The sequence below is a fragment of the Micromonospora sp. WMMA1947 genome (assembly GCF_027497355.1).
GTDB lineage: Bacteria > Actinomycetota > Actinomycetes > Mycobacteriales > Micromonosporaceae > Micromonospora.
In genome coordinates, this window is the sequence record NZ_CP114909.1 from 3,173,252 (window position 1) to 3,282,589 (window position 109,338).

116 protein-coding genes, 1 tRNA gene and 2 pseudogenes (2 of these 119 only partly in view) are annotated in these 109,338 nt (G+C 73.1%); 65 read left to right on the forward strand and 54 right to left on the reverse strand.

The genetic code is table 11. The annotated features are described in order from the left end of the window. Window positions 1–1,206 carry the 3' portion of an MFS transporter gene (locus tag O7604_RS15155; protein WP_281576935.1) on the forward strand. 228 nt of this gene lie to the left of the window's left edge, so 1,206 of the gene's 1,434 nt are visible here — the last part of the coding sequence; its start codon lies beyond the left edge, outside the window; it ends in the stop codon at window positions 1,204–1,206. 58 nt (window positions 1,207–1,264) lie between these two features. On the opposite strand, the gene O7604_RS15160 is transcribed toward O7604_RS15155, so the two are convergent. The 5 genes from O7604_RS15160 to O7604_RS15180 all read right to left on the reverse strand — a co-directional run bounded on the left by O7604_RS15160 (window position 1,265) and on the right by O7604_RS15180 (window position 7,501). After that, window positions 1,265–2,908, reverse strand: coding sequence for an alpha-amylase family glycosyl hydrolase (locus tag O7604_RS15160; protein WP_269707013.1), 1,644 nt, complete (start codon window positions 2,906–2,908; stop codon window positions 1,265–1,267). A gap of 41 nt (window positions 2,909–2,949) precedes the next feature. Beyond that, window positions 2,950–4,020 (reverse strand): LacI family DNA-binding transcriptional regulator, encoded by a 1,071-nt coding sequence (locus O7604_RS15165; RefSeq protein ID WP_269704435.1) that lies wholly within the window; start codon window positions 4,018–4,020, stop codon window positions 2,950–2,952. Window positions 4,021–4,080: 60 nt separating this feature from the next. Beyond that, window positions 4,081–5,040, reverse strand: a complete 960-nt coding sequence (locus O7604_RS15170) for a carbohydrate ABC transporter permease (protein ID WP_269704436.1) — start codon at window positions 5,038–5,040, stop codon at window positions 4,081–4,083. A gap of 1 nt (window position 5,041) precedes the next feature. Beyond that, on the reverse strand, window positions 5,042–6,088 hold the full coding sequence (locus tag O7604_RS15175) for a sugar ABC transporter permease (RefSeq protein WP_269704437.1): 1,047 nt from the start codon (window positions 6,086–6,088) through the stop codon (window positions 5,042–5,044). Window positions 6,089–6,160: 72 nt separating this feature from the next. Then, window positions 6,161–7,501: an ABC transporter substrate-binding protein gene (locus O7604_RS15180; RefSeq protein ID WP_281576936.1), complete on the reverse strand. Its 1,341-nt coding sequence runs from the start codon at window positions 7,499–7,501 to the stop codon at window positions 6,161–6,163. Window positions 7,502–7,738: 237 nt separating this feature from the next. Here O7604_RS15180 and O7604_RS15185 point away from each other — a divergent pair, with 237 nt between their 5' ends. Continuing rightward, a complete protein-coding gene (locus O7604_RS15185) occupies window positions 7,739–8,515 on the forward strand; it encodes a M23 family metallopeptidase (RefSeq protein ID WP_174533812.1) in 777 nt (258 codons plus the stop codon). 63 nt (window positions 8,516–8,578) lie between these two features. Here the strand turns inward: O7604_RS15185 and O7604_RS15190 are convergent, their stop codons facing one another. From O7604_RS15190 to O7604_RS15210, 5 genes and pseudogenes are all read right to left on the reverse strand, one after another. Beyond that, window positions 8,579–9,076, reverse strand: a complete 498-nt coding sequence (locus O7604_RS15190; protein WP_269704439.1) for a TspO/MBR family protein — start codon at window positions 9,074–9,076, stop codon at window positions 8,579–8,581. Window positions 9,077–9,222: 146 nt separating this feature from the next. Then, a complete protein-coding gene (locus O7604_RS15195) occupies window positions 9,223–9,369 on the reverse strand; it encodes a GPGG-motif small membrane protein (protein WP_013288160.1) in 147 nt (48 codons plus the stop codon). Then, window positions 9,360–10,140, reverse strand: a pseudogene (locus O7604_RS15200) (metallophosphoesterase). The gene O7604_RS15195 and the pseudogene O7604_RS15200 overlap by 10 nt, the downstream one beginning before the upstream one ends. A 10-nt stretch (window positions 10,141–10,150) precedes the next feature. After that, window positions 10,151–10,360, reverse strand: a complete 210-nt coding sequence (locus O7604_RS15205; protein WP_269707014.1) for a hypothetical protein — start codon at window positions 10,358–10,360, stop codon at window positions 10,151–10,153. A 56-nt stretch (window positions 10,361–10,416) separates the two neighbouring features. Further along, window positions 10,417–10,998 (reverse strand): nucleotidyltransferase, encoded by a 582-nt coding sequence (locus O7604_RS15210; RefSeq protein ID WP_269704440.1) that lies wholly within the window; start codon window positions 10,996–10,998, stop codon window positions 10,417–10,419. 149 nt (window positions 10,999–11,147) lie between these two features. On the opposite strand from O7604_RS15210, the gene O7604_RS15215 reads away from it, so the two are divergent. Beyond that, window positions 11,148–11,873 (forward strand): dTMP kinase, encoded by a 726-nt coding sequence (locus O7604_RS15215; protein WP_281576937.1) that lies wholly within the window; start codon window positions 11,148–11,150, stop codon window positions 11,871–11,873. On the opposite strand, the gene O7604_RS15220 is transcribed toward O7604_RS15215, so the two are convergent. Beyond that, on the reverse strand, window positions 11,858–12,535 hold the full coding sequence (locus O7604_RS15220; RefSeq protein ID WP_269704442.1) for an SDR family NAD(P)-dependent oxidoreductase: 678 nt from the start codon (window positions 12,533–12,535) through the stop codon (window positions 11,858–11,860). The two genes, O7604_RS15215 and O7604_RS15220, sit on opposite strands and share 16 nt — an antisense overlap. Window positions 12,536–12,791: 256 nt before the next feature. On the opposite strand from O7604_RS15220, the gene O7604_RS15225 reads away from it, so the two are divergent. The 3 genes from O7604_RS15225 to O7604_RS15235 all read left to right on the forward strand — a co-directional run bounded on the left by O7604_RS15225 (window position 12,792) and on the right by O7604_RS15235 (window position 16,113). Further along, on the forward strand, window positions 12,792–13,706 hold the full coding sequence (locus O7604_RS15225; RefSeq protein ID WP_281576938.1) for a MurR/RpiR family transcriptional regulator: 915 nt from the start codon (window positions 12,792–12,794) through the stop codon (window positions 13,704–13,706). Continuing rightward, complete coding sequence (locus tag O7604_RS15230; RefSeq protein ID WP_269704444.1) at window positions 13,703–14,650, forward strand: N-acetylmuramic acid 6-phosphate etherase; 948 nt, start codon at window positions 13,703–13,705, stop codon at window positions 14,648–14,650. Before O7604_RS15225 ends, O7604_RS15230 begins: the two co-directional genes overlap by 4 nt. A 473-nt stretch (window positions 14,651–15,123) precedes the next feature. Further along, window positions 15,124–16,113, forward strand: coding sequence for a sigma-70 family RNA polymerase sigma factor (locus O7604_RS15235; RefSeq protein ID WP_030502256.1), 990 nt, complete (start codon window positions 15,124–15,126; stop codon window positions 16,111–16,113). 72 nt (window positions 16,114–16,185) lie between these two features. On the opposite strand, the gene O7604_RS15240 is transcribed toward O7604_RS15235, so the two are convergent. Next, the gene (locus tag O7604_RS15240; RefSeq protein ID WP_281576939.1) at window positions 16,186–17,151 is read right to left on the reverse strand and encodes a C40 family peptidase; all 966 of its coding nucleotides are present in this window, start codon (window positions 17,149–17,151) and stop codon (window positions 16,186–16,188) included. Window positions 17,152–17,566: 415 nt separating this feature from the next. Between O7604_RS15240 and O7604_RS15245 the strand changes: the two genes are divergently transcribed. After that, a complete protein-coding gene (locus O7604_RS15245; RefSeq protein ID WP_269704446.1) occupies window positions 17,567–18,085 on the forward strand; it encodes a DUF6232 family protein in 519 nt (172 codons plus the stop codon). Between the two features lie 7 nt (window positions 18,086–18,092). Here O7604_RS15245 and O7604_RS15250 read toward each other — a convergent pair whose 3' ends face one another. Both O7604_RS15250 and O7604_RS15255 read right to left on the reverse strand, forming a co-directional pair. Further along, complete coding sequence (locus O7604_RS15250) at window positions 18,093–18,422, reverse strand: DUF3817 domain-containing protein (RefSeq protein WP_281576940.1); 330 nt, start codon at window positions 18,420–18,422, stop codon at window positions 18,093–18,095. Between the two features lie 25 nt (window positions 18,423–18,447). Next, complete coding sequence (locus O7604_RS15255) at window positions 18,448–18,879, reverse strand: hypothetical protein (RefSeq protein WP_269704448.1); 432 nt, start codon at window positions 18,877–18,879, stop codon at window positions 18,448–18,450. Between the two features lie 124 nt (window positions 18,880–19,003). Between O7604_RS15255 and O7604_RS15260 the strand changes: the two genes are divergently transcribed. From O7604_RS15260 to O7604_RS15270, 3 genes are read left to right on the forward strand one after another with little or no spacing between them, the layout of a single operon-like run. Beyond that, the gene (locus tag O7604_RS15260; protein ID WP_030502251.1) at window positions 19,004–19,297 is read left to right on the forward strand and encodes a DUF6158 family protein; all 294 of its coding nucleotides are present in this window, start codon (window positions 19,004–19,006) and stop codon (window positions 19,295–19,297) included. Then, window positions 19,297–19,614, forward strand: a complete 318-nt coding sequence (locus O7604_RS15265) for a hypothetical protein (protein WP_210898471.1) — start codon at window positions 19,297–19,299, stop codon at window positions 19,612–19,614. The genes O7604_RS15260 and O7604_RS15265 overlap by 1 nt, the downstream gene beginning before the upstream one ends. A 34-nt stretch (window positions 19,615–19,648) precedes the next feature. Next, on the forward strand, window positions 19,649–20,188 hold the full coding sequence (locus tag O7604_RS15270) for a DUF1360 domain-containing protein (RefSeq protein WP_269704451.1): 540 nt from the start codon (window positions 19,649–19,651) through the stop codon (window positions 20,186–20,188). Window positions 20,189–20,249: 61 nt separating this feature from the next. Here O7604_RS15270 and O7604_RS15275 read toward each other — a convergent pair whose 3' ends face one another. From O7604_RS15275 to O7604_RS15285, 3 genes are read right to left on the reverse strand one after another with little or no spacing between them, the layout of a single operon-like run. Further along, window positions 20,250–20,459 (reverse strand): hypothetical protein, encoded by a 210-nt coding sequence (locus O7604_RS15275; protein WP_269704452.1) that lies wholly within the window; start codon window positions 20,457–20,459, stop codon window positions 20,250–20,252. 25 nt (window positions 20,460–20,484) lie between these two features. Further along, a complete protein-coding gene (locus O7604_RS15280) occupies window positions 20,485–20,709 on the reverse strand; it encodes a hypothetical protein (RefSeq protein WP_269704453.1) in 225 nt (74 codons plus the stop codon). A gap of 49 nt (window positions 20,710–20,758) precedes the next feature. After that, entirely contained in the window at window positions 20,759–21,856 is a 1,098-nt protein-coding gene (locus O7604_RS15285; RefSeq protein WP_269707015.1) for a 3-deoxy-7-phosphoheptulonate synthase, read from the reverse strand. A 253-nt stretch (window positions 21,857–22,109) separates the two neighbouring features. Here O7604_RS15285 and O7604_RS15290 point away from each other — a divergent pair, with 253 nt between their 5' ends. Then, window positions 22,110–22,331 carry a hypothetical protein gene (locus tag O7604_RS15290; RefSeq protein WP_269704454.1) on the forward strand — a complete coding sequence of 74 codons (222 nt, stop codon included), beginning with the start codon at window positions 22,110–22,112 and terminating at the stop codon, window positions 22,329–22,331. Here O7604_RS15290 and O7604_RS15295 read toward each other — a convergent pair. After that, window positions 22,306–23,019, reverse strand: a complete 714-nt coding sequence (locus O7604_RS15295) for a phosphodiesterase (RefSeq protein WP_281576941.1) — start codon at window positions 23,017–23,019, stop codon at window positions 22,306–22,308. The two genes, O7604_RS15290 and O7604_RS15295, sit on opposite strands and share 26 nt — an antisense overlap. An 85-nt stretch (window positions 23,020–23,104) precedes the next feature. Between O7604_RS15295 and O7604_RS15300 the strand changes: the two genes are divergently transcribed. From O7604_RS15300 to O7604_RS15330, 7 genes are all read left to right on the forward strand, one after another. Continuing rightward, window positions 23,105–24,394 (forward strand): pitrilysin family protein, encoded by a 1,290-nt coding sequence (locus O7604_RS15300; protein WP_281576942.1) that lies wholly within the window; start codon window positions 23,105–23,107, stop codon window positions 24,392–24,394. Beyond that, window positions 24,394–25,737, forward strand: coding sequence for a pitrilysin family protein (locus tag O7604_RS15305; RefSeq protein WP_269704457.1), 1,344 nt, complete (start codon window positions 24,394–24,396; stop codon window positions 25,735–25,737). Before O7604_RS15300 ends, O7604_RS15305 begins: the two co-directional genes overlap by 1 nt. A gap of 97 nt (window positions 25,738–25,834) precedes the next feature. Beyond that, window positions 25,835–26,857, forward strand: a complete 1,023-nt coding sequence (locus tag O7604_RS15310; protein ID WP_269704458.1) for an aspartate-semialdehyde dehydrogenase — start codon at window positions 25,835–25,837, stop codon at window positions 26,855–26,857. Between the two features lie 100 nt (window positions 26,858–26,957). Continuing rightward, entirely contained in the window at window positions 26,958–27,626 is a 669-nt protein-coding gene (locus O7604_RS15315) for a TMEM175 family protein (protein ID WP_281576943.1), read from the forward strand. Window positions 27,627–27,690: 64 nt separating this feature from the next. Continuing rightward, window positions 27,691–28,107 (forward strand): CBS domain-containing protein, encoded by a 417-nt coding sequence (locus tag O7604_RS15320; protein WP_269704460.1) that lies wholly within the window; start codon window positions 27,691–27,693, stop codon window positions 28,105–28,107. Between the two features lie 159 nt (window positions 28,108–28,266). Then, on the forward strand, window positions 28,267–28,638 hold the full coding sequence (locus tag O7604_RS15325) for an SCP2 sterol-binding domain-containing protein (protein ID WP_269704461.1): 372 nt from the start codon (window positions 28,267–28,269) through the stop codon (window positions 28,636–28,638). After that, on the forward strand, window positions 28,638–30,698 hold the full coding sequence (locus O7604_RS15330) for a glycogen debranching N-terminal domain-containing protein (RefSeq protein ID WP_281576944.1): 2,061 nt from the start codon (window positions 28,638–28,640) through the stop codon (window positions 30,696–30,698). The genes O7604_RS15325 and O7604_RS15330 overlap by 1 nt, the downstream gene beginning before the upstream one ends. A 6-nt stretch (window positions 30,699–30,704) precedes the next feature. Here O7604_RS15330 and O7604_RS15335 read toward each other — a convergent pair whose 3' ends face one another. Both O7604_RS15335 and O7604_RS15340 read right to left on the reverse strand, forming a co-directional pair. Beyond that, complete coding sequence (locus O7604_RS15335; protein ID WP_269704463.1) at window positions 30,705–31,094, reverse strand: VOC family protein; 390 nt, start codon at window positions 31,092–31,094, stop codon at window positions 30,705–30,707. A 9-nt stretch (window positions 31,095–31,103) separates the two neighbouring features. Next, window positions 31,104–31,763, reverse strand: a complete 660-nt coding sequence (locus tag O7604_RS15340; RefSeq protein ID WP_281576945.1) for an alpha/beta hydrolase — start codon at window positions 31,761–31,763, stop codon at window positions 31,104–31,106. A gap of 99 nt (window positions 31,764–31,862) precedes the next feature. On the opposite strand from O7604_RS15340, the gene O7604_RS15345 reads away from it, so the two are divergent. Continuing rightward, a complete protein-coding gene (locus O7604_RS15345) occupies window positions 31,863–32,615 on the forward strand; it encodes a lysophospholipid acyltransferase family protein (RefSeq protein WP_269704465.1) in 753 nt (250 codons plus the stop codon). A gap of 47 nt (window positions 32,616–32,662) precedes the next feature. Here the strand turns inward: O7604_RS15345 and O7604_RS15350 are convergent, their stop codons facing one another. The 5 genes from O7604_RS15350 to O7604_RS15370 all read right to left on the reverse strand — a co-directional run bounded on the left by O7604_RS15350 (window position 32,663) and on the right by O7604_RS15370 (window position 37,475). Continuing rightward, window positions 32,663–33,406, reverse strand: a complete 744-nt coding sequence (locus tag O7604_RS15350) for a hypothetical protein (RefSeq protein WP_269704466.1) — start codon at window positions 33,404–33,406, stop codon at window positions 32,663–32,665. A 75-nt stretch (window positions 33,407–33,481) separates the two neighbouring features. After that, complete coding sequence (locus O7604_RS15355) at window positions 33,482–34,198, reverse strand: response regulator transcription factor (RefSeq protein ID WP_269704467.1); 717 nt, start codon at window positions 34,196–34,198, stop codon at window positions 33,482–33,484. Next, a complete protein-coding gene (locus O7604_RS15360; RefSeq protein ID WP_281576946.1) occupies window positions 34,168–35,361 on the reverse strand; it encodes a hypothetical protein in 1,194 nt (397 codons plus the stop codon). Before O7604_RS15360 ends, O7604_RS15355 begins: the two co-directional genes overlap by 31 nt. Continuing rightward, window positions 35,351–36,526 carry an ATP-binding protein gene (locus tag O7604_RS15365; RefSeq protein WP_281576947.1) on the reverse strand — a complete coding sequence of 392 codons (1,176 nt, stop codon included), beginning with the start codon at window positions 36,524–36,526 and terminating at the stop codon, window positions 35,351–35,353. The genes O7604_RS15360 and O7604_RS15365 overlap by 11 nt, the downstream gene beginning before the upstream one ends. Window positions 36,527–36,674: 148 nt before the next feature. Next, the gene (locus tag O7604_RS15370; protein WP_269704470.1) at window positions 36,675–37,475 is read right to left on the reverse strand and encodes a class I SAM-dependent methyltransferase; all 801 of its coding nucleotides are present in this window, start codon (window positions 37,473–37,475) and stop codon (window positions 36,675–36,677) included. A 73-nt stretch (window positions 37,476–37,548) separates the two neighbouring features. On the opposite strand from O7604_RS15370, the gene O7604_RS15375 reads away from it, so the two are divergent. From O7604_RS15375 to O7604_RS15385, 3 genes are read left to right on the forward strand one after another with little or no spacing between them, the layout of a single operon-like run. Further along, window positions 37,549–37,989, forward strand: coding sequence for a hypothetical protein (locus O7604_RS15375; RefSeq protein ID WP_269704471.1), 441 nt, complete (start codon window positions 37,549–37,551; stop codon window positions 37,987–37,989). Between the two features lie 49 nt (window positions 37,990–38,038). After that, window positions 38,039–38,419: a hypothetical protein gene (locus tag O7604_RS15380; protein WP_281576948.1), complete on the forward strand. Its 381-nt coding sequence runs from the start codon at window positions 38,039–38,041 to the stop codon at window positions 38,417–38,419. A 12-nt stretch (window positions 38,420–38,431) separates the two neighbouring features. Beyond that, the gene (locus O7604_RS15385) at window positions 38,432–38,842 is read left to right on the forward strand and encodes a TIGR03618 family F420-dependent PPOX class oxidoreductase (protein ID WP_281576949.1); all 411 of its coding nucleotides are present in this window, start codon (window positions 38,432–38,434) and stop codon (window positions 38,840–38,842) included. Here the strand turns inward: O7604_RS15385 and O7604_RS15390 are convergent. Continuing rightward, the gene (locus tag O7604_RS15390) at window positions 38,839–39,285 is read right to left on the reverse strand and encodes a hypothetical protein (RefSeq protein ID WP_281576950.1); all 447 of its coding nucleotides are present in this window, start codon (window positions 39,283–39,285) and stop codon (window positions 38,839–38,841) included. The genes O7604_RS15385 and O7604_RS15390 overlap by 4 nt on opposite strands. Before the next feature lie 121 nt (window positions 39,286–39,406). Between O7604_RS15390 and O7604_RS15395 the strand changes: the two genes are divergently transcribed. After that, window positions 39,407–40,258, forward strand: a complete 852-nt coding sequence (locus O7604_RS15395) for an aminopeptidase (protein ID WP_281576951.1) — start codon at window positions 39,407–39,409, stop codon at window positions 40,256–40,258. 27 nt (window positions 40,259–40,285) lie between these two features. Here O7604_RS15395 and O7604_RS15400 read toward each other — a convergent pair whose 3' ends face one another. Then, window positions 40,286–40,645, reverse strand: a complete 360-nt coding sequence (locus O7604_RS15400; RefSeq protein ID WP_269704476.1) for a MerR family transcriptional regulator — start codon at window positions 40,643–40,645, stop codon at window positions 40,286–40,288. Window positions 40,646–40,719: 74 nt separating this feature from the next. On the opposite strand from O7604_RS15400, the gene O7604_RS15405 reads away from it, so the two are divergent. Further along, a complete protein-coding gene (locus tag O7604_RS15405) occupies window positions 40,720–41,448 on the forward strand; it encodes an SDR family oxidoreductase (protein ID WP_281576952.1) in 729 nt (242 codons plus the stop codon). Here the strand turns inward: O7604_RS15405 and O7604_RS15410 are convergent. The 3 genes from O7604_RS15410 to O7604_RS15420 all read right to left on the reverse strand — a co-directional run bounded on the left by O7604_RS15410 (window position 41,402) and on the right by O7604_RS15420 (window position 43,373). After that, window positions 41,402–41,911, reverse strand: a complete 510-nt coding sequence (locus O7604_RS15410; protein ID WP_281576953.1) for a hypothetical protein — start codon at window positions 41,909–41,911, stop codon at window positions 41,402–41,404. The two genes, O7604_RS15405 and O7604_RS15410, sit on opposite strands and share 47 nt — an antisense overlap. Window positions 41,912–42,001: 90 nt before the next feature. After that, window positions 42,002–42,646, reverse strand: a complete 645-nt coding sequence (locus O7604_RS15415) for a hypothetical protein (protein ID WP_281576954.1) — start codon at window positions 42,644–42,646, stop codon at window positions 42,002–42,004. 139 nt (window positions 42,647–42,785) lie between these two features. Then, window positions 42,786–43,373 (reverse strand): hypothetical protein, encoded by a 588-nt coding sequence (locus O7604_RS15420; RefSeq protein ID WP_269704480.1) that lies wholly within the window; start codon window positions 43,371–43,373, stop codon window positions 42,786–42,788. 247 nt (window positions 43,374–43,620) lie between these two features. Here O7604_RS15420 and O7604_RS15425 point away from each other — a divergent pair, with 247 nt between their 5' ends. The 3 genes from O7604_RS15425 (at window position 43,621) to O7604_RS15435 (ending at window position 45,399) form a co-directional block, all read left to right on the forward strand. Then, window positions 43,621–44,148: a SigE family RNA polymerase sigma factor gene (locus tag O7604_RS15425; RefSeq protein WP_269704481.1), complete on the forward strand. Its 528-nt coding sequence runs from the start codon at window positions 43,621–43,623 to the stop codon at window positions 44,146–44,148. Next, the gene (locus tag O7604_RS15430; RefSeq protein ID WP_269704482.1) at window positions 44,145–44,924 is read left to right on the forward strand and encodes a hypothetical protein; all 780 of its coding nucleotides are present in this window, start codon (window positions 44,145–44,147) and stop codon (window positions 44,922–44,924) included. Before O7604_RS15425 ends, O7604_RS15430 begins: the two co-directional genes overlap by 4 nt. Before the next feature lie 229 nt (window positions 44,925–45,153). Continuing rightward, window positions 45,154–45,399: a tyrosine-type recombinase/integrase gene (locus O7604_RS15435; RefSeq protein ID WP_269704483.1), complete on the forward strand. Its 246-nt coding sequence runs from the start codon at window positions 45,154–45,156 to the stop codon at window positions 45,397–45,399. Between the two features lie 66 nt (window positions 45,400–45,465). Here O7604_RS15435 and O7604_RS15440 read toward each other — a convergent pair. After that, window positions 45,466–45,541: transfer RNA gene (locus tag O7604_RS15440), tRNA-Arg, on the reverse strand. A gap of 170 nt (window positions 45,542–45,711) precedes the next feature. Between O7604_RS15440 and O7604_RS15445 the strand changes: the two genes are divergently transcribed. Continuing rightward, window positions 45,712–46,446: a hypothetical protein gene (locus tag O7604_RS15445; RefSeq protein ID WP_269704484.1), complete on the forward strand. Its 735-nt coding sequence runs from the start codon at window positions 45,712–45,714 to the stop codon at window positions 46,444–46,446. Between the two features lie 87 nt (window positions 46,447–46,533). On the opposite strand, the gene O7604_RS15450 is transcribed toward O7604_RS15445, so the two are convergent. Both O7604_RS15450 and O7604_RS15455 read right to left on the reverse strand, forming a co-directional pair. Then, window positions 46,534–47,550 carry an alpha/beta hydrolase gene (locus tag O7604_RS15450; protein ID WP_269704485.1) on the reverse strand — a complete coding sequence of 339 codons (1,017 nt, stop codon included), beginning with the start codon at window positions 47,548–47,550 and terminating at the stop codon, window positions 46,534–46,536. A 157-nt stretch (window positions 47,551–47,707) separates the two neighbouring features. Further along, on the reverse strand, window positions 47,708–48,118 hold the full coding sequence (locus O7604_RS15455) for an HPF/RaiA family ribosome-associated protein (RefSeq protein ID WP_269704486.1): 411 nt from the start codon (window positions 48,116–48,118) through the stop codon (window positions 47,708–47,710). 286 nt (window positions 48,119–48,404) lie between these two features. Here O7604_RS15455 and ssb point away from each other — a divergent pair, with 286 nt between their 5' ends. The 3 genes from ssb to O7604_RS15470 all read left to right on the forward strand — a co-directional run bounded on the left by ssb (window position 48,405) and on the right by O7604_RS15470 (window position 52,000). Then, window positions 48,405–49,229 carry a single-stranded DNA-binding protein gene (ssb, locus tag O7604_RS15460; protein WP_269704487.1) on the forward strand — a complete coding sequence of 275 codons (825 nt, stop codon included), beginning with the start codon at window positions 48,405–48,407 and terminating at the stop codon, window positions 49,227–49,229. Between the two features lie 105 nt (window positions 49,230–49,334). Next, window positions 49,335–50,390, forward strand: a complete 1,056-nt coding sequence (locus O7604_RS15465; RefSeq protein WP_281579969.1) for a cobalamin biosynthesis protein — start codon at window positions 49,335–49,337, stop codon at window positions 50,388–50,390. Beyond that, entirely contained in the window at window positions 50,387–52,000 is a 1,614-nt protein-coding gene (locus O7604_RS15470; RefSeq protein WP_281576955.1) for a cobyric acid synthase, read from the forward strand. Before O7604_RS15465 ends, O7604_RS15470 begins: the two co-directional genes overlap by 4 nt. On the opposite strand, the gene O7604_RS15475 is transcribed toward O7604_RS15470, so the two are convergent. Further along, window positions 51,994–52,395: a rhodanese-like domain-containing protein gene (locus O7604_RS15475; RefSeq protein ID WP_013288093.1), complete on the reverse strand. Its 402-nt coding sequence runs from the start codon at window positions 52,393–52,395 to the stop codon at window positions 51,994–51,996. The genes O7604_RS15470 and O7604_RS15475 overlap by 7 nt on opposite strands. A gap of 6 nt (window positions 52,396–52,401) precedes the next feature. Between O7604_RS15475 and O7604_RS15480 the strand changes: the two are divergent. From O7604_RS15480 to O7604_RS15495, 4 genes and pseudogenes are all read left to right on the forward strand, one after another. Next, window positions 52,402–53,157: pseudogene (locus O7604_RS15480) on the forward strand (hypothetical protein); the annotation flags it as partial. Between the two features lie 24 nt (window positions 53,158–53,181). Beyond that, complete coding sequence (locus O7604_RS15485) at window positions 53,182–54,546, forward strand: dipeptidase (RefSeq protein ID WP_269704490.1); 1,365 nt, start codon at window positions 53,182–53,184, stop codon at window positions 54,544–54,546. Window positions 54,547–54,625: 79 nt separating this feature from the next. Continuing rightward, window positions 54,626–54,832, forward strand: a complete 207-nt coding sequence (locus tag O7604_RS15490; RefSeq protein ID WP_030273275.1) for a hypothetical protein — start codon at window positions 54,626–54,628, stop codon at window positions 54,830–54,832. An 87-nt stretch (window positions 54,833–54,919) separates the two neighbouring features. Further along, complete coding sequence (locus O7604_RS15495; protein ID WP_281576957.1) at window positions 54,920–56,503, forward strand: ATP-dependent DNA ligase; 1,584 nt, start codon at window positions 54,920–54,922, stop codon at window positions 56,501–56,503. Window positions 56,504–56,507: 4 nt separating this feature from the next. Here O7604_RS15495 and O7604_RS15500 read toward each other — a convergent pair whose 3' ends face one another. Beyond that, window positions 56,508–57,179 carry a hypothetical protein gene (locus tag O7604_RS15500; RefSeq protein ID WP_269704492.1) on the reverse strand — a complete coding sequence of 224 codons (672 nt, stop codon included), beginning with the start codon at window positions 57,177–57,179 and terminating at the stop codon, window positions 56,508–56,510. 240 nt (window positions 57,180–57,419) lie between these two features. Next, window positions 57,420–58,238 carry an SURF1 family protein gene (locus tag O7604_RS15505; protein ID WP_281576958.1) on the reverse strand — a complete coding sequence of 273 codons (819 nt, stop codon included), beginning with the start codon at window positions 58,236–58,238 and terminating at the stop codon, window positions 57,420–57,422. A 134-nt stretch (window positions 58,239–58,372) separates the two neighbouring features. Between O7604_RS15505 and O7604_RS15510 the strand changes: the two genes are divergently transcribed. Continuing rightward, on the forward strand, window positions 58,373–59,743 hold the full coding sequence (locus O7604_RS15510) for a cobyrinate a,c-diamide synthase (protein WP_269704494.1): 1,371 nt from the start codon (window positions 58,373–58,375) through the stop codon (window positions 59,741–59,743). After that, window positions 59,740–60,309: a GNAT family protein gene (locus O7604_RS15515; RefSeq protein WP_135241673.1), complete on the forward strand. Its 570-nt coding sequence runs from the start codon at window positions 59,740–59,742 to the stop codon at window positions 60,307–60,309. Before O7604_RS15510 ends, O7604_RS15515 begins: the two co-directional genes overlap by 4 nt. A 124-nt stretch (window positions 60,310–60,433) precedes the next feature. Here O7604_RS15515 and O7604_RS15520 read toward each other — a convergent pair whose 3' ends face one another. After that, entirely contained in the window at window positions 60,434–62,566 is a 2,133-nt protein-coding gene (locus tag O7604_RS15520) for a transglycosylase domain-containing protein (RefSeq protein WP_269704495.1), read from the reverse strand. Between the two features lie 121 nt (window positions 62,567–62,687). Here O7604_RS15520 and cobC point away from each other — a divergent pair, with 121 nt between their 5' ends. Genes cobC through cobA form a run of 3 tightly spaced genes read left to right on the forward strand, consistent with a single transcriptional unit; the run spans window position 62,688 to window position 66,096 of the window. Further along, window positions 62,688–63,770 carry an Rv2231c family pyridoxal phosphate-dependent protein CobC gene (gene cobC / locus O7604_RS15525; RefSeq protein ID WP_281576959.1) on the forward strand — a complete coding sequence of 361 codons (1,083 nt, stop codon included), beginning with the start codon at window positions 62,688–62,690 and terminating at the stop codon, window positions 63,768–63,770. Beyond that, complete coding sequence (gene cobT / locus O7604_RS15530; RefSeq protein WP_281579970.1) at window positions 63,770–64,840, forward strand: nicotinate-nucleotide--dimethylbenzimidazole phosphoribosyltransferase; 1,071 nt, start codon at window positions 63,770–63,772, stop codon at window positions 64,838–64,840. Before cobC ends, cobT begins: the two co-directional genes overlap by 1 nt. Continuing rightward, on the forward strand, window positions 64,837–66,096 hold the full coding sequence (gene cobA, locus O7604_RS15535) for a uroporphyrinogen-III C-methyltransferase (protein ID WP_281576960.1): 1,260 nt from the start codon (window positions 64,837–64,839) through the stop codon (window positions 66,094–66,096). Before cobT ends, cobA begins: the two co-directional genes overlap by 4 nt. Before the next feature lie 203 nt (window positions 66,097–66,299). Here cobA and otsB read toward each other — a convergent pair whose 3' ends face one another. The 4 genes from otsB to O7604_RS15555 form a co-directional block, all read right to left on the reverse strand. After that, window positions 66,300–68,900, reverse strand: a complete 2,601-nt coding sequence (gene otsB / locus O7604_RS15540; protein ID WP_281576961.1) for a trehalose-phosphatase — start codon at window positions 68,898–68,900, stop codon at window positions 66,300–66,302. Further along, the gene (locus tag O7604_RS15545; RefSeq protein WP_269704499.1) at window positions 68,897–70,297 is read right to left on the reverse strand and encodes a trehalose-6-phosphate synthase; all 1,401 of its coding nucleotides are present in this window, start codon (window positions 70,295–70,297) and stop codon (window positions 68,897–68,899) included. Before O7604_RS15545 ends, otsB begins: the two co-directional genes overlap by 4 nt. A 141-nt stretch (window positions 70,298–70,438) precedes the next feature. Continuing rightward, a complete protein-coding gene (locus O7604_RS15550; protein WP_281576962.1) occupies window positions 70,439–70,825 on the reverse strand; it encodes a hypothetical protein in 387 nt (128 codons plus the stop codon). Then, window positions 70,818–71,099: a hypothetical protein gene (locus O7604_RS15555; protein WP_269704501.1), complete on the reverse strand. Its 282-nt coding sequence runs from the start codon at window positions 71,097–71,099 to the stop codon at window positions 70,818–70,820. Before O7604_RS15555 ends, O7604_RS15550 begins: the two co-directional genes overlap by 8 nt. A 214-nt stretch (window positions 71,100–71,313) precedes the next feature. Between O7604_RS15555 and ettA the strand changes: the two genes are divergently transcribed. From ettA to O7604_RS15575, 4 genes are all read left to right on the forward strand, one after another. Next, complete coding sequence (ettA, locus tag O7604_RS15560; RefSeq protein WP_269704502.1) at window positions 71,314–72,990, forward strand: energy-dependent translational throttle protein EttA; 1,677 nt, start codon at window positions 71,314–71,316, stop codon at window positions 72,988–72,990. A 13-nt stretch (window positions 72,991–73,003) separates the two neighbouring features. Next, entirely contained in the window at window positions 73,004–73,447 is a 444-nt protein-coding gene (locus O7604_RS15565; protein WP_269704503.1) for a thioesterase family protein, read from the forward strand. Beyond that, entirely contained in the window at window positions 73,444–74,106 is a 663-nt protein-coding gene (locus O7604_RS15570; RefSeq protein WP_281576963.1) for a hypothetical protein, read from the forward strand. The genes O7604_RS15565 and O7604_RS15570 overlap by 4 nt, the downstream gene beginning before the upstream one ends. A gap of 131 nt (window positions 74,107–74,237) precedes the next feature. Next, window positions 74,238–74,822, forward strand: a complete 585-nt coding sequence (locus tag O7604_RS15575) for a YbjN domain-containing protein (protein ID WP_269704505.1) — start codon at window positions 74,238–74,240, stop codon at window positions 74,820–74,822. A gap of 7 nt (window positions 74,823–74,829) precedes the next feature. On the opposite strand, the gene O7604_RS15580 is transcribed toward O7604_RS15575, so the two are convergent. The 3 genes from O7604_RS15580 to O7604_RS15590 all read right to left on the reverse strand — a co-directional run bounded on the left by O7604_RS15580 (window position 74,830) and on the right by O7604_RS15590 (window position 77,976). After that, the gene (locus tag O7604_RS15580; protein ID WP_269707019.1) at window positions 74,830–75,216 is read right to left on the reverse strand and encodes a globin; all 387 of its coding nucleotides are present in this window, start codon (window positions 75,214–75,216) and stop codon (window positions 74,830–74,832) included. A gap of 78 nt (window positions 75,217–75,294) precedes the next feature. Beyond that, complete coding sequence (locus O7604_RS15585) at window positions 75,295–76,668, reverse strand: MFS transporter (protein WP_269704506.1); 1,374 nt, start codon at window positions 76,666–76,668, stop codon at window positions 75,295–75,297. A gap of 234 nt (window positions 76,669–76,902) precedes the next feature. Next, on the reverse strand, window positions 76,903–77,976 hold the full coding sequence (locus tag O7604_RS15590; RefSeq protein ID WP_269704507.1) for a mechanosensitive ion channel family protein: 1,074 nt from the start codon (window positions 77,974–77,976) through the stop codon (window positions 76,903–76,905). 211 nt (window positions 77,977–78,187) lie between these two features. On the opposite strand from O7604_RS15590, the gene O7604_RS15595 reads away from it, so the two are divergent. Continuing rightward, window positions 78,188–78,727: an HNH endonuclease gene (locus tag O7604_RS15595; protein WP_281576964.1), complete on the forward strand. Its 540-nt coding sequence runs from the start codon at window positions 78,188–78,190 to the stop codon at window positions 78,725–78,727. Between the two features lie 9 nt (window positions 78,728–78,736). Here O7604_RS15595 and O7604_RS15600 read toward each other — a convergent pair whose 3' ends face one another. From O7604_RS15600 to O7604_RS15610, 3 genes are all read right to left on the reverse strand, one after another. Next, window positions 78,737–79,600: a class F sortase gene (locus tag O7604_RS15600; protein WP_281576965.1), complete on the reverse strand. Its 864-nt coding sequence runs from the start codon at window positions 79,598–79,600 to the stop codon at window positions 78,737–78,739. 14 nt (window positions 79,601–79,614) lie between these two features. Next, window positions 79,615–80,124: a hypothetical protein gene (locus O7604_RS15605; RefSeq protein WP_135241659.1), complete on the reverse strand. Its 510-nt coding sequence runs from the start codon at window positions 80,122–80,124 to the stop codon at window positions 79,615–79,617. Window positions 80,125–80,202: 78 nt separating this feature from the next. Next, window positions 80,203–80,643: an Lrp/AsnC family transcriptional regulator gene (locus O7604_RS15610; protein WP_269704509.1), complete on the reverse strand. Its 441-nt coding sequence runs from the start codon at window positions 80,641–80,643 to the stop codon at window positions 80,203–80,205. Between the two features lie 141 nt (window positions 80,644–80,784). On the opposite strand from O7604_RS15610, the gene O7604_RS15615 reads away from it, so the two are divergent. From O7604_RS15615 to O7604_RS15680, 14 genes are all read left to right on the forward strand, one after another. Next, window positions 80,785–81,669: a tryptophan 2,3-dioxygenase family protein gene (locus O7604_RS15615; RefSeq protein WP_269704510.1), complete on the forward strand. Its 885-nt coding sequence runs from the start codon at window positions 80,785–80,787 to the stop codon at window positions 81,667–81,669. Window positions 81,670–81,683: 14 nt separating this feature from the next. Beyond that, window positions 81,684–82,964, forward strand: a complete 1,281-nt coding sequence (kynU, locus tag O7604_RS15620) for a kynureninase (protein WP_281576966.1) — start codon at window positions 81,684–81,686, stop codon at window positions 82,962–82,964. After that, window positions 82,961–84,289: an NAD(P)/FAD-dependent oxidoreductase gene (locus O7604_RS15625; protein WP_281576967.1), complete on the forward strand. Its 1,329-nt coding sequence runs from the start codon at window positions 82,961–82,963 to the stop codon at window positions 84,287–84,289. Before kynU ends, O7604_RS15625 begins: the two co-directional genes overlap by 4 nt. Window positions 84,290–84,309: 20 nt before the next feature. Continuing rightward, a complete protein-coding gene (locus O7604_RS15630; RefSeq protein ID WP_269707020.1) occupies window positions 84,310–85,791 on the forward strand; it encodes a 2-hydroxymuconic semialdehyde dehydrogenase in 1,482 nt (493 codons plus the stop codon). Between the two features lie 56 nt (window positions 85,792–85,847). Then, window positions 85,848–86,645, forward strand: coding sequence for a fumarylacetoacetate hydrolase family protein (locus O7604_RS15635; RefSeq protein WP_128138063.1), 798 nt, complete (start codon window positions 85,848–85,850; stop codon window positions 86,643–86,645). After that, window positions 86,642–87,577 (forward strand): acetaldehyde dehydrogenase (acetylating), encoded by a 936-nt coding sequence (locus tag O7604_RS15640; RefSeq protein WP_269704513.1) that lies wholly within the window; start codon window positions 86,642–86,644, stop codon window positions 87,575–87,577. The genes O7604_RS15635 and O7604_RS15640 overlap by 4 nt, the downstream gene beginning before the upstream one ends. Continuing rightward, window positions 87,574–88,629: a 4-hydroxy-2-oxovalerate aldolase gene (gene dmpG, locus O7604_RS15645; RefSeq protein ID WP_121683146.1), complete on the forward strand. Its 1,056-nt coding sequence runs from the start codon at window positions 87,574–87,576 to the stop codon at window positions 88,627–88,629. Before O7604_RS15640 ends, dmpG begins: the two co-directional genes overlap by 4 nt. After that, window positions 88,626–89,399 (forward strand): fumarylacetoacetate hydrolase family protein, encoded by a 774-nt coding sequence (locus O7604_RS15650; RefSeq protein WP_281576968.1) that lies wholly within the window; start codon window positions 88,626–88,628, stop codon window positions 89,397–89,399. Before dmpG ends, O7604_RS15650 begins: the two co-directional genes overlap by 4 nt. Further along, window positions 89,396–89,821, forward strand: coding sequence for a RidA family protein (locus O7604_RS15655; RefSeq protein WP_269704515.1), 426 nt, complete (start codon window positions 89,396–89,398; stop codon window positions 89,819–89,821). The genes O7604_RS15650 and O7604_RS15655 overlap by 4 nt, the downstream gene beginning before the upstream one ends. Continuing rightward, window positions 89,814–90,338 carry a 3-hydroxyanthranilate 3,4-dioxygenase gene (locus tag O7604_RS15660; RefSeq protein WP_269704516.1) on the forward strand — a complete coding sequence of 175 codons (525 nt, stop codon included), beginning with the start codon at window positions 89,814–89,816 and terminating at the stop codon, window positions 90,336–90,338. Before O7604_RS15655 ends, O7604_RS15660 begins: the two co-directional genes overlap by 8 nt. Window positions 90,339–90,341: 3 nt before the next feature. Next, window positions 90,342–91,337 (forward strand): amidohydrolase family protein, encoded by a 996-nt coding sequence (locus O7604_RS15665; protein ID WP_269704517.1) that lies wholly within the window; start codon window positions 90,342–90,344, stop codon window positions 91,335–91,337. A gap of 128 nt (window positions 91,338–91,465) precedes the next feature. Further along, window positions 91,466–92,938 (forward strand): amidase, encoded by a 1,473-nt coding sequence (locus O7604_RS15670; protein WP_281576969.1) that lies wholly within the window; start codon window positions 91,466–91,468, stop codon window positions 92,936–92,938. 70 nt (window positions 92,939–93,008) lie between these two features. Beyond that, entirely contained in the window at window positions 93,009–93,293 is a 285-nt protein-coding gene (locus O7604_RS15675; protein ID WP_269707021.1) for a hypothetical protein, read from the forward strand. Then, window positions 93,280–93,693 carry a DUF5130 family protein gene (locus O7604_RS15680; RefSeq protein ID WP_269704519.1) on the forward strand — a complete coding sequence of 138 codons (414 nt, stop codon included), beginning with the start codon at window positions 93,280–93,282 and terminating at the stop codon, window positions 93,691–93,693. Before O7604_RS15675 ends, O7604_RS15680 begins: the two co-directional genes overlap by 14 nt. A 139-nt stretch (window positions 93,694–93,832) precedes the next feature. On the opposite strand, the gene pepN is transcribed toward O7604_RS15680, so the two are convergent. After that, window positions 93,833–96,379, reverse strand: coding sequence for an aminopeptidase N (pepN, locus tag O7604_RS15685; protein ID WP_281576970.1), 2,547 nt, complete (start codon window positions 96,377–96,379; stop codon window positions 93,833–93,835). Window positions 96,380–96,606: 227 nt separating this feature from the next. On the opposite strand from pepN, the gene O7604_RS15690 reads away from it, so the two are divergent. The 4 genes from O7604_RS15690 (at window position 96,607) to O7604_RS15705 (ending at window position 99,629) form a co-directional block, all read left to right on the forward strand. After that, window positions 96,607–97,230: a disulfide bond formation protein DsbA gene (locus O7604_RS15690; protein WP_269704520.1), complete on the forward strand. Its 624-nt coding sequence runs from the start codon at window positions 96,607–96,609 to the stop codon at window positions 97,228–97,230. Between the two features lie 178 nt (window positions 97,231–97,408). Further along, entirely contained in the window at window positions 97,409–97,753 is a 345-nt protein-coding gene (locus O7604_RS15695; RefSeq protein WP_281576971.1) for a hypothetical protein, read from the forward strand. Window positions 97,754–97,886: 133 nt separating this feature from the next. Beyond that, entirely contained in the window at window positions 97,887–99,086 is a 1,200-nt protein-coding gene (locus O7604_RS15700; protein ID WP_281576972.1) for a DUF1015 family protein, read from the forward strand. Between the two features lie 72 nt (window positions 99,087–99,158). Then, a complete protein-coding gene (locus O7604_RS15705) occupies window positions 99,159–99,629 on the forward strand; it encodes a ribose-5-phosphate isomerase (RefSeq protein WP_269704523.1) in 471 nt (156 codons plus the stop codon). A gap of 16 nt (window positions 99,630–99,645) precedes the next feature. On the opposite strand, the gene O7604_RS15710 is transcribed toward O7604_RS15705, so the two are convergent. Next, window positions 99,646–100,032: a hypothetical protein gene (locus O7604_RS15710; RefSeq protein WP_269704524.1), complete on the reverse strand. Its 387-nt coding sequence runs from the start codon at window positions 100,030–100,032 to the stop codon at window positions 99,646–99,648. Window positions 100,033–100,081: 49 nt separating this feature from the next. Continuing rightward, window positions 100,082–101,302: a GNAT family N-acetyltransferase gene (locus tag O7604_RS15715; RefSeq protein ID WP_281576973.1), complete on the reverse strand. Its 1,221-nt coding sequence runs from the start codon at window positions 101,300–101,302 to the stop codon at window positions 100,082–100,084. Window positions 101,303–101,400: 98 nt separating this feature from the next. Here O7604_RS15715 and O7604_RS15720 point away from each other — a divergent pair, with 98 nt between their 5' ends. Continuing rightward, a complete protein-coding gene (locus O7604_RS15720) occupies window positions 101,401–101,943 on the forward strand; it encodes a hypothetical protein (RefSeq protein WP_269704526.1) in 543 nt (180 codons plus the stop codon). A gap of 54 nt (window positions 101,944–101,997) precedes the next feature. Here O7604_RS15720 and O7604_RS15725 read toward each other — a convergent pair whose 3' ends face one another. Together O7604_RS15725 and O7604_RS15730 are read right to left on the reverse strand one after the other, a co-directional pair. Continuing rightward, entirely contained in the window at window positions 101,998–102,477 is a 480-nt protein-coding gene (locus tag O7604_RS15725; protein ID WP_269704527.1) for a hypothetical protein, read from the reverse strand. 200 nt (window positions 102,478–102,677) lie between these two features. Then, window positions 102,678–102,929: a hypothetical protein gene (locus O7604_RS15730; protein WP_269704528.1), complete on the reverse strand. Its 252-nt coding sequence runs from the start codon at window positions 102,927–102,929 to the stop codon at window positions 102,678–102,680. Between the two features lie 65 nt (window positions 102,930–102,994). On the opposite strand from O7604_RS15730, the gene O7604_RS15735 reads away from it, so the two are divergent. Beyond that, window positions 102,995–104,965, forward strand: coding sequence for a propionyl-CoA synthetase (locus tag O7604_RS15735; protein ID WP_269704529.1), 1,971 nt, complete (start codon window positions 102,995–102,997; stop codon window positions 104,963–104,965). Window positions 104,966–105,032: 67 nt separating this feature from the next. Here the strand turns inward: O7604_RS15735 and O7604_RS15740 are convergent, their stop codons facing one another. After that, window positions 105,033–107,147, reverse strand: coding sequence for a M14 family zinc carboxypeptidase (locus O7604_RS15740; RefSeq protein ID WP_269704530.1), 2,115 nt, complete (start codon window positions 107,145–107,147; stop codon window positions 105,033–105,035). Window positions 107,148–107,224: 77 nt separating this feature from the next. Then, window positions 107,225–109,338: the 3' portion of an Hsp70 family protein gene (locus tag O7604_RS15745; protein ID WP_281576974.1), read on the reverse strand. 838 nt of this gene lie beyond the right edge of the window; 2,114 of the gene's 2,952 nt are visible here — the last part of the coding sequence; the start codon falls outside the window, past its right edge; the stop codon is at window positions 107,225–107,227.

Consider the following 109,338-nt stretch of genomic DNA (forward strand, 5'->3'; position numbering starts at 1 on the left):
GACCGCACCAACCGCAAGCCGCTGCTCATGGTCGGCACGCTGCTCTGGGCCGCGGGCACCGGGGGCAGCGCGCTCGCCGGGGGGTACGCGACGTTCCTGATCGCGCAGTTCGTCGGCGCGGTCGGGCTCGGCGCGGTGGGTTCGGTCGGTTTCTCCGTGGTCACCGACCTGATCTCACCGCGCCGCCGGGGCCTGGTGATGAGCTTCTGGGGGCTGTCGCAGGGCGTCGGGACGCTGGCCGGGACGCTGCTCGGCGGCGTACTCGGGTCGACCGACTGGCGGCGGCCGTTCCTGCTGCTGACCGGCGTGGGCCTGGCCGCCACGGTGGCGTACCTGTTCACCTACGACATCCGGCGCGGGCAGAGCGAACCGGAGCTGGCCGGGGCGATCGACGCCGGGAACGAGTACGACTACCGGATCAGCCGCGCCGACCTGCCCCGGATCCTGGCCCGCCGGACCAACCGCTGGCTGATCCTGCAAGGGCTCACCGCCCAGGCCGCGTTCGGCTCGCTGGTCTGGTTGCCGGTGCTGTTCAGCCAGCGGGCCGAGGCGCAGGGCTACTCACCTGCGACGGCCGTGGTCGTGGGCAGCGTCTTCGCCACCCTGTTCCAGCTCGGTGGCGTCCTGTCCATCGTGGGCGGACTGGTGGGCGACGCGCTGCAACGGCGTACGCCGAGTGGCCGGGCCATGGTCGCGGCCGTCGGCATCCTCGCGGCGCTCCCGTTCTACCTGGTTCTGTTCTTCGTGCCGATCCGTATCGACGTGCCCGACGGCGCCGACTCCGGCGCGGTGGTCACGGCCGTGCTGTCCAGCGTGCTGACCGAGCCGTCGGTGGGGCTGAGCCTGCTCACCGCCGTGGTGGCGCTGGCGCTGACCTCGGCGAACTCGCCGAACTGGTTCGCCCTGATCGCCGACGTCAACCCGCCCGAGCACCGCGGCACCGTCTACAGCCTGGGCAACCTCGTGAACGGCGTCGGCCGGGCAGCGGGCAACGGGCTGGTGGGGGTGGCGTTCGCCGGGCTGCGAGCGGCCTTCCCGCCGCCGCTGAACTACGCGGTCGGGCTGGCCGCGTTCCAGCTCTTCTTCATCCCGACCGGGATCATGTACTGGCTGGCCGCGCATACGTCGCCGCGGGACATCGCGCAGGTGCACGACCTGCTGCACGCTCGCGCCGACCGCTTGGAGGAAGGAAGGGCCCCTTCTTGACGGTGCGTGTCAAGAAGGGGCCCTTCCTCTACCTGAGGCGTTAATAGGGGGCCCTTCCTTACACCCGGAACCAGACGGTGACATCCGTCGGGACCGCGGCACCGTCCAGCGGCGCGCTCGACACCAGCACCTCGGCTCCGGCCGGCAACGGCGCCGGGTCGGTGCCGAAGTTGGTCAGCACGGTGAGGTCGCCGTTGGTGAACGTGAGCACCTCGTCGCCGGAGGACAGGAACCGCAGCGGGCCTCGGGCCAGCGCGTGCTCCCGGCGCAGCCGCAGCGCGGTCCGGTACAGCTCGTACGTCGAGCCGGGCACGCCGCGCTGCCGGTCCAGTGCGTACTCGGCCCACACCGGCGGCTGGGGCAGCCAGCTCGCGTCGGTCGGCCCGAAGCCGTACGACGGGGCGTCGGCCTCCCACGGGATCGGCACCCGGCAGCCGTCCCGGCCGCGCTCGGTGTGCCCGCTGCGCGCCCAGGTCGGGTCCTGCCGGGCCTCGTCGGGCAGCGTGGTGTGCTCCGGCAGCCCCAGTTCCTCGCCCTGGTAGAGGTAGGCGGAGCCGGGCAGCGCGAGCATCAGCAGGCTGGCCGCCCGGGCCCGGCGCAGGCCCAGCGCGGCGTCCGGCTGCGGGTCGTCCACGCCGACGCCGTTGGCCCGGCCACCGCCGGTGCCCAGTCCGAGCCGGGAGGCGTGCCGGACCACGTCGTGGTTGGACAGCACCCAGGTGGTGGGCGCGCCGACGGAGTCGGTGGCCTCCAGCGAGCGGGTGATCACCGCGTACTGGGCCGGCGCGGTCCAGGCGGCCAGCAGGTACTCGAAGTTGAACGCCTGGTGCATCTCGTCGGGGCGCACGTACCGGGCCAGCCGCTCGGCCGGCTCCACCCACGCCTCGGCGACGAGAATCCGCTCCCCGGGGTACGAGTCGAGCACCCGCCGCCACTCCCGGTAGATCTCGTGCACGCCGTCCTGGTCCCACATCGGCGGGCGCGGCTTGTCCACCTCGCTGCCGGAGAGGATCTCCTGCGGCTCCTGCCAGTCGGCGAGGTCGGCCTGCTTAATCAGGCCGTGCGCCACGTCCACCCGGAAGCCGTCGACGCCGCGGTCCAGCCAGAAGCGCAGCACGTCGAGGAACTCCGCGCGCACCTCCGGGTTGTCCCAGTTGAGGTCGGGCTGGCCGGAGTCGAACAGGTGCAGGTACCACTGCCCGTCGGGCAGCCGGGTCCAGGCGGGGCCGCCGAACACGCTCACCCAGTCGTTCGGCGGCTCGGTGCCGTCCGGGCCCTTGCCGTCGCGGATGACGTAGCGCTGCCGCTCCGGGCTGCCCGGCGCGGCGGCGACGGCCGCGGTGAACCAGCGGTGCGCGGACGAGGTGTGGTTGGGCACCAGGTCGACGATCACTCGCAGCCCGCGGGCCTTCGCCTCGGCGATCAGCTTGTCGGCGTCGGCGAGCGTGCCGAACAGCGGGTCGACGTCGCGGTAGTCGGACACGTCGTACCCGGCGTCGGCCTGCGGGGACGGGTAGAACGGGGACAGCCAGAGCGCGTCGACTCCCAGCTCGGCGAGGTGGTCGAGCCGGGCCGTGATGCCCGGCAGGTCACCGATGCCGTCGCCGTCGGAGTCGGCGAACGAGCGCGGGTAGACCTGGTAGATCACCGCCTCGGTCCACCAGCCGGTGCCGGGGGTCTGCTGCGTCGCGTCGGTGTTCAGCGCCTTACTCCTGTCTGGGTGGTGCGGGACCAGCGAGTTCTTTAGTGTGCCCGGGGTGGCGCGGTCGATTCGCGCACCACCAGGCGAGTGGGCAGGATCACCGGGGGCGGCGTCGGATCGTCGGTGTCGGCGCCGCGCGGGGCGGGCACCGGGCCGGGGTACGGCGCGGCGGCCCGTACGCCCAGCGGGTCGAGCAGGATGCGGGCGGCGAGCAGCCCCTGCTCGGCGGCCGGCTGGGCGATCGTCGAGAGCCCGAGCACGCCGGCCAGGTCGTGGTCGTCGATGCCCATCACGCTCACGTCCTGCGGTACCCGCAGCCCGGCGTCGCGCAGCGCGGTGACCGCGCCCATCGCCATCTCGTCGCAGGCGGCGAAGATGGCGGTCGGCGGCTCGCCCCGGGCCAGCAGTTCGGCGGTGGCCCGGGTGCCTCCGTCGATGGTGAACCGCGACTCGACGTCGAGGCTCGGGTCGGGCCGCAGCCCGGCGGCCCGCAACTCCTCCTGGTAGCCGCGCCGCCGGTCCAGGTGGGTGGTGAAGGCCAGTTCGTCGTCCGGGTCGCCGGAGATGTGCGCGATCCGGGTGTGGCCGAGGTCGAGCAGGTGGCGGGTGGCGGTCCGGGCGGCGGCCACGTCGTCGATCCGGACGCAGGGCCACCCGGGCACCTTCGTGCCGGAGCTGATCGTCACGCCGGGCAGGTCGAGCTTGGTCAGCGCGTGCACGTCGGCCGCGCGCAGCGGCGTCGCGACCAGGATGATCGCGTCGACCCGCTTGTGCAGGCTCGCCGGGCGCAGGACCCGCCGGCGGGTCTGCTCGCGGCCGCCGAGGTTGTAGAGCAGCAGGTCGTAGCCGCTGTCCTGGAGGAACTCCTCGACCGCCTCGACCACGGTGCCGAAGAACCATCTGGTGATGCGGGGCACCACCACCGCCACCGTGCCGGTCCGGCCGCCGGCCAGCCGGCTGGCGCTGGGCGACACCGCGTACTGGAGTTGTTCGGCGGCGGCGAGCACCCGGCGGCGGGTCGCGGCCGAGACCGTCGGCAGGCCCCGCAGCGCCCGGGAGACGGTGGCCGTGGAGACTCCGGCCAGCCGGGCGACGTCGTCAATTCTGGTCATCGTGGGCTCCCCGCTGTGACCCGGGCCCGCCGCCGGCCGTGCCGGCGGCGGGACGCCGGGTCAACCCTTGACGCTGCCGGCGAGCAGACCTCGCACGAAGAAGCGCTGGAGGGACAGGAACACGATCAGCGGTACGACGATCGACACGAACGCGCCGGCCGTCAGCCGCTGCCACTCGTTGCCCCGGGTACCGGCCAGTTCCGCGAGCCGGACGGTCATCGGGGCGGTCTCGTCGCCGCCACCGGCGAAGATCAGCGCGACCAGCAGGTCGTTCCAGACCCAGAGGAACTGGAAGATGCCGAACGCGGCCAGCGCGGGCATGATCAGCGGCAGCACGATGGTGCGGAAGATCTTCGGGTGGGTGGCGCCGTCGACCCGGGCCGCCTCCATCAGGTCGCCGGGGAGCTGCGAGATGAAGTTGTGCAGCAGGAACACGGCGAACGGAAGCGCGAAGCAGGTGTGCGCGAACCACACCTGGGCGAACTTCTGCTCGTCCACCAGGTCCCATGCGGGCATGATCTGCACGCCGGCGACTGTGACACCGGTGGAGAAGAACCGCAGCAGCGGCACCAGGGCCATCTGCAGCGGCACGATCTGCAGCGCGAAGATGCCGATGTAGACCCAGTCCCGCCCCTTGAAGTTCATCCACGCCAGCGCGTACGCGGCGAGCGACGCGAACGCGAGCGGGAAGAGCACCGAGGGGATGGTGATCGCCAGCGAGTTGATGAAGTAGCTGGCCAGCTGCCCGGACGAGCCGCGGCTGAACAGCACCTCCTGGTAGTTCTCCAGCGTGATCTGCGGGTTGGTGAAGAACGTCCACCACCCGGTGGTCTTGATCTCGTTCTCCGGCCGGAGCGAGGAGATGAACAGGCCGAAGGTCGGGATCGTCCAGAGCATCGCGATGACGATCGACACGAGCGTGGCGGTACGGCTGTTCAGGCGCTTGCGCACCCGGGCGCCCCGGGTGGTCGGCTCGGTGGCCTGGGCGCCGACTCCGACGGTGGGCGTGGCGGTGGTCATCTCAGCCCTCCCGCTGCTTGCGCAGGTTGCGGATCTGGTAGATCACGATCGGGATCACCAGGACGAACAGGAACACCGCCAGCGCCGAACCCTGACCGTTCTCCTGGTAGCGGAACGCCTGGTTGTACATCTCGGTCGCGATCACGTTCGTGTCGTAGTTGCCGTTCGTGGCGGTCCGGACGATGTCGAAGACCTTGAGCGTGGCGATCGAGATCGTGACGACCACGACGATCAGCGCCGGCCGGATGCTCGGAATGGTGATCCGCCAGAACATCTGCCACGCGGTGGTGCCGTCGAGCCGGGCCGCCTCGACGATGTCGGCCGGGATGGCCTTGATCGCGGCGGAGAGCACCACCATCGCGAAACCGGCCTGGATCCACACCATGATCGCGATGAGCAGGAACGTGTTCAGCGGCGAGTCCAGCAGCCACTGCTTCGGCTCGCCGCCGAGGCTCACCACGATCTGGTTGAGCAGGCCGATCTGGTCGCCCTCGCCCCGGTAGGCGTAGACGAACTTCCAGATGATGGAGGCGCCGACGAACGAGATCGCCATCGGCAGGAAGATCAGGGACTTGGCCACCGCCTCGAACCGGGCCTTGTCCACGAGGACGGCGTAGATCAGGCCGAACGCGGTGGCCACCAGCGGCACCAGCAGCACCCAGATCAGCGTGTTGATCAGGACCCGGACGATCGAGTCCTCGGCGAACATCCAGCGGTAGTTGTCCAGGCCCACCCAGTTGTTGCTGCCGGAGTCCATGAAGGAGAGCAGCGTGGTGCGGACGGCGGGGACCACCAGCCCGACGGCGAGCAGCAGCAGCGTCGGCAGCAGGAAGAAGAACGCGAACGCGCCCTCGCGCTGCTTGGGCCGGCGGGGCAGCGGCGCGCCGCTGGCCGAGGCCGCGACCAGCTGTGCCTCCCGGCGCCGGGCGAAGTACGACGGCACCACGTCGAGGAGCAGGAGCAGCCCGCCCACCACCGCGACGAAAGCGATCAGCCCGTACATCAGCATGAGGAACTTCGGCTGTTCCGCCGCGAAGTCGAACTCCATCGACCCTCCTTCAAGGGTTCGGCTAGCAGAGGTGGCCCGGTCCGGGGGAACCGGACCGGGCCACCTGCTAGATCACTTCCAGCTGCCCTCGATGTCGTTCAGGACGGCGGTGGTGTCCTTGCCGTTGATCCAGGCCACCATGCCCTTCCAGAAGGTGCCGGCGCCGACCGCGGCCGGCATCAGGTCCGAGCCGTCGAAACGGAAGACCGTCTTCTCGTCCTGGAGGATGCCCACGGAGAGCTTGTCCACCGGGTTCGGGACGTTGTTGATGTCCAGCTTCTTGTTGGCCGACACCCAGTCGCCGATCTTGGCGCGGCTGTTGGCGTACTCCCCGGAGGCCAGGTAGGTCTGCACCGCCTGGACCTCGGGACGGTCGGCGAACGCGCCGACGAACTCGCCGCCGCCCAGCACCGGCTTGCCCTTGGCCGGGTCGATGGCCGGGAAGTAGAACGCGAAGACGTCGCCGTCCTCGGCCACCTTGGTGCCCTCAGGCCACTGGTTGGCGTAGAAGGACGCCTGGCGGTGCAGCGCGCACTTGCCGGCGGTGATCGGCGTGCCGCCCTCCTGGAACGAGGTGGTGGCGATGCTCTTCACGCCGCCGAAGCCGCCGTTGACGTACTTCTCGTTCTTCAGGATGGTGCCGGCCCGGTTGAGCGCGTCGGCCACCTGCGGGTCGTTGAACGGGATCTCGTGGGTGGTCCACTTGTCGTAGACGTCCGGGCCGCCGGTACGCAGCAGCACGTCCTCGATCCAGTCGGTGGCCGGCCAGCCGGTGGCGTCACCGGACTCGATGCCCGCGCACCACGGCTTGGTGCCGCTGGCCGCGATCTGGTCGGAGAGCTTGATCATGTCATCCCACGTGGTGGGGACGGTCCAGCCCTTCTCCTTGAAGGTCTTCGGCGAGTACCACACGAAGGACTTCACGTTCGAGCCGAGCGGGGCGCCGTAGAGCTGGCCGTTGACGGTGCTGTACTTCAGCCAGTCGGCGGAGTAGTTCTGCTCGGCCATCGCCTTGGTGTCGGCGCCGACCGGCTTGAGCTTGCCGGAGTCGACGAACCGCTTCAGCAGACCCGGCTGCGGGATGAAGGCGAGGTCGGGGGCGTTGCCGCCGTCCACCCGCACGGGCAGCTGGGCCTCGAACTCGCCGGAGCCCTCGTGGTCGATCTCGATGCCGGTGCAGTCCTCGAACTCCTTCCAGGACTGCTGGAGGCGCTCGTCCTCGATGTCACGGATCGAGGAGTAGATGGTCACCTTCTTGCCGTCGTGACCTTCGTACTTCTCGTATGCGCCGCACTCGGCCGAGCCCGCGTTGCTGCTCTTCTTGTCGTTGCCGGTGCCGCAGGCGGCGACGCCGAGCGCCAGCCCCAGGACGCCGGCGACCGCGAGCGCCTGGCGCGATCTGGCAAACGCCATGCCGATCTCCTTCCTTGCCGGCGCGTGGGGGGATCGAACCCGCGCCGGTCCGATGGTCGTGCACCCATGTAAGCGCTTGCATCGCGTCGGGTCCACCCCTGGCCGGACACGGCCCGGTAACAATCCCGAAACCCTGGCCAGCGGGGTTGGGTGCGCTCCCACGAATCTTCCCCGGAACGGAACTTTCTGTCACGATGTCCCCATCGTATTGAAGACTTTCAACATTGGAGGCAGTGGATGCGTAAGCGATGGCTCGCCCTCGGGGCGACCGCGGCTGTCCTGGCGGCGACCCTCGTCCCGGCCGCGCCGGCGATGGCCGCGCCGACGTTCAAGGTCCCGTTCCCCTGCAACCAGTCCTGGTCCGGCCAGACCCGGACCAACCACAGCCCGGCCAACGCGATCGACTTCAACCGGACCGACGACGCCGGTGACCCGGTCGTCGCCAGCGCACCCGGCACCGTCGACGTGGTCACCAACCTCGGCGACACCAGCTACGGCAAGTACGTCCGGATCAACCACGGTGGCGGCCACACCACCTACTACGCGCACCTGAGCGCCTTCAACGTCTCGGTCGGGCAGACCGTCGGCTACGGCCGGGTGATCGGGTACGTCGGCACGACCGGCGGCTCCACCGGCCCGCACCTGCACTACGAGCAGCGCATCGACGGCAGCTCCGTGAAGATCAAGTTCAACGGTGTCCAGGCGCTCTACTGGGGCACGAAGACCTACACCAGCGACAACGGCTGCGGCGGGACGAACACCGGCGAGGGCACCGTCAACACGGCCGGCTCCCCCCTGACGGTCCGCTCCGGCCCCGGCACCGGCTACAGCTCGGTCGGCACGGTTGCCGACGGGGCGAAGGTGACCATCCAGTGCCAGACCAGCGGCACCAGCGTCAGCGGCACGTACGGCACCAGCTCGATCTGGGACCGGATCGGCTCCGGCCGGTTCATCTCCGACGCCTACGTCTACACCGGCTACGACGGCTACATCCCCGGCGTACCCCGCTGCTGAACCCGGCGGCCCGCGGCTGAACGAGGCGGGCGTGGGGGCGAGCGGCCCCCGCGCCCGTACCGGTCAGGAGTTCAGCCGCCACACCGCGAAGTTCAGCGCGGACGCGAACGTCACCCAGGCCCAGTACGGCAGCATCAGCAGCGTGGCCGGCCGGGAGATCCGCCGGAACAGGGCCACCGTCACCCCGATCGCCAGCCACATCAGCACGATCTCGGCGAACGCCAGCCCGTACGCCCCGGCGCCGAAGAACAGCGGGGTCCAGATCGCGTTCAGCACGAGCTGCACCACCCAGGCCCAGAGCGCGGGGCCGAACCCGGCCCGGCGCCAGACCAGCCAGCCGGCGATCGCGATGAGCGCGTAGAGCACGGTCCAGACCGGGCCGAACAGCCACGAGGGCGGCGCCCAGGCGGGCTGCTCCAGGCTCTGGTACTCGGCGGAGGTGCCCTGCACACCCAGCCCGCCGATCGCGGCGGCGACGAAGGTGGCGGCGCCGAAGCCGAGCAGCGCCCACCACTGGCGGGCTCCGGTGGTGCGCCGGGCGACACTCTGCGACATCTCCATGGTCGAGATGTTTCCGCTCCACCGCTGCGGCAAACGCCCCGCCGGACCCGGGCGCGAGAAAAGCCGGGGTCACCCGGCCCGGACGTTCCGGTCCGGCAGGACGGAACGCCCGGGCCCGGCGACCCCGGCGGGTACGAGAACCGCTGTTACGTGTTGAAGATGCTGACGCCGCCCGGGCCGACCAGCAGGCCGACGACGATGAGGACGATGCCCCAGAGGATCTGCCGGCGGAACAGGGCGAGAATTCCGGCGACCACCAGTACGACTGCGAGAATCCAGAGAATCAGCTCCATGTCGGCTGAATACCCGGCCGCCCGATACGGGAAACCTCCCGGTCAGTCGAGCTGATCACCGCCGAGGTGGAAGACGCTGTACGCCTGCTTGATCACCGGGTGGGCCACGTTGCGGACCCGTACGCCGCCCGGCGTGGTGCCGCGCTCGGTGCCGTGGTGGGCGTGCCCGTGCAGCGCCAGTGCGGTGGGTGCGGAGTCGATCGCCTGGCCGAGCTGGTAGCTGCCGAGGAGCGGGTAGATCTCCAGCGGCTCGCCGGCGAGCGTGTCGGGCACGGGGGAGTAGTGGGTGAGCGCGACGAGGGCGTCGCACTCCAGCGAGAGCAGCGCGTCGGCGAGCGCGTCGGCGCTCTCCCGGGTGGTCCGTACGAACGCCTTCATCTCCGGCTCGCCGAAGTCGCTGGCGCACCGCCCGGCGAACCCGCCGCCGAACCCCTTTACGCCTGCCACCCCGAGCCGCCCGCCGGGGGTGTCCAGCACGGTGCCGGTGCCCTCCAGCACCGTGATCCCGGCGTCCTGGAGCACCTTCACCACCTGCGGCACCTCGTCGCACTGGTGGTCGTGGTTGCCGAGCACGGTGATCACCGGTACGCCGAGGCCGCCGAACTCCTGGGCCACGCACCGCGCCTCGGCCTCGGTGCCGTGCCGGGTCAGGTCACCGGCGAGCAGCAGCACGTCGGCGCAGCCGGGCAACTCCTCCAGCGCCGGGCGGAACCGGCCCACCACGTCCTGGTCCAGATGCACGTCACCCACGGCGGCGATCCGGATCACCATCGAACCTCCCTCACGGCAACTCCTCGACCTGGGTGGGCGCCTGCGTGCGGATCACCCCGATGTCGCTGGTCACGGGCGTGTCCGGGAAGCGCTCGGCCACCCGGCGCAGGATCTCCTCCCGCCGGTGCGGGCTCTCCACCTCGCCGTAGAGCACCAGCCCGTTCTCCCGCCGCACCACGGTGATGCCCTGCTCGGCCACCGTCGGGTCCTCGGTCAGCATGCTCTGGATCTCCGCCTCGACGTACTCGTCGGGGGGAACGTCGCCGGACAGTCCGGTCACAGGGTCTCCCTTCCGCCGGGCGCGCCGCCGGGCAGCACGTCCAGCCGGTCGAGCAGCACCAGGAACGCCTCCGCGTACGGCGAGTGCTGCGTCTCCTTCCGTACCCGTTCCCAGTCGATCTGTTCCCGCAGCGAGCGGGCCAGCGGCAGGGCCCGGGCGAAGTCGCAGTAGTGCTGCGAGAAGCTGAGCAGCTTGTGCACCATGAGTTGGCTGGCCGAGAGCACCGGCATCTGGATCGCGTCGACCGGGCGCACGATCGTGTCGGCGAACGTCTCCTCGGTCACCGGCGTCTCCACCGGCCGGTGGATCAGGTCCACCATCCGGTCCTCGTCGTAGACCTTCACCAGCCAGTCCTCCGGCGGGCGCTCGGCGGTGAAGCCGGCCTCGACCAGCGCCTCCAGCGCCCTGTCGACGTCCGCCTCGCGGAGCAGGAAGTCCACGTCGTGGTCGCTGGAGTGGCCGCCGTGGGCGTACACCGCGAAGCTGCCACCGAGCGCGAACGGGATCTCGGACTGTTTGAGCACGGCGGCGACCTTCTTCAGCGTGTGCACCAGGGTCTCGTCCCCGCGCTCGGCCATCTGCGGCTCCCTCGTCGTCATGTGGGGGGTGGGACCACGATGCGTACCCGGCGGACGCTCCGGTCACACCTGTTGCGGCGCGATCGGCCCGTCAGGGCAGGAAAGCGACACAGGGGCCGGGTGAGCGTCGGTCGGATAACCTCGGGAGGGTGGCCAGCTCACTGCGGACGCGGCGGGGCAGGGCCCGACTGCGTGCCGTCGCCCTGATCGGAATCGACGGCTCAGGCAAGACCACCCAGGCACACCGGCTCGCCCAGGCGCTCACCGCCGCCGGCCTTCCCGCGACCTACCACCGCAACGCCGGTGGCCGCCGCTGGCTCGGCCGCGTCGCGCAGCGGGTCGGCCGTCCGGACGCGCAGCGGCTCGTCGGGCGCGGCGGCCTGCTCGTCGTCGAGTCGGTGCTGCGGTGGCTGGCCATCGCGCTCGCGCTGCTCAGCTGCCTGGTGACCGGCCGGACCGCGGTGATGGACAGGTGGTCGGCCTGCCAGTACGCCAGCATCCGGGCGCACGGCGGGCAACGGTGGGAGCGGCTGGCCCGGGCCGGGTACCGGATCTTTCCGGCTCCCCGGGTGACGTTCCTGCTCACCGTCGACCCCGCCGAGGCGTACCGCCGGATCGAACGGCGCGGCACCGACCACGAGAGCATGGCGTGGCTGACCGCCGCGGCCGACGCCTACCGGGCGCTGCCGGAGTACGCCGGCTTCGTGGTGGTGGACGGCAACGGCCCGCCGGAGGAGGTGGCCCGCCGGATCCGGGCGCACCTGAGCGAGTGGCTGCCCGACGACCCGTCCACCGGTCCCGGCCCGGCGCCGGCCGGCCCGCCGCGCCCGCTCGGCGGGCGGGACGGGCCGGTGCCGGTTCAGGCCCGTCCGTAGACCGGGATGCTCGCGCCGCTCGTGGGCGCGGACTCGGGGGAGGCCAGGAAGCGGATGACCGCGGCGATCTCGGCCGGCGGCACCCAGCGTCCGTGGTCCGCGTCGGGCTGGGCGGCACGGTTGGCCGGGGTGTCGATGACGCTCGGCAGCACCGTGTTGCACCGCACGCCGCGCTGCCGGTACTCGACCGCCACCGTCTCGGCGAACGCCCGCACCGCGGCCTTGGCGGTGACGTAGCCGGAGGCGCCCGGGAACGGCGAGACCGCCGCCCGGGCGGAGACGCATACCACCGCGCCGTCGCCGGACGCCACGAGGTGCGGCAGCGCCGCCCGGGTGACCAGGTACGTCGGGCGCAGGTTGAGCCGCAGCATCCGCTCGAAGTCCTCGACCGGTGTCTCGTGCACCAGGCCGCCGGCGGCGTACCCGCCGACGAGGTTGACCACCGCGCGCAGCGGCGCGGCCGGCTCGGCGGTCGCCGCCTCGACCGCCCGCGCGGCCCCGTCGGGGGTCAGCAGGTCGGCCACGACCCGGACCGGGCCGTCGTCCGTCCCGGGCTCCCGCTGGGGTACGACCACCCGCCAGCCGGCGTCGAGGAAGGCGGCGGTGACCGCGCCGCCGAGCCCACCTGTGCCTCCGGTCACCAGCACCGTGCGTTCCGTCATGGACACACGCTAGCCAACCGCCCCGCCGACGGGCCGGTGGGCCGTCCGGCCCGCCCGGTCGAGGCCGACCAGGCAGGCCCGGCCGCGCGAAGGCGGACCGGTACGTCGGGCGGCAGGAGTGACTCGACCGGAGCGGATGAGGCGGGCGGGCTGCGACAATGGGATCCTTGGTCCGGGGCAGGCACGGAAGACGGTAAATTTCCCGATACGCGGTGTCATGGTTGACGCTCGGGCCTGCTGAAAGTAAGTTTCATCCGTGGCGAAGAGTTCGAAGATTTCTGCGAGTCACGAGCCCGGTGGACTGATCGTCCACATCAGCGGCCTGCTGCCCTCGCTGTCCCCGGCCGAACAGCGGGTGGCCCGGCTGGTCGTCTCCGATCCGGCGGATGCGGCCCGGCGCACGATCACCGACCTCGCCACCGCCGCCGAGACGTCCGAGGCGACAGTCATCCGCTTCTGCCGCTCGGTCGGCATGGACGGCTACCCGCAGTTGCGGATCCGGCTCGCCGCCGAGGCCGCCCGCCGGATCGAGCCGCCGGACGCGCGAGTGGTCGGTGGCGACATCCCGCCGGGTGCTGATCTCGCCCAGATCATCGCCACGATCGCGTTCAACGACGCCCGCGCCGTCGAGGAGACCGCCGAGCAGCTCGACCCGGCGGTCTGCGAGCAGGTGGTCGAGGCGATCGGCGCGGCCGGCCGGATCGACGTCTACGGCGCGGGCGCCAGCGGCTTCGTCGCCTCCGACTTCCAGCAGAAGCTGCACCGCATCGGCCGCATCGCGTTCTACTTCCCGGACGTGCACACCGCGCTCACCTCCGCCGCCCTGCTCGGGCGCGGCGACGTCGCGGTCGGTATCTCGCACACCGGCACCACCTCCGACGTCATCGAGGTGCTGGAGCAGGCGCGGGCGCGCGGCGCCACCACTGTGGCGCTGACCAACTTCCCGCGCTCGCCGATCACCGAGGTCGCCGACCACGTGCTCACCACCGCGGCCCGGGAGACGACGTACCGCTCCGGCGCGACGGCCAGCCGGCTGGCCCAGCTCACCGTCGTCGACTGCCTCTTCGTCGGGGTGGCCGCCCGCAGTCGGGCCCGGACCAAGAAGGCGCTCGAAGCCACCGCCGAGGCGGTCAAGTCGCGCCGGGTCGGTCCCGGTCGGAGGCGGGCATGACGGCGGGCCGGGTGGAACGCGACGGCGTGGCGGCGATCCGGCCGGTGGTGCGCGTCGGCGCGCCGACCGAACGGCGCAACCCGCACAGCGTCGACCTCGACCTGATGTCCACCCGGGACGTGCTCACCGTGATCAACGAGGCGGACCGGCGGGTGCCGGCCGCGGTCGCCGCGGTGCTGGACGAGATCGCCGAGACGGTCGACCTGGCCGTGGCCGCGCTGCGCGACGGGCACCGCGTGCACTACTTCGGGGCCGGCACCTCCGGTCGCCTCGGTGTGCTGGACGCGGCCGAGCTGGCGCCCACGTTCAACTCGCCGCGGCACTGGTTCTGCTCGCACCTGGCCGGTGGCCCGGACGCGATGTGGCGGGCCGTCGAGGACGCCGAGGACGACGAGCGCGGCGGCGCAGCCGAGGCCGGCGAGTGCGTACGCCCCGGCGACCTGGTGGTGGGCCTGGCGGCCAGCGGGCGCACCCCGTACGTCCTCGGGGCGCTCGCCGCGTCCCGGGCGCAGGGGGCCGGTACGGTGCTGCTCTGCGCGAATCCGGAGGCCGAGGCCGCCGCGTCGGTGGACGTCTTCATCGGGGTGGACACCGGGCCGGAGGTGGTCACCGGGTCGACCCGGATGAAGGCCGGCACCGCGCAGAAGCTGGTGCTCAACACGTTCTCCACGGCCGTCATGGTGCGTCTGGGCCGGGTCTACTCGAACCTGATGATCGACATGGTGGCCACCAACGCCAAACTCCGCGGCCGCATGATCTCGATTCTCGTGGAGGCCACCGGCTGCGCCGAGGAGGTGTGCCGGGTCGCCCTGCGGGAGGCCGACGGCGACCTCAAGACCGCGCTCGTCGCGCTGGTGTCCGGCGCCGAGGTGCCCGCCGCCCGGGCCGCGCTGGCCCGCTCCGCCCACCAGGTACGCGGCGCGCTCGCCCTGCTCGCCTCCTGACCGTTCCGCCCCCGCCCGTCCCGCCTCGATCCACCCGCCCGGCGCATCCGTCAGGCGGGTGCGACGCGTATCACGTGCGGGAGGGGGACGACTCCTCCCACACGGATTGTTCAACGAGGCGGAGGGTAATCCTTGAGCATGGCTGAACCGACCGGTCCGCAGGCGCGTATCTCGCAGTGACCAGGATCGCAACGACTCGGTGACGCGGCTCGCTGTGTTCATGGATCAGGCAATGGTGCCATTCCATGGGCGAACGGCGATTTCGCAGCTCCAGCGCGTGCCGAAAACGGCGCCCGCGAGCCGCCCGAACCGGGCCGGTAACAGGAAACATGGACCGGGCTCTCAGCTACTACTCAGGCATTCGTGACAGTTTCGACTCACGACATGGAATCCCCGACGCGTCACATCTGTTGTGTAGGTGTCAGCACCTACGGGCACAGCGGAGGTTACGGGGAGGGCTGATGAACGTGGGGATGGCAAGGAACCGGGCAACCGGCGCGAGCGAGGGGACCGTGGCAATCGTGGACAAGAACATCGGCATGCGTACCGACGAGGTCGCCGAGGAGCGGGACCTGGTCGGCGTCTACCTGCACGAGATCTCCCGGACGCCGCTGCTCGACGCCGCCCGGGAGGTCGACCTCTCCAAGGCGATCGAGGCGGGCCTCTACGCCGAGCACCTGCTCGACGAAGAGCGCATCCCCGACGGCGTCGACCGGGAGGACCTGGAGCGGCTGGTCGTCGAGGGTGAGCGCGCGAAGGACCTCTTCATTCGCGCCAACCTGCGGCTGGTCGTGTCGATCGCCCGGCGCTACGTGCGCTCCGGGATGCCCATGCTGGACCTGATCCAGGAGGGCAACACCGGCCTGGTCCGGGCGGTCGAGAAGTTCGACTACGAGCGGGGCTTCAAGTTCTCCACCTACGCGACCTGGTGGATCCGCCAGGCCATCAGCCGGGCGATCGCCCAGCAGGAGCGGACCGTACGGCTGCCCGTGCACCTGGTCGAGGACGTCAACCGGATGCGCAACGTGGCCCGGCAGCTCACCCGTGAGCTGGGCAGCGACCCGGAGCCGGAGCAGATCGCGACCGCGCTCGGCGTGACCGTCGAGCGGGTGAACGAGCTGGTCCGCTGGTCGCAGGACACCGTCTCGCTGGACACCCCGGTGGGTGACGACGGCGACACCAACCTCGGTGACCTGGTCGCCGACAGCGACGCGCCGTCGCCGGAGGAGATCGTCCTCACCGGCCTGGAGCGGCAGCGGATCGAGGGTCTGCTCAACCACCTCGACGACCGTTCCGCGGGCATCATGCGGGCCCGGTACGGCCTGGAGGACGGCCGCGAGCACTCGCTGACCGAGGTCGCGTCGCGGTTCTCGCTCTCCCGGGAGCGGATCCGCCAGCTGGAGATCCAGGCCCTCGGCCGGCTGCGTGAGCTGGCTCGCGCGGAAGGGCTCCAGGCGGCCTGACCTGGTAACAATTGACGGCGAACGGCCGGCGTCCGACAGGGGGACGCCGGCCGTTCGCCGTTCTCGTGGTGCTCAGACCCGGCCGTAGCCGGCGATCGTCATGATGTTCATGCCACGCTTGCTGACGTTGCGTCCGGCGCTGGGCGCGTCGATGATCTGGCCGTTGCCGACGTAGAGCGCCACGTGCCCGAGCCCGGAGTAGAAGACCAGGTCACCCGGTCGCAGCTCGCTGCGGCTGATCCGGGTGGTGGCGCTCCACTGCCGGGCCGCGCTGTGCGGCAGCGACTTGCCGACCGTCCGCCACGCCGCGAGCGTCAGGCCGGAGCAGTCGTAACTGCCGGGGCCGTCCTGGCCGTAGCCGTAGGGCTTGCCGACGGCGCCGTAGGCGAACCGCACCACGGTGCCGGCGTCACCGGAGACGGCCGGCGGCTTGCCCGCCGAGCTGGGGTTGCCGGGCGCCTCGTTGGCCCGCCCGTACGCCTTGCGCCGCATCTCGTAGAGGTCGGACAGGTCCGCCTCGATCCGCGTCTTCGCGGACTTGAGCTGCTTGGCCTGCGCCGCCTCCCGGGCGAGCGTGGCGTCCAGCCGGGTCTTCTGGTCGATCAGCCGCTGTTGGTCTTCGGTGAAGCTGTTGATGGTGCGCTGACGCTGGCGGGTGAGCTGGTCGAGCGTGCCCAGCCGCTCCGGCAGCGTGGCCTGGCCGCCCGGGTCCAGCAGGGCCGCCGCGGTGCGCATGCCACCGGTCTTGTACGCCGTCGCGGCCAGCACGCCCACATCGGCGCGGCTGCGTTCGGCCTGCTCCTGCAACGGCCCGATCCGGGCCTCCAACTTGGCCGCGGTGGCCTTGTTGGCCTTGATGTCCTCGTTGAGCTTGTTGTAGGACTCGACGATTCGCTCCAGCTCAGTCGAGGACTTCTCGATCTGCTTCGTCAGCTCGGCGGGTGTGGGCTCGGCCCGGGCCACCTGCGCCGGGGCGAGCAGCGCGGCCGAGAGGCCGGCCACCGCCAGCGAGCGGAGCAGCATCCGTAAGGACGACAAGAGCGGAAAGCTCCTCTCCCACCGGTCGCCGGGCGCATCGGCGACCCGGCGACACCGGCCCGGGGCCGTCCGGGTGGACGGCTGTCGACCGGGCCGACCTGGACAACCTAACCCGTGATCGCTGTAGCCGGGAGTTCAAGCAGGGGCGAAAGTTGGCAAAGTGGCGGAAAGTAATGAGGGGGAACCGGTGGGTGGATGAGGCGACTCGCCCGATTCGTCGTTCTGGGCGGATGTCGCCAGGCGGCGCCGGGCAAAGTCACGACAAAGACGGAAATCGTTCTCTGTTTCCGGCGGGCAGGGCCGGGCCGGTCAACCCTGCGACAGCCGAAACCCCGAGGTCAGGTGGCGCGACGCCAACACAATGAAGCCCGGACGGGAAATCCCACCACGGGATCCCTGGTCCCGGGAGGCCGCCGTGCAGACCGACCGCTCCGCCGCCCAGCCGCCCCGCTCGCCGCGACCGGCCGCACCCAGGCTGCTCTACGCCCGGCCCGGGATCGTCGTCACCGCCGAGCGCTTCACCGTCGGCCGCAACACCTGGCCGGTGGCCGAGATCACCCAGCTCCGGACCGACCGCGGGCCGCACGACCGGCTCGCGATCCGGGCGGTCGCCGTGTCCGCCGCGATGATCGCCGCCGTCGGCCTGCTGCTCGGCTTCACCGGCGGCCTGCACCGGCTCACCGCCGGGGCGTACCTCCTACTCGGCGCGGTCGGGCTGGTGCCGATGCTGCTCGTGCTGGTCGGCGACCGCGTGCGGCCCCCGATGTACGAGCTGTGGGGCCGGGTGCGGGGCACCGAGGTGCTGCTGTTCAGCAGCGACGACGAGCGGCAGTTCGGTCAGGTCGCCCGCGCGCTGGGCCGGGCCCGGGAGGCGGCGCGGCTGGGCGGCTGGGCCGACCCGCCGGCGGCCGAGCCGTGGCGGCCGGCCCGGTGAACGGCGGTCAGCCCGCGACCGGCTCCGGGGTACGCGGCCGCTGCTCGGCGGCCACCCACCGGCTCACCCGCCGCTCGGCGTAGAACGAGACGAACGGCACGGTGCCGGCGAGCATCACCAGCAGCATCCGCTTCAGCGGCCAGTTCGTCCGGCGGGACAGGTCGAACGCGAGCGCCAGATAGACCATGTACAGCCAGCCGTGCGCCACGCCGACCACGCCGACCACGCTCGGGTTGTCGAAGCCGTACTTCAGCGGCATGCCGATCAGGACCAGCACCACGAGCGCCACGCCCACGATCCAGGCGATCACGCGGTACCGGGTAAGGGCTCCGCCCACCGTCGTCCGTCCTTCCGCACCGGCCTCAGCCGGGATAGTCGCCGGGCCGGGCGCCCGGATTGGCGTTCAACCAGGATAGGTAGCGGTTGTAGGCGGCCAGCTCGGCGTCGTCCGCCCCGTCGGCCGGGGCGGCCGGCACCCGTACGACGCGCACCGGCCGGCGTACCGCCGGGGTGGTGGCGACCGGCTCGTCGTCGGCAGCCGCCGACGGCGCCGGATCGGCCGCCGGCTGCGCGTCGCCCGGCGGTGTCGCGCGCAGCGTCTGGCGGACCTCACGCCACCAGACGAAGATCACGAAACCGGCGAACACCGGCCACTCGATCGCGTAACCGAAGCTGATCGCGTTTCCCCCGGCGGCGCGGGTGACCTGCCACCAGCCCATCCCGAGGCAACCCGCCACCAGCACGACCATGGCCACGTGGCGGACGATCCACGCCGGTGTCCAGAGCCGTTCCATGCCCACGAGAGTACCGGGACTCCCGGGCGTCTCCGACACGGCGTCGTAGTCCGGGCGGTGGTTTGGTGACACGCCCGGTGGGCATCCGAACAGGTGCCAACCCGAACGAGACGAGGGGGCGACGATGACCGAATCGGTACGCCGGGACGCGAGCCCGGAACAGCGGGTCGCGGAGTGGGACGGCGATCACGCCCGCACCGTCGACGGCGAGCAGCTCGGGGTGGACCCGGTGGAGCTGGGCGACGAGGACCTGGTCCGGGAGATGCAGAGCCTGCACCGCACCCGGCTGGACACGCTGCGCCACGCCACCGACTCGGCGCTCGCCAACCACCTGCGGCGCACCGCCGAACTGGAGACGGAGTACCTGGCCCGGCACCCCGGCCGGGAGGTCGACCCGAGCCGGCTGCGGGACGCCTGATGGCCAGCCACGCCGAGCGCGGCATGTCCGCGCCGCCGGAGGTGGTGTTCAACACCGCCACTGATCCGGACCGCTCCTCGGCCTGGCTGCCCGAGCGGCTGCGCAACTCCGGCACCTGCCGGGTCGAGGTCGTCGACGCCGACGACATGCGGGCCCGATGGAGCGCCGCGGACTGGTCCGCCGAGATCGACGTGGAACCGGCCGACGCGGGCGGCGCCCGGGTGCGGCTGGACCTGGCCGGGCCGGACCACGACCTGGCCGACGAGATCCTGGCCAATCTCGACCGCGAGGTGGCCGACAACCTGACCGCCGGATGAGCCCGGCCCGCACGACGAGCACGAGGAGGCCGGGTTGACCGGGAGTGGCCTGAAGCAGAAGGTGGCGCGCCTGCGCCAGGCGTACGCGCCGCACGAGCACCGGCCGCTGGAGGGCTACCTGAAGGCGATGGGCACGTACGCCGGTGTGACCGCCGGGCTCGTCGGCCTGGTCCGGGCGACCGGGCGGCCGGTGCCCGAGCGGCCCACGCCGGCGGACGTGGTGCTGCTCTCGATCGCCACGCACAAGCTCAGCCGGCTGCTGTCCAAGGACGCGATCACCAGCCCGCTGCGGGCGCCGTTCACCCGCTACGACCACCCGATCGGCAGCGGCGAGGTGATGGAACAGGTCCGCGACGAGGGCAGCCCGACCCGGCACGCGCTCGGCGAACTGGTCAGCTGCCCCTTCTGCCTGGCGGTCTGGGTGGCCACCGGGCTCACCGGCGGCCTGGTGCTGGCGCCCCGGCTGACCCGCCTGGTCGCCACCGCGCTGACCGCGGTGGCCGCCTCCGACTTCCTCCAGATGGGGTACGCGGTCGCCCAGCAGGCGGCCGAGGGTGGTCGCCACGAGGCGTGAGACGCGGACACGAAGGGGGCCGGCGCGCGGGCGCCGGCCCCCTTTCGCGTGTCTCCCACCGTCAGGTGGGGGTGGTGCCGTGGTCCTCGCCGGCCCAGCCGCGCGACGCCTCCGGCTCCCGCTCGTCCTCGTCCTCCCCGGTGATGACCTCCCGGTCCACGGCGGTCCGGTCGTGCTCGTTGGCGAAGTCCGGCTCCGGCAGCGTGTCGACGCCCTCCGGTGGCTGGCCGAGCGCCTCCAGGTGCTCGTGCTCGCGGTCGTGGTGGGTCATCTCGCGTCCTCTCGGTTCCGGGGGCTCAGGCGACCGTGCCGCCCAGCAGATCGGCCGCCTCGTCCGCCGCGTACTCGCCCTCAGGGAGCGCGGCGATCCGGGTGAGCAGCTCCGCGGGGAGTTCGGCGGCCACCGCCCGGCGGTAGATGTCCGCCTGGGTGATCCGCTCCTGGCCGTGGTAGATGTCGTCGAGCAGGTCGTCGAGCGGCCTGGTGTCGGGCTGCTCGGTCACGGGCGCGTCATCGGTCACGCCGACCACCTACCCGGCACCGAACCGGTCAAACTCGCCGCAACCCCGCTCAGGCCGGTGCCGGGAGCGTGGCCCGGCGGGCCCGGACAGCCTGGGCCAGGTGCTCCAGGACCTCGGCGGTGGAGTCCCAGCCGATGCAGGCGTCGGTGACCGACTGGCCGTACGTCAGCTCCCGGGTCGGGTCCAGGTCCTGCCGGCCGGGCACCAGGAAGCTCTCCAGCATGATGCCGACGATCCCGCGCTGCCCGGCGGCGAGCTGGGCGGCCACGTCGGCGGCGACGAGCGGCTGGTTGCGGTGGTCCTTGCCGCTGTTGGCGTGGCTGGCGTCGACCACCACCCGCTCCGGCAGGCCCGCAGCGCGCAGCAGTTCCAGCGCCCCGGCCACCGACTCCGCGTCGTAGTTCGGCCGGCCGCCACCGCCGCGCAGCACCAGGTGCCCGTCCGCGTTGCCCCGGGTGTGCATGATCGCCGGCGTGCCGGAGACGTCGATGCCCGGGAAGACGTGCGGCACCCCGGCCGCCCGGATCGCGTCCACCGCGGTGGCGATGCTGCCGTCGGGGCGGTTCTTCATGCCGATCGGCATGGACAGCCCGGAGGCGAGCTGCCGGTGCACCTGGCTCTCCACCGTCCGCGCGCCGATCGCACCCCAGGCCACCGTGTCCGCGATGTACTGCGGGGTGATCGGGTCGAGGAACTCGCAGCCCACCGGCAGACCCAGCCGCAGCACGTCGAGCAGGAGCGCCCGCGCGGTACGCAGGCCCGTGTTCACGTCGCCGGAGCCGTCCAGCGCCGGGTCGTTGATCAGGCCCTTCCAGCCCACCGTCGAGCGCGGCTTCTCGAAGTAGACGCGCATGACCACGAGCAGGTCGTCGGCGACCCGCGCGGCGGCCTCGCGCAGCCGGCCCGCGTACTCCAGGGCGGCGGCCGGGTCGTGCACGGAGCAGGGGCCGACGACGACGAGCAACCGGTCGTCGGCGCGGTCCAGCACCCGGCCGACGGCACGGCGGCCCGCCACGACGGCCTCGGCCAGCGGGGTGTCGAGGGGCAGGTGGTGGTGCAGCAGGGCGGGGGTGGTCAGCGGCACCACACGATCGATGCGCTGGTCGATGACGCGATGGGCGTCCGGGGAGGTGGTCACGGTGGGGATTCCTTCCGCCGACCGTGCCCCCGTGCCGGGTCCGGGGGATCGAGCCGGCTGCTCGCATACGAAAGGGCAGGGAAACAATCCCTGCCCGGCCGGCTCGAAGAGGTGGTGACGTCAGCTCATGGTCGAGTCACCGGCTCCTCCAGCCGGCTGCCTAAACCATCGATACGACCGCGTCACGTCGGCCAGCGTACCCGACGCGCGCCGGAAAACCCGCTGTCGTTCCGAAGTGCGGAACACGGGGTATGAGATCGCCATGACCACGAGCCACGACCCCACTGACCAGGAACGGATCGAGTCCCGAGCGCATCTGCTGCCGGAGGAGGCGGCGGCGGGCAGCGACGACGCCCAGGCGCAGGCCGACGCGATCCTCGCCGAGTCCGACATCCGCGAGGCGGACCAGAACGCCGCCCCCGACACGGTGCTGGAGCACCGCACCTCCGAGCAGACCGTCACCCCCGTCGAGCCTCCCGACTGAGCGCGGCACCCCGGGCCCGGCGGGAACCCCGGTAACTGTCGTCCCGCAGCCGGGCCAGCGGGCCGGCCAGACGTAACCCCGGCGGCACGTTGCCGATCGGGTCGAACGCGAGCGCGGCGTCCTCGGCGGCGCCGCGCTCGTCGTCGAGGCGTACCTCGCCGAACGGCCGCCACCGGCCCACCGGCGAGGCCACCGCCAGCACCAGCCGGGGCTCGTCACCGGCCACCGCCGCGCCCGCCTCGGCCAGGCCGCGGCCCAGGTCGGGTGACTCCGGGTCGGCCAGCGCGGCCAGGAGCAGCCGCCGCGCGCCGACCCGGAACGGCATGATCGACGTGTACGTCCCGGTGAAGCGCCGCCGAGGCAGCGGCAGGTTCCGCAGCACCGGCGCGGCGCCGCTGGAACTCCACAGCAGGTCCACCGGCGGCTCCGGGTCACGGTGCAGCCGCACCGCCACGCCCAGCACGTCCGGCCAGGCACCCGGCGTCGGCACGCCCTTGGAGAGGCGGATCGTGGCCGGCCACCGGCCGGGGGAGTCCAGCAGCGGCACCCCGGTCGGCGGTCCCGGCGTACCCCAGATCCGGGTCTCGCCGGCGAACGTGCGCCCGGCCGGGTGCAGCAGCCGGGCGTGCCGGAGCCGGGCCAGCGCGGCGGCGGCGCGCTCGACGGCGGAGGATGTGGTGGCGGCCATGCCCGCTGGGGTACCCCGGCGCGCACCGACGATGCTCCGGCGCGCGCGTCACGTCTGCGCCTCCGAGATCGGATAGCGTCGTCTCATGCCCGACAGCGGTTTCCCCTGGCCGATCGAGACGACCCGACTGGACAACGGCCTGCGCGTGGTGGTGAGCGAGGACCGTTCCGCCCCGGCCGTGGCGGTCAACCTCTGGTACGACGTGGGCTCACGTCACGAGCCGGCCGGACAGACCGGCTTCGCCCACCTGTTCGAGCACCTCATGTTCGAGGGCTCGGTGAACGTGGCGAAGACCGAGCACATGAAGCTGATCCAGGGCGCCGGCGGCTCGCTCAACGCGACCACCAACCCGGACCGGACCAACTACTTCGAGACGGTCCCCGCCGAGCACCTGGAACTGGCGCTCTGGCTGGAGGCCGACCGGATGGGCGGGCTGGTGCCGGCGCTGACCCAGGAGACGCTGGACAACCAGCGCGACGTGGTGAAGAACGAGCGCCGGCAGCGCTACGAGAACGTGCCGTACGGCGACGCCTGGCTGCGCCTGCTGCCGCTGCTCTACCCGCCCGGGCACCCGTACCACCACGCGACGATCGGGTCGATGGCCGACCTGAACGCCGCCGACCTGGCCACCTTCCAGGAGTTCCACAGCACGTACTACGCGCCGAACAACGCGGTCCTCACGGTGGTCGGCGACACCACCGCCGCGGAGGTGTTCGCGCTCGCCGACAAGTACTTCGGCGGCCTCGCCGCGCGGGCCGACATCCCGGCTGCGCCGGACGGCCGCACCGTGCCGGCCACCGGCCGCCCGGCGGTGGAGACGGTCACCGCCGACGTGCCCGCCCCCCGCGTCTACGTCGCGCACCGCACCCACCCGTTCGGCACCCCGGGGTACGACGTGACCACGGTGCTGGCCACCGTGCTCGGCAGCGGCCGGGGCAGCCGCCTCTACCAGCGGCTCGCCGACGGGGAACGGATCGCCCAGCCGGACCTGGTCGGCGCGGACGGGGTGGACCTGGCGCACGCACCCGCGCCGCTGATCGCCACCGCCACGGCCCGCCCCGGGGTGAGCGCCGAGCGGCTGCGCGACGGGCTGGCCGAGGTGGTCGACGAGCTGGCGACCGTGCCGGTGACCGCCGCCGAGCTGGACCGGGCCAAGGCCCTGCTGACCACCATGTGGTGGCGGCAGATGTCCACTGTCGACGGGCGGGCGGACACGCTCGGCCGGTACGCCACCCAGCTCGGCGACCCGGCCCGCGCGGCCGACCGGCTGCCGGCCTGGCTCGCGGTGACCGCGGAGCAGATCGCCGAGCAGGCCGCCGAGCTGCTCGGCGCCGCCGACCGGGTGATCCTGACCTACGTGCCCGAGGAGAACTGATGTCGCTGATCGCCACCCGTCCCGGCCCCGGCGCCGCCCGCGCCTACCGGTTCCCGCAGGTGGTCCGGCGGACGGCGGCCGGTGGCCAGGTGGTCGCCGCGCACCTGCCCGGGCAGAACCTCGCCGTCGCGTTGCTGCTGCTCGACGGTGGCGCGGGCCGGGAACCGGTCGGCAAGGAGGGACTCGGCGCGGTGCTGGCCAAGGCGCTGGAGGAGGGCACCGCGCAGCGGGACGCCACCGCGTACGCGCTGGCCATCGAGGCGCTCGGCACCGAGCTGTCGACCGGGCTGGACTGGGACTCGTTCCAGGTGAGCGTGCAGGTGCCGGTGGACCGGCTGACCGCCGCCGTGGAGCTGCTGGCCGAGGCGGTCCGTACGCCGCGGCTCGACCCGGCCGACGTACGGCGGGTCCGCGACGACGAGGCGACAGCGCTGCGGATGGACTGGGCCAACCCCGGTCCGCGTGCCGACGCGGTGCTGCGGGCCGAGCTGTTCGGCGCACAGCACCGGTGGGGCCGCCCGCTCTACGGCGACCCGGACAGCGTGGCCGCGCTGGAGGTGGACGACGTCACCGTCTTCCACTCGGAGTGGTTCATCCGTCCCGGCACGCTCGTCGTCGCCGGTGACCTGGAGCGGATCGACCTGGACGCGCTCGCCGCGACGGCGTTCGCCGGCGCCGGCGGTGGCCCCGTGGAACGCGGCGGCCCGATCGACGTGCCGCTGGCCGGGCAACGGCGGATCGTCCTGGTGGACCGGCCCGGCTCGGTGCAGTCCACACTGCGGCTCGGTCATCCGGCCCCGCACCGGTCGCACCCCGACCACGTGCCGATGACGCTCGCCGGCACCGTGCTCGGCGGCGCGTTCACGTCCCGGCTCAACCACCTGATCCGCGAGGTGCGCGGCTACACGTACGGGATCCGGGGCGACTTCGCCTCGTCCCGGCGGTTCGGCCGCTTCGCGGTCAACTCCGGCGTGCAGACCGCGGTGACCGCCCCGGCGCTCGTCGAGGCGGTGGGCGAGATCTCGCGTACCCAGCTGACCGGCGTCACCGAGGACGAGCTCGAGGTGGCGCGTTCCTGGCGGGCCGGGCAGCTCTCGGTCGAGTTGCAGAGTCCGCGATCGATCGCCGCGGCCCTGAGCACGCTCGTCGTGCACGACCTGCCGGACGACTACCACGCGCGGCTGCGGGAGCGCCTGCTCGCCGCGACCGTCGAGGAGGTCTCCGCCGCCGCCGCGACCTACCTGCACCCGGAGTCGCTGACCATGGTGATCGAGGGGGACGCGGCGGTCATCCGGGACGAGCTGGTCGCCAGCGGTCTCGGCGAGGTGCTCGACCACACGTGACGGGGCGGGGCGGCGGGCCTGTGATTCCCGTCGCCCCGCATCCGCGCGGTGGGAAACGTTTCCCACCCGTGCCGCCCGGCTGGGTAGCCTCGCGGGCATGAGGATCGGCATTGTGGGAGCCACCGGTCAGGTCGGTGGCGTCATGCGGCAGGTGCTGGCGGAGCGCGAGTTCCCGGCGGAGCAGGTGCGCCTGTTCGCCTCGGCCCGGTCGGCCGGGCGCACGCTGCCCTGGCGCGACGGCGAGGTCACCGTCGAGGACGCGGCCACCGCGGACTACCGCGGCCTGGACATCGTGCTCTTCTCGGCGGGCAAGGGCACCGCGAAGGAGCTGGCTCCCCGGGTCGCCGAGGCCGGCGCGGTGGTGATCGACAACTCCTCGGCCTTCCGGATGGACCCGCAGGTGCCGCTGGTGGTGGCCGAGGTCAACCCGCACGCGATCGCGGACCGCCCGAAGGGCATCGTGGCCAACCCGAACTGCACCACGATGGCCGCGATGCCGGTGCTGCGCCCGCTGCACGCCGAGGCCGGGCTGGTCAGCCTGGTCGTCTCCACCTACCAGGCGGTCTCCGGCGCCGGCCTGGCCGGTGTCGCGGAGCTGGACGAGCAGGTCCGCAAGGTGGCCGAGGACGCCACCGGGCTCGCGTTCGACGGCGGGGCGGTCCAGTTCCCGGCGCCGCGCTCGTTCGCCCGCCCGATCGCCTTCAACGTGCTCCCGCTCGCCGGTTCGATCGTCGACGACGGCTCCTTCGAGACCGACGAGGAGCAGAAGCTGCGCAACGAGAGCCGCAAGATCCTGGAGATCCCCGGGCTGAAGGTCTCCGGCACGTGCGTGCGGGTCCCGGTCTTCACCGGCCACTCGCTGCAGATCAACGCCCGGTTCGCCCGGCCGATCGACCCGGCCCGCGCCCGTGAGCTGCTCGACGGCGCGCCCGGCGTGGCGCTGCGCGACGTTCCGACTCCGCTGGAGGCGGCCGGCCAGGACCCGACGTACGTCGGGCGGATCCGGGCCGACGAGACCGTCGAGCACGGGCTCGCGCTGTTCTGCGCCAACGACAACCTCCGCAAGGGCGCGGCGCTCAACGCCGTGCAGCTTGCCGAGCTGGTCGCCGCCGAGCGCTGACCCCGTGGGCGTCCGTGCCGGGCCACCCGGCACGGACGCTCCCGCAGCGGGTATGCCCCCGCGTCGCCGGCCGCCCCGCGCCGGCAGGGCGGGGGTGCCGATGACGGCCGAAGGGGACACCGGGGACGCCGGGACGCGCTCGGACACGGTCCGGGCGATCGGGTTCAGCGACGCGGTCTTCGCCATCGTCATCACGCTGCTGGTGCTCGACCTGCGGGTGCCCGAGACGGCGCCGGGCGGAATGCTGCGCGCCCTGCTCGACCAGTGGCCGGTCTACCTCGCCTACGTCACGTCGTACCTGTACGTGGCGGTCAACTGGCTGAACCACAAGGGGACGTTCCACCGGGTCCGCCGCGCCGACCGGGGACTGCACTGGGCGAACCTCGGCGTGCTGTTCAGCGTGGCGCTGCTGCCGTTCGTCACCGGGCTCGTCTCCCGCGCCGTGGAGGAGGGCGACGTCGTCGACGAACGGGTCGCGGTGTCCGCGTACGCGCTCGTCGGCGTGATCCTGTCGATGACCTGGCTCTGGCTCTACCACTACCTGAGCCGGCACCGGGAACTGCTGGAGCCGCACGTCACCGCGCGGTTCTTCGAGGCCGAACGCGTCCGGGCCTTGCTCGGCGTGCTCGCGTACGCGATCGCCGGTCTGGTGGGCGTGCTGCTGAGCGTGCCGGCGGCGCTCGCGGTGCTCCTGCTGTTGCCGATCTTCTACGGGCTGTCCAGCAACGGCTCCTACGACCTGCGCCGACGCCTGCACCCCCGGCGGTGATGCGTGCGTTACCCCGCCCGAAGCGGCGGGTAGACGGCCGTGCCGACACCGAGAGGGGAGCACCATGACAACGGTCGGAGAGTTCATGACGACCCGGTTGGTGACGATGGACGGCAACGACACGCTCATCGCCGCGGCGCAGGAGATGCGCGACAGCGCCATCGGCGACGTGGTGGTGACCGACGGCGACGACGTGGTCGGCATTGTGACGGACCGGGACATCGCGGTACGCGGCGTGGCCGAGAACATGGACCCCACCGCCACCCGCCTCAACCAGATCACCAGCAAGGACGTGGTGACGGTGAGCCAGAACGACGACGCGGTGGCCGCCGCCGACCTGATGCGCACGTACGCGGTCCGCCGCCTCCCGGTGGTCGACGACGGCCGCCTGGTCGGCCTGATCTCCATGGGTGATCTGGCGGTGGAGCGGGAACCCCAGTCGGTGCTCGCGGACATCAGCGCCGACGACCCCAACAACTGACCTGACCGACGCGGTGACGCCGGCTCCCGGTTCGGGGGCCGGCGTCGCGCGTGTGTGCGGTGGCGCCGCGCTCACCCGGTTCGGGCGAGGTTGGCCCCGGAACGGGTGGGGACACGGGCCTCGGACAGGAGACCGCGGATCGCGGGAGGAGTCGCCCGGATGGTGGACATGACCACGAGATTCTTCGAGGACCTGGATCGGCGGGGGTTCGAGCCCCTGCTGGTCAAGACATCCGGAACGCTTCGCTTCGACCTGCACGAGGGCCCGCACACCACGCACTGGCTGCTGGAGATCGATCACGGCAACCTGCGGGTCCGCCAGGAGGACGGCGAGGCGGACACGGTGGTGGGCACCGAGCCGCGTCTGTTCGCCGAGCTGGTCGGCGGTGAGGAGAACGCGATCGCGGCGCTGCTGCGCGGTGACATGACCGTCGTCGGCGACCTGCGGCTCGTGTTGCAGGTCGAGCGGGTCTTCCCCGGCCCGCCGGACTCCCGGGGACCGCACCACACGTTCAGCGGGAGGGGTGCCTGATGCCCGGCAGCAACACCGTCCGGATCCTGGACGGCAACACGTTCGTGGTCAGCGAGGACACCGGCGACATCGAGGCCACACCGAGCGAGCCGACCGGCCTCTTCTCGCTCGACACCCGGTACCTGTCGAAGTGGGTGCTCACCGTCAACGGCGAGCGGCTCAACGCGCTCTCCTACGACGACCTGCAGTACTACGAGGCCCGGTTCTTCCTGGTGCCCGGTGTGGCCACGCACTACATCGACGCGAAGCTGTCGGTCATCCGGGAGCGGGCGGTGGGCGGCAGCTTCCGCGAGACGCTGACCATCCTCAACCACGACGAGAAGGCGGTCGACCTGGAGGTCCGGATGGACGCCGGGTCCGACTTCGCCGACCTGTTCCAGGTCAAGGACGAGATCCTGAACAAGAAGGGCGAACACTACGCCGAGGCCGAGCAGGACCGGCTGCGCCTGGGCTACCGGCGCGGCAACTTCCGGCGCGAGACGCTCCTCTCCGCCAACCGGCCGGCCCGCTACGACCAGCGCGGCTTCGCCTGGAGCATCCGGCTGGAACCCAACGAGCAGTGGGACGCCGTCATCGACGTGCAGACGTTCGCGATCGGCCCCGGCGGCCGGGACCTGCGGATGGGACTGCGCGCGCACGGCACCGAGCGGCTCGCGCTCCAGCACGACCTGGAGGAGTGGATCAGCCGGGCCCCGAAGCTGAACAGCGAGCACGAGGAACTCGCGGCGACGTACCGGCGGAGCCTGGTCGACCTCGCGGCGCTGCGCTTCTCGCCGCTGTCGCTCGGCGGGCAGACGCTGCCCGCGGCCGGCCTGCCCTGGTTCATGACCATGTTCGGCCGGGACAGCATCCTCACCTGCCTCCAGGTGCTGCCGTTCGCGCCGGACATGTCGAAGACCACGCTGCGCATCCTCGGCGCGCTGCAGGGGACCCGGTTCGACGACTTCCGGGACGAGGACCCGGGCCGGATCCTGCACGAGATGCGGTACGGCGAGACGGCCGCGTTCGAGGAACAGCCGCACTCGCCGTACTACGGCTCGGTGGACGCGACGCCGCTGTTCGTGGTGCTGCTCGACGAGTACGAGCGGTGGAGCGGCGACGGCGCGCTGGTCAAGGAACTGGAACGGGAGTGCCGGGCGGCGCTGAAGTGGATCGACGACTACGCCGACCTGCTCGGCAACGGCTACATCTGGTACGAGCGGCGCAACACCGACACCGGCCTGGAGAACCAGTGCTGGAAGGACTCGTGGGACTCCATCTCGTACGCCGACGGCACACTGCCGCCGTTCCCGCGGGCCACCTGCGAGGTGCAGGGGTACGCGTACGACGCGAAGGTGCGGGCCGCCCGGATGGCCCGGGAGTTCTGGGACGACCCCACGTACGCCGATCAGCTGGAACGCGAGGCGGCGGAGCTGAAGCGGCGCTTCAACAACGACTGGTGGGTCGCCGACCGCGGCTTCTACGCGCTCGCGCTGGACCCGGACGGGCGCCCGTGCGACGTGCTCAGCTCCAACATGGGCCACCTGCTGTGGAGCGGGATCGTGGACGACGAGCGGGCGCCGAAGGTCGCCGAACACCTGGTCGGTCCGCGGCTCTGGTCCGGCTGGGGGGTGCGGACGCTGGCCGAGGGTGAGGTCCGCTACAACCCGATCGGCTACCACAACGGCACGATCTGGCCGTTCGACAACTCGTTCGTCGCCTGGGGCCTGCGCCGGTACGGCTTCGCCGAGGAGGCCGCCACCGTCGCCAACGGCATCCTCGACGCGGCCACCTACTTCGACGGGCGGCTGCCGGAGGCGTTCGGCGGCTACCAGCGCGAGCTGACCAAGTTTCCGGTGGAGTACCCGACCGCGTGCAGCCCGCAGGCCTGGTCGACCGGCGCGCCGCTGCTGCTGCTGCGCACCATGCTCGGGCTGGAGCCGCACGACCAGCACCTGGCTGTCGACCCGCGGCTGCCGGTGGGCATGGGACGGATCGAGGTGCTGGACATCCCGGGCCGCTGGGGCCGGGTGGACGCGTTCGCCCGGGGGCGGCTCAACCTCGAGGAACTGGCCGACTGAGCCCGGTCAGTGCCCGGGCGGCGACGCGGTGTGCGCCTCGTTCGGCGGGAGCAGGCAGAACTCGTTGCCCTCCGGATCGGCCAGCACGGTCCAGCGCGGCAGCTCCCGCACGACAGTGGCGCCCGCCTCCAGCACCGCGGCCCGTTCCTCGGCGTCGCCGACCAGGTCCAGGTGGATCCGGCCGGGCTCCGGCAGCATCTCGGCGGGGCTGATCCACAGGTCGGGGCGCCGCCCGTGCGGATCGCGCAGCAGCACCGCCTCGGTCGGTGCGAGCGTGCCCTCGGCGAGCTTCACGCGGTCCTCCTCGACCACTGGCAGCCCGGTGACCGCGCTCCAGAACGGGGCGAGCACGTAGGGGTCGCGGCAGTGGATGACGATCGCGGCGAGGTCGGGCATGCCTCGAACCTAGTCGTCAGCGGCGGCGGGCAGGACGCTGTCCAGGAACGCGGCGGCAGCCGCGCGCAGGTCGGGCCGGGCCAGGTCGAGCGCGTGACCGCCGTGGGTGAGCCACAGATGCGCCGGGTGCCCGGCGGCGAGCAGCCGGCCGGTCAGCTCGACCGCTTGGGCGGCCGGCACCGCTTCGTCGTCGCGCCCCTGCACCAGCAGCACCGGTACGCCGGAGCCGAGGTGGGTGGCGATCGTCGCGTCGACGGTGGCCGGATCGCCCGGGGCCGGCGGATGACCCAGCAGGTCGGTCCACGGGTCGTCGCCGGGCGCGCGCCGGCGCCGCTGCTCCGGGTCGAGCGGGTCGACGGGTGCCCAGTACGCGAGCACCCCCGCCACGTCGCCGGGCCGGTCCACCCCGCGCAGGCCGAGCTGAAGGGCCAGCATCCCACCGGCCGAGTCACCGCCCACCAGCAGCGGCAGGCCGCCCGCCGCCGCCCGGGCGGCCCGGGAGGCGGCACGGACGTCGTCGAGCTGGGCCGGCCAGCGCGCCTGGTGCGAGAACCGGTACGAGGCCGGGACCACGCGCAGTCCGAGGGACGCGAGCGCCGTCCCGTCCTCCTCGGCGCGGGCCCGCCAGCCTCCGCCGTGGATCCAGAGCAGCACCGCGCGTTCGGTCATGAGGCCATCGTCGCCGCGCTCGGGCGGGTGCGCGACCCGGGTCTGCCGAGGGCAGATCGGCCCTACGGTCGCGTAACCTACTCGGGGTAAAGTTTCGACATGTCGGAACTCGTGTACCCACCTGTGATCACCGCCGCGAAGACGATGTTCCGGCTCCTCGACCTGCGCCTGGACGTGTCCGGCAGCGAGCACGTGCCGCCCACCGGCGGGGCCGTGATCGCCTCCAACCACGTGAGCTACCTCGACTTCATCTTCTCCGGCTACGGCGCGCACCCGGCGAAGCGGCTGGTCCGGTTCATGGCCAAGGACAGCGTCTTCCGGCACCGCGTCTCCGGCCCGCTGATGCGCGGCATGAAGCACATCCCGGTCAACCGGGCCGCCGGTGCCGGCTCGTACGCCGCCGCGGTGAGCGCGCTGCGCCGGGGCGAGGTGGTCGGCGTCTTCCCGGAGGCCACGATCAGCCGCTCCTTCACGGTGAAGGACCTGAAGAACGGCGCGGCCCGGATGTCGCAGGAGGCGAACGTGCCGCTGCTGCCGGTCGCGCTCTGGGGCACCCAGCGGCTGTGGACCAAGGGCCGCCCGCGCACGCTGACCCGCCGGCACACGCCGATCACGATCATCGTCGGCGAGCCGATGGACCCGTCCGCCTACCCGGACGCCACGGCCATGACCGCCGAGCTGCGGACCCGCCTGTCGGCGCTGGTCGACCGGGCCCAGCGGGAGTACCCGGACAAGCCGTCCGGCCCGGACGACACCTGGTGGCAGCCGGCCCACCTGGGCGGCAGCGCGCCGACCCCGGAGGAGGCCGTCGAGCTGGACCGGTCCGAGCGCCGCACCCGCAGCGCCTCCTGACCGCGCCCGCCCTCTGCGCGCTCGCGCTCGGGTTCCGGACGGGAGCGTCAGCAGGCGGAGCCGGGCTGGTCGTGGGCGGGGAAGCCGGACCACGACCAGGGCGTCGCCTCGGCCTCGGCCGGGCGGTAGTAGTCGTCGCGGGACAGGAACTCCACCGGCAGCGAGCCCGGCAGCATGACGGTGCCGAGCGTCGGGCCGGGGGAGGCGGCCACCCGGACGGCGAGGACGTCCCGCTCCGGCGGGGACAGGTCCACCAGCTCGGCGTGCGCCAGCCGGAATCCGGCCACCGCTCGGCGTACCTGCCGGGCCAGCGCGGCGACCGGACCGACCGGCCCGGTCAGCGCCAGCGCCGGCTGCCGGATGGTACGCAGTGCGTCGCAGACGACGCGCAGCTCGGCGGTGCCGTCGCCGACCTCGGCCAGCTCCAGCCGGGACGGCCACTGCCAGCGGATCTGACCGCTGACCAGGCGGGACAGCCGGACCGGTCGCCGGTGCCGGGCACCCGCCCGGCTGTCCCGCCCGGAGACCACCGACAGGTCGGAGCCGGTGCAGACGTACGCCAGCCGGCGGTCGGTCACGGTGATCGTCGCCGGGCCGGGCAGCGACCAGCAGCGGACGTCCTCACTCGGGCCGAGCAGGTGACCGGCGACGCGCAGGCAGTGCTGACCCAGCAGGCGTTCGCCCGGCTCCGGCACCAGCTCGTAGCGCCGGTCGAGCACCGGACGGGTGGGGTCGTCGTCGGCGTCGAACCGGTGCGGTCCGACGAAGAAGGGTGTGGCGTCCTCCGGCACGGTACGACCTCCCCGGTGACGGTTGGCGGTACGGACGAGCCTTCCGGATTCCTGGGGTGACTGTCATGACGCCTGTTAGGGGGTCGGCCGGTCGGCCGACGCCTGCGACCGGTAGATGCCGATATCTTCCGGTCGGACGAGTCCGTCCTCGATCGCCCGGGCGAGCAACGCCGCCTTCGTGGCGGCCGGACGCCCCGCTCGGGTGTACTTGATCCGCGCACGGTCGACGTACTGCTTCACCGTGTGTTCGCTGATCTGCATCCGGCGGGCCACCGACGCCTTCGACATCGACTGGAACCACAGCAGCAGCGCCTCGCGCTCCTTGTCCGACAGGGACGGACGATCCGGGCGGGCGTCACCGACCATCGCACCGGCCAGCGCCGGCGGCACGTACGGCCTGTCGCTCGCCGCCGCCAGCACCGTCGCCACGCAGTGCTCGCGGCCCTCGTGCTTGGCCAGGAACGCGACCGCTCCCGCGTCCAGCGCGGCGAGCATGGTCTGCGGGTCGCTGTGCTCGGAGTACACGACCACCCGGCGCCCGGCCGTGCTCAGCTCGGCCAGCTTGTCCAGCACCATCCGGCCGTGCAGGCGCAGGTCGAGCAGCACCACCTCGGCGTCCGGCGCGGCTCGCAGCACCTCGTCCGGGTCGTCCCCGGTGGCCAGCACCCGCAACCGGGGCTCACCGGCCAGCCAGGCGCGCACCCCGTCGATCACCACCGGGTGGTCGTCCACGATCGCCACCCCGATCGGGGTCCCGGCGTTCACGTCCGCCGCCAGCGGGTCTGCGTCCATCTGATCTCCCCGTCCCGCTCGTGCAGGTGTTCCACCGGCCCGTCCCCGCCGGTCGGCGGCTCGTCCGGGCCGTCGTGATCCGGTGTCACCAGGCTGACCACCACCTCGTCCGGGTTCGCCACCACTGTCATCCGGGCCCAGCCCTCGGCGGCGGCGAGCGCCGCCGTCAGCGGGTCGGCCAGCCCGCGCCGGATCTCCACCGGCAGTTCCGGGGGCGTGCCGACCGACACGAGGTCGATCGGCAGGCCGTTGCGCTCGGCCAGGTCGGCGGCCGCGCGCAGTTCGTGCAGCAACGCGTCCGGCACGTCGTCCGACTCGGCGATCAGCCGGCGCAGCCGGGCCGCGGCCAGCACCGCCCGCCGCCGTACCGCCGGGTCGGCCGGGTCGGCGTCGCCCGCCGCCAGCTCGGCCAGCACCTCCTCGGCGGTGCCGCTGACCAGGGCCAGCCGTGCCTGCCGTTCGGTGCGTGCCCGCTCGGCCGCCTCCTGCTCCGCCGCCACGGCAAGCACCGCCGCCGCGGTGGCCGCCCGGTCCCGGGCCTGTGCGGTGATCGCCGCCGCGCCGACGAAGACCGCCACCGGCAGGGTCGAGGTGCCGTAGACGTACATCGCCGTCCGGCTCAGATCGGCCGGGGCGGTCGCGCCGTACAGCACCACTGCGGCCAGCGCGACGGCGCCGTGCGCGGCGAGCATCAGCAGCAGCCAGCGCACCGGCCGCCGCCAGATCACCAGCAGGAAGAACCAGGCCAGCCCGCCCCACACCCAGTTGGCGGTGCTGAACAGGAACCGCTCGCCGGCCCCCGCGACCACCGCCGCGTCCACCACCAGCAGCGCCACGGCCAGCGGCCCGGCCGGCGGCAGGCCGCCGCGCAGCAGCCGTACCCCCGTCCCGACCCCGACCAGCGCGGTCACCAGCCAGCCGGCCGCCACCACCGCGGGCGCCGCCATCCCCTGCCCGGCCCGCAACACGGCCGGCAACGTGACCCCCAGGTGCCAGGCGGCAGCGATGACGATCACGGCGACCCGCGCGCCCTGGTCCGAGGCGTCGGCCACCGCGTGCGCCTCCGGCGGAGCGACGTCGGCTCCGGAGCGCGTCGCCACCCGCGGCCGGGGCAGCGGGCGCAGCGCGTGGCCGGCCGCCGCCGTACCCGACTCAGTCGCCATCGGACCACTCCAGCCGAACCCGGGTACCAGCGCCAGGGGCGGAAGTCACCAGGGCCCGACCACCCACAGTGTCCATCCGTCCGTGGATCGACTCGCGCAGCCCGTACCGGTGCGCCGGGACCGTGGCCGGGTCGAAACCGGGACCGTCGTCGACCACCTCGACCACGACGGTGCCACCCTCGCGCGCCAGGCGCAGCGACGTGGCCGCGCCCGGCGCGTGCCGTGCCACGTTCGCCAGCGCGGCGGCGGTGCTGTCGGCGAGCGCCGTGGCGACCTCAGCCGGCAGCCGGCACGGCGCGAGCGTCGCGGTCACCGCGAGCCCGGGCGTCGCGGCGAGCACCTCGCGCAACCGCTCGTCCAGGTCGGCCTCGCCCGTCGCGGTCGCGGTCCGCGCGCCCGCCAGCGCGGTGAGGGTACGCAGATCGTCCGCGCACCGCTCGCGCAACGTCGCCGAGTCCGGCACCGCGCCGAGACCGACCATGGTGAGCGTGCCCAGGACGGTGTCGTGCAGGTCGCGGTTGTGCCGCCGTTCGGCCTCGCGGGCGGCGCGCGCCACCACCGCCTCGTGGGACAACCGCTGGTAGTCGGCGAACGCGGCGTCGGCGCGGGCGATCCGCCGGCGCATCACCGCCGTCATCACCGCCGTGCTGCCGGTCTGCACCAGCAGCGTCCCGGCGTGCGCCCGCGCCTCGGCCGGGTCGCCGGCCAGCGTGGCGCCCGTGACGTACGCGGCGGTGACCAGCAGGCCGGCCGGCACGGACCAGCGGGCCGGGGCGGTGGCCTGCGTGTTGATGACTGTCGAGCTGGCCAGCACCGCGATCCAGCTCGCCTCGCCGGGCAGCACCTCCGGCGCGACGAGCCACGGTACGGCGATCGCGGCGGCGGTGGTCAGCGCCACGTCACCGGCGACCAGCGCGCCGCCGATGCCGTGCCGGAACGCGCGGAACGCGTACCAGACCGACCAGGCGGTGAGCACGACGACCGCGGGGATCAACAGCGCCACCCGCACCGGCGGCGTACGCACCGACAGGGCGACGACCGCGCCGACCACGCCGCAGGTGAGCCGCAGCAGCGCCGGCAGGGTGGTGAAGATCAGGCTGAACGCGTCACCCGCCGGGCGGGCCAGCGGGGGCCGTGGCATGGGCACGGCGGCAGCGACCGGCATCGGGGAGATGTCCTTCCGGTAGCGACCCGGCCGGGTCCGCGCGGCAGAGATTGACGCTGGAGAATAACACGGTTTGTCGGAACTGGTCACCCTTGGTGCTTGACGAGTTTCGCTCCGGCGTAAAGCAGCCGGCCGTCCGGCCCGGCGATCAGCGGCGCGCGGCGGCGAGCAGGTGGGCGCTGGCGCCGAGGATCGCCGCGTCCCGCTCGAACGTCTCGGCGCAGGCCAGCGCGTCGGTGAACAACCGCTCGTGCGACCCGGTGCCGAGGGCGTTCAGCAGCGGCCACAGCGGACCCTCCACCCCGTACACCTGCGGGGTGGGCAGACCCGCGGCGACGAACTCGGCGGCCAACTCCTCCGGCCGGTGGAAGAAGGCGGTGGTGAAGCCGGTGCGCGGATCGTTCACCCCGGTCTCGTACTCGGCGCGCAGCAACTGCCGGTTGTCGTCGTCCAGGCGGCCCTGCGCGGTCAGGTCGATCAGGGCGGCGTGGCGGCTGATCGCCGCCGCCACGATCGTCCCGCCCGGCCGGGTCACCCGCGCCGCCTCGCGCAGCGCCGCCACCCGGTCGGCCTGCCGGGGCAGGTGGTAGAGCGGCCCGAGCAGCAGCGTCGCGTCCGCCGCCGCGTCGGGCGCCGGCAACGCGCGGGCGTCACCCACCGAGGCGCCGACAAGTGGGTACGCCGACCGCGCCGCCGCCACGTGTGCGGGCACCAGGTCGACCAGGTGCACCCGGTAACCGGCCGCGGCGAGCGGACCCGCGTACGCCCCGGGACCACCGCCGACGTCCAGCACGTCGGCCGGTGCGGCGGGCAGCAGGCGGGCGAGCAGGTCCCGGGTACGCCGTGCCTCCAGCCGGCCCTGCGGTGACCCCTCCAGCCGGTCCGCCTCGACGTAGACATCGGTGTAGTAGCGGCGGACGTCCGGCTCGGGTGGACGGTGTGCGGGCATCCCCTGATCGTCGACGAGAAGCGGAGCTGCGGCATCCGGTTTACGGTTGCCGAGGTTTCCTACCCTGCGGGGTATGGCATACCAGCCGGCCATGGTGCCGCCGAAGAAGTCCAAGCGAACCCTGTTCATCGTGCTCGGCGTCGTGCTGGCGATCTGTTGTTCCGGCGGTGTGCTCGCCGGATTCTTCCTCTTCCGTGCCGTGCAGGAAGCGACCGGCCCGGCCCGGTCCACAGCGCAGACCTATGCCGAGGCGATCGTCGACCGCGACTATCCCGCCGCGTACCGGCAGCTCTGCTCCCGCGTACGCGACCGGGTCAGCGAGGAGGACTTCACCCGGCAGCAGTCCTCCCAGCCGGAGTTCACCGACTACCAGATCACCGGGCTCAACGTGTCGAACAACAACGGGCGGGTGAGCGGGTCGACGACCATCCGCTTCACCCCGGCCACCGGCACCAACGTGACCCAGTCGTTCCCGATGGTCAAGGAGGACGGGGAGTGGCGGATCTGCGAGTGAGCCGGTCGCGGGGCGGTGGGGCGGGCGCCGGGCAGGCATACTCCGCGGGATGACTGCGGAGTCCCCGCCGGTCCTGCGGCCCGGCCCCTTCCTCGTGGTGCTGCTCGGCGCGGTCGTGATCGCGTTGTTGCTGCTCATGCCGATCCGGATCGGCTTCGGTGACCACACGGCGGGCACCAGCTGCGGCAACGCGGTCGCCATGGATCTCGGGCACTGGCGCAACCAGCCCTACTCGGAGGAGAGGGACACCTACCTGGATCTGGCATTCCGCAGGTGCATCAGCGAGCGCGTCGACCGGACCGCGCAATCAGTCGGCGTGTTCACGTTGACGCTTCTCACCGTCATGGGGATGCGGGTGTGGCACGCGGCTCGCCGGGAGCGGGCCGGCCCGTCCGGAGGCGAACCTCTTCAGTCGCCGCGTGACACCTGATCCACTTGTCGCATGGCCTCCTCTCCCGCAACCCCGCTTCCGCCGGCCGTCGCGGACCGGCTCGCCCGCGAGCGCAACGTCTGGCTCTGCACGCTGCGCCGGGACGGCTCCCCGCACGTGACGCCGGTGTGGTTCGTCTACGCCGACGACGTCTGGTGGATCGGCTGCGAGGGCCGCAGCGTCAAGGCCCGCAACGTGGCGGCCGACCCCCGCGTCTCGCTCGCCCTGGAGGACGGCGTCCACCCGGTCGTCGCGGAGGGCGAGGCTCGGGTGCACCGGGCCGACTTCCCGCCCGCGATCGTCACGGCGTTCGCGGAGAAGTACGGGGGATGGGACATCCGGCAGCCCGTCACCCCGGACAGTGAACGGGTGCTGCTGGAGGTGCCCGTCCGGCGGTGGCTGCTCGCCGGCGCGGCACGCTAGTCCCCGGAGAACCCCCAGAAGTAGAGCTCGTTCGGGGCACCCGCCTCGTCGTGCAGGACGGCGTACCGGCCGAACCAGCGCTGCTCGGCCAGCGGCTCGAGCGCCTCGACGTGAGCGCGGGTCGGCCGGGCGACGCCCGCTCGTGCGAGCGCCTCCGCCTCCGTCACCCGCTGGAACGCCCCGAAGCCGGGTTCCTCGCCGTCGGCCAGCACCCGCGTCATGTCGAGGATGGAGTGTGTGCCGGACTCCTGCACCCGCTCGTCCGCCCACAGCTCCTCCTCGCTGCGGGGACGGTCCGGGAAGTCGGCGGCGGAAGCGCCGAACCCGCCCGGCACCGCCCACCAGTAGTCGCCGGTCTCGAAGACCTGTCGGCGCAGTTCGTCCAACGCGGCCTGGGCGTCCGGCTGGTACGCCACGAAGTAGCTCCATCCCGATGCGCCCACGCTACCTCCCGGTGATCCCGCTCGTCGCCGCCACGTCCGGCGGCGCACGCGATCATGCCCGAGACCACCGACGAAACCGGCGGGTCAACGCGACCAGGATTCCTGTGCCACTGTCTCCGCCATGCGTCTGTCGTCAGGCCTTCGAGTCGCCGCGGTCGTGGCCGGTCTGCTGTCGGTCGGAGCGGCACTGCTCGCCATGCGGGAAGCGTCGCTCCTGTGGGCGGTGGTCACGCTGGCGGCGTTGTGCGGCCACGCGCTCACCGCTTCCGGTGCGCCCCGGGTGAGGTGGAGCGTCGCCGCCGGCGCCGGGCTGTTCGCACTGGTGGCAGCCGCGAACCTGCACTGGCACCGGGAACAGGCGGCGGACGCGGGCGAGTCGGCAGGGAGTCGGGCGGCGACGCTGGCGCACCTGCTGGAGAGCTTGCGGGAGGGCCTGGACCGGCAGCGGCTGACCGCCTGGGGCCTGGCTCTCGGCGTACTCCTGCTTGCCCTTGCCGTGCCGGCGCTGCCGGCACGCGGCGGACGGCGGGGGGTGGTGACGGCGGTCCTGGCGGTGGCAGTGCTCGTCTGGTGCGGGCTGAGCGTGGCGGCGACGCCCGGCGACCCGCCGCTGCTCGACCTGCTCCTGGCGCTGCAGCCGACGCTGCTCGCCGTTCTCGTGACCGCCGCGGTGCTGGCGTCGTCCGGATGGCGGGGAGACCGGCGCGGGCTTCTCACGGCGGGCATGGTCCTGCTGGCGCTGGTCGCCGTGCGGGCCTGCGCGGATCTCGCCGCCATGTGGGTGAGCTGGTGGACGCTTGTCGAGCCCGCCGAGGACGCCTTCCTGCAACCGGGAGTCATGGTGAGCGTGGGTGCTCCGGCGGGAAGCGCCCTTGAGGTGTCCTCGGCGGTGGAAACGGCTGTCGCGCTCGGCGGCGCGGGGTTGGCGGTCGTCGGCGCGTTGCGTGCTTCCCGCGAGAACGCCCGTCCGTAGTCTTCCCCCTTGCGCGGGCGGTCGCGCCTACGGGTGCGAATCGGTGATCGCGATGACCTCGTCGAGGCGGTCCAGTGCGGCCCGCAGGTCGTCGACCTTGGCCTGGATGCGCTCGCGCTCGGCGCGCAGCATCGCCCGCTGCGCGGGGTCGGTGTGCCCGGAGTCCCAGCACGGCAGGAGCTCCGCGATCCGGCTGCTGGTCAGGCCGGCGGCGTACATCTGCTGGATGAAGCGCACCAGCGTGACCGTGTCCGGCCGGTAGAGGCGCTGGCCGGACGCACTGCGCCTGGGGACGAGGAGACCCTGTTCCTCGTAGTAGCGCACGGCGCGCACCGAGACACCGGCGCCGCGCGCCACCTCGCCGATACGGATCAGGGTCTCGGGCATGTGGCTCCTCTCACTCCGATCCGGGCGGTCCGCACTTGCCTCTGACGTCAACGTCAGGTTTTAGCGTACCGGGCATGGACATCACCAACTCGGTAGCCCTCGTCACCGGAGCCAACCGTGGCCTGGGCCGCGCCTTCGCCCAGCGCCTGCGCGAACGCGGCGCCCGCAAGGTCTACGCGACCGCCCGCCGCCCCGAAACCGTCGACCTACCAGGCGTCGAAGTGCTGCCGCTGGACATCACCAGTCCCGCATCCGTACGGGCCGTCGCCGCTGCCGCCCCGGACGTCACGCTGCTCGTCAACAACGCCGGAATCCAGACCGGAACCGACCTGGTGACCGGTTCGCTGGACGCGGTGCGGCACGAGGTGGAGACGAACGTGCTCGGCCACCTGGAGATGATCCGGGCCTTCGCCCCGGCGCTGGCCCGCAACGGCGGAGGCGGAATCGTGAACGTGCTCTCCGCCATGTCGTGGTTCGGGACCAGGGGTGCCGGCGCCTACCACCTGACCAAGGCCGCCGCGTGGGCGATGACGAACGGCGTACGCCTGGAACTCGCCGACCAGGGCACGCTCGTGACGGCGGTACACCTCGGCCTGGCCGACACCGACATGTCAGCCGGCTGGCCCGTCGACAAGATCGCGCCGTCGGATCTGGCCGACGCGGTGCTCGACGGCGTCGAGGCGGGCGCCGCCGAGGTGCTCGCCGACCAGTGGAGCCGCGACGTCAAGTCCCGGCTGACGCTGACCCCGGAGGAGTTCAACGCCGCGATGGACCGGGCCTTGGCGGCGCTGACGACTGCCTGATCGTCATCCACGCCATGATCGCGACGAGCACCACGGACACGACAGCCGAACCGGCTACCAACGGGTTGACGAACCCCGGCACCAACTCCGGCCCGCAGGTGGTGTCATGCAGCGGCCACATGGACGACGACCCGCCGGCTCGCTCCGGGTCGTACGGCATGTCACCACCCATCGCGATCCGACACCTGTCGTCGGGGTCGGTCGGCAATCCGGACGGCATTCGGCTCAGTCCGTAACCGTACGAGGCGAGTCCCGTCAGCACCGGCCCGGCGATCAGCATCCATCCGGCACGTCTCTGCCGTCTGGCCGGGCCGGGAGGGCTCCTTCGCCTTCGCCCGTTCACCAGGACGAGCAGACCCCACAGGGGCAGCGCGACGGCGCCAACCACGAGCAACGGCCACGCCAGCGCGAGCAGCACCAGGACGACGTAGGCCACCATCAACGCGAACTCGGGGAACTCCATGGCGTCCACAACCTACAGGCACAGGAGTGGCTCAACCGGCGGTGATGGCCCGAACGCCCGCCGCCCTCACCGACCTCGACCTGGAGCCGTTCATCGCGCGGTACCGGACGCTCGACCCGCACGAGTTCGACTCCGCTCTCTGTGGTCCCGAATGACGACCGTGCCGGACCCGGTGGTGTCGGTGCAGTCCGGGCCGTGCACGTGGAGGCCGGCGACATCGGTGGTGATCGCGGCCGAGCCGAAGTAGGCGGGATCGAGGACGAAGGCCACACGGGTGCCGGCTCCGACGGGAGCGGAGAACTCCGCAGGTGGCTCGACCGGCCGCAAGCCGACGAGGCGCTGCCGATAGCCGTGGCCGTGTCGCCAGACCTCGACAGTGGTCTGCGAACTCACCGCCGCCGCGGCGGCGCTCGACCAGCGCTCGCTGGTGAGCAGCGAGTCGTAGTAGCCGAGCCTCGGCATGCCCGGGCCGGTGAGGACGTCCGCCTGATCGTCGGTCACCGAGAAGACGAGATCAGCGGTGATCTCCGCTACGACGTCGGGTGAGTGGCTCGCGGCGACCCGGGTGGCCGGATGAAACGCGTGCCCCACGACCGTGCACAGCACCCGAGTCGCCAGACGCGGATCGTCCCTGCCCACCCCGAAGTACATACCGGGCCGCTTGCGTACGGAGTCGTCGAACTCCAGGACCCTGATCTTCGCGAGGCTGTAGTCAGGCTCCGTCACGCCGACCACGCTATTGCGGCAAGGCACGCGCGGCTATCGGCATGACAGCGTGTTTCGTCGTCCGCCGACTTGGCTGTACAGCCGCGAGCGTGCCGTTTCTGCTGAGCGCCCGCCGCTCTAGTCGAACCACACGACCAGGCGCACGCCGTCATCGCCGAAGCGCTGCGCCAGTGCGCGCATCACGGCGAAGACGTGCTCCCACCCGGTTCCCGGACCGACGACGTCCTGCCGGGTCATCGGCCCGTACTCGAACGCGACCCCGGCTTCTTCCCAGCGGCCCGGTGACCTCGGCAGGCGATGTGCCGACCGGAGGAACGCCATACTTCCCAACGACCTCGGCGGGCCACTCGTCAACCACCCGGAACTGACGAATCAGCCCCGGCGCCTCGTGCACGCGCAGCACCCCGCAGGCCGCAGGAGGCACCGACATGTCAAGGTCACGCAACTCGGCCCAGGAAACCCAGGTAGCGCCATGGATGGCAGCATCCATCCGCACGGCCTCGTCGTAGTCGGCTCGTACCGGGCTTGATACCTCCGCCGGCAGGCCGCGGCCAGCCGCAACCGGCTCCCAGCCGAGCCAGTTCCGCACACCGAACAGGCAACCGAACGCCGTGTAGTCGCCATCGTCGTAGAGCGGGGACAGCGGCATCATGCACAACCACGACTCCCGCCCGTGCCAGTCCGCGTCGGCATGGGGATGCCGGACCTCGAAAAAGCCGTAGATATCGGTTGGCACGCGCGACAGGGTAAGCGTTCGAGGCGATTTATTGATGGGTTTCTGTGCCAGCCGTACGGCCCGTCCGCGGCGCCCGGAGAGACTCGCACCTGCGGCGTTGGGACTTGAAGAAGATCGCGGATGGCTGGTCAGGCGATCACGCGCCTGGTCAGCCGGTCCGTCGTTGACGATCCTTTCCGGCCGAGGGCAACCTCCTCGGCCAGCCGTACCGTTCCCCACATATGAGACCGACAAGAGACGTGGCGCGATGAATCGCGCCGACGAGGACGAGTACCGGCAGTTCGTGACGGCCCGCCTGGAAACGCTGCGAGTGACGGCGTACCTGCTATGCCGTAACTGGCACACCGCCGACGACCTCGTGTCCATCACGATCGGGAAGCTGTACCGCCACTGGCACCGGGTCCGCGCGATGGAGAACGTCGACGCGTATGTCCGGGCAATGCTCACCAACGCCTGGCTGGACGAACGGCGCCGGCCGTGGCGGCGCGAACGGAGCACCGACAACCCGCCCGAGCGGGCGGACGCGGAGTTCTCCGAGGCTGCGCTGGCCGACCGGGAACACCTCCTCGACCTGCTGTCCCAGCTGCCGCCGCGCCGACGGGCAGTGATCGTCCTGCGGTTCTGGTGCGACCTGTCGGTCGAGGAGACGGCGCGGGTCCTGGGCATCAGCACCGGCACGGTGAAGAGCCAGGCCGCACGGGGGTTGGAGAGCCTACGCCTGCTGGCGACGTGGGACGGGACGCGGATTCGGGCGAGGAACGGAGGGGAAGCATGAGCTATCAGACGGTTTTCCGGGAGGCGGTCGGCGAGATCCCACCCACCTCTATCGATGTAGAGCAGGTCATCCGCCAGCAGCGCCAGCAGCGTCGGCGGCACCGGCTGGCGACCTTGGTGGCCGCTGCGGTACTCGGGGTCGCCGTCCCGCTCGCCATCGTTGGCGGGTCCGGGCCGGACCTACCGACATCGTCGTCCTCCCCGAGCCCGACTGCACAGCCGGCGCGGACCCCACGCCCGGAACCGGGGAAGACCTTCAGCACGAATGACCTTGCCGTCTTCGCGGCGCTGGAGCGCGAGGCGCCCGACGTCGAATGGATCACCAAAGATTGGCCGTCGGACGGCGACGTGGTGACGTGGAACCCTGTCAACTCGACGAAACTCTACTTCGGGCAGGGTCCGATCCGTGCCGGCGATCGGACCGGATACTTCTCGCTGCAGGTGGAGCAGGACTGGGACCGTCGGGTCGTTCCCTGCATTCCGGAGAAGACCCAGGGCAAGAGCTGCGTCGACAGCACGGGACCGGCCGGCGAGAAAATCCGGACAGCATCGAGCCAGGTCCCGATCACGTCGTCGCCCAAGAACCGGAGTCTGACACTCCGCGGAATGCCCACTGCACCGACCAGCGACAGGTTCTCGACTCATTACGGCATCGCGGTCGAGCGGTCGGACGGGACGCGCCTGATAGCGACCATGGCTGCCGATGGGGAGAACCCACCCCTCACCCTCGCGCAGCTAACCGCGGTGGCCCTGGATCCCGCGCTCACGCTGGACTGAACGGCGGCCGGCCGGCGACGCGTGCATCGCTGTCCATCGACAACGTCAAGAGCGAAGGATCTGATCTCTGAGGAGGCCCGGGGCTCGGGGCAGAGCCCCGGGGTCTTCAGGTGCTGGTCGTCCCCAGCGTCACAGGCCGGCGCGGCCCGCTTCGCGGGCCGTCTTGACGTGCGGCGGGGGAGCGGTAGCAGGATCACGGTCTGGTCTTCCCGCCCAGGTCGGTACGCCGATGGATCCGGACCACATCGACCGGACGTGGCAGAAGGTCCGGCGGCGGCCTCGACTGTGGCTGCGGCTGCACGACCTGCACCACGCCTGCGCGACGTTCCTGCTCGTCTCCGGTGCCTCGCCCCGGACGGTGACGAAGGTGCTCGGTCACAGCCAGATCCGCCTGACGACGAATACCTACGCCCACGTCCTGTGGGAGATCGAGCGGGCCGCCGTGGACGAGGCCGCGCAGCACTTCGTCGGCTGACTTGGCCGTACGTGGGTCGTGGTGATCGATTCGACCGAGCGCCAAGCCGCCGACCTGCGATAACGGTGGTGCGCCCGGCAGGATTCGAACCTGCGGCCTTGGGATTAGAAGTCCCCTGCTCTATCCGCTGAGCTACGGGCGCGCGCCGACGGTCGTCGCGCCAAGAGGGTACCGCCGGTCCGCACGTGGCCGGGGGCACGGGTCGGCGCGTCCGTTCCGCCCCTCAGCGTCCCACGCCGGGGTCCGGGCCGGCACCACAGTTCCGGCGGGTCCCGCGCGGGCCAGGCGGGACGCGATCCGTACCCTCGTCGGATGCTGCTCGACCAGGAAACCGAGAACGAGATCGTCTTCGAGCTGTGTCAGCTCCTCGGGCGGGCGATCCTGCCCCTCACCGGCTCGGATGCGCCGGGCGCGCCGGCCGGCGTTCTCGGCACGGCCTTCTTCTACAGCGAGATGGTCGGCGCGACCGACGACGGCGAGGTCGCGCACGAGTGGCTGCTCACCGCCGACGCGCTCACCGACCGGGCGTACGGCGAGATCGGCTTGCGGCCGAGCGTCACCGACCCGGCCGAGGGGGCGGACGAGCCGATCGACCTGCCCGGTTTCGCCGACCACTGGCTGCACCTGCCGGAACTGGGGCTCGCCGCGATGCCGACCGGCGGCCTGCACGGCTGGGCCGACGATCGGGGCTGGCGCTGGCGTACCCAGCAGGTCACCGAGGCGGTGGCCGCGCCGGCCGACGCGGTCGCGCGGATCGGCGCGGCGCCCGCCTCGGCGTTCGTGCTGGCGCTCGGTGTCGGCGACGGCGGGTCGCGGCCGCTGGAAGCGGTGGTCGAGCGGGTCGCCCGGGACGGCGGCGAGGTGCGGGTCACGACGGAACTACCAGCGGGCTACGTGGGCGCGCCGGTGTTCGCGGTCGAGGCCGGGCCGGACGGCGGGCCGGCACTGCGGTGCCTGGGCGTGGTGCTGCCGCCGCGGGCGGGCGGTCACCCGGTCGCCACGTTCGACCGGATCCGCGCCGCGCTCGCGGCGGTCGTCAACGACTGAGCCGACCCCCGGCCCAGCCGACCGACCCTGCCGATCCCTGGGTGGCCGGGCCCGCCGAGCAAGAGGCGGCCGGGTAGCGCGATCGAATCAGCCCTCGGTGGTCGCGTCGGCCGGCCGGCGCGGTGACGGCGGCGTTGTCGGCTCCGGTTCGGTCGGTCCGGCGCGCAGGAATCCCTCCGCCCACCGTCCGACCTCCGCGAAGACCTTCTCGCGTACGCCGGGACTGGACAGCGTGAGGTCGTGCAGCCCGCCGTCGAAGCGGGCCAGCGTGATGTGCCGGCCGAGGCGCGGCGCCCAGCGCACCATGTGCTCGACGTCGAGCACCGCGTCGGCGCCGGTGGCGCTGTCGTGCCACTTGGTGCCCCGGAAGCTACGCGTGGAACAGGCGAGCAGCACCGGCACCGGGATGTCCAGCCCGGCCCGCAGGCGGCGCTGACCGGCGCGAATCGCGTTGATCCAGCCGGCCCGGACCGGGAACCCGGCGAGCGGCTTCCAGGCCAGGTCGTACCGCCACTCGCCCCGGTGGTCGGCGTGCAGGCTCTCGCCGTACACCGTGCCCAGGCCGAACGGCAGGACACGCTGCGGCGCCCTGCGGCCCAGGCGGGAGACGGCGGCCGCGAGGGGCCGGCGGACCATCCAGGGCGCGTTGATGTCGAAGAAGGGGCTGTTGAGCACGATGCCGTCGACCAGGCCGGCGTCGCGGCGGTCGTGCGACCAGAGCGAGATGATCAGGCCGCCGGTCGAGTGCCCCATGGCGAGGAGGGTGTCGTGGCCCTCCTCGGCGCGGATGATCTCGGCGGCGGCGTCCAGCTCGGGGAAGTAGTCGCTCAGGTCGCGGCAGAAGTTCGGGGTCTGGTGCGGGAGCAGGCTGCGGCCGTACTTGCGCAGGTCGAGCGCGTAGAAGTCCCAGCCGCGCTCGGCGAAGAAGTCGGCGACGTGGGTCTGGAAGAAGTAGTCGACGAAGCCGTGCACGTAGAGCACGGCGCGGCCGGTCGGACGGTCGGCGCGCCGCCGCACGAGGGTCGCGACCACCGGCCCCTCGTCGTCGGTGCCCAGCTCGATCGTCCGCCGCTCGTAGGGGGCGCCCAGCACGTCCGGTTCCACGACCGCGACGGTACGCCGCCTCGCTACCCGGCGGTAGGGGTGGTGAAAGGAGGGGGCCCTTGTTAACGCCTCCGGTAGAGGAAGGGCCCCTTGTTAACAACGCCTCGGCGCAGGGCGGCCCGCCCGCCGGCACCGGGCGGGCGGGCCGTGCCGGACGTCAGACGGTTTCGGCGTCCTCGCGCTCGGCGTCCTGCAACGGGGTGCCCTCGGGTTGGTCGACGGCGCGCAGGTGCTTGTTGTGGCGCGGCTCCTGCCGGGTCTTCGCGTCGTTGAGCTTGCGGCGCAGGTCGTCCCGGACGTCGTTGAGCGCGGCGTGCAGATCCTCCTCGGACGAGGTGGTGACGATCTTCTGCCGCCCGGCGATCCAGCACTCCAGGGTCACCTTCTGGCCCCGGGCCTCGCGATCCTTGACGGACACCTCCAGCTCGGTGGCGTCGGCGTGGAAGCCGGCGAGCCGGGCGTCCAGGGTCGCGAACTGTTCGGCGATCCAGTTGCGGTCGCCCTGGGAGAACCCGGCGCCGACCCGCAGGCACTCGGCCACGGTCGCGGGGTTCGCCACGGCGCTCATCGCGCTGCCTCGCGGACGTCTCGGAGAAGCATGGGAGCTCCCTTTCTCTCGGTTGATCAAGTACTTACCCAACCGGCGCGATTCCGGAACGCCTGCTTGCCGGCTCCACTCGATCGTGCGTCTTTGCAGCTCAGGCACGTAGGGCCGGTCGGCCTAGCAGATCGGGACCTTGATCAGGTGGTTGTCCACAGGGCGGCTCGTCATCCACAGGCCCGGGCCGGCGGGTGGCCCCGGGCCGGGCGTCCGGCCGACGCTCACCGGGACAAGTCGATCCCTGGGAGGGGCGATGTTCGATACGTACGTGACGATCGTCGGCAACGTGCTGACCGCGCCGGAGTGGCGCCGGACCACGCAGAGCGGGACGTTGGTGGCCAACTTCAAGGTCGCCTCGACCGCGCGCCGTCTCGACCGCGACAGCGGCCGCTGGGTGGACGGCAACAGCCTTCGGGTACGCGTCAACTGCTGGCGCCGCCTCGCCGAGGGGGTGGCCGCCTCGGTGGCGGTGGGTGATCCGGTGATCGTGGCCGGGCGCCTCTACACGCGGGACTGGACCGACGAGGCGGGCACCCACCGCACGCTCTACGAGCTGGAGGCGGTCGCCGTCGGGCACGACCTGTCCCGGGGCCGCGCCCGCTTCCTGCGTAACCAGCCGCGCGCGGCCACCAGCACGGTCGAGGACGCGGCGGCCGAGCAGCGGGTGCACGGCGAGGCGACCGAGCCGGTGCCGGACGCGCAGGCCCCGGCGACGTTCGACGACCGGCCCTTCGACGACGACTTCCCGCCGCCGGAGTACGGGGGCCGGGTCGGACTGGTCGGCACCGTCGAGCGGGTGGGCGAGCCCGACCCGTTCGACGACCGGCCCGGTGTGCGGCAGGCCGCCGGCTTCGACCCCGGGCCGGGCGGCCCGGAGGGGGACGAGCTGGGCGGCGTGGAGGAGGACGGGCCGGTGACGGCCGAGGACGACGAACTGGGCGAGGTCACGCCGCCGGAGGCCGACGGGCCGGGTGGTGCCGGACCGGGCGAGGGCGAGCCGGGCGGCGCGGGCCCGGGCGGTGCGGGCGGGACCGCGTCGGGGCGCCGGAGCAGGCGGCGTACCCCGGTGCCCGCCTGACTCTTCGTCCGACGGGGGCGCGGGGTGGTGACATCGGCGTCACCACCCCGCGGTACGACTAGGCTGGCCGGCCGGAGGTGGTGACGGGTGCGGCAGGCGACCGCCATGGCGAACGCGACCGGGTTGGTGGCGGGCTACGCGTTCGACGCGCTGCTCGGCGACCCCCGCCGGTGGCATCCGGTGGCCGGCTTCGGCCGGGCGGCCGGTGCGCTGGAACGGCGGGTCTACCGCCCCGACCGGACGGCCGGCGCCGCGTTCACCGCGCTCGCCGTCGGCGCGCCGGTCCTGCTCGGTGCCGCCGCCACGCTGGCGACCCGACGCCACCCGATGGCCCGGGCCGCGCTGGTGGCCGCCGGCACCTGGACGGTGCTCGGTGGGCGCACGCTGCGGCACGAGTCCCGGGTGATGGCACGGTCGCTGGGCCGCGCCGACCTGCCCGCCGCCCGGGCCCGCCTGGGCAACCTCTGCGGGCGCGACCCGTCCGCCCTCGACGAGCCCGAACTCGCCCGCGCCACAGTCGAGTCGGTCGCCGAGAACACCTCCGACGCCGTGGTCGCCCCGCTGGTCTGGGGCGCGGTCGCGGGCCTGCCCGGCCTGCTCGGCTACCGGGCGGCCAACACGCTCGACGCGATGGTCGGTCACCGCTCTCCCCGGTACGCCCGCTTCGGCACCCCGGCGGCCCGGCTGGACGACGCGCTGAACCTGGTGCCGTCCCGGCTCACCGGGCTGCTCACGGTGGCCGTCGCGCCGGTGGCGCACGGGGACCGGGCCGCCGCGTGGCACGTGTGGCGACGGGACCGGGCGGACCACCCGAGCCCGAACGCCGGCCAGTGCGAGGCGGCCATGGCGGGCGCGCTCGGCGTCCGGCTCGGTGGGCGCAACGTCTACTTCGGCCGCGCCGAGACCCGGCCGTTCCTCGGTGACGGGCCCCGCCCCGAGGCACGGCACCTGAAGCGTGCCGCCCGGATCTCCGGCGCGGTGGGTGTGGCGGCGCTCGGCCTGGCCGCGCTCTACCCGGTGACGGTCGGCCGCCTGGCCGGGGCCGCCGGCCGGGCCGCGCTGGGCGCGTTCACCCGGGCGGCCCGTGGCCCGGGCCGGGCGGCTCGCGCTTCGAGCAGCGCGGCCGAGGCGGGCAGCGGGCACCGGGGGAGCGGGCGGTGAGCGGCGGGCTGCTGGTCGCCGGCACCACCTCCGACGCCGGCAAGAGCGTACTCACCGCCGGCATCTGCCGCTGGCTGCGCCGCCGGGGCGTCCGGGTCGCCCCGTTCAAGGCACAGAACATGTCGAACAACTCCGCCGTGGTGGTCGGTCCGGACGGTCGCGGCGGCGAACTGGGCCGCGCCCAGGCGATGCAGGCCGCCGCCTGCGGGCTCGACGCCGACCTGCGGTTCAACCCGGTTCTGCTCAAGCCGGGCAGTGACCACGCCAGCCAGGTGGTGCTGCTCGGCGAGGCGGTGGACACGGTCACCGCCGGCAACTACCACGAGGTACGGGCCCGGCTCGCCACCACGGCGTACGCGGCGCTGGCCGAGTTGCGGGCCGAGTACGACGTGGTGATCTGCGAGGGCGCGGGCAGCCCCGCCGAGATCAACCTGCGTGACGGCGACTACGTCAACATGGGGCTGGCGCGGCAGGCCGAGCTGCCCACGATCGTGGTCGGCGACATCGACCGGGGCGGCGTGTTCGCGTCGATGTTCGGCACCGTCGCCCTGCTCGACGCGGCCGACCAGGCGCTGCTGGCCGGGTTCGTGGTGAACAAGTTCCGGGGCGACCGCGGGCTGCTCCAGCCGGGGCTGGACATGCTGCACCGGGTCACCGGCCGCCCGACGTACGGGGTGGTGCCCTGGGCACTGGACCTGTGGCTGGACGCGGAGGACTCGCTCGCGTACGGGCGGGTGCTCGGCCGGCCGGCCGCGCCCCGGGGCACCGACTGGCTCGACATCGCCGTGGTGCGGCTACCCCGGATCAGCAACGCCACCGACGTCGAGGCCCTCGCCACCGAGCCGGGTGTGCGGGTACGCCTCACCGTCGAGCCGGCCGAACTGGCCGCCGCCGATCTGGTGGTGCTCCCCGGCACCAAGTCGACTGTCGCCGACCTGGCCTGGCTGCGGGAGACCGGCCTGGCCGACGCGGTCCTGGCGCACGCCGCCGCCGGACGGCCGCTGCTCGGCATCTGCGGTGGCTTCCAGATGCTGGGCCGGGCGATCCACGACCCGGTGGAGAGCCGCCGCGGCACCGTACCGGGCCTCGGGCTGCTGCCCCTCGAGATCACCTTCGAACCCCGCAAGACGGTCCGCCGGGCCGAGGGCACCGCCGCCGGTGACGTGCCGGTGCACGGCTACGAGATCCACCACGGCCGGGTCACGGCCGCCGACCCGGGACTCACGCCGCTGCTGCGCTACGCCGACGGCACCGGTGAGGGCGCCCGCCTCGGCGCCGTGCACGGCACGCACTGGCACGGCGCCTTCTCCTCGGACGCGTTCCGCCGCCGGTTCCTGACCGAGGTCGCGGAGGCGGCCGGCCGGACCGGCTTCAAGGTCGCGCCGGACACGTCCTTCGCGGCGGCCCGGGAGCGGACGCTCGACCTGCTCGGCGACCTGGTGGAGGAGCACCTCGACACGGACGCGCTGTGGCGGCTGATCGAGTCCGGCCCGCCGCCGGGACTACCGTTCGTGCCACCCGGCGCGCCACCGGCACCGGGCGTCGTCCGGCCGGCGGCTGTGGGCCCGGCGGCTGTGGGCCCGGCCGCCGTGGAGCGCGCGGCTCAGTAGCGCACGTCGGCCGGGCGGTCGGACATCGGCAGCCCGGCCTCCCGCCAGCCCTGCACCCCGCCGATCATGTCGGTGGCCTGCCGCAGCCCCAGCGTCTGGAGGCTGGCGGCGGCCAGGCTGGAGCTGTACCCCTCCCGGCACACCACGACGATCTCGCGGTCGTACCCGGTGGCCTCCGGGATGCGCCACGCGCTCGCCGGGTCGAGCCGCCACTCCAGCACCGTGCGGTCGATGACGATCGCGCCGGGCAGCTCACCCTCCTCGCGGCGCTGCGCCTCGGTACGCGTGTCGATAAGCAGCGCACCGCCACGGACCGCCTCGACGGTCTCGTGCGGGGTGAGCCGGCGGAGACCGGCGCGGGCCTGTTCCAGGAGGGCGTCGACGCCCGGACACATCACGTCATGGAGCACCCCCCGATGATGCCCAGCGCACCGCGCCGCCGCTCGGCGAAACGGTCCGCCCGGGTCGCAGTTTCCAGCGGACGGGGGAACGTTAGCGTCGGTCGGGTGAACGTGGCCGTGATCGAGGCGTACGCCGGGTTGGCCCGCCGCGTGCTGGCCGGTCCGGCGCGGTTGGGGCGTACCCGGCTGGTCGCCGTCGACGGGCCCAGCGGCGCGGGCAAGAGCCGGTTCGCGACGCGCCTCGCGGACGCCCTCGCGGCGCGGGCGGGCGGCGTGCGTCCGCCGCTGGTGCACACCGACGACCTGCTCGACGGCTGGGACGACCAGCTCACTTTCTGGACCCGGCTGGAGGAGCAGGTGCTCGGCCCGGTGCGGGCCGGCCGGGCAGGCGGCTACCGCCGCTACAGCTGGGTACGCCGCCGCTTCCTGGACCGGGTGGTGCCGGTGCCGGCCGGTCCGGTGCTGATCGTCGAAGGGGTGAGCGCCGCCCGCGCCGCGGTACGCCCCGAGCTGACGCTGTCGGTCCTGGTCACCGCTCCGGCCGAGCTGCGGCTGCGCCGGGCGCTGGCCCGCGACGGCGAGCAGATCCTGCCGGAGCTGCGCCGCTGGCACGCGGGGGAGCGGGCGCACTTCGCCGCCGACGGTACGGCGACGGCGGTGGACCTGGTCGTCGACGGCGCCCCGGACCTGCCGCACGACGCGGATCGCTACTACACACGCGTGGGGCGGCGATCGGGCTCGGCCGACGGGGCCGGGTAAGGCCAGCATACGATTCCGGTCATGACCACTCCGATCCTCTCCGAGTCCGAGGTGCGGGCCGCCGTCGAGCGGGAACTCCCCGGCGTCCGGGCCGACCTCGAGCGACTCGTCCGTATCCCGGGCATCGCCTTCGAGGGCTTCGACCACTCGCACGTGGAGCGCTCCGCCGAGGCGGTGGCGGAACTGCTGCGCGGGTGCGGCCTCGACACGCGGATCGTCCGGTCCGGCGGCCAGCCCGCGGTGATCGGCACGAAGGCGGCCCCGCCCGGCGCGCCCACGGTGCTGATGTACGCGCACCACGACGTGCAGCCGGTCGGCGACCTGTCGCTGTGGGAGTCGGACCCGTTCGAGCCGGTGGAGCGCGACGGCCGCCTCTACGGGCGCGGCGCCGCCGACGACAAGGCCGGCATCATGGCGCACGTCGCGGCGCTGCGCGCGTACGGCGACCGCCTCCCGGTCGGCGTGGTGCTGTTCATCGAGGGCGAGGAGGAGTACGGCTCGGACTCGCTGGAGCGGCTGCTCGCCGAGCACCGCGACGACCTGGCCTCGGACGTCATCGTGATCGCCGACTCCACGAACTGGGACGTCGGCGTACCGGCTCTGACCACCTCGCTGCGCGGCATCGTCAACTGCTTCGTGGAGGTGCGCACGCTCGACCACGCGGTGCACAGCGGCATGTTCGGCGGCGCCGTGCCGGACGCGCTCACCGCGCTGGTGAAGCTGCTCGGCACGCTGCACGACGAGGCCGGTGACGTCGCGGTGGACGGGCTGGTCGGCCACGAGGGCGCCAGCGTCGACTACCCGGAGGACCGGTTCCGCGCCGAGGCCGGGCTGGTCGACGGCGCGACCCTGTTCGGCACCGGGCGGATCACCGACCGGCTCTGGACCAAGCCGGCGCTGGCGATCCTCGGCGTGGACGCGCCGTCCACCGGCGAGGCGCCGAACGCGCTGGTGCCGTCCGCGAAGGCGAAGCTGAGCGTACGGCTGGCGCCGGGCGACGACCCGAAGAAGGCGTACGCGGCGCTGACCGCGCACCTGGAACGGCACGCGCCGTGGGGTGCGCAGGTGTCGGTGACGTTCGAGCACGACGGTGCGCCCTGCGTGATCGACGCCTCCGGACCGATGTTCGACGCGGCCCGGTCGGCGTTCCGGACGGCCTGGGACGGCACCGACCCGGTCGACATCGGGGTGGGCGGGTCGATCCCGTTCATCGCCACGTTCCAGGAGATGTTCCCGCGGGCCGCGATCCTGGTGACCGGTGTGGAGGATCCGCACGCGCGGGCGCACGGCCCGAACGAGAGCCTGCACCTGGGCGAGTTCGCGCGGGTCTGCCTGGCCGAGGCGCTGCTGCTGGCCCGGGTGGCGGAGGCCGGAAACCGCGCCTGAGGTGTCGGAAACCGTAACTTCGGGGCCGATGTCGGAGTTTGTGGTGTGTCGGCGGGCGGGGTGTTATAGCCTTTCGAACATGCGTACGAACGACGAGATGGAGCGGCTCCAGGCCGCCGTCCGTGCTCTGGGGGACGTCGACGTCTCCGCGTGGTCCGAGGACACGCTCAACGAACAGATCGGCGAGCTCTCCGCCGCCCTGGTCACGCTCGACGCGCTGCTCACCCGGGTCGCCGAGGGCGTGCGCGGGCGCGGCCTGCGCATCGAGGAACCGGTCTCGGCCTGACGTCGGCCCGGCGGCCCGGCACACCCGTGTGGTGTGCCGGGTCGCCGGATCCGCCCCGATGTCACAGCCGGCTGGCAGGATGTGGACGTGCGTTTCGCGGAGCTGGCGGCCACCTCGGCCGCGGTCGGCGCCACCAGCGGCCGTCGGGCCAAGGTGGAGCTGCTGGCCGCCGCGCTGCGCGGGCTGGAGCCGGGCGAGATCCCGGCCGGCGCCGGCTATCTCGCCGGTGAGCTGCGTCAGCGCCAGACCGGCGTCGGCTGGGCGGGCCTGCGTGACCTGCCGCCGCCGGCCGCCGAGCCGACGCTCACCGTCGCCGCCGTCGACGCGGCGATCGAGGAGATCTCCCGCGTCGCCGGGACGGGCTCCCAGGCCCGGCGGCGGGAGCTGGTCGGCCGCCTCTTCGCCACCGCGACCGCCGACGAGCAGCGCCTGCTGACCGGCCTGTTCCGGGGCGAGCTGCGCCAGGGCGCACAGGCCGGGCTGCTGACCGACGCGGTCGCGCGCGCCGCCGACGTACCGGTCAGCGCCGTCCGGCGGGCCCTGCTGCTCGCCGGTGACCTGCGGGCGGTGGCGGTCGCGGCGCTCACCGGCGGCGCCGCCGCGCTGGCCGGTTTCGGGCTCCAGGTGGGCCGGCCGCTCGCGCCGATGCTGGCGCAGAGCGCGCCCTCGGTCGACGAGGCGCTCACCGCCACCGGCGTGCCGGCGGTGGTCGACGTCAAGCTCGACGGCATCCGCATCCAGGTGCACCGTTCCGGGTCGGACATCGCGGTCTTCACCCGCAGCCTGGACGACATCACCGGCCGACTGCCCCAGGTGGTGGCCGCCGTGCGCGCGCTGCCCGCCCGTGAGCTGGTGCTCGACGGCGAGGCGATCGGGCTGGACGCCGCCGGGCGGCCGCTGCCGTTCCAGGAGACGTCCAGCCGGGCCGCCCGCCGCACCACGCCCAGCACCACCGGCCAGGTGCCGGTCGCGCCCGCCGTGCTGGCCGCCGCCGAGCGCACCGGCGAACCGGTGCTCACGCCGTACTTCTTCGACCTGCTGCACCTCGACGGCGCCGACCTGATCGACGCCCCCGGCCGGGAGCGGTGGGCGGCTCTGGCCCGCGCGGTCGACGGTTCGTTGCTCGTCGACCGGGTCGAGGTGGACGACGCGGAGCAGGCCGCCACGGCGTTCGCCGCGGCTGTCGACGCAGGCCAGGAAGGGGTGGTGGTCAAGGATCCGGCCGCGCCCTACGACGCCGGCCGGCGCGGCTCGGCCTGGGTGAAGGTCAAGCCGCGGCACACGCTCGACCTGGTCGTCCTCGCGGTCGAGTGGGGCAGCGGCCGGCGGGAGGGCTGGCTGTCCAACCTGCACCTCGGCGCCCGCGATCCACGCACCGGCGAGTTCGTCATGCTCGGCAAGACGTTCAAGGGGCTCACCGACGAGCTGCTGCGCTGGCAGACCGAACGGTTCCTGTCGCTCGCCGTGGAGAAGGGCGACTGGGTGGTGCGGGTCCGGCCGGAGCAGGTGGTCGAGATCGCGTTCGACGGGGTGCAGACCAGCAGCCGGTACCCGGGCGGCATGGCGTTGCGCTTCGCGCGCGTGCTGCGCTATCGCGACGACAAGACCGCCGCCGAGGCGGACACCATCGACGCGGTCCGCGCCATCCACGCCGGCCGGGTCACCGGCTGACGGCTCAGCCCGCCGACAGCGACCGGGCGTAGTTGACCTGGTTGTTGAGCTGCTGCACCTGGAACTGGTCGGTGACCGGGATCCGCGCGACGTACTGGTGCCCGCCGCTGCTCACCGTCACCTGCACGGTGCCGTAGTGCCGCGTCTCCTTGATCAGCAGGAACAGGAGGCTGAACACGGTCAGGCAGAAGAAACCGAGGATCGCGGCGACGACGGCCCACGGCGCGATCTTCTCCTCCTTCTGCCAGAAGTCGGTCACGTACCAGGAGGCGCCGGCGAGCGGCAGGACACCGGCCGGGGTACGGATGACCGGCGGCGTCACCATGATCTCGGCGATCTGCACCGCGACCGCCGACTGCGCGGGCGGCACCGGCCCGGCCGGCGGGTACGGCCCGGGCGCGCCCGCCGACCCGTGGAACGGCGCGACCGCCCCGGCCGGCGGCGCAGGCGGCGCCGAGAACTGGGCGGGCGGCGCGGAGAACTGCGGCGCGGCCGGGAAGTGCGCGGTGGACGGCGGGGCGGGGAACGGCGCGGTGGGCCCCGGGGTGACGGGTGCCTCCGGCGCGGCGATCACCGGGAACTGCTCGGTGGGCGGCGCGACGGCCGGCGGCATGGCCGACCAGGGGTCGTACGCGGGCGGCTCGGCGGCCGGGGGCGTCGTGGCGTCAGAGGTCACCGCGACCCCCACGATTGACGATCATCCGCGGACCCTACCAACGTCCCCGCCGCCCGGTGTGCCGCCGGGATCCACGGCCCGCCCCTGCGCGGAAACCTCATCGCTCGGAACGATATGCCTGAGAGGCATATTTATGCCTCTCAGGCATATCCGTCATGAGGAGTCCTTCGTCGACGGCGGCTACGGCGAGTAACGGGCCCTGTGCCGAGGATCGACGAGGCGGGCCGTGCCCGGTGAGGCTCAGGCGGAGGTCGGGGCGGCCGGTTCGGCGGCGCGGTCCACCGGCTCACCCGGGGTGTCCAGCCCGGCCCGGCGGCGGGCCTCCCGGCGCGCCACCCAGCCGTAGCCGAACAGGCTCATCACCGCGAAGATCCACCACTGCCACACGTAGCCGAAGTTCTGCCAGTTGTTCGTGTGCCCGATCTGAACCGCCTGGAAGGCCGGGTCGGCCGGCGGCGTCTGGCCGTCGAGCAGGACGTAGCCGCCGGTCACCGGGTAGGGGAGCTGCTCGGCCAGGCGCGGGATGTCGATGCGCCGGGCCTCCAGCTTGCCGTCACGCCGGCTGACCGCGCCGCCGCCGCTCTCGCCGGCGACCACCCGGCCGGTCACCGTCACCTCGCCGGCCGGCGCCGCCGGCACCTGCGGCTGGACCGTCGCGCCGGCGCCCGGCACGGGCGGGATCCAGCCCCGGTCGACGAGTACCGCGGTGCCGTCGGCCAGCACCAGCGGGGTGAGCACCTCGAAGCCGACCGTCCGGTCGAGGGTCCGGCCGCGGATCAGGATCGTGTTCGTGCTGTCGTACCGGCCGGTGGCGGTGACCCGGCTCCAGGTGAGCTCCTCCGACGGCGCGGGGCCGACGTCGCCGCCGCTGGGCGCGGGGAGCGCGTCGCGCAGCGGCGCGGGGGTCATGGTGGCCCCGGCGTCGATCCGCTCGTTCACCGCCGTGCGGCCCCGGTAGCGGTCCAGCTGCCAGTTGCCCAGGAACACCATCACCGTGGCGGCGACGAGCGTGAGCGCGAGGTAGCCGAGCCAGCGCGGGGTCAGCAGGAACCGGTACACGTTGGCCAAGGCTACCCGTATGAGCGATGCCACTCGCCGCTGCCAGGCAGAAACGGCGGGGTGCGCGGCCCTCGCACGCCGGGCCGGACGGGTATGGTCACGCGGGCGGAAACCACCCACATCAGGAGTCGATGATGACCGACGTGCCGCGCGTCGTGCTGAGTGCGCCCTCCTCGGGGCACGGCACCGGCGCCGTCTCCCTCGGCCTGCTCGCGGCGCTCACCGACCGGGGGATCCCGGTGGCCGGTTTCAAGGTCGGGCCGGATCAGGTGGACGCGGCGTATCTGGGGCTCGCCGCCGGGCGCGCCGGGCGCACGCTGGACCCGAGACTGGTCGGCCCGGAGCGGATCGCACCCCTCTTCGCGTACGGCGCGAACGGCGCCGGGTTCGCGTTGGTGCAAGGCACGATGGGCCTCTACGACTCGGTCGCCGGGCGACCGGAGAGCGAGTCCACCGCCGCCGTCGCCACCGCGCTGCGCAGCCCGGTGGTGCTCGTGGTGGACGTGGCCGCGATGGGTCAGTCGGTGGCCGCGCTGGTGCACGGCTTCCGGGCGTACGACGACGAGCTGTGGCTGGGCGGCGTGATCCTCAACCGGGTGGCCTCGCCCCGGCACGAGGCGCTGCTGCGCGAGGCGCTCGACGACGTGGGCGTGCCGGTCTACGGGGCGTTGCGCCGGCACGAGCTGCCCCCGGTGCTGCCCGCCCGCCGCTACGGCACCGGGCCCGTGGTGCGCGCCGACGCGGACGCCGAACGCGGCGTCCGCCGGCTCGGTGAGGCGGTCGCCGCGACCGTCGACCTCGACCGGCTGCTGGCGCTGGCCCGCTCGGCGCCCGCGCTCACCGTCGAGCCGTGGTCGCCGGAGCCGGCCGACGGCCCGTCCGAGCCGGGGGAGCGGCCGGTGGTGGCGCTCGCCGGCGGACCGGCCGGCACCTACAGCCACCCGGAGGTCGCCGAGCTGCTGCGTGCCGCCGGCGCCGAGGTGGTCACGCTCGACCCGCTGCGCGACGAGGCGCTGCCCGCCGGGGCCCGCGCGCTCGTCGTCGGTGGCGGGCTGCCCGAGACGTACGCGGAACAGCTCTCCGCCAACCGCCGCCTCTGCATCGCGGTGGCCGAACTGGCCCGCTCCGGCCGTCCGGTGATCGCCGAGGGGGCGGGCCTGCTCTGGCTGGCCCGCGAGCTGGACGGCCTGCCCATGTGCGGGGTGCTCGACGCGGTCGGCACGGTCCGCGACGGCCTGGTGGTCGGCTACCGGACGGCCACCGCGGTCACCGACAGCGTGGTGGCGACGGCCGGCACCACGGTGACGGGGCACAAGCAGCACGCCGCCGTGCTGACGCCGCGCGCCGGTGACCGTCCCGCGTGGCGCTGGGAGGGTGGCAACCCGGAGGGCTTCGTCCGGCAGGCGGTGCACGCCTCGCAGCTCGTGCCGCACTGGGCCGCCCACCCCGGCATCGCGGCCCGGCTGGTGGCCGCCGCGCTGGCACCGGTGGGGGCGTCGGCGTGATCGGTCAGGTGGCGGTACGCCGCTTCCCGGCGCTGACCGTCTCCACCCCGCGCATCGAGGTCCGGCACCTCGTCGCCGCCGACGCGGAGGCGATGGACGAGGTGTTCGCCGACCGGCAGACGCAGCGCTGGTTGCCGCTGGCCGACGCGTCCGGGCAGATCGACGGGCGGGCGTGGTGCACCGAGCTGGCCCGGCAGCGGCGGGACAGCGGCGACGGCGACCACTGGGCGGTGGTCCGCCGGGAGGACCAGCGGGTGGTCGGCTCGCTCTGGGCGCGCCGTACCGACTGGGGTGCCCGGCTCACCGAGCTGTCGTACGCGATCGCGCCGCACGCCCGGGGTTACGGCCTGGCGGTCGAGGCGGTGGACGCGGTGGCCATCGCGCTGATCCTGGAGCACGGGTTCCAGCGGGTGGAGCTGCGGGTGGCGGCCGGCAACGTGGCGTCGCGGCGGGTCGCCGAGAAGGCCGGCTTCAGCTACGAGGGCCTGCTGCGCAACGCCGGGTTCGTCCGCGGCGCCCGGGTCGACCTGGAGCTGTGGTCCTTCGTGGCCGCCGACCTCCGCTGAGCTCAGCCTTTCGCAACGTCGATCAAGGAGTTCGCGTCTGCGGATCGGGCGATCCGTGACGCAAACTCCTTGATCAACTACCCGGGCGCACCCCCGGGCGGAACTGGGTGGTGGGTGGGGCGGGTCAGCCGACTATCTGGTCCGACGGTGGGGTGAACTGGCGGGTGGGCTGGCCCTTCAGGGAGTCCCGCAGGGTCTGCGCTACCGCGTTCACCGGGATCTGCGACTGCCCGTCACCCACGGCGTTGAACGGGTTGTCCGGGTCGGCGATGAAGCTCGCCGCCGCCAGCTCCGGCGTGTAGCCGACGAACCACGCCGACCGGGTGCTGTCCGTCGTACCCGTCTTGCCGGCGACCGGGCGGCCGACCGTACCGCGGACGCTGTCGGCCGTCGACCAGCCGCCGCAGCTTCCCTTGGCCGGGGTGTCGCCGGTCGGGCAGCGCGCCGCGTCGGTGGCGGCCCGGGCCGCGTCGGCGTTCACCACCTGCCGGCACCGGGGCTTCGCCACCTCCCGCTGCACCCCGCCGGGCGTGGTGTACGTGGCGGGCGTGCCGTCCCGGTTCATGATCGCGTTGACCGGGATGGCCTCGCAGTAGCGCCCGTCGGCGGCGATCGCGGCGTACGCGTTCGCCATCTCCAGCGGGGTGGCGTCGGAGACGCCGAGCGTGAACGCGCCCCACTTCTTCGCCTTCCCCGGCGACGCCTGTTCCTTGTCCACGTCGGTACGCCAGCGCAGCCCCAGTTGCTCGGCCAGGCGCACCCCGGCGTCCGCGCCGATCTTCTCCTCCAGTTGGACGAAGTACGTGTTCACCGACTTGCCGAAGCCGGACCACATGGTCTGCCGCCCGGTCATCGCGCCGCTGGCGTTCGACGGCGCCCATCCGTCGTAGACGGCCGACTTGTACGTGTGTGGCGAGTCGTACGCGGTGTTCAGCGGCATGCCGGCGTTGAGCGCGGCGAGCATCGGGAACATCTTGAACGTCGAACCGGCCTGGTAGCCCGGGAGCGTTCCGCCGCCGAGCAGCGGCGCCACCGTGTTCGGGTAGTTCGCCTTGACCTTCGGCCCGGCCTCCGGGTTCGAGCTGTTCGGGTTCTCGGCCAGGTCGAGCGAGTAGTTCCGGTTCACCGCCATCGCCTTGATCCGCCCGGTGCCGGGCTCGGCGACCACGATGCCGTTGGCGAACGGGCTGCCCGTGTTGTCCTTGGCACCGACGTTCTTCTCCGCCGCCGCCTGGGTCTTCGGGTCGAGCGCGAGCACGATCCGGTAGCCGCCGCGGCGCAGCTTGTCCATCCGTTCCAGCCGGTTCTCGCCGAACGCGGGCTGGGAACTCCACCAGTTCTTCAGGTAGTCGCAGTAGAAGCCCCAGCTGCGGTGCCCGCCGTCGATCGCGGCGCAGTCGTTCGGCGGGTCGGTCAGCTTCAGCTTGATCGGCTGGCCCTTGGCCGCGGCGGCGGCGTCCGGCGACAGGTAACCGAGGCGGGCCATGTTGTCCAGCACGTAGTTGCGCCGGCCGGTGGCCTCCTTCTGGTCGGAGGTGATCGGGTCGTACTCCGACGGCGACTTCACCAGCCCGGCGAGCGTGGCCGCCTCGACCGGGGTGAGCGTGGCCGGGGTCTTGGAGAAGAAGATCTGCGAGGCGGCGTAGATCCCGTACGCGCGGTGACCGAAGTAGGCCGAGTTGAGGTAGCGCTCCATGATCTGCTCTTTGCTCAGGTGCTTCTCGATGTCCAGCGCCATGCGCATCTCCTTGACCTTGCGCAGGCTGGTCTGCTGGGTCGCCTCCTGGACCTCCCTGGGGGTGGTCGCGCTGTCCCGCAGCGCCATCCGCACGTACTGCATGGTGATCGTCGAGGCGCCCTGGGAGACGCCGCCGGACCGGGCGTTGGAGACGAAGGCTCGCGCCACGCCCTTCGGGTCGACGCCGTGGTGCTGGTAGAAGCGGTTGTCCTCGGCGGCGACGATCGCCTGCTGGATGTTCGGCGACATGTTCTCGATCTTGGTGTACTGCCGGTACTCCTCGTAGAACATGGTCAGCACGGTCTTGCCGTCCGGCGCGTAGACGTACGAGGTCTCGGCCGGCAACGCGGTCTTGAGGATGTTCGTCTTCTGTTCGATCGCGTGCGCGGTGGCCTTGGCCCCGATGCCGGTGACGGCGACCAGCGGGTACAGGGCGGCGGCGACCACGATGCCGGCGATCAGCCCGGCACGGAGGAGAGGAACGAGACGGCCAGCGGAAGCAAGGGGACGACTGCTCACGGGGTCAAGCTATGACATTTCCGATTCGGAAATGAGAAGAACTCATAAACCGGCGGACCGTGACGCGACCCACGCCGGGATGCGCTGTCCCGGGCGGCGGCTACCCGGCAGGATCGCGGACATGCCCGCACCATCGACCGGGAGCGCCGCCGCGCTCGACGAGCCGGACCTGGGCCACCACGGGGACGCCGAGGTCACCCCCGGCCTGGTGGACCTGGCGGTCAACGTGCGCCGCGCCCCGATGCCGGACTGGCTGGCCGACCCGGTCACCGCCGCGCTGGGCGACCTGGCCGCGTACCCGGACCCGGCACCGGCCCGCGCCGCCGTCGCTCACCGGCACGGGCGACCCCCGGAGGAGGTACTCCTCACCGCCGGCGCCGCCGAGGGTTTCGTCCTGATCGCCCGCGCGTTGTCCGGTGTCCGCCACCCCGTGGTGGTGCACCCGCAGTTCACCGAGCCGGAGGCCGCGCTCCGGGCCGCCGGGCACCGGGTGGACCGGGTGCTGCTCGACCCCGCCGACGGCTTCCGCCTCGACCCGGCCCGCGTCCCCGACGACGCCGACCTCGTCATGATCGGCAATCCGACGAACCCGACCTCGGTCCTGCACCCGGCGGACACGATCGCCGCGCTGGCCCGTCCCGGCCGGGTGCTCGTGGTCGACGAGGCGTTCGCCGACACCACCGCCGCACCCGGCGTCGACGGCGAGCCCGAGTCCCTCACCGGGCGCCGCGACCTCCCCGGGCTGGTGGTGGTGCGCAGCCTCACCAAGACCTGGGGCCTCGCCGGGCTGCGGATCGGCTACCTGCTCGGCGACGCCGCGCTGCTGGCCCGGTTCGCCGCCGCGCAGCCGCTCTGGGCGGTCTCCACCCCGGCGCTCGCCGCCGCCACCGCCTGCGCCACGCCGGCCGCCGTCACCGCCGAACGCGCCATCGCCGCCGAACTCGCCGCCGACCGCGACCACCTGGTGACCCGCCTGTCCGGCCTGCCCGGGGTACGCGTGGCGGGCCGCCCGGCCGCCGCCTTCGTCCTGATCCACGTGGCCGGCGCCGCCGACCTACGCGAGCGGCTGCGCGCGCACGGCTGGGCGGTACGCCGGGGCGACACCTTCCCCGGGCTCGGCCCGGACTGGCTCCGGATCGCCGTACGCGACCGAAGCACCACAGACGCGTTCATCGAGACGCTGGCACGGATCCTGGAGGCATGATGCTGGAGCCCACCGTCGCGGCCGTCCGGCCGCTGGACGAGGCCGCCATGGCGGCGGCCCGCGAGTTGCAGGGGCGGCTGACCAAACCCGCCGGCTCGCTCGGCGCCCTGGAGCCGCTCTCGGTACGCCTCGCCGGGCTGGCCGGCGCCTGCCCGCCGCCGCTGCCCGAGCCGGCCGCGGTGGCGATCTTCGCCGGTGACCACGGCGTGCACGCCCAGGGCGTGACCCCGTGGCCGCAGGAGGTCACCGCGCAGATGATCGCCAACTTCCTGGCCGGCGGCGCGGTGGTGAACGCGTTCGCCCGGCAGGCCGGCGCCTCGGTCACCGTGGTGGACGTCGGTGTGGCAACCCCGATCCCCGGCGCCGAATCCGCCGATCCGGCCGGGCCGCGCCTGGTGTCCGCGAACGTCCGCCCCGGCACCCGCGACATGACTGTCACCGCCGCCCTCACCCGGGACGAGGCCCGTACGGCCGTCGAGACCGGCATCCGGGTCGCCGGCGAGCTGATCGACGCCGGGGCGGGCATCCTGCTCACCGGCGACATGGGCATCGGCAACACCACCCCGTCGGCCACGCTCATCGCCGCGTTCTCCGGCGCGGACGCCGAGGCGGCCACCGGCCGGGGCACCGGGGTCGACGACGAGACGTACGCCCGCAAGGTGGCTGTGGTGCGGGCCGCGCTGGCCCGGCACGAGCCCGACCCGGCCGACCCGCTGGGCGTGCTGGCGAGCGTCGGTGGCCTGGAGCACGCCGCGCTGGCCGGCCTGATCCTCGGCGCCGCCGCCCGCCGGGTGCCGGTGCTGCTCGACGGCGTGATCGCGGTGAGCGCCGCGCTCGCCGCCGCCGCGTTCGCGCCGGACGCCGTGGGCGCCATGGTCGCCGGGCACCGCAGCGCCGAACCCGGCGCCACGGCGGCGCTGCGGCACCTCGGCCTGGAACCGCTGATCGACCTGGGCCTGCGGCTCGGCGAGGGCACCGGGGCGCTGCTCGCCCTGCCGGTGGTCACCGGCGCGGTCCGGGTCCTGCACGAGGTGGCCACGTTCGACTCCGCCGGGGTGGCGGAGAAATGACCGAGCCGGCCGGGCCGACGCCGCCCAGCCCGTACCCCCTGGGGTTGCGGCTGGGCGGACGGCGCGTGGTGGTCGTGGGCGGGGGAGCGGTCGCCACCCGGCGGGTCCCCGCGCTGCTCGACGCCGGCGCGGACGTGCTGCTGGTGTCGCCCGAACTGACCCCGGCGCTGCGCGCGCACGTCGACGCCGGACGGCTGCACTGGGAGCCGCGCCGGTTCGTCCCCGGCGACCTGGACGGCGCGTGGCTGGTCCAGGTGGCGGTGGACGACCGGACCGCCGCCGCTGCCGTCAGCGCGGCAGCGGCCGAGCGGCGCATCTTCTGCGTACGCGCCGACGACCGGACGGCGGCGAGCGCGTGGACCCCGGCGGTGACCCGGCACGGCCCGGTCACCGTGGCGGTCCTCGGCGGCGGCGACCCCCGCCGAGCGATGGCGACCCGAGACGCCATCCGCGCCCTGCTCGGAAGGAAGGGCCCCCTGTTAACGCCTGCGGTAGAGGAAGGGGCCCCTCTTAACACCGGCGGGCGGGTCGCGCTCGTCGGCGCCGGGCCGGGCGACCCGGAGCTGATCACCGTGAAGGGGTGGCGACTGCTCACCGAGGCCGAGGTGGTCGTCGCCGACCGGCTCGTGCCCGGCCTGCTCCTGGACGAACTGCGCCCGGACGTCGAGCTGGTCGACGCCTCCAAGATCCCGTACGGCCCGTCGCGTGCCCAGGAGGAGATCAACCGGATCCTGGTGGACCGGGCCCGGGCCGGCAGGACGGTGGTCCGGCTCAAGGGCGGTGACCCGTACGTCTTCGGCCGCGGCGGCGAGGAGCTGCTGGCCTGTGCCGAGGCGGGCGTGCCGGTAACAGTGGTGCCGGGCGTGAGCAGCGCGATCGCGGTGCCCGAGGTGGCCGGGGTGCCGGTGACACACAGGGGCGTGGCGCACGAGTTCACAGTGGTCTCCGGGCACCTCGCGCCCGACGCGCCCGCGTCGCTGGTGCGCTGGGACGCCCTGGCCGGGCTGCGGGGCACGCTCGTGATCCTGATGGGCCTGAAGAACCTCGCCGCGATCGCCGCGACCCTGATCGCGCACGGCAAGCCGGCGGACACCCCGGCCGCGGTGATCCAGGAGGGCACCACCGCCGCCCAGCGGACGCTGCGCTCCACGCTGGGCGCGGTCGCCGCCGACGTCGAGGCCGCCGCGCTCCGCCCGCCCGCGATCGTCGTGGTCGGCGACGTCGTGCACGCCCTGACCCCCGCCACCCCAACCTGACCCGCCGTACGCAGCCTCACTCGCCGAGAGCGCGTCGATCTTGCACTTTGTGCCCGCAGGATGCCTGTTTCGGCCACTTTTGCCCGGGCCGCAACTGCAAGATCGCCGGGGCGGGCCGGGCCGGGGCGGGCCGGGGCGGGACAGGACAGGACGAGGGCGGCGGCGGGGACTTTCCGGTCCCCGCCGCCGCCCTCGTACGGGCTCTACTGCTTGAGCATGTTGTCCAGCAGCAGGGCGCAGCGGATCAGGCCGAGGTGGCTGTACGCCTGCGGGTGGTTGCCCAGCCCGCGCTCGGCCAGCGGGTCGTACTGCTCCGGCAGCAGTCCGGTCGGCCCGGCCGTGTCGACCATCTGGGTGAACAGCTCCTCGGCGTCGGTCCGGCGACCGGTGCGCAGGTACGCCTCGATCAGCCACGACGTGCAGATGTGGAAGCCGCCCTCCCGGCCGGGCAGGCCGTCGTCCCAGTGGTACCGGTAGACGACCGGACCGCTGCGCAGCTCCGCCTCGATCTTGAGCACGGTGGAGAGGAAGCGCGGGTCGTCGCCAGCGAGCAGCCCGGAGATGCCGATCCACAGCGACGAGGCGTCCATCTCCTCGTACCCGTAGGCGACGCTGTACGCCTCGGCCTCCGGGTGCCAGCCGTGCTCCAGCACGTTCGAGGCGATCCGGTCGCGCAGCTCGACCCACTCGGGCCGGTCCTCGCCACCGTGGCGCCGTACGACGTGCAGCGCCCGGTCCACCGTCATCCAGAGCATGACCTTGGAGAAGACGTGGTGCCGCGGGGGGAGGCGGGCCTCCCAGATGCCGTGGTCGGGCTCGTGCCAGCGGCGGCGTACCGCCTCGACCATGTTCTCCAGCACCCGCCACTCGTCGTCGCGGATCGAGCCACGGGCGTCGGCAACCGCCGCGATCAGGTCCGCGACCGGGCCGAAGACGTCGAGCTGGAGCTGGTGGTTGGCGAGGTTGCCGACGCGTACCGGCCGGGAGCCGGCGTAGCCGGGCAGCGTGTCGATGACCGCCTCGGCACCCAGCTCGTAGCCGTCCACTGTGTAGAGCGGGTGCAGCCGCTCCGGGTGCCCGCCGGTGCGCTCGACCACCCCGTCGATCCAGCGCAGCAGCCCTTCGGCCTCCTCGGTGGAGCCGAGGTCGACCAGCGCGCGGGCGGTCATCGCGGCGTCCCGCAGCCAGCAGTAGCGGTAGTCCCAGTTGCGGACACCGCCCAGTTCCTCCGGCAGCGACGTGGTGGCCGCGGCGAGGATCGAGCCGGTCGGCTCGTGGCAGAGCCCGCGCAGCGTCAGCGCGCTGCGGGCGACCAGGTCCCGGGCGGTGGCGGGCAGCCGCAGCGAGGCCACCCAGTCCTTCCAGGGCTGCTCGGCGGCGGCCTGCCGCTCGTGCACCGGCAACCGGTGCGGCTCCAGGCTCTGCGTGCCGAAGCGCAGCTCCAGCACCACCTGGCCGCCGGCCGCCGACAGGTCGACGACCGCCTTCGCGGTCTCGTACCCGGCGTCGTTCGTGACCTCCCACTCGACGCCGGGGGAGTGCAGCGCGACCGGCTCGTTGGAGCCGAGCACCAGCAGCCCGTCGTCGAGCGGCTGGAGCTGCACCGCCACCTGGCCGAACTCGGGGCGCGGCGCGAACTCGACGCGGGCCCGCCCGGTGCCGCTGAGCACCCGGACCAGTGTCGAGTCGCCGCTGACCACGACCGGGTCGTCCGGCGTGGTCTCCCGTACCGGCAGGTCGAGCCAGTCGGTCACGGTCAGGCCGGACCAGCGGGTCTCGACGGTCATCGTGTTGCTGCGGTAGCGCTGGCCCAGCGGGATGCCGCCGCGCTCCGGCCCGACCGTGAAGTGCCCGGCCGGGCTGCCGCCGACCAGGTCGGCGAAGATCGCCGCCGAGTCCGGCTTCGGGTGGCACAACCAGGTGATCTTGGCTTCCGGCGTGACGAGCGCGACGGTACGGCCGTTGGCGAGCATCGAGTGGCGCTCGATCGGCACCGCCCGCTCGCCGAACAGCCAGTGCCGCCGCGTCTCCAGCAGCAGCCCGAGCGCGCGGGCCGCCTCGATCGGTTCGGACACCCGGTAGTCGGCGCGGGTCTCCCCGGGGCCGATCTTGATGCCGACGTCCGGCCCGGTCAGGTTGCCGAACGCGTTCTCGTCGGTGACGTCGTCGCCGATGAACAGCACCGCGCTCGCGGCGAGCTGGGTCCGGAGCTGGTCGACGGCGGTGCCCTTGTTCGTCACCACCACCGACAGCTCGATGACCTCCTTGCCCTGGGTGACTGTCACGCCCTCCCAGGTCGCGGGGCCGCTGCGGACCGCCTCGACGGCCCGGGCGGCGACGTGCGGGTCGACACCGCGGGTGTGTACGGCGACGCTGGCCGGCTTGCGTTCCAGGCGGATGCCCGGGTGTTCGGCGGCGATCTCGCGCAGTGCCTCGCGGAGCCGGTGCCGGACCGCGATCAGCTCGGGGGTGAGCCGCTCGACGAAGCCGATGTCGAACTCCGAACCGTGGCTGCCGACCAGGTGCACCTCGCTCGGCAGCCGGGACAGTGTGGCCAGGTCGCGCAGGGCGCGGCCGGAGACGACAGCGACGCTCGTCTGCGGCAGGGCGGCGAGCGCGCGGACGGCAGCCACCGACTCGGGCAGCGGCACCGCCTTGCTCGGGTCCTCGACGATCGGCGCCAGCGTGCCGTCGTAGTCGCAGGCGACCAGGAGTTGCGGAACCCGGGCGATACGGCCGATGGCGGCACGCAGTTCGGGGTCCAGCACGCCGCCGTGGGCGGCGGCGGGGGCGGGCGAGGTCACGCAGCCTCCGAATCGGGGACGCCGAGCTCGCTGAGGAACGACTTGGCCCATTGGCCCACGTCGTGGCTGCGCAGATGGCGCTGCATGACGCGCATCCGGCGGCGGGCTTCGGGCTTTTCGACATGCACGGCCCGCAGCAACGCGTCCTTCACCGCGTCCGGGTCGTGCGGATTACACAGGAACGCCTGGCGCAGCTCTGTCGCGGCGCCGGCGAACTCACTGAGCACGAGCGCGCCGCCCTGGTCGGCGCGCGATGCGACGTACTCCTTGGCCACCAGATTCATTCCGTCTCGCAGCGGGGTCACCATCATCACGTCGGCCGCGACGTACATCGCGGCCAGTTCGGAGCGACTGTACGACTGATGCAGATAATGCACTGCAGGCACGCCGACCCGGCCGAATTCACCATTGATCCGGCCAACCTCGCGTTCCACCTTCACCCGAAGTGCCTGGTAGTGCTCCACACGCTCGCGGCTGGGCGTGGCGACCTGCACCATAACCGCGTCCGGAACTGTCAACTTTCCGTCAGCGAGGAGTTCTCGGAAGGCCTTCAGCCGGAGTTCGATGCCCTTGGTGTAGTCGAGCCGGTCGACGCCCAGGATGATCGTCTTCGGGTTGCCCAGCTCCTCGCGGATCTGCTTGGCCCGGGCCTGGATCGCCGGGTCCTCGGCCAGCCGTTCCATCTCCTTGGTGTCGATCGAGATGGGGAACGCGCCCGCCTTCACCTGCCGGCCGTCGACCTGGATCATCTGGCCCTCGTACCGCAGGCCGAGCAGGTGCCGGGCCAGCCGGACGAAGTTCTGCGCCGCCAGCCGCTGCTGGAAGCCGACCAGGTCCGCGCCGAGCAGTCCACGCAGGATCTCGGTGCGGAACGGCATCTGCATGAACAGCTCGATCGGCGGGAACGGGATGTGCAGGAAGAAGCCGATCCGCAGGTCCGGCCGCAGTTCGCGGAGCATCGCCGGCACGAGCTGGAGCTGGTAGTCCTGGACCCAGACCGTCGCGCCCTCGGCGGCGACGTCGGCTGCGGCCTCCGCGAACCGGGCGTTTACCAATCGGTACGCCTCGCGCCAGCGCCGCTTGTAGGCGGGCGTCTCGACGGCGTCGTGGTAGAGCGGCCAGATGGTCGCGTTCGACTGGCCCTCGTAGTAGCGCTCCAGTTCCTCGGCGCTCAGCGGCACCGGGTGCAGCCGGATGCCCTCCAGGTCGAACGGCTCGGGCGCGGCGCCGGTGCCACCGGCCCACCCCACCCAGGTGCCCTGGTGCTCGGCCAGCACCGGGTGCAGCGCGGTCACCAGCCCGCCGGGGCTGCGCCGCCACTGGCGTCCCTCGGGTGTGCTCACCTCGTCGACCGGCAGACGGTTGGCCACTACGACAAAGGAGCTACGGACGGTCACGATCGGCCACCTCCGGGTACTGACGGGTCCACCGCGATGAGCGTACTGAGCGTAGCTGCGGCGTCTGATCCCCCGTGCCGGAGTTACCTACCCGTCCCAGAACCGCCGAACCCACCGCGTGATCTTGTCGACACCGGTGGCTCAGAGGTCGATGATCGGCCACTCCTTCGGCAGCACCTCACCGAGCAGTTCCCGCCGGTCGCTCATGATCGGTGTGGTGGCCCGCGCGGCCTCCAGCGCCACCTGGGCGAGGTCCATGCTCAGGAGCGTGCGCGACCGGCCGCCGAGGAACATGCACATGTCGTGCGCCACCGGCGTGACGACCACGTGGTCGAGATCGCCGAGGATGTCCAGCAGGCGCCAGCCGTCGACGGCCACCTGCCGGTACGCCTCGGCGAGACACAGCGCCGGCACGATCACCGTCTGCCCCCGATCCGCGACCGACGCGATCTGCTCCCCGACCGCCTCGGTGCCTTCCGAGTAGGCCAGCAGGCAGGCGGTGTCGAGCACCAGCCCGGGGTCAGTCACGGGTCAGCCGTCCACGTGACGGCTCGCTCAGCAGTGCGGCGGCCCGGGCGCGCAGCTCCGGGGTGATCTTCGCCTGGGCCTCGTCGAGCGCGTGGCCCGCGTCGGCGAGCCCGCCGTCGGACAGCCGGAAGCCGACCTGCCGGAGCGTGTGCCGGGTGCGCTCACCCGCCATCCGCCGCCGCACGCTCTCGGTGACGAACGCGGAGACGTTCGGCTCCTGGGCCAGTCGTTCGGCCACGTCGTCGGGGACGCTTATGGCGATCTTCTTGGTCATACTGTTGACGGTAGTGAGTAGTACCGTGGTCGGCAACGCGGCTCGCCGCCGTACCCCTGGGGTGGGGTGATGTGGGCGTGGCGGTCCGTACCTGTCAGGATTGACGGCGGCGTGCGCGCGGCCGGCTCCCGGCCGGCGGTGGCAGGCGGAGATCGACGCCCGCGCCCCGCACCCGACAAGCCCGCGATCGCAACCGACGGAGGTAGCCCGCACCGTGGCCCAGTTCATCTACGTCCTGGACAAGGCGCGCAAGGCGCACGGCGACAAGGTCGTGCTCGACAACGTGACGCTGAACTTCCTGCCGGGTGTCAAGATCGGGGTGGTCGGTCCGAACGGCGCCGGTAAGTCCAGCCTCCTCAAGATCATGGCAGGGCTGGACCGGCCCAGCAACGGCGAGGCCCGGCTGATGCCCGGCTACTCCGTCGGCATGCTCGCGCAGGAGCCGCCGCTCAACGACGCCAAGACGGTCCTCGGCAACGTCGAGGAGGCGGTCGCCGAGACCAAGGCCAAGCTGGAGCGGTTCAACAAGATCGCCGAGCAGATGGCCACCGACTACTCCGACGAGCTGATGGAGGAGATGGGCAAGCTCCAGGAGGAGCTGGACGCGGCCGACGCGTGGGACATCGACTCCAAGCTCGAACTCGCCATGGACGCGCTGCGCTGCCCGCCGCCGGACGCCGACGTCACCACGCTCTCCGGTGGTGAGCGCCGCCGGGTGGCGCTGTGCAAGCTGCTGCTGGAGGCGCCGGACCTGCTGCTGCTCGACGAGCCCACCAACCACCTGGACGCGGAGAGCGTGCAGTGGCTGGAGCAGCACCTGGCCAAGTACGCCGGCACCGTCCTGGCGATCACCCACGACCGGTACTTCCTGGACAACGTGGCCAACTGGATCCTGGAGCTGGACCGCGGGCGGGCGTACCCGTACGAGGGCAACTACTCCACCTACCTGGAGAAGAAGGCCGCCCGGCTCTCCGTCGAGGGTCGCCGCGACGCCAAGATGAAGAAGCGCCTGTCCGAGGAACTGGAGTGGGTCCGCTCGAACGCCAAGGCGCGGCAGACCAAGTCCAAGGCCCGTCTGGACCGCTACGACGAGATGGCCGCCGAGGCGGAGAAGACCCGGAAGCTGGACTTCGAGGAGATCCAGATCCCGCCGGGCCCGCGCCTGGGCAACACCGTGATCGAGGCGCAGAACCTCACCAAGGCGTTCGGCGACCGGGTGCTGATCGACAACCTGTCGTTCTCGCTGCCCCGCAACGGCATCGTCGGCATCATCGGCCCGAACGGCGTCGGCAAGACCACGCTGTTCAAGACCATCGTCGGGCTGGAGCAGCCGACCAGCGGCTCGGTGCGCGTCGGCGAGACCGTCTCGCTGTCGTACGTCGACCAGAACCGGCAGGGCCTGGACGGCGACAAGACGGTCTGGGAGGTCGTCTCCGACGGGCTGGACCACCTCATGGTGGGCAAGGTCGAGATGCCGTCCCGGGCGTACATCGCCGCGTTCGGCTTCAAGGGGCCGGATCAGCAGAAGCCGACGAAGGTGCTCTCCGGCGGCGAGCGCAACCGGCTCAACCTGGCGCTGACGCTGAAGATCGGCGGCAACGTCATCCTGCTCGACGAGCCGACGAACGACCTGGACGTGGAGACGCTGTCCAGCCTGGAGAACGCGCTGCTGGAGTTCCCCGGCTGCGCCGTGGTGATCTCCCACGACCGGATGTTCCTGGACCGGGTCGCCACGCACATCCTGGCCTGGGAGGGCGACGACCAGAACCCGGCGAAGTGGTTCTGGTTCGAGGGCAACTTCGAGGCGTACGAGAAGAACAAGGTCGACCGTCTCGGCGCCGAGGCGGCCCGGCCGCACCGGGTGACCTACCGCAAGCTCACCCGCGACTGACCGGTGCTGACCCTTGTCTGACCGGTTCGTCTACCACTGCGCGCTGCGCTGGTCCGACCTGGACGCGTACGGGCACGTCAACAACGCCCGCTTCCTCACGCTCTACGAGGAGGCCCGGGTGGCGATGATGTTCGCCGGCGGCCGGGCGTGGGGAGTGGGCTCGTTCGCCGACGGGGTGGTCATCCGCCGGCACGAGGTCGACTACCTGCGCCCGGTCGACTACGCGCTCGGGCGGGCCAGCGCGGAGGCCGCCCCGACCGTCCGGATCGAGCTGTGGGTCGACCAGATCCGGGCCGCGTCCTTCTCGGTCGCGTACGAGCTGTACGACGGCGACACGCTGGCCGGCACCGCCCGCTCGCTGCTGGTGCCGTTCGACCTGTCGGCGCAGCGCCCACGCCGGATCTCGCCGGAGGAGCGGGCGTTCCTGCTCCGCTACGCGCCGGGGCTGAGCGGATGACCGGGCACGGGTTGACCGGAACGGCTGACGCCGGGGCCTTCCTGGCCCGGCTGGTCCGGTTCGACCCGGCCACGGTGGTCCGGCTGCGGCCGGTGCCGGGCGCGGGCCGTACCGCCCTCTGGGCGCGCCTGCCGTGGGGTGTGCTCGTGGTCCGTACCGTGCCCGGCACCGCCCCCGGTGACGTCACGGTGGCCGCGGGGGAGCTGCTGGCCGAACTCTCCGCCGGGGGCGCGGCGCTTCCGGTACGCCGGGACGACGGCTGGCGGTGGCAGCTGCCACCGGCGGCGAGCCGCGCGGTGGAGGCGCTGCCCGGCGCCGAGCTGCTCCGGATCGCGGACGCGGCGGCCCTGACGCTGCGCGAGGCGGCGGCGCACGGCGTGGGCGGCCGTGCGGTCGGGCAGCGGGTGCTGCGGGACGCGCTGCTGGACCACGTCGCCGTGGTGGTGACCCCGGACGAGGCGCCGGGCAATCCGGTGGAGGTGTCGCAGCGACTGGTCCAGGCGCTGGTCCGGATGGGTTTCCTCGGCACCGGCGAGGACGACGTTCAGGTGCGGGCGGCTGGTCGATGGGTCGGGCTCGTCGGACCGTTCGGGTCGGCCTGGTCGCGGTCCGTCGCCGATCTTGCACTCAGGCCGACAGGTGGTCATCCGAAAGGATGACCCCGGTTCGTCCTTCCGGTTTGGGGCGGTCGTTGGGGGGATGCCTCAAGCCGTCTGTCCGGGTACCGTCCATCCTCGGATCCAACGCACCGTAGGCGTCCGGATCCGCTGGGGAGTGAGGTGCGCGAGCGATGCCGTGGTGGTCATGGCGCCCTGGTCCCGCCGCTGGCGGGGAGCCGGAGACTCGAAGCGGGACCACAGTGGATGACACCATCCGGGTCGGGCCACCGACCCCTCGGCAGCCGGGGGACGACGTGGCGCCACCCGAGCGTCCGGTCCTCACGGACATGCCGGCCACCGTCGCTCCGGTCACCCTGAGCCGGGTCTGCGACGCGCTCGACCTGCTGGACGTGCGCTATCTGGCCGACGGCGACGGCAACCTGCTGGCCATGTGGGAGCGGCACGCGGTGCTCGTCGCGCTGGAGGGCCCGGAGGACGAGATCCTGGTGATGCGGGCCCGCCCGCACGCGACCGTCCCGCCGGACTGGGCCGACCGGGCCTACCGCGTGGTGAACGAGTGGAACCACACCCGGCGCTTCTGCAAGGCGTACATCGGCGACCCGACCGAGCGTGGTCAGCTCCCGATCTACGCCGAGTTGCAGGTCCCGCTCGGCGCCGGCGCCCACGACGCGCTGCTGGTCGAGATGCTCGACTGCGGCGCCGCTGTCGCTGTCACGTTCGTCGACTGGCTGCACGACGAGGGCGCCCTGCTCTGAGCCGGGCTCAGCCCGCGGCCGGGTCCTCCATCGCGTTCACCATGAAGTAGGCGGCCCGCTCCAGGTAGTCCCACAGCGCGGCGGCGATCTGCGGCGGCAGGTCGAGCGTGTCCACCGCCCGGCGCATGTGGCGCAGCCAGGCGTCCCGCTCGGCCGCGCCGATCCGGAACGGGGCGTGCCGCATCCGCAGCCGCGGGTGGCCGCGCTGCTCCGAGTAGGTGTGCGGGCCACCCCAGTACTGCATGAGGAACAGGGTCAGCCGGTCCGCCGCCGGGCCGAGGTCCTCCTCCGGGTACATCGGCCGCAGCAGCGGGTCGTCGGCGACGCCGGCGTAGAACTCGTCCACCAGCTTGCGGAAGGCCGGTTCGCCGCCGATCGCCTCGAAGAGGGGCATCGACTCGCCTGGGGAAGTCACCCTTCCATCCTGCCAGGTGCGGCCCGGCACCCGCGCCCGCCCGCCGGGCGGCGCGGATCACGTCACCGCGTGCCGGCGCCGGCCGTGCTCGCGGTTCCGGTCACCCGACGCCGGGCCGTGCGCGTGCGCGGGCGGTGCTCCGGCGCCGCCCGGCGACTCGGCGCGGGCGGCCGCGATGGCCTCGTTGATCACCTGCGGCCGGGGCCAGGCGAGCGCCGCGACGATCATGATCAGAACCCCGGCGGCGCTCCAGACGCCGACCACGGACGGGACCGAGAACCGCTCCGCGAGTGCGCCCGTGGCCAGCACCGCGGCGCCCTGGATGACCTGCGTGCCGCTGGCCATGACGCCGAACGCCCGGGCCCGGAATCCGTCCGGCAGCGCCTGCACGAACAGGCCGTTGGCGACCGGGACGAGCCCGGCGACGGCGAAACCGCACCCGGCGGCCAGCAGCGCCACCACCGTCGGCGGCGGGTTGAACAGCGCGGGTACGAGTGTCGCCGGTGCGATGATCATCAACGGTCGCATCAGCGTCAGTCGCCGCTCCGGGCCGACGAGCCGGCTGATGGTCAGCCCGCCGAGGATGTATCCGACCGGGACGGCGGCCATGATCAGCCCCTGGGCGGTGCCCGCGTCCATCCGGCCCCCGGCCCGGTCGGCGGCCCAGCCCGCCGCCAGCCCTTCGGGGACGATGGAGAAGAGCATCGCGCTGAACACCAGCACCGCGATGGCGCGCAGCACCGGCCGCTCGAAGACGATCTGGAAGCCCTGGACGGTCTCCCGCAGCAGGTGGCTGCGGTGCACGTCGGCCATCGCCGGTGGTCGCTCGCGTACGCCGAAGCGGACCAGCGCGGCCGACAGGGCGAAGGTGCCGGCGTTGATGAGCAGCGCGGTGTTCGGGTTGAGCGCCGCCACCGTGGCGCCGATCAGGTAGCCGACGACCTGGGCGGCCTGACCGGCGCTGGCAAAGGCGGACAGGCCCACGACCAGCCGGTCCCCGGTCAGGATGTGCGGCAGCAGCGCCGACCGCGCCGCCTGGCTGGGCGGGTTCGCGAGCGTGGCCAGGAAGATCAGCGCGAAGATCGACCAGGTCGGCACCCAGGGCATCGCGACCAGCGCCATCAGCGCCATCCGGAGGAGGTCGCAGATGACCATGACCCGCCGGTAGTGGTGCCGTTCGGCGAGCGCGGAGAGCAGGGGGCCGCCGACCAGCCAGGGAAGGTAGCTGGCGGCGAACGCGGCGGCGGAGAGCGCGACCGAGTCGGTCTCGCGCAGCACGAGCACGGTGACCGCGGCGCGGGCCAGGTAGTCGCCTACCCAGGAGAGGGTGTTGGCGGCGAAGATGGCGCGGAACTCCGACTGACCGAAGACGTCCCGGAAGGTGGCCGGGCCCTCCTGGGCGGGTCGCGCATCGGACACCGTCGCCTCCATCGTTCCTGGTCGACCACTTGTGATGGCCCGACCGGGAACCGTCGTCAGATCAACCGATCAGCGAGGACACGAGCACGCCCCCCGGTGGAGCGTGTGCACCGGATTCTGCCCGATCGTCTGACAACTGGCTAGGGCGAACGGATTGATCGTCGCATCTCCGACTGAACGAACGGACGATACCCGAGGGGCCGCGCGGTGCGCGACCCCCGGAAATAGTCCGGCTCGTCCGGCGACTCAGGTGGGTCCGGCGGTGCCCGTCCCCTCGGCGGCGGGCGGCGCCGGCGGCTGGACCGGCAGGCCCGGGAACAGCCGGGCGGCCGCGATCTGCGCGACGATCCCCGAGTTCTCCAGCGCCTCCGCGAGGCGGCGGCGCAGTTCGCGGCCGACCGCGAACTGCCCGTCCGCGGTGGTCTTGACGACGGTACGGATCACCGCGCCGTCGACTGTCATCTGCTCGACGCCGAGGACCTCCGGCTCCTCCACGATGCTCGGCGCCAGCTCCGGGTCCAGCGCCACCGACGCCGCCGCGGTACGCAGCACGGCGGTGGCCTCCTCTGTGCCGGCGAACCCGATCGGCAGGTCGACCACGACCAGCGCCCAGCCCTGGCTCTTGTTCCCGACCCGGACGATCTCGCCGTTGCGGATGTACCAGAGCACGCCCCGGCCGTCCCGGACCGTGGTGACCCGCAGCCCGACCGCCTCGACCACGCCGGTGGCCTCGCCCAGGTCGACCGTGTCGCCGACGCCGTACTGGTCCTCGATCAGCATGAACAGGCCGGCGATCAGGTCCTTGACCAGGCTCTGCGCGCCGAAGCCGAGCGCCACGCCGGCGATGCCCGCGCTGGCCAGCAGCGGAGCCAGGTCGAAGCTGAACTCCTTGAGCACCATCAGCAGCGCGATGCCGAAGACGAACGCGGTGACCATGCTGCGCAGCACCGACCCGATCGCCTCGGCCCGCTGCCGCCGCCGCTCCGGCACGAACTGGTCCGGGTCGAGCGAGGCGCTGGGGATCCGCTCGCGCAGCGGGCGCAGCATGGTCGGCACCGCGCCCTCGGTGGTGGTGCGCACCAGCCGGTTGATGGTCCGGTGCAGCGCCCACCGGGCGGCCACCGCGAGCAGCAGGATCAGCGCCACCCGCAGCGGCTTGAACAGGATCCAGTAGCTGCTCTCGGCGAACCAGGCGGAGTTGGTCACCCGGTACACCCACTCGCAGGAGCTGCTGCCCTGGCAGTCCGGCTTCCGGTCGGAGACGGCGGCCAGCACGGCGGAGATCAGGTCGGAGACGTTCACTGTGCTTTCGTACCGCACGCCCGGCGGACGACGGACACCGCCACCTCGGCGAAGTGTCGCTACCGGCGGGGGTAGCCCGGGATTAGTACGTGCAATCCGGGGCGCGATCAGGGACTATTGGCGCAACGGACGTCGGGTGATCCGGCCGGCGTCGGAGCCGTTCCGCGCTGTCCGCGGGGCGGTTCCGACGCAGACGGGGCGGAGCGACTGGACCGGGAGGGTGAGCGCGATGCCTGACATACGACCCACGGCGGGCTCCGGTGCACTCGTTCTCAACGCCACCTACGAGCCCCTGTGCGTCGTGTCGGTGCGTCGTGCCGCGATCCTCGTCCTCTCCGCCAAGGCGGTCTGCGTCGCCGACGGCGAGGGCATCCTGCACAGCGCGCGGAACGCGTTACCGGTGCCCTCCGTGGTACGCCTGACCCGCTACGTCCGGGTGCCCTACCGCACCCACGTCGGGCTGTCCCGGCGGGCCGTGTTCGCCCGCGACGGGTGGCGGTGCGCGTACTGCCGGGGGCCGGCCGAGACCATCGACCACGTCTTCCCGCGCAGCCGGGGCGGCCGGCACGCCTGGGAGAACGTGGTCGCCGCCTGCGCGTGGTGCAACCACACCAAAGGCGACAAGACCCCGGCCGAGCTGGGCTGGCGGCTGCACCACCTGCCGGCCGCGCCCAAAGGAGCCGCCTGGCGGGTGCTCGGCCACCGCGCCCCCGACCCGCGCTGGGCGGACTGGCTCGACCTGCGTGAGCCGGAGCCCGAGGCGGCCTGACCGGCCCCCTCAGCGCGCCTTGACCAGCGACGCGTAGACGACCAGGTTGTCCGCGTACCCGGTCTCGCCGCCCACCCAGCGTCCGCCGCAGGTGATCAGCCGCAGGTTGGGCCGGCTGAAGTCGCCGTAGACGTCCTCCACCGGCAGCTTCTCCTTGCCGTACCGCTCGATCGAGGTCACCTCGAACACCGCCACCGAGCGGTCCTCGCGGGACACCTCGATCCGGTCGCCGTCCTCGAGGTCCTTCAGGCCGTGGAAGACCGCCGGCCCGGTGGTGGTGTCGACGTGCCCGACGAGCACGGCCGGGCCGTACTGGCCGGGCGTGGGGCCCTGGTCGTACCAGCCGACCTCGCCGGCCCGCTCCACGTCCGGCACGTCGATGCTGCCGTCCGGCGCGATGCCGACCCGGTGCACCGGCGCGCGCAGGTCGAGCTTGCCGATGCTCAGGTTGGTCGGGGGGCTGGCCGGCAGCACCGGGAACTTCTTCGGCGGCGGGCGCAGGCCGGCGACGATCCGGTCCGGCAGCACGCTGACCCCGGTCACCCGTTCCAGCCCGAGCATGGCCACGATCAGCGCCATCACGCTCGCCACCACGAGCACCGGGACCCCGGGGCTGCGGCTCGGGGCGTACCGGCGGGTGGTGGTCCTGGTGGCGCGGGCCGGGACCGGGCCGGACCGGGGGTCCGCGGTGGCGACGCTGGCCGTGAACGCGTGCCCGGCGACGTGGGCGAACCGGCGCGCGGCCCGGCCGGTCAGCCGCAGCGCGGCCCGGAGCCGTCCGGTGCGCCCCGCCGACCGGCGGGCGGCGGCGCGGCGGCGGGTGCGGTCCGCCGCCGGTCCGGTACGGTCCCGGCGGCGCGATGAGCGGGCCATGGTGGCACCTCTCGTCAGGCACGGCCGCCGGTCTTGCGGCGGGCGCTCACACCGGCCACCACTGCTACCGCGACCAGACCGCCGACCAGCAGCAGCGAGCCCGTGCCCCGGCTACCCGCGGTGCCACCGCCGCCGGTCGCCGGCCCCTTGCTCGGCTGCGCCATGTTGAGCACGGTGAGCATGGTCGAGGCGGTGTTGCCGTTGGAGCAGTCCAGGTTCACCGGATAGTCGCCCGGCGCCTTGTTGCCGGGCACGGTGACCGAGCCGGTGAGGAAGCCGTTGTCCGGCCGCAACGTCACCCGCCCGAAGGCGTCCGAGGTGACCTGTGCCTGGCGGTTGTTGCTGTTGTCGCAGCCGGCTCGCAGGTTCACCCGGGATCCGGCCTGGACGCTGTTCGGCGTCACCTCGATGAACACGCTCTCCCCGGCCCGGGCCGGTGGCGCGGTGGTCAGGACGAACGCCGCCACCAGGCCGAACAGGCCCAGCAGGGACGACAACGCACGATGTGACAGGAGCCCTCGCATGGTTCCCCCCTCCCGGCGCGACGGTGCGCCGGACCACTGACGGGCAGCGGCGCCTGCTTTCCCGGAGGGCAGGGGAAGCTAACGAGGCGCCTTGACCACCGGATGCCAGGCCAGCGGGGTGGAGAGCACCATGGTGCTGGACGGCTGCCCGTACGGCGCGAGGCGGTCGATGACCTCCTCGAACTCGCCCATGTTCGTGGCGGCGACCTTGAGCATGCTGCAGGCGTCCCCGGTGATCCGGTGGATCTCCATGATCTCCGGCCAGCCGGTGACCTCGGGGTCGTTGAGGATGCAGCGCGCGCCGTAGCAGGACATCCGGATCAGCGCGAGCACGGTGCGCCCGGCCCGGGTCAGGTCGACGTGGGCGTGGTAGCCGGTGATCACTCCGGCTTCCTCCAGCCGCCGTACCCGCTCGGCCACCGCGGGTGGCGACAGGTGGACCCGGCGGGACAACTCGCTGTACGACAGCCGGGCGTCGGCCTGGAGTTCGCGCAGCAGGGCCCAGTCCATGTCGTCCACGCGCGGACCTTCCTTCCGTAAGACGGCGACGCGAGATGGTTTCAGTTCGCGAAGTGAGACCACCATACCGCCGTTGAACAGGCATTCCATTCGCCCGCCCACCAGCGGGATCATGATTTCTACCCCGCGCACGGACGGAGAATGACTGTGGAACAGACGACGGCGGTGCGCCCGGTAACCCCCCAGGAACGGGCGGCTCGGGCGGCGCGCAACGGCGGCGAGCCGACGCTGGAGTTCGCCGACCGCGTGCCGTACGACGCGTACGTACGGGCCAGCACGCTGCACCGGCTCCAGGAGCCGCTCAGCGACGACCCGGGCGAGATGTCCTTCCTGATGGTCAGCCAGATCATGGAGCTGTACTTCGGCCTGACCTGCCACGAACTTCGGCACGCCAAGCGCGAGCTGCGCGAGGACCGGATCTGGGAGGCGCTGCCCCCGCTGCGCCGCGCCGCGCTGCACCTGGAGGGCCTCAACGCCGCGTGGCACGGCCTGCGCTGGATGAGCCCGGCCGACTTCAACCGCTTCCGCGACCGGCTCGGCGAGGGCTCCGGCTTCCAGTCCGCCATGTACCGGCAGCTGGAGTTCCTGCTCGGCCTGCGCGACCGGGCGCTGATCCGCCCGTTCCGCCGGCAGACCGAGGTGTACGACGAGCTGACCGCCGCGCTCGCCGTCCCGAGCCTCTGGGACGAGGTGGTGGCGCTGCTGGCCCGCAAGGGCTTCGACGTGCCCGCCGAGCTGCTGGCCCGCGACGTGAACGCCGAGCACGAGGCGCACCCCGCGATCGAGGCGGCCTGGGTGCGGATCTACGGGGACAACGGCCCGGACAACCACCTGCGCCTGCTCGGTGACGCGCTCACCGACGTCGCCGAGGAGTTCGGCGACTGGCGCTGGAACCACGTCAAGGCCGTCCAGCGCACGATGGGCGCCAAGGTCGGCAGCGGCGGCTCCGCCGGACTGGCATGGTTGCAGCGCAGCATGGCCCGGGTGGTCTTCCCGGAGCTGTGGTCGGCCCGCACCGCGATGTGACGAGAGAGAACAGCATGCACACCCCCGAGAACGAAGCCCTCCGCCGCGACGCCGCCGACCCCGGCCACCGGCACCTGTTCCACATCCCACCCGCCGACGGCGGGCGCTACCCCGACACGGCGTACCTCGCCGGCAACTCGCTCGGCCTGCAGCCCCGGGCCACCCGGGACGAACTCCTCGCCGATCTGGACGCCTGGCAGCGCCTGGGCGTCGAGGGGCACCTGGAGTCGGAGCGGCCGTGGCTGCCGTACCACGAGCTGCTGACCGCACCGGCCGCCCGCCTGGTCGGCGCGCTGCCCGCGGAGACCGTGGTGATGAACTCCCTGACCGTCAACCTGCACCTGCTGATGGTCAGCTTCTACCGCCCGGCCGGCGAGCGCACCCGGATCGTGATCGAGGACAGCGCGTTCCCCTCGGACAGCTACGCGGTGCGCAGCCAGGCCCGCTTCCACGGCCTGGACCCGGACACCACAGTCGTACGCCTCAAGCCGCGCCCCGGCTCCGACACGCTCGGCACCGAGGACGTGCTGGACTTCCTGGCCCGCGAGGGTCACACGGTGGCGCTGCTGATGCTCGGCGGCGTGAACTACCTGACCGGCGAGCTGATGGACATCCCCGCCATCACCGCCGCCGGCCGGGCCGCGGGCGCGGTGGTCGGCTGGGACCTGGCGCACGCCGCCGGCAACGTGCCGCTGGCGCTGCACGACTGGGACGTCGACTTCGCCGCCTGGTGCTCGTACAAGTACCTCAACTCCGGCCCGGGTGCGCTGGGCGGCGTCTTCGTCCACGAGCGGCACCTCGGCGACCCGTCGATCCCGCGGTTCGAGGGTTGGTGGAGCACCGAGGCGGCCACCCGGTTCGAGATGACCCCGGTGTCCCGGCCGCCGGCCACCGTGGAGGCGTGGCAGATCTCCAACCCGCCGATCTTCGCGATGGGCCCGGTGCGGACATCGCTGGAGCTGTTCGACTCCGTCGGCATGCCGGCGCTGCGCGAGCGCAGCCTGCGGCTCACCGCCTGGCTGGAGCAGCTGCTCGACGAGGTGACGCCGGGCCGTCCGCTGACAGTGGTCACCCCGCGCGACCCGGCTCGCCGCGGTTGCCAGCTCTCCGTGCGTATCGGGGTGGGCAGCGCGAACGAGCTGACCAAGCGCCTGCGGCACGAGCACGGCGTGGTCGCCGACGCCCGGGAGCCGGACATCGTCCGGTTCGCGCCGGTGCCGCTGTATTCCACGTACCACGACTGCTGGCGGGTCGCCGAGGCGCTGGCGGCAACTGTTGAGAAGGAGGGGTCATGACGGAGCGCGACGAGATCGCGGTGGTGGGCGCCGGGCTGGCCGGCTGCCTGCTGGCCTGCTACCTGGCGCGGCGCGGCTACCCGGTGGCCCTCTACGAGCGGCGGCCCGACCCGCGTACCGGCACCGTCGAGCGAGGCCGGTCCATCAACCTGGCGCTGTCCGAGCGCGGCCTGGACGCGCTGCGCCGCATCGGCCTGGAGGACGAGGTGATGGCGGACGCGCTGCCGATGCGCGGCCGCATGATCCACCCGGTCGAGGGCGAGCCGGAGTTCCAGTCGTACAGCGGCTCCGGGGACCGGGCGATCAACTCGATCAGCCGGGGCGCGCTGAACAACGCGCTGCTCGACGCCGCCGCCGCGCTGCCGAACGTGCGCGTCGCGTTCGACCACCGGCTGGTCGGGCTCGACCCGCTCGGCGGCGAGATGACGTTCGAGACGCCGCAGGGCAAGGTCACCGCCACCGCCTCGGTCGTCCTCGGCGCCGACGGCGCCGGCTCCGCGGTGCGCGGGCAACTGCTCGCGTACGGGGGAGTGACCGAGAGCCTGGACTTCCTCGACTACGGCTACAAGGAGCTGACCATCCCGCCGCTGGGCGGGGAGTTCGCGCTCGACCCGGGCGCGCTGCACATCTGGCCGCGCGGCACCTCGATGATGATCGCGCTGCCGAACCCGGACCGCTCCTTCACCTGCACGCTGTTCTGGCCCACCCACGGCACCCGCAGCTTCGCCTCGCTCAGCAGCCCGGCGGCGATCGAGCAGTTCTTCGCCACCCACTACCCGGACCTGGTCCCGCTCGCACCGAACCTGGTCGACGACTACCAGCACAACCCGGTCGGTGTGCTCGGCACGGTGCGCTGCACGCCGTGGCAGGTGGCAGGCAAGGTCGGCCTGATCGGCGACGCCGCGCACGCCATCGTGCCGTTCTACGGCCAGGGCGCGAACTGCGCGTTCGAGGACGTGGTCGAGCTGGACCGCTGCCTCGACGAGTGCGACGACGAGTGGGCGTCCGCGCTGCCGCTGTTCCAGCACCGCCGCCAGGACAACGCCGAGGCGATCGCCCGGATGGCGCTGGCGAACTTCGTGGAGATGCGGGACAAGGTCGCCTCGCCGGTGTTCCGCACCCGCAAGCAGGTCGAGCACGCGCTGGAGCGCGCGCTGCCCGGCCGCTACGTCTCCCAGTACGAGCTGGTCTCCTTCTCCACCACCCCGTACGCGCAGGTGCGCCGCCGGGTGCGCGCGCAGTACGCGGTGGTCGGCGCGGTCGCGGCCGGCGCGGTCGCGCTGCTGGCCGGTGGGGTCCGCGCGGCGCTGGGGCGGCGGCGATGACGCTCTGGGATCCCCGGCTGATGACCGGGCACGCACCGGACGGCCCCGGCCTGCTGCGCAACTTCGTCGGCGGCGAGTTCGTCGACGCCGGTTCCCGGTTCACCAAGCGCAGCCCGGTCACCGGCGAGCCGGTGTTCGAGGTGGCCGAGGCGTCGCAGTCGACAGTGGACGACGCGGTCGCGGCGGCCCGGGCGGCGCTGCGCGGCCCGTGGGGCCGGATGGGGGAGCGGGAACGCGCCGAGGTGCTGCGCCGGGTCGCCGACGAGCTGGAACGGCGCTTCGACGACCTGGTGGCCGCCGAGGTCGCGGACACCGGCAAGGCCATCTCGCAGGCCCGGACGCTCGACATCCCGCGCGGCGCGGCCAACTTCCGGGCGTTCGCCGAGATCGTGGCCACCGCGCCCACCGAGTCGTTCACCACAGTCACCCCGGCCGGGGGCCGGGCGCTGAACTACGCGGTCCGCAAGCCGGTCGGCGTGGTCGCGGTGATCGTGCCGTGGAACCTGCCGCTGCTGCTGCTCACCTGGAAGGTCGCCCCGGCCCTGGCCTGCGGCAACGCCGTGGTGGTCAAGCCCAGCGAGGAGACCCCCGCCTCGGCCACGCTGCTGGCCGAGGTGATGGCCGCGGCGGGCGTGCCGGACGGCGTGTTCAACCTGGTGCATGGTTTCGGCCCCGGCTCGGCCGGCGAGCACCTGACCCGGCACCCCGGGGTGGACGCGATCACGTTCACCGGCGAGTCGGCGACCGGCAGCGCGATCATGCGCGCCGCCGCCGACGGCGTGAAGGCGGTCAGCTTCGAGCTGGGCGGCAAGAACGCCGGCCTGGTGTTCGCCGACGCCGACCTGGACGCGGCGGTCGCCGGTTCGGTGCGGTCCAGCTTCACCAACGGCGGCCAGGTGTGCCTGTGCACCGAGCGCATCTACGTGCAGCGGCCGGTGTTCGAGGAGTTCACCGCGCGCCTGGCCAAGCGCGCCGGCGAGCTGGCGTACGGCTGGCCGGACGACGAGGCGACGGCGAACATGCCGCTGATCTCGCACGGGCACCGGGACAAGGTGCTCGGCCACTACGCGCTAGCCCGCACCGAGGGCGCCGAGGTGCGCGCCGGTGGCGGCACGCCGCGCTTCGGCGACGCCCGCGACGGCGGGGCGTACGTGCAGCCGACGGTGCTCACCGGACTCGGCCCGGACGCCCGCACCAACCAGGAGGAGATCTTCGGCCCGGTGGTGCACGTCGCGCCGTTCGACGACGAGGACGAGGCGTTCGCGCTGGCCAACGGCACCGCCTACGGCCTGGCGGCGACGGTGTGGACGCGGGACGTGGGCCGGGCGCACCGGGCCGGCGCCCGGCTCGACGCCGGCATCGTCTGGGTCAACACCTGGTTCCTGCGCGACCTGCGCACCCCGTTCGGCGGGGTGAAGGCGTCGGGTGTGGGCCGCGAGGGCGGCGTGCACTCGCTCGACTTCTACTCCGAGCTCACCAACGTCTGCGTGGATCTCACATGAGCGCGCGTGGTGGGCAGAATGGCCGGAATCCCCAGCGACGTAAGCGAGGAGCCGCCATGACCGTGGACATCGAGGCCGCCAACCGGGAACTGGCAGTGGCCCGGCAGGACGGCAAACCCTGCCCGCCGCTGCGCGGCCGGCTGCTGCCCGAGGGCGACATCGAGGCCGCGTACCAGGTGCAGCAGGTCTACACCCGGCAACGGCTGGGCAAGGGACACCGCCGCGTCGGCGCGAAGATCGGCCTGACGTCGCGGACCGTCCAGGAGAGCTTCGGCGTCTTCCAGCCCGACTTCGGGGTGCTCTTCGACGACATGGCCGTCGGCGACGGCGTCGAGGTGCCGATCGACCGGCTGCTCCAGCCGCGGGTGGAGGCAGAGATCGCCTTCGTGCTCGGCGCGGACCTGCCGGACGAGCGGGTCACCACTGTCGACCTGATCCGGGCGGTGGACCACGTGCTGCCGGCCATCGAGATCGTCGACTCGCGGATCGCCGACTGGGACATCTCCATCGTGGACACGGTGGCGGACAACGCCTCCAGCGGGCTGTTCGTGCTCGGCACCGCGCCCCGGCGGCTCGCCGACGTCGACCTGCGGCTGTGCGGCATGGTGCTGGAGCACGCCGGTGAGCCCGTCTCGGTCGGCGCGGGCGCGGCCTGCCTCGGCAATCCGCTGCACGCGCTGCAGTGGCTGGCCGCGACCATGGCCCGGGCGGGCGACCCGCTCAAGGCCGGCGACGTGGTGCTCTCCGGCGCGCTCGGCCCGATGGTGCCGGTCACGCCCGGCGCCGCGTACGAGGCGCGCATCTCCGGGCTCGGCTCGGTGCGTACCTGTTTCTCGAAGGAGGCCACCTCATGACTGTCGGAGTGGCGGTGCTCGGGTCGGGCAACATCGGCACCGACCTGATGATCAAGGTGCTGCGGCTCAGTGAGAGCCTGCGCATGGTGGCGATGGCCGGCATCGACCCGGCCTCGGACGGTCTGGCCCGGGCCCGCCGGCTCGGCGTGACCACCACCGCCGAGGGCGTCGACGGCCTCGTCGCGCTGCCCGAGTTCGCCGACGTCCAGCTCGTCTTCGACGCCACCTCGGCCGGCGCGCACAAGCGGCACGACGAGGTGCTGCGGGCGCACGGCCGCACCGTCGTCGACCTGACGCCCGCCGCGATCGGCCCGTACGTGGTGCCGCCGGTGAACCTCGACGAGCACCTGGGCGAGCCGAACGTCAACATGGTGACCTGCGGCGGGCAGGCGACGGTGCCGATCGTGCACGCGGTCGGCCGGGTCACCCCCGTGGCGTACGGCGAGATCGTCGCCTCGATCGCCTCGAAGTCGGCCGGCCCGGGCACCCGGGCCAACATCGACGAGTTCACCGAGACCACCGCCCGCGCCATCGAGGTGGTCGGCGGCGCCGAGCGCGGCAAGGCCATCATCGTGCTGAACCCGGCCGACCCGCCGCTGCTGATGCGGGACACGGTCTACTGTCTGTGCCCGGACGCCGACGCCGACCGGGTGAAGATCGCCGCCTCGGTGGCCGACATGGTGGCCGCCGTGCAGGAGTACGTGCCCGGCTACCGGCTCAAGCAGGACGTGCAGTTCGACGCCGTGGACACGTACGCGCCGGTGCTGGGCCGGCACTTCACCGGCCTGCAGGTGTCGGTGTTCCTGGAGGTCTCCGGCGCCGGGCACTACCTGCCCGCGTACGCCGGGAACCTGGACATCATGACGTCGGCCGCGCTGCGTACCGCCGAGCGGCTGGTGGCGCTGCGTTCCCCGGAGGGGGCACCCCGATGACCGATCTGTACATCCAGGACGTGACGCTGCGCGACGGCATGCACGCCATCGCCCACCGCTACACGGTCGACCAGGTGCGTACCATCGCCGCCGCGCTCGACGCCGCAGGTGTGGCGGCGGTCGAGGTGGCGCACGGCGACGGCCTGGCCGGTTCCAGCGTCAACTACGGGCACGGCGCCGCCGCCGACGCGGACTGGATCGCCGCCGCCGCCGAGGTGCTGACCACCGCGCGGCTCACCACGCTGCTGCTGCCGGGCATCGGCACCATCGCCGACCTGAAGGCGGCCAAGGCGCTCGGCGTGACGAGCGTCCGGATCGCCACGCACTGCACCGAGGCGGACATCTCCGCCCAGCACATCGCGTGGGCCCGGGAGAACGACATGGACGTCTCCGGGTTCCTGATGATGTCGCACCTCAACGACCCGGCCGGGCTGGCCGCGCAGGCCAAGCTCATGGAGTCGTACGGCGCGCACTGCGTCTACGTCACCGACTCGGGCGGGCGGCTGCTGATGTCGGACGTGGCGCAGCGCGTCGACGCGTACCGGCAGGTGCTGGAACCCGAGACGCAGATCGGCATCCACGCCCACCACAACCTGTCCCTGGGTGTGGCGAACAGCGTGCTGGCGGTCGAGCACGGCCGGATCCTCGGCGACGGCCCGCTCGGTTCGCCGTCCGGGCGGACCGTCCGGGTGGACGCGTCGCTCGCCGGCATGGGCGCGGGCGCGGGCAACGCGCCACTGGAGGTCTTCGTCGCGGTCGCCGAGCTGCACGGCTGGAAGCACGGCTGCGACGTGTTCGCGCTGATGGACGCCGCCGACGACCTGGTCCGCCCGTTGCAGGACCGGCCGGTCCAGGTCGACCGGGAGACGCTCTCCCTGGGGTACGCGGGCGTCTACTCCAGCTTCCTGCGGCACGCCGAGCGGGCCTCGGCCAAGTACGGCGTGGACGTCCGCTCGATCCTGGTCGAGCTGGGCCGTCGCCGGATGGTCGGCGGCCAGGAGGACATGATCGTGGACGTGGCTTTGGACCTGGCGGCTAAGGAGAACTCATGATCGGGCCGGACATCGCCGGCATCGCGGAGAAGCTGGGCGCGGCGGCCGACGACGCCACCGCGATCCCGCAGCTGGCCGCCGAGACCGGCCTCGACGTCGACGCCGCGTACGCGGTGCAGACCGCGCTGGTGCAGCGCCGCCTCGACCGGGGTGAGCGGCTGGTCGGCCTCAAGATGGGGCTGACCAGCAAGGCCAAGATGGCGCAGGTCGGCGTGGACGAGGTGATCTGGGGTCGGCTGACCGACGTGATGCGGGTACCGGACGGCGGCGGCGTCGACGTGGGCGACTTCATCCACCCGCGCGTCGAGCCGGAGGTGGCGTTCCTGCTGGACCGGCTGCCCGACCCGGGCGAACCGGTCGGCTCGTTCACCCGTGCGGTACGGGCGGTCGCCCCGGCGATCGAGCTGATCGACTCCCGGTATGCGAACTTCACCTTCTCGCTGCCGGACGTGATCGCCGACAACACCTCGGCCGCCGCGTTCGTGGTCGGGCCGTGGTCGCCGGTCCCGGACGGACTGGACAACCTCGGCGTGGTCCTGGAGATCGACGGGCGGGTGGCACAGGTCGGCTCGACCGCAGCCATCCTCGGCGACCCGCGCCGCGCGCTGGACGAGGGCCTGCGGCTGGCCGGCCGGCACGGCGTCCGGCTGCGCAAGGGCTGGGTGTTCCTGGCCGGCGCGGCCACCGCCGCGGTGCCGCTGCGCCCCGGGGCGCACGTCCGCGCCACAGTGGAGAAGCTGGGTTCCGCCTCCCTGAAGGCCATCCCATGACCGCCCGCGTGGTGGCCGGGAAGGCCGTGCCGCGCGGCGCGTTCCCGCACGTCAAGGTGGCCGGCGGGTTCGTCTACGTCTCCGGCACGTCGTCGCGCCGGCCGGACAACACGTTCGCCGGGGTGTCAGTGGACGAGTTCGGCACCACCGACCTGGACATCCGCGAGCAGACCCGGGCCGTGGTGGAGAACATCCGCGACCTGCTCCGCTCGGTCGGCGCCGACCTGAGCGACCTGGTGCAGGTCACCACCTACCTGGTCAACATGAACGACTTCGGCGGCTACAACGAGGTGTGGGCGGAGTTCTTCGACGCCACCGGGCCGACCCGGACCACAGTCGCCGTGCACCAGCTTCCGCACCCGCATCTGCTGATCGAGATGCAGGCCGTCGCCCTACTTCCGTCGGGAGGTTCCCATGAGTGAGATCGCCGAGCCGTTCAGCTTCTCCGGCTGGATCGGCGAGAACCAGCACCTGCTCAAGCCCCCGGTGGGCAACAAGGAGATGCTGCCCGGCAGCGACGACTTCATCGTCATGGTGGTGGGCGGCCCGAACCAGCGCACGGACTTCCACGTCGACCCGTACGAGGAGTTCTTCTACCAGGTCAAGGGCAACATGCACATCAACCTGATGCTCCCCGAGGGGCCGCGTACGGTGCACGTGCGCGAGGGTCAGATGTGGATGCTGCCGCGCAACACCCCGCACTCGCCGCAGCGTCCCGAGGCCGGCTCGATCGGCATGGTGATCGAGCGGGTCCGCGAGGAGGGCACGCTGGAGAAGTTCCAGTGGTACTGCGCCGAGTGCGACCACAAGGTGCACGAGGTGGAGTTGCAGGTCCGCGACATCGCCGCCGACCTGCCCCCGGTCTTCGCCGCGTTCTACGCCGACGAGAAGGCCCGCACCTGCGACAACTGCGGCGCGCTGCACCCGGGCAAGGGCTGACGCGTGCCGGTCGTGGACGTGCACACGCACGTCGTACCGAAGGGGTGGCCGGACCTCGCCGCGGCGTGCGGCGGGTCCGGCTGGCCCTGGCTGCGGGTGGACTCCGAGCGCGCCGCCATGATCATGGTGGGGGAGACGGAGTTCCGCCCGATCGGCGCGCAGTGCTGGGACGCGCCGACCCGGCTCGCCGACATGGACGCCGACGGCGTGGACGTGCAGGTCGTCTCGCCCACCCCGGTGTTCTTCAGCTACGACCGCCCGGCCGACCAGGCGGTCAAGGTGGCCCGGATCTTCAACGACCTCACGCTCGAGGTCACCGCGGCCGGCAACGGGCGGCTGGTGCCGTTCTGCCAGGTGCCGTTGCAGGACCCGGACGCGGCCTGCGCCGAGCTGGACCGCTGCCTGTCGGCCGGGCACGCCGGGGTGGAGATCGGCAACCACGTCGGCGACCGGGATCTGGACGACGAGGGCATCGTGCAGTTCCTGACCCACTGCGCCGAGGTCGGCGCGCCGGTGTTCGTGCACCCGTGGGACATGCCCGGCGGCCCTCGGCTGGACCGGTGGATGGCCCGCTGGCTGACCGGGATGCCGGCCGAGACGCATCTGTCGGTGCTGGCGCTGATCCTCGGCGGCGTGTTCGACCGGGTGCCGGAGTCGCTGCGGATCTGCTTCGCCCACGGCGGCGGCAGCTTCCCGTTCTGGCTGGGCCGCGCCGACAACGCCTGGCACCGCCGCGGCGACCTGGTACGAGGCGCGTCCAGCGCGCCGCCCAGCTCCTACGTCGACCGGTTCCACGTCGACTCGGTGGTCTTCGAACCGGCCGCGCTGCGGCTGCTGGTGGACACCATGGGCGCCGAGCGGGTGCTGCTCGGCAGCGACTACCCGTACCCGCTGGGGGAGCGGCCGGTCGGTGACGTGGTGCACCGGGCGGACTTCCTCACCGACGCGCAGCGGGACGCGCTGCTCGGGGGCAACGCGCTGCGGTTCCTCGGCCGCTGAAGCCGGCGCGGGTGCGTCCGTCGTCTCCCTAGTGCCGACGGACGCACCCGGCGCTGTTCCCGGGTACGGACCCGCCGGCCGGACGTGTCGCCCGGCCTCCCGGCCGCCGGACCGGCAGGATGGACGGCATGGCCGAGCCGCACGACCTGACCGCGCTGGAACAGGCCGCCGCGATCCGCCGCGGCGAGCTGTCCAGCCTGGAACTGGTCGAGCACCACCTGCGCCGGGTCGAGGCGCTCGGCGACACCGTCGGCGCGTTCGTCACCGTCACCGCCGAACGGGCCCGGACCGCCGCCCGCGCCGCCGACGCGGTCGCGGCGGACGAACGCGGCCCGCTGCACGGGGTGCCGACCGCGGTCAAGGACCTCACGCTCACCGCCGGTGTGCGCACCACCTTCGGCTCGGCCGCCTTCGCCGACTTCGTCCCGCCCGTCGACGCCGACGTGGTCCGCCTCATGTCCGACGCCGGCCTGGTCAGCCTCGGCAAGACCACCACCTCCGAACTCGGCTGCTCGCTCTACTCCGAAGGACTGGTCGCCCCGCCGGCCCGCAACCCGTGGGACCTCGCGTACACCGCGGGCGGATCCAGCGGCGGAGCGGCCGCTGCCGTCGCGGCCGGGCTGGTCCCGGTCGCGCAGGGCTCCGACGGCGGCGGCTCGCTGCGTATCCCGGCCGCGCTGTGCGGCCTGGTCGGCTACAAGCCGAGCCGGGGCATGGTCTCCGGCGGGCCGCTCGGCTTCGGCGGCTTCGGGCTGCCGGTGAACGGGCCGATCGGCCGTACCGTCGCCGACGTGGCCGCGCTGCTCGACGTGCTGGCGCGGCCGGTGCCCGGCGAGCCGTACCTGCCGCCGGCCGGGCCCGCCGGCGGCTACCTCGGCGTCACCCGCGCCGCCCGCTTCGCCGGCCCCGGCCGGCTGCGCGTCGGCCGCTTCACCACGCCGATGCTCGCCGACGAACCGGTCCACCCCGACTGCGTGGCCGCCGTCGACCGGGCCGCCGCGCTGCTCACCGACGCCGGCCACGAGGTGGTCGACGTCCCCGCGCCGCTCGGCCCCGAGGCGTGGCCGCTGTTCGAGACCGTCTGGTACGCCCTGGCGGTCACCCCCGTCCCGGCCGGGCGGGAGAGCGACCTGCTGCCGCTGACCCGGTACCTGCGCGAGCGCGGAGAGGCGCTCGGCGCGGCCCGGCTGATCGCCGCGCTCGGCGAACTCCAGGCGCAGGTACGCCGCGGGATACGCCGTACCGCCGGGTGTGACCTGCTGCTCTGCCCGACGCTCGCGAGCCCGCAGGCGCAGGTCGGCGCGTTCGCCGCCCTCGAACCGGCGGAGGACTTCGACGGGCAGCGGCGCTTCTCGCCGTACTGTGCGGTCTTCAACGTCACGGGCGATCCGTCCGTTTCGCTGCCGGTCGGACGGACCGCCGGCGGGCTTCCGGTGGGGGTGCTCCTCACCGGCCGGTACGGCGACGACGCGACACTGCTCGCCACTGCCGCGCAACTGGAGCACCGGAGTGACGGATGGGATCAGCACCCCGCAATCTGGCGGGCCGCCGACTCCGCTAACGTGAACATCACAAGTGACGTGGGGCGCGACCGGTCCTGACCGGCCGTTCCGCACCATTCCTGGTCTCTCTTTCCGCCTGGGGGCGTTGGGATTGTCTGTTACCGAGACGTTGGTGGTCTTCGTCGGCATCCCGGTCGCCGCGGTGCTGCTGATCGCCGCCCTGGCGGCAGCCGGCAGCCGCGGCAGCGGTGGCGGCGCCAAGCGCTACCGGCCGGGTCGGCCCTTCGACTTCACTCCGGTCTGGTTCCTGGGCCGTCCGGAGCAACTGGCCGACTCGGCCGGCACGGCGCTGGCCGCCGGGGCGCAGGCGCCGGCGTTGACCAGCCGCAAGCAGGAGCAGGCCGGCCGGGAGGCACCGGCCGGTGGAACCGGAGGCGCAAGTGACCGTTGGTGAAGCGCGGCCCACGACAGGGACGGGCACCCCGCCCGAGGTGCTGGACGGACCGTTCTCGACCCGTCAGCTGCTCCGCATCGACGAGGCGCTGCGCCTCGCCGACCAGGGCACCGGCCTGGTCTTCTCGGTCTACGTCGGCGGCCTCGACGAGCCGATCCGGGAACACGCCGAGCGGCTGCACCGGCAGCTCGCCGAGCCGGACCGCTCGGTGCTGATCGCGGTGTCGCCCAACCAGCGGCAGCTCGAGATCGTCACCGGCAAGTACGCGCGCAAGCGCATCCCGGACACGTACGCCAAGCTGGCCGCGCTCTCCATGGTGGCCGCCTTCGGTGGCGGCGACCTGGCCGGCGGCATCATTCAGGGCCTCGACCAGCTCGCCAGCCACGCCGGCAAGGGCTGACCCGCCCGCACGCACGACGAAGCCCGGCCCGCGCACACGCGGGCCGGGCTTTCGCGTGCGCCGGCGGTGCGGGCCCCACGACAGCGGCCGGGGCCGGCGCGGGCTGCCACCCGCGCCGGCCCCGGCCGACGTGCCTCACTCAGGCGCTGCGCGCGTCCCGCTCCCGGGCCTTCAACGCGCGGACCACGCCGTCACGGCCCTCGGCCACCAGCCGCCGCAGCGACGCCGGCCGGCCGTCCTGGGCCAGCCACGCGTCGGTGGCCGCGACGGTGTCCTCCTCGACCAGGTACGCCGGGTAGGCGAGCTGGACGAACTCCTGCGCCGGCTCGCTGTCGCGCTGCGCCCACACCTGGTCCACCGTGGCGAAGTAGCGCTCCCGGTAGGGCGCGGTCAGCTCGACCTGCGCCGGGTGGGTGAAGCCCTGCAACAGTGCCCGGTTACGCCAGTTCGGCAGCGCGTCCGGGCCGGTGAGCAGCGCCCACACCGCGGCCTTGTTCTCGGCGGTCGGCACCAGCGCGTGCGCGTACGCGGCCTCCCGCTCGCCGCTCGCGGTACGGTCGGCGGCCAGCTCGGCGTCCACGTCGGCCGCGCCCGCGGCGCCGTTGGCGACGAGCGACTGGAGCACCGTCCACCGCAGCTCGGTGTCGACGGTCAGACCCTCCGGCACCCCGTTGCCGTCGAGCCAGCCGCGCAGCGTGGCCAGATCCTCGCCGGAGCGGGCCGACGAGGCGTACGCCCGGGCCCAGGCGAGCTGGAAGCCGCTGCCCGGCTCGGCCGCCGCGAGCGCGGTCCTCGCGGTACGCGCCAGGTCGGCCCAGCCCGTCGGCGCCCACTCCGGGTCGGCGTAGAAGGTGAGCGCGGTGGTCGCCTGCCGCAGCGTGGCGGTGATCAGGTTGATGTCGGTCTCGGCGGTCAGCCCGGCCAGCACCAGCGCCACGTAGTCGCGCGCCGACAGCTCCGCGTCGCGGGTCATGTCCCAGGCGGCCGTCCAGCACAGTGCCCGGGCCAGCGACGAGTCGAAACCGGCGATGTGCTGCACCACTGTCGCCATCGACCGCTCGTCCAGCCGCAGCTTGGCGTACGTGAGGTCCTCGTCGTTGAGCAGCAGCACGTCGGCGGCCGGCTTGCCGTACAGCTCGGACAGCTCGGTCAGCTCGCCGGTCACGTCCGTCTCGACCAGCTCGCGGCGCACCAACCGGCCGTCGGTCAGGTCGTACAGGCCGACGCCGATGCGGTGGGTACGCAGCGTCGGGTAGCCGGACGGCGCCTCCTGCCGGACCACCACCCGCTCGTACGTGCCGTCGGCGCCGATCGTCACCTCCGGGCGCAGCGTGTTGACCTGCGCGGTCTCCAGCCACTGTGCGGCGAACTTGCGCAGCTCCCGGCCCGAGGCCGCCTCCAGCTCGGAGAGCAGGTCGTCGAAGGTGGCGTTGCCCCAGGCGTACTTGCCGAAGTAGGCGCGCAGGCCGGCCAGGAACGGCTCCTCACCCACGTACGCGACGAGCTGCTTGAGCACGCTCGCGCCCTTGGCGTACGTGATGCCGTCGAAGTTGACCTCGACCGCCTCCAGGTCCGGCATCTCGCAGTAGACCGGGTGGGTGGAGGAGAGCTGGTCCTGCCGGTAACCCCAGTTCTTGCGGATCGACAGGAACGTGGTCCAGGCGTCGGTGAAGCGGGTGGCGTGCGTGTTGCACCAGTGGCTGGCCCACTCGGCGAACGACTCGTTCAGCCACAGGTCGTTCCACCAGCGCATGGTGACCAGGTCACCGAACCACATGTGCGCCAGCTCGTGCAGGATCGTGTTGGCGCGCTGCTCGTACTCGAAGTCGGTGACCTGCGAGCGGAAGATGTAGTGCGACTCGGCGTGCGTGACGCAGCCGAAGTTCTCCATCGCGCCGGCGTTGAAGTCCGGCACCCAGAGCTGGTCGTACTTGGGCAGCGGGTAACGCACGCCGAACTTCTCGTGGAAGAAGTCGAAGCCCTGCGTGGTGATCAGGTGCAGGTCGTCGGCGTCCATGTGCGGCGCCATGCTGGCCCGGCAGAAGTAGCCCATGTCGATGCCGTCGTGGCTGCGGCGCACCTCGTGGTACGGCCCGGCGCAGAGCGCGGTGATGTAGGTGCTCATCCGCTCCGAGACCGTGAAGTGCACGGTCTTCAGGCCCTCACCGGCGGCCTCCTCGCGGGCCACCGGCATGTTCGACACGACGCGCCAGTGGTCCGGGACCGTGGCGTGCCAGGTGTAGACGCTCTTCAGATCGGGCTGGTCGAAGCAGGCGTAGACCTTCTGCGCGTCAGCGGTCTCGAACTGGCTGTAGAGGTAGGTCTCGCCGTCCACCGGGTCGACCGTGCGGTGCAGGCCCTGCCCGCTGTTGGAGTAGCCGAAGTCGGCGTCGACCACCAGCACGTTCTCGGCGGCCAGGCCGCTGAGCGTGAGGCCCTTCTCCGCCGACCAGCCGGACAGGTCCACCGGCTCCCCGTTGAGCGTGGCCGACCGTACCGATTCGGCGGCTGTCTCGATGAATGTGGTCGCCCCCGGCTCGGTACAGCGGAACCGGACCTCGGTCACCGAGCGGAACGTACGACCGGTGGGCTGCACCGCGGTCGACAGGTCAAGGCTGATGTCGTACCCGGTCACCTCGAGCAGGCGGGCCCGCTCGGTCGCCTCGACCTGGGTCAGGTTGCGCACTCCCGGCACTGTTCGTCTCCATCCCACTCGTCTCGCCGCGCCCCGCGGCGCCGGTTCTGCCCGGCCGCTCGTGACGGCCCGTCGAGAACCGAGTCTTCCATGCACGGACCCCTCTCGGTGGTCGAGGTCACGCTCTCATTCCGGTACCGGTCGATGCGGTACGGGGTGAGGATCGGAGGTGACCGCGCCGGGTCCCCGGCGCGACGATGTCGTGAAGGGAAGACACAGTGACCGAACGTGTCACCGCGGACATGTGGTTCGACCCGCTGTGCCCGTGGGCGTGGATCACCTCCCGTTGGCTGCTGGAGGTCGAGCAGGTCCGGGACGTGGACATCCGGTTCCACGTGATGAGCCTGTCCGTGCTCAACGACGGCCGTGAACTGCCGGAGGAGTACCAGGACCTGATGCGCAAGGGCTGGGGCCCGGTGCGGGTGTGCATCGCCGTCGAGCAGGCGCACGGCGCCGAGACGCTGGCGAAGCTCTACACCGCGATGGGCACCCGGATCCACCTCCGCAAGGAGGAGCTGGGCCGGGACATGCTCGCCGGCGCGCTCATCGACGTCGGCCTGGACCCGGCGCTCGCCGACGCGGCCGAGTCCACCCAGTACGACGACGCGCTGCGGGCCAGCCACGAAGCCGGTATGCGGCCGGTCGGCACCGACGTGGGCACCCCGGTGATCCACGCGCCCGGCCCGGACGGCAAGCAGGTCGCGTTCTTCGGCCCGGTGATCACGCCGGCGCCGAAGGGCGAGGCGGCCGGCCGGCTCTGGGACGGCGTCCTGCTGGTCGCCGCCACCCCCGGCTTCTACGAGCTGAAGCGCACCCGGGAGCAGGGCCCCATCTTCGACTGAGGGGTAAGGAAGGGCCCCTTCTTAACGCCTCCGGTAGAGGAAGGGCCCCTTCTTGACACCGGCACCGCACCCCGAGCCCCGCACCGCCCGTCACCGGGCCGGTGCGGGGCTCGTTTCACCGGGTGTCCCAGCCGACGGCCCGCGGGGCCGCAGCACGGCAGCTCCTGGAGGCGTTCCCATGGCCAAGCACCGCCGCATGTCCGACGACGCGCCGCAGCAGGCGACCGAGGACTCCGGCGCGACGTACTGGTCGGTGACCGAGAGCGACTGGCCGGCCGGCCCGGCCGACGTGGCCGACCTGCTGGCCCCGCCGATCGTGGTCGGCGTGGCCCGGGTGGTGGCCACGTCGCGGATGACACCGCCGGGCGAGACCGTCCGGCCCGGCCGCGCGCCGTCGCGGCCCGGCGCCGCCGCCCACCCGGCCGCCGCCGGTGCGACGACGGTACGCCTCAACGCCGGCTCCCGCCCCGGCCCGCCGGGGCGCCGCCCGGCCCCGGGCCGGCACCGCAACCCCACCGCCTGAGCTGCCCTCCCCGGCGTTAAGAAGGGACCCTTCCTCTACCGGAGGCGTTAACAAGGGGCCCTTCCTTTCACCTGGTGGTAAGCGGGTGAGTCCGGCGGCGGCGGCGATCGGGGCCCGGGTAGCGTCAGCGGACATGACGGTCGTGCATCCGATCGCCCGGGCCTGGATCACCACTGGCGGCACCGGCGCGCAGAACTACGACGAGTTCGCCGACGACGCGGAGATCACCGCAATCGTCGAGGCGAATCCGCACAGCGCCCTGGGCATCGAGATGCCCCACCGGGCGCCCGGCAGCCTCGGGAAGTCCTTCCTCGACGCGCTGCCGGACGCGGTGGCGCGCCTGGGCGAGGCGAAGGCGGACGGCAGCTACACGCCGGCCGAGCAGGTGGTGGTGCTCTACCGGATCAGCGCGCCGGGTGAGGAGAGCGCGTACGGGCTGTGGGCGATGGTCGACACCGACCAGATCTCCACCCGCGCCGACGAGCCGGGTCTGGTGATCCGCAACGAGGACGTGTTCATCGCCAAGGTGCGTGAGCGCGTCGCGCTGGCCGAGGCGCTCGGTCACCTGCTCTCGCCCGTACTCCTGCTCCAGACCGGCAAGGGCGACGAGCTGCACGCCGCGCTCGCGGCGGCGACCGACGCGGCCGGCGCGCCCGCCGCGACCGACGTCGACCAGTCCGGTCGCACGCACGCGATCTGGCTGCTCGGCCCGGGTCCGGCGCAGGACGAGCTGACCGCGCTCGCCGGCGGCGGGGAGCTGGTGGTCGCGGACGGCAACCACCGCAGCCTGGCCGCGCAGACCGGCGGTTTCCCGCGCTTCCTGGCGGTGGTCACCACGCCCGCGTCGGTCGCCATCCAGCCCTACAACCGGCTGGTCAGCGAGCTGACCACCACGCCGGACGAGCTGCTCGACCGGCTGCGCGCCGCGGGCGCGGAGGTCACCTCGGTGGACGGCCCGGTGGACGTGCCGGCGACCGGCGGCGTGGTGCACCTCTACCTCGGCGGCCGGGGGTACGCGGTGACGCTGCCGCACGTCGGCGCCGGCCGGCTGGAGAACCTCGACCACGCGCTCGTCGAGCGCCTGCTGCTGCGCGACGCGCTGGGCCTCGACCCGGGCGACAAGCGGATCACGTACGTGGGTGGCGACTACCCGGCGAGCTGGCTCGTCGGTGAGGTCGACGCCGGCCGGGCCGAGCTGGCGGTGCTCGTCGCGCCGGTGACCGTGGACGACTTCGTCGCGGTGAACCTGGCCCGGGAGAAGATGCCGCGCAAGAGCACCTGGTTCACCCCGAAGGCGCGGGCCGGCCTGGTGGTGGCCGAGCTGCCGCACTGACCGTGTGACGAATCCGCCTCCGGGTCGCCGCCCGCGCGCCGGTCCGGAGGCGGGCCTGTCAGACTGCGCGGTATGCGCGTCTACCTGGGATCCGACCACGCCGGTTTCGAGTTGAAGGTGCACCTCGCCAACCACCTGGCCAAGCAGGGCTACGAGGTGGTGGACGTGGGACCGCACGTCTTCGACCCGGACGACGACTACCCGGCGTTCTGCCTGCACACCGGCGACCGGGTGGTCGGTGACCCGGGCAGTCTCGGCGTGGTGATCGGCGGCTCCGGCAACGGCGAGCAGATCGCCTCGAACAAGGTCGCGGGCGTCCGGGCGGCGCTCGCCTGGAACGTCGACACCGCGCAGCTCGCCCGCGAGCACAACGACGCCAACATCGTCGCGATCGGTGCCCGGCAGCACACGCTGGACGAGGCGACCGCGCTCGTCGAGGCGTTCCTCACCACGCCGTTCTCCGGCAACCCCCGGCACAGCCGGCGCATCGATCAGGTGGCCGCCTACGAGCAGAGCCGCCGCCTGCCCGAGCTGCCCGCCTGAGCGGACCCGCGCGGGCTCACCGCCCGTTGCGGGGCAGTTCCTCGCGCGGCACCCAGTTGCGGCGGATGAGCACCACCCGCTGTTCGGCCTCGGCGAGGTCGTCCTCGGTGGGACGGGCCGCGTCCCGTGCCCGCAGCGCGGCCGTCACGCTCACCTGCGACGAGCCGGAGCCGACGAGCCCGCGCAGCCCGCGCTCGCCCTCCTCGGCGGGCGCGGAGCCGCGCCGCCCACGGGGCTCCGGCTCGCCCGGCCGGCCGCCGCGCGCGGATCGGGGCGCCACGTCGTCGTGTACGGGCGTGGTGCTCGCGGTGCTCCCGTCGGCGCCGGCACTCTCGGCGTCGGCCGGGGTGCCGGTGTCGCCGTGATGCCGCAGCCGCCGTCGCCGTCGCTCCGCCTCACCCATCCCCCGACCGTACCGTCCCGCACCCACCCGCGCGCCGAGCAGCGGACGGTCAGAAGACCTCCATGGGGGAGGGGGCGCGGTGCCAGGTGAAGGCCGGGGTGACGGTGGCCAGGGTGTGCGGGATCAGCTCCCGGACGCGGCCGGCGGCGGCCAGCGCCGACAGGTTCACGCCGCCGAGGTACAGCTCACCGAGGGCGCGTACGTCACACGCCAGCCCGGCCGGGGCCGTGGTGGGCGTGCACTGGGCGCCGTCGAGTCCGCCGACCAGCCGCCAGCGGCCGGCGTTCTCCTTCAGCAGGTCGTCGGTGACCTCGATCACCACGTCGACGTCGGTGGCGTAGCGGCGGGCGGCGAGCGCGGCCGGCACGTCCACCACCCGTACCCAGAGCGCGTCGGAGAGCTGCGGGGAGAGCTGTCGGGGCTCGTCCACCAGCCGCAGCAGCGGCTCGTCCAGGGCCGCGATCGGGAACGACAGCCGCCGGGTCAGGTCGACCGAGAGCAGCAACCGCCACAGCGCCGTGTACGCCTCCGGCGTCGCCGCCACCACCTCGCCGACGTGCACCTCGGCCTGCGGCCCGACGGCCGTCGAGCCGTCCTTGGTCCGGTAGAGGGCGTACCCGTCGAGGCCGTCGGCGCCCTCGTGCAGCAGCACCCGGCGTTCGGTGGCCCCGCCCCGGTGCGCCTTGAGGTCCGCCAGCACGTACGACCACCAGCGCTCGTCGCGCCGGGACCAGCCGGGACGCCCGGCGCGGACCCGCTCGTACAACCGGGCCAGCTCGTCCCGGTGCGCGTCCGGACGGTCCAGGCGCAGCCTGCCCTCGGTGGGTGCCGGGTCGGGCAGGCGCAGCCCGGTGGTGTCCACGGACAGCACGTAGCGCGGGGCCGCCGACCCGTACCCGAACCGGGGGTAGATGCGCCCCTCGCTGGCCCAGAGCACCGCGACCGGTTCCCGGCCGGCGTCGCGGACGTCGCGCAGCTGGCGGTGCATCAGCGTGGTGAGCAGGCCGCGCCGCCGGTGCGTCGGCGCGACCGCGACCATCGTCACGTGCGCGGCCGGCACGTTCGCGCCGGGTACCGCGAGCTCGCGGCTGAACGCGGCGGCGTTCGCCACGATCGTGCCGCCGTCGCGGACGAGCAACGACCGGTCCGGCTCGAAGATCGGGCGTTCGAGCGCCTGCACGTCGGGGTCGAGATCGCCGTGGAAGGCCAGCGCCAGCAGCGCCGCGATGTCGTCGAAGTCCTCAGCTCGGGATACCAGCACGTCAGTCACGGCACGTGTGTATCGCACCGCGATGGGGGTCGGCACCCTATTTGCGGGCTGGCTACCCTCGGAAGCGAGGCCGGGATCGGCCGAGGGGGAGGACGAGGATGGCGGACCAGACACAGCCGTGGGCCGAGCGCACCGTGGAGGTGCCCCCGCAGCCGGGGGTGGTGCCCCCGCAGCGGGACGCGTTCCAGCGCGGGGTGGCGGCGGTCGGTCAGCCGCGCGCGTCGCGTACGCCCCGCACCGAGCAGTTCCCGACCGTCGAGCAGCACGGCGAGTGGGCCGCCGAGCCGGCGCCGCGCCGGCCGATGAGCTGGCACCTGGCCCAGGCGCGCAAGGGCGGGGAGTTGAGCGCGGCCGGCGCCCTGTTCGCGTTCGTGTGCTGGGGCATCTGGGCGATCTCCGGCCGGGGCAACCTGGTCGCCCCGCTGCTCACGTTCGTGCTCAGCCTGCTCACCGCAGTCGGCCTGTTCGCGCTGGCCCGGCTGCTCGGCCGGTTGATCCTGGAGCGGCAGCTCGGCCGGGTGCGCCGCAGCGCCAAGGGCGCCCACCTGGTGACCGCGTTGTTCCTGGTCGGCGTGGGTGTGGCATACCTCCAGCAGACCGAGTGGGTGGTCTCCGCCTGGAACTGGGTGACCGGCAACTGAGCCGACCGGTCGTCCGTCCGGTAGGCGCCGGACGGACGACCCGGGGCGTCGGCGTCAGAAGGTGGTCGGCGCGCCGGCCGCCTTGCAGGCGGCGTTGATGTCCTTGCTGGCCTTCTCCATGGCGGGGTTGTCGGCGGCGGTGCCCGGGTCGGCGGCCGAGCCGGCCTTGCCGGCCTCCGCGCCGAACTCCTTCAGCGCGGTGGCCGCCTTGCCGTCACCGGCGGTCCCGGCCAGCGTGGTGACCCGGTCGCCGAGTTCGGTCAGGATCGCGCCGGTCTGCTTCGTCAGGTCGCCGCCCCCCTGCACGACGGCCATGAGCTTCGTCCGCATGTCCTTGTTGATCTTCTCCGCGGCGGTGCAGAGGTCCTTGTCGCTCATGGCGGCCGCCGACGGCGAGGGCGCCGCCGTGGAGGGGGCCGCGGAGGCCGACGTGGTCGCCGGCCCGGCCGTGGTCGAGGGCTTCTCGTCGGCGCACGCGGCGAGGCCCAGCACGGCGCAGGTCAGAAGGATCGGGATGATCCGGTTGGTTTTCACGTCTGGGCACGCTAGTCGATGCCCGTCATTGATCAAACTCGGTTTGCCGGGGTGGTTCGCGGGACGCGCGGGCGGGCGGCATCCGTGCCGCCCGCCCGCGCCCGGCCGCGGTACGCCGCGACGCCGGTCGTCGCTCCACCAGGACCGTGCTGCCTTACCCCGCCCGGCGGGCTTCATCCGTCGCCCGTTGGGCTGAGCGGTCACCGTTGCTCGTCGGCCTTCGGCGACGCGACCCGGGCCGCCGGGTCCTCGACGCCGGGCTCACCGCCGCCCGGGGCCACCATGCCGTCGTAGTTGTAGACCACGCCGTCGTCGCCGTGCTGCTTCGTGGTCCGGATGTAGCGGTGGATCATGCCGTCGATCTCGATCTCCACCAGGGCCTTGCCGTCCGCGTCCTGGCTGCTGCCGTCGCGGGGACCGCCCACCAGGTACGCCTTCGTGTTCGTCTCCATGTGCCCGCCCTACCCCGGCCGGGGCCGACAAAAACAGCCGAGGGCGGTACCACCCACCGCCGTGAGTGGCCGTTCAGCGAGCCGGGGCGTGCTTCCGGCGCACCGACCCCGCCCGGCCGTCGTGCCGGTCCGGCGCCGCGGAGCAGCATGGCGGCATGGGCGCGTATCGATCAGCGTACGAGCGGAGCATCGCCGACCCGGCCGGCTTCTGGCGGGACGCGGCGGCCGACATCGACTGGGTCATCCCGCCGGAGCGCATCCTCGACGAGACGGCGGCGCCGCTGTACCGCTGGTTCCCCGACGGGGTGCTGAACACCTGCCACAACGCGCTCGACCGGCACGTCGCCGCAGGCCGTGGTGACCAGCCCGCGCTGATCCACGACAGCCCGGTCACCGGCACGGTCCGGACGCTCACCTACGCCGAGCTGCTCGACGAGACCGCCCGGTTCGCCGGTGCGCTGCGCCGGCTCGGCGTCGGCCGGGGCGACCGGGTGCTGCTCTACCTGGCGATGGTCCCGGAGGCGGTGGTCGCCATGCTGGCCTGCGCCCGGATCGGCGCGGTGCACTCGGTGGTCTTCGGCGGGTTCGCCGCGCACGAGCTGGCCGTCCGGATCGACGACGCGCGGCCGAAGGTGGTGGTGGCGACCTCCTGCGGCATCGAGGCCGACCGGGTGGTGCCGTACCACCCGATCCTGGCCGCCGCGCTGGACGAGGCCGCGCACGCGCCGGAGCGCTGCGTCGTGGTGCAGCGCCCGCAGGAACCGGCCCCGCTGGTGCCCGGCCGCGACCTGACCTGGGCCGAGGTGATGGCGGACGCGGAACCGGCGCCGTGCGAGCCGGTGGCCGCCACCGACCCGCTCTACGTCCTCTACACCTCCGGCACCACCGGCCGGCCCAAGGGCGTGGTGCGGGACAACGGCGGGCACGCGGTGGCGTTGCGCTGGTCGATGCGCAACGTCTACGGCATCGAGCCGGGCGACGTCTTCTGGGCCGCGTCCGACGTGGGCTGGGTGGTCGGCCACTCCTACATCGTGTACGCGCCGCTGCTCACCGGCGCGACCACCGTGCTCTACGAGGGCAAGCCGGTCGGCACCCCCGACGCCGGGGCGTTCTGGCGGGTCGCCGCCGAGCACCGGGTGACCGCGTTGTTCACCGCGCCCACCGCGATCCGGGCGATCCGCCGCCAGGACCCGGACGGCGAGCACATCGGCCGGTACGACCTGAGCGCGCTGCGTACCCTCTTCCTCGCCGGTGAGCGGCTGGACCCGGACACCTGGGCCTGGGCGGGACAGCGGCTCGGCGTACCCGTGGTCGACAACTGGTGGCAGACGGAGACCGGCTGGCCGGTGGCGGCCAACCCGCGCGGCCTGGAGCCGCTGCCGATCAAGCCGGGCTCGCCGTCGGTGCCGGTGCCCGGCTACGACGTGCGCGTGGTCGACGGCGCGGGCCGGGACGTGCCGCCCGGCACGGACGGTTCGATCGTGATCCGGCTGCCGCTGCCGCCCGGTTGCCTGCCGACGCTCTGGGGCGACGACGAGCGGTTCGTCCGTTCCTACCTGTCCACGTTCCCCGGTCACTACCTGACCGGCGACGGCGGCCGGTTCGACGAGGACGGCTACCTCTACGTGATGGGCCGCACCGACGACGTCATCAACGTGGCCGGGCACCGCCTGTCCACCGGCGCGATGGAGGAGGTCCTGGCGACGCACCCGGCGGTGGCCGAGTGCGCGGTGATCGGCGTGGCGGACGCGCTCAAGGGGCAGGTGCCCAGCGGGTACGTGGTGCTCAAGGCGGGTGCCGACGTGGACCCGGACGCGCTCGCCGCCGAGCTGGTCGCGCTGGTGCGGCAGCGGATCGGCCCGGTGGCGGCGTTCCGCCGGGTGACTGTGGTGCCGGCGCTGCCGAAGACCCGCTCCGGGAAGATCCTGCGGCGCACCATGCGGGGCCTGGTCGAGGGGCGCGACGAGCCGGTCCCGGCGACCATCGACGACCCGGGCGCGCTCACCGTCTTCCGCGATCTCGGCACCCCGAAGTGACGCGGCCGGGCCGACACGACGCCGGACGGTCCCCGGCCGGACTCCACCGGCCGGGGACCGCTTGCGGTCAGCGCCGGTTGGCGGCGGCGTAGTCGCGGGCGACCCGGACCAGTTCCACCAGGCCGCCGGCGTACTCCTGCGCCTCGGCGTGCGCCTCGTCGAACGGCGGCTGGAAACCGACGCCCTCCCACTGGCCGGTGGCCTCGTTCCACCTGTCGTTTCCGACCTCGAAGTCCCAGGCGAAGATGCCCAGCTCGTAGTAGAGCTGGTCGGCCGAGTTGCCGGCCGCCGAGTAGAGCACGTCGGCGACCGGGCCGGTCTGCGACGGCCAGGTGACGGTGCCGCGCTCGGTCGCGATCGCGCCGACGATGCGCCGGGCGCTGGCCAGGAACAGCGTCGACTCGTCGATCGACGGGCGCGGCAGCGTCACTCGCCCGTCGGCCTTGTACGCCCCCGGCGGCCACATGAAGTAGCCGCCGTACGAGTGCACGTTCATCGCGAACCTGATGTTCGGGTGGGCCTTGGCCAGGTCGATCACGTTGCGGCTCTCCGGCTCGGACAGCTCCGCCGTGCCCGCGTAGTTGCCGGACAGGCAGTTCGTGCTGGCGCCCACGTACCCGTCGAACAGGGATCCGACCGTGTAGTTGCGGTTGACGTCGACGCCCCACATGGTGCGGTACTTCGGGTCGCGGGCTGCGCCGGTGCAGTGGTTGACCAGGTTCTTGCGCTGGAAGTTGTAGTCGTGGAACGAGTAGTTCGCGCCGTCCGGGTTCACCGTCGGGATGACGAACACGTCCACCTGCTCCAGCAGCTTGCGAGTCGCCGCGTCGGTACGGGCGTTCGCCAGCAGCCGCTCGGCGAACTCCAGCGTGACGAGCGGGGTGGCCCACTCGCGGGCGTGCTCCTGCGAGTACGCCAGCACGCCGATTCGGGAGCCGTCGCGGTGCTTGCCGATGCGCAGCGCCTGCACCGTCCACGGCCCGGCCGGCACCTCGGTGCCCTGCAGCCCGTCGTCGAGGCGTACCGGCCCGGTGACCGGCATCGGCAGCCCGGCCGAGCCGTCCTCCACGGTGGCCCGGAAGCGGGCGCCGCGTGGCGCGTTGATCAGGGCGGCGACGTCGTCGGTGGTGCTGGTCACCTTGCCCGCGCGGTCGGTGGCCAGCGAGATGGTGAGCACCCGGTCCCGGTAGCGCATGCTCAGCGGCCGGTTCGGCCGGCCCGGGTCGACGGTGCGTACCTGCACGCCGTTGAAGCCCTGGTCGCCGAAGCGGACCGACTCCACCACGACGGCGGCGGCCGCCGGGTCGCCCAGGTAGGCGGCGGCGGTCCGGCGGTAGCCCTGGGTCTTGTTCGGCAGGTCGATAACGTCGACCAGGTCGCGGTACTGGCGGCCGAGCCGGGCAATGCGCGCCTTGATGTCGACCGGCGTCAGGTACGCGTCGATGAAGTCCTTCTGGTAGCCGGCGGGCTGCGGCGGCGGGGTCGCGTTCGGCCACAGCGACGGGGTCACCGGCCGGCTCGTGCCGCCCAGCGTGGAGGTGGCGGTGAGCTGCACCGGCCGGCTCGGCACCGGCTGCGGCAGCGCGTAGTGGTACTGGTACTCGCCCGAGTCCTCGAAGCGGTACAGCGGGAACGAACCGCTGGCGCCGTCGGCGGCCCGCCAGTTCACCGTGATCTCCACGTCCGGGTCGTCGGTGGCAGTGGTGGCGACCTGGGCCTGGAGGAACGTCCGGCCGCCGGTGGTCCACCAGTACGCCTGGAGGAACTGGAGCGTGTCGACAGCGGTGGCGCCGCTCGTCCGCAGTCCGGCGCGGGTGCGGTCCTGCGCGGCGCGGCGGCTCTCGGCGATCCGCCGGGTGCCGTCGTCGGCGCGCTGCACCACCTGCACGGCGGTGGCCCCCTGCCGGGTGAGGTCGGCGAGCTGCCGGCCGGTGAGGACCAGGTCGGTGATCAACACGCCGTCGCGGGAACGGGGGCGGTTGGCCAGGTCGGCGCCGCCGGCCACCAGGCGGTCGAGTTGGGCCCGGTCGGCGAGCTGCACGCGGACCAGCGCGGTCTCGGTGGGGGCGAGGGTGATCGCGGGGGAGGGCGGTGCGGCGGCGCCCGGCCCGGGATGGGCCAGTGCCGCGGCGATCAGGATGCTGGTGGTGGCGAGTGCGGTCCACCGTCGTCGGACGAACACGGGGCCTCCTGACGAACGTCGATCTCTCTGCCGTTCACACCAGCCGAGGCATCGATCGCTGTCAAGCTCACTTCCGGTCAGCCGGCGAACCGGTACAACCGGAACTCCTTGTCCGCGCCGCACACCAGCATCTCGGTGTTCCAGGAGCAGGACTCGCTGCGGATCTGCTTGAGCTGCCCCATCTCGACCGGCTTTCCGTCCACCGCCGTGCCGGCGAGGACCCGGTCGTCCTCGTACGCGCTGGGTGCCTCGGAGAAGATCAGCAGGTTGCCGGCGTCCAGCCGGACCGCGACGCCGTCCCGGTCGCGCAGCACCGCGGTGCCGTCCGGCGCGAACAGCGTCACCGCGTCCGCTGAGCCCTGCCCGGCCAGCACGTGCTCACCGACCGGCACCAGCGACTCGGCGCGCGGCGCCGGCCACTGCCGGGTGCCCTCGCCCTCGGTCGCCGCCACCACCCGGGTGCCGTCGGCGCCGCTGCTGGGCGTCTCCAGCAGGCACACGCGACGTTCCCCGCAGGTGACCAGGTCCTTCACCCGGCCGCCCTGTTCCGGCGCCTCGTACAGCACGCCGGGCGTGCCGAGGCTGCCCAGGTCGTAGGCGAGCAGCCGCAGGCCGCGCTCGTTCTCCGCCACGTACAGCCGGTCGTCGCGGGCGGCCATCGGATCGTCGAGAGCGGCCACGTTGCCCCGCTCCTTGAGGATCTTCCCGCTGCGCAGGTCCAGGATCCGGACCGAGCGGTCCGCGCCGACCTGTACCAGCCGGTCCGCCTTCCCCGCCCACGGGGCGAGCGGCGAGCCCTCGGCGTCCCCGGGCCCGTCCAGTGCCGCTCCGGTGCCGACCGGCAGCACCTTCGTGCGCGCGTCGCCGTACTCGGTGCGCGGGTTGCGCCGCTCCCACCGCTGCCTGCCGTCGTCCAGCCGCAGCCCGACGAGGCGCTCGCCGTCGCGGTCCACCCGGACCACCGTGTCGGGCCCGAAGAACAGCGCGTCGTCGCGGCCCACGTCGGTCCGCCAGCGCTGCTTGCCGGAATCGCCGTCGAGCACCGCGAGCACGCGCGGGGTGCCGCTGCCGGTGGCGTCGCCGAGGACGAGCAGCCCGTCGGGCAGCGCCCGGATCGCCGCCCACCGCTGCGTGGCCGCGTCGGTCCGCTTCTCCCAGACCGTCTTGCCGGTGCCCGCCTCGACGGCTGTCATCTGGAGGTGGCCGTCGGGCAGCGACCGGGCCAGGTAGGCGCGGTCACCGAGCGTCGCGGTGAACATCTGGTCCGGCCGGTTGTCACCGGCGGCCACCGTCTTCACCAGCTCCGCGGTGTGGAAGTCGAGCGCCGGGTGCCGGTCCCGGAACACCCAGAGCAGCACCGCCGCCGACACGGCGACGACCACGAGACCCGCGCCGAGCGCGATCCACCGGCCGCGCCGGGGCCGGCCGCCGCCGGTCCGGACGCCGTTCGGCGCGGGGGAGAAGGGCGTCCCGGGTACGCCGGGCTGCCATCCTCCGCCGGGCGGGGGCGGCGGCATCCCGGGTACGCCGGGTCCGGCGTGGTGTCCGGCGGGTGCTGCCCCCGGCGGTACGAAACCGGGGGCGCCCGGAGCGCCGTCGTACCTCGGATGCGGGACCGGGCCCCCGGCGAGCGGCGTGCCGTCGTACCTCGTGGGGGACGTCGGTGGGACGGGACCGTCGGCGACCAGCGTGCCGTGCGGTCCGGCGGGCGCCGTGTCCGCTCCGCCGAGGGGCGCGGCCGGGTTCGTCCTCGTCGCACCGGCGGGGACCGTGGCGGCGCTCGCCGTGCCGGCGTCGGTCTCGGCCGGCGCGGGCCCTGTCGGTTCGGGCTGCGTCGGCGCGGATGGTGCCGACGCGACCTGGACCGGCACGGCGGGACGGCCGGGCCGCCGGGGCAGCGGCAGGTCGGTGAGCGCGCCCTCCGCGACGGGCATCTCCGGCTGTTCCAGCACCGTCGGCGCGATGCCCAGCTCGGCGTGCAGCAGCCGGGCCACCAGCGGCACCCGGGTCGACCCGCCGACCAGGAACAGGCCGGAGAGCTGCTCCGGGCGCAGCCCGGCGGCGGCGGTCACCTCCCGGGTCTCCGTCACCGCCCGGGCCAGCAGCGGCGCGGCCAGGCGTTCGAAGTCCTCGCGGGTCAGCGGCACCGCCGCCTCCACCCCCGGTACGGCGACCGGCGCCACCATGGCCC

What these genes read in the sequence shown, in the direction of transcription:
- O7604_RS15635 (WP_128138063.1), top strand. Translation starts at nt 85,848, where the DNA reads ATGACCGTGGACATCGAGGCCGCCAACCGGGAACTGGCAGTGGCCCGG.
- O7604_RS15425 (WP_269704481.1), top strand. Translation starts at nt 43,621, where the DNA reads ATGAATCGCGCCGACGAGGACGAGTACCGGCAGTTCGTGACGGCCCGC.
- O7604_RS15395 (WP_281576951.1), top strand. Translation starts at nt 39,407, where the DNA reads ATGCGTCTGTCGTCAGGCCTTCGAGTCGCCGCGGTCGTGGCCGGTCTG.
- O7604_RS15290 (WP_269704454.1), top strand. Translation starts at nt 22,110, where the DNA reads ATGACCACGAGCCACGACCCCACTGACCAGGAACGGATCGAGTCCCGA.
- O7604_RS15175 (WP_269704437.1), bottom strand. Translation starts at nt 6,088, where the DNA reads ATGGAGTTCGACTTCGCGGCGGAACAGCCGAAGTTCCTCATGCTGATG.
- O7604_RS15235 (WP_030502256.1), top strand. Translation starts at nt 15,124, where the DNA reads ATGGCAAGGAACCGGGCAACCGGCGCGAGCGAGGGGACCGTGGCAATC.
- O7604_RS15710 (WP_269704524.1), bottom strand. Translation starts at nt 100,032, where the DNA reads ATGGGTGAGGCGGAGCGACGGCGACGGCGGCTGCGGCATCACGGCGAC.
- O7604_RS15165 (WP_269704435.1), bottom strand. Translation starts at nt 4,020, where the DNA reads ATGACCAGAATTGACGACGTCGCCCGGCTGGCCGGAGTCTCCACGGCC.
- O7604_RS15730 (WP_269704528.1), bottom strand. Translation starts at nt 102,929, where the DNA reads ATGGAGACGAACACGAAGGCGTACCTGGTGGGCGGTCCCCGCGACGGC.
- O7604_RS15580 (WP_269707019.1), bottom strand. Translation starts at nt 75,216, where the DNA reads ATGCCCCTCTTCGAGGCGATCGGCGGCGAACCGGCCTTCCGCAAGCTG.
- O7604_RS15180 (WP_281576936.1), bottom strand. Translation starts at nt 7,501, where the DNA reads ATGGCGTTTGCCAGATCGCGCCAGGCGCTCGCGGTCGCCGGCGTCCTG.
- O7604_RS15585 (WP_269704506.1), bottom strand. Translation starts at nt 76,668, where the DNA reads ATGGAGGCGACGGTGTCCGATGCGCGACCCGCCCAGGAGGGCCCGGCC.
- O7604_RS15445 (WP_269704484.1), top strand. Translation starts at nt 45,712, where the DNA reads ATGCTGCTCGACCAGGAAACCGAGAACGAGATCGTCTTCGAGCTGTGT.
- O7604_RS15410 (WP_281576953.1), bottom strand. Translation starts at nt 41,911, where the DNA reads ATGGAGTTCCCCGAGTTCGCGTTGATGGTGGCCTACGTCGTCCTGGTG.
- O7604_RS15330 (WP_281576944.1), top strand. Translation starts at nt 28,638, where the DNA reads ATGCCCGGCAGCAACACCGTCCGGATCCTGGACGGCAACACGTTCGTG.
- O7604_RS15430 (WP_269704482.1), top strand. Translation starts at nt 44,145, where the DNA reads ATGAGCTATCAGACGGTTTTCCGGGAGGCGGTCGGCGAGATCCCACCC.
- kynU (WP_281576966.1), top strand. Translation starts at nt 81,684, where the DNA reads ATGCACACCCCCGAGAACGAAGCCCTCCGCCGCGACGCCGCCGACCCC.
- O7604_RS15255 (WP_269704448.1), bottom strand. Translation starts at nt 18,879, where the DNA reads ATGGAACGGCTCTGGACACCGGCGTGGATCGTCCGCCACGTGGCCATG.
- O7604_RS15365 (WP_281576947.1), bottom strand. Translation starts at nt 36,526, where the DNA reads ATGCCGGTCGCTGCCGCCGTGCCCATGCCACGGCCCCCGCTGGCCCGC.
- O7604_RS15210 (WP_269704440.1), bottom strand. Translation starts at nt 10,998, where the DNA reads ATGGCCGAGCGCGGGGACGAGACCCTGGTGCACACGCTGAAGAAGGTC.
- O7604_RS15195 (WP_013288160.1), bottom strand. Translation starts at nt 9,369, where the DNA reads ATGGAGCTGATTCTCTGGATTCTCGCAGTCGTACTGGTGGTCGCCGGA.
- O7604_RS15630 (WP_269707020.1), top strand. Translation starts at nt 84,310, where the DNA reads ATGACCGGGCACGCACCGGACGGCCCCGGCCTGCTGCGCAACTTCGTC.
- ssb (WP_269704487.1), top strand. Translation starts at nt 48,405, where the DNA reads ATGTTCGATACGTACGTGACGATCGTCGGCAACGTGCTGACCGCGCCG.
- dmpG (WP_121683146.1), top strand. Translation starts at nt 87,574, where the DNA reads ATGACCGATCTGTACATCCAGGACGTGACGCTGCGCGACGGCATGCAC.
- O7604_RS15435 (WP_269704483.1), top strand. Translation starts at nt 45,154, where the DNA reads ATGGATCCGGACCACATCGACCGGACGTGGCAGAAGGTCCGGCGGCGG.
- O7604_RS15490 (WP_030273275.1), top strand. Translation starts at nt 54,626, where the DNA reads ATGCGTACGAACGACGAGATGGAGCGGCTCCAGGCCGCCGTCCGTGCT.
- O7604_RS15650 (WP_281576968.1), top strand. Translation starts at nt 88,626, where the DNA reads ATGATCGGGCCGGACATCGCCGGCATCGCGGAGAAGCTGGGCGCGGCG.
- O7604_RS15575 (WP_269704505.1), top strand. Translation starts at nt 74,238, where the DNA reads ATGCCGTGGTGGTCATGGCGCCCTGGTCCCGCCGCTGGCGGGGAGCCG.
- O7604_RS15190 (WP_269704439.1), bottom strand. Translation starts at nt 9,076, where the DNA reads ATGGAGATGTCGCAGAGTGTCGCCCGGCGCACCACCGGAGCCCGCCAG.
- O7604_RS15355 (WP_269704467.1), bottom strand. Translation starts at nt 34,198, where the DNA reads ATGGACGCAGACCCGCTGGCGGCGGACGTGAACGCCGGGACCCCGATC.
- O7604_RS15405 (WP_281576952.1), top strand. Translation starts at nt 40,720, where the DNA reads ATGGACATCACCAACTCGGTAGCCCTCGTCACCGGAGCCAACCGTGGC.
- O7604_RS15660 (WP_269704516.1), top strand. Translation starts at nt 89,814, where the DNA reads ATGAGTGAGATCGCCGAGCCGTTCAGCTTCTCCGGCTGGATCGGCGAG.
- O7604_RS15305 (WP_269704457.1), top strand. Translation starts at nt 24,394, where the DNA reads ATGTCGCTGATCGCCACCCGTCCCGGCCCCGGCGCCGCCCGCGCCTAC.
- O7604_RS15265 (WP_210898471.1), top strand. Translation starts at nt 19,297, where the DNA reads ATGGCCAGCCACGCCGAGCGCGGCATGTCCGCGCCGCCGGAGGTGGTG.
- O7604_RS15325 (WP_269704461.1), top strand. Translation starts at nt 28,267, where the DNA reads ATGGTGGACATGACCACGAGATTCTTCGAGGACCTGGATCGGCGGGGG.
- O7604_RS15205 (WP_269707014.1), bottom strand. Translation starts at nt 10,360, where the DNA reads ATGCTGACCGAGGACCCGACGGTGGCCGAGCAGGGCATCACCGTGGTG.
- O7604_RS15360 (WP_281576946.1), bottom strand. Translation starts at nt 35,361, where the DNA reads ATGGCGACTGAGTCGGGTACGGCGGCGGCCGGCCACGCGCTGCGCCCG.
- O7604_RS15335 (WP_269704463.1), bottom strand. Translation starts at nt 31,094, where the DNA reads ATGCCCGACCTCGCCGCGATCGTCATCCACTGCCGCGACCCCTACGTG.
- O7604_RS15320 (WP_269704460.1), top strand. Translation starts at nt 27,691, where the DNA reads ATGACAACGGTCGGAGAGTTCATGACGACCCGGTTGGTGACGATGGAC.
- O7604_RS15400 (WP_269704476.1), bottom strand. Translation starts at nt 40,645, where the DNA reads ATGCCCGAGACCCTGATCCGTATCGGCGAGGTGGCGCGCGGCGCCGGT.
- O7604_RS15275 (WP_269704452.1), bottom strand. Translation starts at nt 20,459, where the DNA reads ATGACCCACCACGACCGCGAGCACGAGCACCTGGAGGCGCTCGGCCAG.
- cobT (WP_281579970.1), top strand. Translation starts at nt 63,770, where the DNA reads ATGCTGGAGCCCACCGTCGCGGCCGTCCGGCCGCTGGACGAGGCCGCC.
- O7604_RS15220 (WP_269704442.1), bottom strand. Translation starts at nt 12,535, where the DNA reads ATGACGGAACGCACGGTGCTGGTGACCGGAGGCACAGGTGGGCTCGGC.
- O7604_RS15170 (WP_269704436.1), bottom strand. Translation starts at nt 5,040, where the DNA reads ATGACCACCGCCACGCCCACCGTCGGAGTCGGCGCCCAGGCCACCGAG.
- O7604_RS15295 (WP_281576941.1), bottom strand. Translation starts at nt 23,019, where the DNA reads ATGGCCGCCACCACATCCTCCGCCGTCGAGCGCGCCGCCGCCGCGCTG.
- O7604_RS15465 (WP_281579969.1), top strand. Translation starts at nt 49,335, where the DNA reads ATGGCGAACGCGACCGGGTTGGTGGCGGGCTACGCGTTCGACGCGCTG.
- O7604_RS15340 (WP_281576945.1), bottom strand. Translation starts at nt 31,763, where the DNA reads ATGACCGAACGCGCGGTGCTGCTCTGGATCCACGGCGGAGGCTGGCGG.
- O7604_RS15310 (WP_269704458.1), top strand. Translation starts at nt 25,835, where the DNA reads ATGAGGATCGGCATTGTGGGAGCCACCGGTCAGGTCGGTGGCGTCATG.
- O7604_RS15380 (WP_281576948.1), top strand. Translation starts at nt 38,039, where the DNA reads ATGACTGCGGAGTCCCCGCCGGTCCTGCGGCCCGGCCCCTTCCTCGTG.
- O7604_RS15385 (WP_281576949.1), top strand. Translation starts at nt 38,432, where the DNA reads ATGGCCTCCTCTCCCGCAACCCCGCTTCCGCCGGCCGTCGCGGACCGG.
- O7604_RS15640 (WP_269704513.1), top strand. Translation starts at nt 86,642, where the DNA reads ATGACTGTCGGAGTGGCGGTGCTCGGGTCGGGCAACATCGGCACCGAC.
- O7604_RS15700 (WP_281576972.1), top strand. Translation starts at nt 97,887, where the DNA reads ATGACGGTCGTGCATCCGATCGCCCGGGCCTGGATCACCACTGGCGGC.
- O7604_RS15570 (WP_281576963.1), top strand. Translation starts at nt 73,444, where the DNA reads ATGACCGGGCACGGGTTGACCGGAACGGCTGACGCCGGGGCCTTCCTG.
- O7604_RS15455 (WP_269704486.1), bottom strand. Translation starts at nt 48,118, where the DNA reads ATGAGCGCCGTGGCGAACCCCGCGACCGTGGCCGAGTGCCTGCGGGTC.
- O7604_RS15230 (WP_269704444.1), top strand. Translation starts at nt 13,703, where the DNA reads ATGACGGCGGGCCGGGTGGAACGCGACGGCGTGGCGGCGATCCGGCCG.
- O7604_RS15605 (WP_135241659.1), bottom strand. Translation starts at nt 80,124, where the DNA reads ATGCGAGGGCTCCTGTCACATCGTGCGTTGTCGTCCCTGCTGGGCCTG.
- O7604_RS15510 (WP_269704494.1), top strand. Translation starts at nt 58,373, where the DNA reads ATGACCGACGTGCCGCGCGTCGTGCTGAGTGCGCCCTCCTCGGGGCAC.
- O7604_RS15655 (WP_269704515.1), top strand. Translation starts at nt 89,396, where the DNA reads ATGACCGCCCGCGTGGTGGCCGGGAAGGCCGTGCCGCGCGGCGCGTTC.
- O7604_RS15475 (WP_013288093.1), bottom strand. Translation starts at nt 52,395, where the DNA reads ATGTGTCCGGGCGTCGACGCCCTCCTGGAACAGGCCCGCGCCGGTCTC.
- cobA (WP_281576960.1), top strand. Translation starts at nt 64,837, where the DNA reads ATGACCGAGCCGGCCGGGCCGACGCCGCCCAGCCCGTACCCCCTGGGG.
- O7604_RS15485 (WP_269704490.1), top strand. Translation starts at nt 53,182, where the DNA reads ATGACCACTCCGATCCTCTCCGAGTCCGAGGTGCGGGCCGCCGTCGAG.
- O7604_RS15315 (WP_281576943.1), top strand. Translation starts at nt 26,958, where the DNA reads ATGACGGCCGAAGGGGACACCGGGGACGCCGGGACGCGCTCGGACACG.
- O7604_RS15185 (WP_174533812.1), top strand. Translation starts at nt 7,739, where the DNA reads ATGCGTAAGCGATGGCTCGCCCTCGGGGCGACCGCGGCTGTCCTGGCG.
- O7604_RS15260 (WP_030502251.1), top strand. Translation starts at nt 19,004, where the DNA reads ATGACCGAATCGGTACGCCGGGACGCGAGCCCGGAACAGCGGGTCGCG.
- O7604_RS15375 (WP_269704471.1), top strand. Translation starts at nt 37,549, where the DNA reads ATGGCATACCAGCCGGCCATGGTGCCGCCGAAGAAGTCCAAGCGAACC.
- O7604_RS15720 (WP_269704526.1), top strand. Translation starts at nt 101,401, where the DNA reads ATGGCGGACCAGACACAGCCGTGGGCCGAGCGCACCGTGGAGGTGCCC.
- cobC (WP_281576959.1), top strand. Translation starts at nt 62,688, where the DNA reads ATGCCCGCACCATCGACCGGGAGCGCCGCCGCGCTCGACGAGCCGGAC.
- O7604_RS15370 (WP_269704470.1), bottom strand. Translation starts at nt 37,475, where the DNA reads ATGCCCGCACACCGTCCACCCGAGCCGGACGTCCGCCGCTACTACACC.
- O7604_RS15600 (WP_281576965.1), bottom strand. Translation starts at nt 79,600, where the DNA reads ATGGCCCGCTCATCGCGCCGCCGGGACCGTACCGGACCGGCGGCGGAC.
- O7604_RS15595 (WP_281576964.1), top strand. Translation starts at nt 78,188, where the DNA reads ATGCCTGACATACGACCCACGGCGGGCTCCGGTGCACTCGTTCTCAAC.
- O7604_RS15670 (WP_281576969.1), top strand. Translation starts at nt 91,466, where the DNA reads ATGGCCGAGCCGCACGACCTGACCGCGCTGGAACAGGCCGCCGCGATC.
- O7604_RS15625 (WP_281576967.1), top strand. Translation starts at nt 82,961, where the DNA reads ATGACGGAGCGCGACGAGATCGCGGTGGTGGGCGCCGGGCTGGCCGGC.
- O7604_RS15555 (WP_269704501.1), bottom strand. Translation starts at nt 71,099, where the DNA reads ATGACCAAGAAGATCGCCATAAGCGTCCCCGACGACGTGGCCGAACGA.
- O7604_RS15615 (WP_269704510.1), top strand. Translation starts at nt 80,785, where the DNA reads ATGACTGTGGAACAGACGACGGCGGTGCGCCCGGTAACCCCCCAGGAA.
- O7604_RS15705 (WP_269704523.1), top strand. Translation starts at nt 99,159, where the DNA reads ATGCGCGTCTACCTGGGATCCGACCACGCCGGTTTCGAGTTGAAGGTG.
- O7604_RS15695 (WP_281576971.1), top strand. Translation starts at nt 97,409, where the DNA reads ATGGCCAAGCACCGCCGCATGTCCGACGACGCGCCGCAGCAGGCGACC.
- O7604_RS15300 (WP_281576942.1), top strand. Translation starts at nt 23,105, where the DNA reads ATGCCCGACAGCGGTTTCCCCTGGCCGATCGAGACGACCCGACTGGAC.
- O7604_RS15345 (WP_269704465.1), top strand. Translation starts at nt 31,863, where the DNA reads ATGTCGGAACTCGTGTACCCACCTGTGATCACCGCCGCGAAGACGATG.